The following is a 113055-nucleotide window of genomic DNA, read 5'->3' on the forward strand; positions in this document are numbered from 1 at the left end:
CGCACCGGCCAGGCGTTTCCGTGACCAACTGGAAGACTTCATGTCCGAGCACGACGCCGCCATTACGCTGGACTGTGTCACGCAATGGGGACGCTACGCCGAGTTGTTCGCCTACGACGAAGTGGCCGATCAGTTCAGTCTGGACAATCCATCCTGAGGTGCTGCGGTATAAACTGCGGGGATCGGTCGTTGGAGCAATGCGCGATGGACATTCAATGAGAAGAACCCAGTTGACCCTGCGCCTGATGCTCCTGCTGGGGCTGGCCCTCGGCATCGCGGCGATCGATACCGTCACCGACCTGGAAATCGCGGTCGGGGTCTTCCAGATCGTGGTGGTGCTGATCGCGGTGAGAATCCTGCCGGCGCGCGCGGTCGCCGGGGTCGCGCTCATCTGCATGGTCCTGACGATCTTGAGTTATCGACTCACGCGTTTTGGCGACACGGAGGCCGGGCTGATCAACGTGCTGATCAGCCTCGCAGCCATCGCCAGCACCACGTACCTGGCCCTGCGCCTATCGGCCGCCGTGCGCACGGTGCATCAGACCCGCGCCCACCTGGCGCACATCGCCCGCATCAACATGCTCGGCGAACTCGCCGCCTCGATTGCCCACGAAGTCAACCAACCCCTGGCCGCCGTGGCCACCAGCGGCGGGGCCTGCCTGCGCTGGATGGCCACCGAGCCGCCGAACCTGCCCAAGGCCCGCCAGGCGGTGGAGCGGATCATCGCCGATACCCATCGGGCCAGCGACATCATCGCCCGGTTGCGTGGCATGGCCCGGCATCAAGCACCGACCAAGCAGTGGCTGAACGTGGCCGATACGGTCCATGCCGCGCTACGCTTGATGATGGGCGAACTGAACGAGCAGAACATCACCTTGCGCGTGCAAGTCCAGGACGGGCTGCCGCCGATGCTGGCGGACGAAGTGCAGATCCAGCAAGTGATCCTGAACCTGGCGATGAACGCCCTCGACGCCATGCGTCAGGTTGACGTCGACCAGCGGATTCTGCAGTTTCAGGTGACGCTCGAATCGCCTGGGCAACTGCTCTTTTCGGTCTCCGACCAAGGCAATGGCTTGCCGGCCAGCGACCACGAACGAGTGTTCGACGCCTTCTACAGCACCAAGCAGGACGGCATGGGGATGGGGTTGGCCATCAGCCGCTCGATCATCGAGGCCCATGACGGTCGGCTCTGGGCCGCGAGCAATTCGCCGTCGGGCTCGACGTTTCACTTCACCCTGCCAGCCGTTACAAGGGAATCCGATGAGCCAAACTGACCTTCACGACCGGGCCGATTCGAGGGTCTACATCGTCGACGACGACCCCTCGGTGCGCGCTTCACTGCAAGACCTGCTGGCGTCCGTGAGCCTGGCGAGCATGGCCTTCGGCTCGGCCCGTGAATTCATGGACGCCGAACGGCCGGACGTCCCGGCGTGCCTGATCCTCGACGTGCGCATGCCGGGCCTGAGTGGACTGGATTTCCAGCAGGAAATGGCGCGTTTGAATATCCAGGTCCCCGTGGTGTTCATCACCGCCCATGGCGACATTCCCATGTCCGTCAAAGCCATGAAGGCCGGGGCGCTGGAGTTTCTGACCAAGCCGTTCCGCGAACAGGACCTGCTCGATGCAATCACCCAAGGCCTGAACCGCGACCAGGAACGGCGCAAGGCCGCGGCGAGTGTCGACGCGTTGAAACGCCGACATGACGCTTTGACTGACGGCGAGCGCGAGGTGATGGAGCTGGTCGTGTCAGGGCTGTTGAACAAACAGGTAGCCGCCCGACTGGGCTTGAGCGAAGTGACCGTGAAAGTGCGGCGTGGGTCGTTGATGCGCAAGATTAATGCGGACTCGTTGGCAACGCTGGTGAAGATGTCGGAAAAACTCAAGGAAGCAGATCGCTAGCGGCCCATGAGCTCGACGCCCCACTCGAGTTCGTCTTCAAGTGGAAAAAGTTGTAGGTGTAAACGCAACCTGTGGCGAGGGAGCTTGCTCCCGCTGGGCTGCGCAGCAGCCCCAAAAATCGCGCTGCTGCGCAACAACCCCAAAAATCGCGCAGCAGAACAAGGGTTTCATTGATAACCCCCCGCTCAATCCGGGTCAGGTAATCCTCTACTACCTGAAAGCCCGGCGGATTATCGATCAGTTCCAATGGCGCTTGACCGTCCAGGCACGTGTAGGGCTTCCTCAACCAGTCTTCAGCCAACCGTTGGCTGCCGAAAGCATTGGTGGCGTGCTCCAAGGCCTTGGCGTATGGAGTTTCAGGCATCGATCTGTCCTCACGACATTCCATGTAGCGACAACACCCAACCTTATTGCCTAAATTCACAAAGGAATCAGCCGACTTTTGCCCCACTCCCCGGCCCAACCCTCAACGCCAGCACACTCATCAACACAATCACCGCCCCAACAACAACCATCATTGATGGGCGCTCGGCCAACACCAAAGATGCCATCAACATCGCCGTGGGCGGTATCAGGTAAAGTGCCATGGAAGCGCGGCTCACCTTGCTGTGTGCCAACACGTACGCCCAAGCCAGGTACGCCAGCGCGCTGGGAAAAATACCGAGAACCAACACCGCCAGATTCACCGAAGCCGAAGCCTGTCGCGCCGCACTCAACATCCCCGGCGCGAACATGAACAACAGAATCGTGCCCGACCAGACGGTGTAACAAACCACGGTCAAACCGTCATAACGATGGGAATGGCGCTTTTGCAAAGCGAAATACAGGCTCCAGGACAGCGCCGCCAACAGGATCAATAGTCCATGGGCGTCCATATCCCCCAAGCCACGATCCCCCGCGACGACCACGCCAGCGCCAAGCAAGCCGCACAGTACACACCCCCACTGCCACCCGCTGACGCTGTCCTTGAAGACAAAATGCGCCAGTAACGTACTGAACAACGGCGTGGACTGGGCCAGCACACTCGCCGCCCCCGCACTGATGCCCCGCTGACCGTAATTGAGGGCGATGTGGTGCAGGCTCACGGCAAAGAAACCCAACACCGCCAGCAATGGCAGATCCCTAAAACGCGGTCGGGAAATGCCCTTCACCATCGCGACGAAAGCCATGAACACCGAAGCGATGAGAAACCGCATCAACGCCAGTTGACCGGGCTCGTAGGCCTGCAAGCCGATGCGAATACCAATCGGAGAATAGGCCCAGCACAGAGTCACGAACGCCGTGGCCAAGACAATTTTCGCAACGGGTTTGCTGGTGGAGCCTTCAAAAGGCACACAACGCACTTCCATCTAGAGTTCCTGCTCGGTTGGCCGATTTGCCTGGAAGTATCGAAACCACCTCCCCTCAGCACAAGTGACTTAAACTCAACCCACCATTCACTTTGGGTGAGCTATGGAACTGTCCCAACTGCGCATGCTCAAGACGGTCTGCGACACCGGCAGCATCGCCCGCGCTGCCGAAGTGCTGCACTGTGTGCCGTCCAACATCACCGCACGCCTCAAGTCCCTGGAACGGGAACTCGGCACCCCGCTGTTTTTCCGCGAAGGTCGCGGGTTGCGGGTCAGCCCGGCGGGCGAAGTGTTTCTGGAGTACGCGACAAAAATACTGAGCCTGACCGAAGAAGCCCGCCGCGCAGTCGCCCCTACCCGGGCACCGAGTGGCCCGCTGCGCATAGGCGCGATCGAGTCCAGCGCCACCGGGCGCCTGCCCCAGTTGCTCGCCAAATACCACGCGCAGTACCCGCAAGTGTCGCTGGAACTGAGCACCGGCACCTGGGCGCAGTTGCTGGACGATATCCAGCATCACCGGCTCGATGGCGTGGTCGTAGCGGTGGACATCGAACGGCCTGGACTCAAGCGAGCGGTGATGTACCGCGAAGACCTGGTGCTCATCGCCTCCGAATCCCACGGCCCGTTGCGCAGTGCCGCCGATTTGCAAGGCAAGACGATCTTCATGTGGCCCACGGGTTGTCCGTACCGCTTGGCCCTGGAGCAGTGGCTGCTGCGTCATGGTCAGGTGCAACCGATCACCAGCATCGCCAGTTACGGCGCCATTGTTGGCTGTGTCAGCGCGGGTGCCGGCGTCTCGCTGGTGCCCCGGGGGATTTATGAACAGTACCGCCAGGGGGCGGGATGGACGGGGTATGAGTTTCCTGAGTTGACGGGGATCGATAACCTTTTCTATTGGCATGAAAACGCCGGGAGGCATCCTGCCAGAGAGGCGTTTTTGGCGATGTTGCAGGCGGAGTTCGAGGGGTAGTTGTTTTTGTGGCGAGGGAGCTTGCTCCCGCTGGGCTGCGCAGCAGACCCAATAGCCGATCGTCCTGATAAACGAAGGTTTCAACATTCACAGGGAATCAGCTTTGAAATTAGCCCCACAGTTCATCCTCCATGAAACCACCCATTGGATAGTCAACCACCACTTGGCATCGGCCCTGCCCGGCTACCTCATGCTCGGCTCCAAGCATCACGTTAATTCACTGGCGCAACTGCCCGAATCTGCACTCGCAGAGCTGGGTGGCCTGATGGCAAATATCCAGAGCGTTGTTGAAACACAGCTGAACCCCAAATGGCTTTACATCAGCCGCTTCGGCCACGATCCCCGCTACCCCATCCACTTCCATTTCATCCCGGTGTACCACTGGGTCGAGGCACTGTTCTGGAAAGATGCGCGGTACAGGTTGCTGGAGACCTTTGGGACGCAAGAGAACGTCCAGACATTGACCGATGGCGCGGAGCTGACGTTGTTCATCTGGCGTGAGTTTGGCGAGAGCCCTACGCCGCCGGCGATCCAAGGGCCTTCTATCAGCGAGGTGATTGAAAGGTTGCGGGAGGCGTTCGGGGCTTAGCCGATTTCAAGAGAGGCGGACTGAAGGTGTTTTTTCAGACTGGAAACTTGAGACTGGCAGAAATCGGCCAAAAACGGTCTTTGGGAACGACGCTTTAACCTGTTGAAATCGCACCGGGTTAATGATTAGGTTGTTCATTTCAGGAAGCATTGTGAATGCCTGTTTTCGAAATTTTGCCGCTGGAAGCAATCGGCCCCGCACGGCTTGGCGCTTCACGCGCAGCAGCAAGGGAAGCAATGTCTGCGCATGGATTCCCGCTTGAACGATCCTATGGCCGCGTCGATTATTTCTGCGAAGCGTCCATCCAGCTTGAATACGGCCCTGGCGATGAAGTCCAGTTCATAGGCGTCTCCGGACACTCTCAGCTCACCTTCACGTTTAGAGGGGTTGATGTTTTTGCTGTCTCTGCGACTGAATTGTTTTCACTCATGGCTGCCTCGGACGATTCCGGCCCTCATGCGTTCGACCGGTATGAGTACTGCTTTGCGAACCAGATACTCACGCTTTGGGATGCTGATGAACAATATGACCGTCAAGGCGGAGAAGAACGTGAGGTCTGGGGCCAAGTCGGGATCGGCAATGAGGCTTATGTGGCAGCTATTGAAGCTATTAAGAAAAAGCGATGACTGGCTAGACGGAGCTGCGCCATGAGTGCCATCGCCAACTATTCAAACGAACACCATCGACTTTCCGTCATGCAACTGTGGGAAACCGTGTTCGGTTACGAAACCGCCCATAACACCCCCAGCCTTGCTATCGACAAGAAGCTCGCCGTATCCGATGGCCTCTTTTTCGTTGCTCTAGCCGGAGATGAAGTTGTGGGTACCGTTATGGCAGGGTACGACGGCCATCGGGGATGGCTGTACTCGGTGGCGGTGCATCCTGCACATCGTAGAAAAGGTTTAGGAGCGAACCTGGTCCGTCATGCCGAGGGCGCCTTGATTGCCCGAGGGTGCATGAAGATCAACCTGCAAATTATCAGCGCCAATGAGAACGTCAAAACGTTCTATGAGTCTCTGGGCTACTCGATCGAACCACGCATCAGCATGGGGAAGAAAATCGAATCGAATATCGTGACGCCTGGAGGATAGTCCTGAGGGAATGTCCGCCGGGGTGCAGAGTGCATTTCCCCCTACAACCCACTGCGCGTCGCCCACTCCAACCGCAACAAGCTTTATCGCTCAGATAAATCCTGTGATACTTAATGCGAATTACTCTCACACGCATTAGCATCAGGATCTCTTCATGTCGACTTGTGCCACCCCGCCACGCCACTTCAACCCTGCCCGGGATCTTCTAGCCATGGCCATCTGCATGGCCACCCTGGCCCCCGCCTACGCCGATGACAACAGCACTCCTCCGCCAGCCACCCTGGAACTAAGCGCAACCGAAGTCACCGGTAGCGGCCAATTGGGAAGCACCACAGAAGGCACCGAGTCCTACACCACCGGGGCGATGTCGACCGCAACCAAACTCCCGCTGACAATGCGTGAAACCCCGCAAGCCGTCACCGTCATCACGCGTCAGCGCATGGACGACCAGACGATGACCAGCATCAACGACGTGGTCAAGGCGACGCCTGGCTTGTTCCTGGACTTTTCCGGCGGTCCTGGCCGGCAGACCTACAAGGCACGTGGTTTTGAAATCGACAACCTGATGTATGACGGCATCCCGAGTGGCTACGACGGCGTAAACGTCGGCGCCCAGCCTAACTTGGCGATGTTTGATCGAGTGGAGGTGGTGCGCGGTGCCACTGGACTGGTGACGGGGGCAGGCAACCCTTCGGCCGCCATCAACTTGATCCGCAAGCGGCCATTGGCCGAACAGGCAGTCACCCTGACCGGTGCCGCCGGCAGTTGGGACGACTACCGTGGCGAGGTCGATGCCTCCAGCCCGCTCAACGACAGTGGCACGCTGCGCGGCCGGGTCGTGACGTCTTACCGCGACGCCAACAGCTTCATCGACAACGTCGAGGAGGATCATGGCCTGTTCTATGCGGTCACCGAAGCGGACCTGAGCGAAGACACGACGCTGACCCTGGGGTTTTCCCATCAGAAGGACAAGACCAATTACTTCTGGGGTTCTTCGATGGTCGGCCAGGACGGCCATCATCTGGACCTGCCGCGTTCCTACAATCCGGGTACGGATTGGGAGAACAAGGATCAGGAGATCAACACGGTGTTCGCCGAAGTCCGTCATCGCCTGGCCAATGACTGGAACCTTCAGGTCAACGCCAACTATGCCGAACAGAACGCGTTGTTCTCCGGTTCTTATCAATCGCGCTGGGTCAACAACACACTGGCCCGCACGGTTTACCAGGCCAACTTCGATGAAAACCAGGCCGGCGTAGACGCCTTTGCCAGCGGGCCCTTCGAGGCGTTCGGACGTAGCCATGAACTGGTGGTGGGCGCCAGCAAGCGCATCTACGACATGACCACCCACAATTACAGCCCGTACGACACCAACTGGCCGATCAATGCGGGTAAACCGAACTTCGTCCACACCGATAACCAGCGCGACGTGACCACGCAGGACGGCGTCTACCTCACCACACGCCTGAGCCTGGCCGACCCGTTGAAGTTGATCTTCGGCGGGCGCCTGGACTGGTACGACTACGACAACCGTGATGGCGACACCGATTACAAGGTCACCCGTAACGTCACCCGTTACGCCGGCTTGATCTACGATCTGGACGACCATCACTCGGTCTACGTCAGCTACAGCGACATCTTCACGCCGCAGCGCGAAAAGGACACCTCGGGTAGCCCGGTCAAGCCGATCATTGGCAAGAACTACGAGGTCGGCATCAAGGGCGAATACTTTGATGGCGCGCTGAATGCGAGCGTGGCGCTGTTCCGCGTCGACCAGGAAAACCGCGCCGTGCAATTGTTTACGGCAAACTGCCCGCAGGCAACCTGCTCTGAAGCCTCCGGCGAAATTCGCAGCCAGGGGATCGACTTCGAACTGCAAGGCGCCTTGACCGAGAACTGGCAAGTCGGCGGTGGCTATACCTACGCGCGCACCCACACCATCAAGGATGCCGCCAACCCACAGAACGTGAACAAGCAGTTCGACACCGACACACCGGAGCACCTGTTCAAGCTGACCACCCGCTACCACTTCCAGGGCCCGCTGGAAAAACTGCGTGTGGGCGGCAACGTCTCCTGGCAGAGCCGCATGTACAACGACATCAAGCTGGCTGATGGCAGTGAATACCGACTCAAGCAAGGCAGCTACGCTGTCACGGACCTGATGGCCGGCTACCGGGTCAGCCAGAACCTGGACTTGCAGGTCAACGCCAACAACATCTTCGACCGCAGTTACTACTCGACCATCGCCAACTCCGTGAGCTACGGCGGTGATTCCTACGGCAGCCCGCGCAATATGATGTTGACGGCCAAGTACAGCTTCTAGAAAACCCTTTCGGCCTAAGGGGACGCTCTGCAGGCCTGGAAACAGGCCTATCCCTCCAATGCCAGTCAGTTAAGTGAATACCACGGGCAAACACACAAACCGTGGCGAGGGAGCTTGCTCCCTCGCCACAGGATTATTGCTCTGCTTGATTTAAAGCGGGCTGACTCTGTGCCTGAAGCTTTTCCCCTCAACGCCCTACCGCCCCCTCATACCGCCGCTGAATCCTCGCCAACTCCCCAGAACGCCGCAATTGTTCCAGCGCCCCGGCCCACGCCGCCACCACTTCATCTTCACTGTCGGGACTGAAGGCGATGTACAACGATGAGCGATACAGTTCGATAGGTATCCGTCGCAACGTGCCTGGGGCGATGCCCAGTTGGCGGCTGTAGTACGCCACCCCCGCATCGGTGTCGCCGACGATGACTTGGGTGCGCCCGGCAAGCAGCATGCGGTAGAGCAACCTGCTCTCGGTGGCGCTTTTGTCCAGGTTGTTGAAGCCCAGCGACTGCAGCATCTGGGGCACCAGGCCGGCGTGGCGCGTGGTGATCTGCGGGGCGTTCAGGAGTTGCTCCAGTGAGTTCAGATGCGGCGCATTGGCCAGTTGATAGGGGTGGATGGATTCTTCCACGATCGGCCCGACCCATTTGTACAACGACTCGCGTTCCGGCGTGCGGAACAGCGAGTACATGATGGTCTTGGGGCGGTGCTTGAGTATTTGGGTGGCGCGCATGCTGGGTTGCAGCAGCACCTCGAAGTCATCCCCGGTCAGCGCCATGATGGCCCGGACGATTTCGGTCGTCATGCCGGTGAGCCGGTTGTTTTCCTGGTAGTTGTACGGCGCCCATTCTTCGGTGACGATCTGATACTCCTCGGCCCGGACAACCGTGCCGAGCAATAGGCAAAGCAGTGCTGCAGCCGGTATCGAATGTCTCACGCGTACTCCCTGTGGACCGTTCGGTGTTCGTGCATGGGTGGGCCTGATTCAAGAGGACAAGGTAAGCATAGACCCAAACACTTGCCTGACAGTTGACGCAGTCCACATTCCGCCCCTTAGCAACCTTCGGACCTTGGTGTAGGATCAGCGCGAACCGGATATCGGCCAGCGTGCGCGGCGTTTCCCTTTCGCCCTCCTCCCTGTGACCCAGCCCACATGAATCCTATCGACCCCCTGTCGTTTCAACGCATCATCACCGCCCATGGCGATTTCGAAGGCGCGACGTATTTCGATGCGCAGGAAAGTCTCGCCCATGAGGTGTTCCCTGATCGCATCGTGTTCCAGACCAACTACCTGGATTACCGCAGCTATGAGGTCGATCTCGCCGAGGGCAGCGTGCGTGTGCACAAGACGCGGCTGGATAATTACCTGCGCGGCCACAAGGCCCAGGTGATCGAGGACGACATGGATGACGAGGACTGGGACGAACTGGGCAGCCTGTGGCAGCGCTTGAGCCACGAGCTGGATACCCAGGGGCAAGGGCCGCAGCCCGATCTGGCCGATACCCTGGCCGACCTGTTCGAGAGCCTGTTCGACGAGGCACACGCGCAAGCCCTCATTGAGAACCTGCCGACGCCTGGCGGGCAGTGGGATTGGGCCTGGACGCAAATCGAGTCAGCGCTCACCGAGGCCAATCAATTGGCGGGTTTCGAATGGAAAGCGTGGTCGTCCTGCGGCGTCGATGCGGTCAATGCCCTGGCCCCGCTGCGGCAACTGGGCATTGAAATCATTGCGCCTGAACGTGAAACCATCGAGGCCGTCAACCGCGCCGACGATTGGGAACGCGCGCTCCTGCAGTATTTCAACGCACGGCTGGAGGCCCATGACTTGAAGTTGCTGGCCATCGGCACGCACTTCGATGAGTACCAGGCCTTCGCCTGCCTGCCCATGAATGGCGTGGGCCTGGTCAACGCTCTGGAGATCATGGGAAGGCTGGGCATCGTCTATAAATATTAAGCGACTGGCGCCCGGCTTTTTCGGTCGCTTCTACAAGCCCATAAAGGGCTATCCCCTCCTTTGAGCCTTGAGTGACGACATGACAAACTGTGAACACTGCGGGTACCTCCTCCTTGACGACACCGCTGTTTGCCCGCGATGTGCCGGGGAGATGACGTTCCCGGTGGAGACGCTCGTGCCAGGGTCTGCGTCGAAAGGGCGAAAAATCCTGAAGTGGATGCTGATCGGTTTTGTGGTCGCGGCGCTGGCAGCCGTGGCGACGGTTATGTGGATCTTCCATTCGTTGGGGCCGATGCCTTCTTTTGGCTGATATCTGCAGGGACTTCCCACGGATGGACGAATGAGCACATGAAAACCACTCTTGATCACCTCGTCATCGTGGCAGCGGACCTCGACACCGGTTGCGCCTTGGTGACGGGCGCGCTGGGCATCGACCTTCAGCCGGGCGGCGTCCATTCACGCATGGGCACCCACAACAGGCTGCTCCACCTGGGCCCCAGGCTCTATCTCGAAGTGATTGCCATGGACCCGGCCGCAACGTGTCCGGACCGGGCACGCTGGTTCGGCCTCGATCAACTGGGCCCCGATTCGCCGGCACACTTGGCGACCTGGGTTGCACGCACCGATGATATCCGGGCTGCTCGTGATGCCTGTCACGGCATTGTCGGGGAGGTTGAACCCATGACGAGAGGAACATTGAATTGGCAAATCACCATTCCGGCTGATGGAAGCCTCCCTCTGGCCGGTTCGGTCCCTACCCTCATCCAATGGGCGCCTGGGCCTCATCCTGCGGACACACTCCAGGACAAGGGCTGCTCGCTATTGGCACTGGATGTCTTTCATACGGAGCCGGAAAAAATCAAAGCGATCCTGACGGCCATGAACTTTGCTGGCCCGGTTCATCTTCACGCGTTGCAAACGCCTTCGGCCCCCTATCTGCTTGCGCATATTCACACGCCAAATGGGCTGAAGACATTGCCGCTTTTGCACGCGTGACTGTTTGGGGCGGCTTCGCCACTCAGCGGGAGCAAGCTCCCTCGCCACGAGTATTCAACTCGCAACCGAAGCGAAACGCAGCTATCGGTTTTTCCCATAGTTGCTATCGATACCCGCGCCGTTCTCGCCATCGGCCTCTCTCTCTAATCTGCCCACCAACGCGATCGATGACGATCGCCGCAGATCAAACCGACCTTATGGAGAGAGACACGATGAACACCTTCAACCGCACCCTGGCTGTCGCGACCCTGGCATTGGCCACCCTCAGCGCCGAGGCCGCTTCGCCGGCCCAGGCCCCTGCCAGCGCGTCCGCTGTCGGCAGCGTGGTCCAGTCCGCCAGCTACATCACCACTAAGGATGGCGTGCAGCTGTACTACAAGGACTGGGGCCCGCGCGATGGCCAGGTCGTGACCTTCAGCCACGGCTGGCCGCTGGACTCCGACAGCTGGGAAGGCCAGATGATGTTCCTCGCCTCGAAGGGTTATCGGGTGATTGCCCACGACCGTCGCGGCCATGGTCGCTCCAGCCAGCCTTGGGAAGGCAACGACATGGACCACTATGCCGACGACCTGGCGGCGGTGATTGAAGCGCTGGACCTCAAGAACGTCACACTGGTGGGCTTCTCGACGGGGGGTGGTGAAGTGGCGCGTTATATCGGTCGCCACGGTACTGGCCGAGTGAAGAAAGCCGTGTTGGTTTCTTCGGTGCCACCGTTGATGCTGAAGACGGAAACCAACCCTGGCGGCTTGCCTATCGAGGTGTTCGACGGCCTGCGCAAGGCGTCCCTGGAGAACCGTTCGCAACTGTACCTGGACATCGCCTCGGGCCCGTTCTACGGCTACAACCGCAAGGGTGCCAAGCCATCCCAGGGGCTGATCCAATCGTTCTGGGTGCAGGGCATGCAGGGTGGCAGCAAGAATACTTATGACTCGATCGCGGCGTTCTCGGCGACAGACTTCCGCGGCGACTTGAAGAAGTTCGACGTGCCGACCCTGGTCATCCATGGCGATGACGATCAGATCGTGCCCATCGACGCGGCAGGCCGGGCCTCGGCGGCACTGATCAAGGGCGCCCGACTGATCGTCTACCCTGGCGCACCGCACGGCTTGACCGAAACCCACAAGGACCGGCTGAACCAGGATCTGCTGACATTCCTAAAGGAATAAAAAAACACATCATTTGTGGGAGCGGGCTTGCTCGCGAAAGCGGCGGGCCTGCTTGCACCAGTGTTGAATGGGCCGCCGTCATCGCGAGCAAGCTCGCTCCCACAGGGGGAGGTTGTGTATCCAGAATTGGCGTACGCCCACGATCAAACTGTGGGAGCGAGCTTGCTCGCGATAGCGGTGGAACAGGTTGCATCTATTCCTCAGACCGCCCCGTACCCTCACGATCATGCTCATAGCATCGGGTAAGCGGAAACGCCGGCAACCAGGACTCACGGCGCACGGTCCAGCTTTCGTAGGTGGGCATCAGTTGATCGGGGGTATCCAGAATCCCCAAGTGCACTTCGATTTCGTCGCCAGAGCGGGCAAACAGCGACGAGCCGCAGCGGGGACAAAAAAATCGCCCGGCGTAATCCCGTGTCTCGCCCTCGATCGTCACCGCGTCCTGGGGGAATACGGCAGCCGCGTAGAACAGTGCCCCGTGATGCTTGCGACAGTCCAGGCAATGGCAGAGGCCAACGCGATACGGGCGCCCTGAGGCTTCAAGTCGAACGTTGCCGCACAGGCAACCGCCGATGAATCGGTCCATGGTGGATCTCCTCTACAACTGGACAGCCAGATTTCACGAAACAGGTCGACTCATGATAGGCGCATGCTGCGCCATCAGCTCCACGACCCAATCGATGAACACTCGCAGCTTGGCATTGACGTGGCGATTCGGAGGGTAAGCCAGATAGAGCGGCATCGGGTCGAGGTGCCAGTCTTCGAACAGCGGCACCAACTCGCCTTGCGCCTGGTGACGCCGGGACATGTATTCGGGCAACCAGAGCACGCCCAGGCCCGCCAGACCGGCGGCGAGGTAGGCGTTGCCGTCGTCGATGGCCAGGGCGTAGCGCCCTTTGACATGAAGCAGCTCACTGCCACGGCGCATGGCGTACGGCAAGGATTTACCGGTGCGCGCCCACAGGAAACCCACGGTGCGATGGTGCGAATCTTCCAGTTCCCGCGGATGCGCGGGCCGGCCGAACCGTGCCAGGTAACTCGGGGCGGCGAAGACGCCGAGGGCGAGATCGCCGACGCGCCGGGCGACCAGCGACTGATCCGTCAGCTCACCGCCGCGCACCACGCAATCGACGCTTTCATCGATCATGTCGACGATGCGATCACTGACGCCCATGTCGATCTGGATGTCCGGATACCGTTCATAGAACGCTGGCAAGGCCGGCACCAGGATCATGGCCGCCAGCGGGCTCGGCACGTCCACCCGCAGGCGCCCGCGGGGTAGCGCCTGGGCGCTGGAGACGCTGGTCTCGGCATCGTCCATGTCGGCCAGCAAACGGATCACCCGTTCGTAATAAATGGCACCGTCGGCGGTGACATTGACCTTGCGCGTGGTGCGGTTGAGCAACTTGACTCGCAAGCGTGCCTCGAGCTGCTGCACCAGTTGGGTCACGGTGGTCTTGCTCATGTGCAGGATTTGCGCCGCCTTGGTAAAGCTGCCCGCCTCCACGACTCGCACGAACGCTTGCATCGCATCAAAACGGTCCATTTCTGCCCCGGGTATCGGTCCGATTGTTTGGGATTTACAAACAGTGATCGCCAAGGTTGCTCGTTTATCGCCCGGACACAAGCCCCTAGAGTGAGTTCATCGTTTGGAACTCACTCTTTGATGGAGGTATTCATGACACAGCGCGATGTGGTTTTCCCGCCCGGACGCCAGGCACTGTATGAGCGCAATCGCTATTCACCGGCGATTCGTTCCAATGGTTTCCTGTTCGTGTCGGGGCAAGTCGGCAGCACCGCCGACGGTTCGCCAGAGCCCGACCTGGAAGCTCAGGTGCGGCTGGCGTTCAACAACCTGAAGGCGATCCTCGCCGCGGCCGATTGCAGCTTTGACGATGTGGTGGACGTGACGGTGTTCATGGTCGACCCCGAGTCGACCTTCGAGCGGATCTGGAGCGTCGTGCCCGAGTTCTGGGGCAGCGCGCCGCATCCGACACTGACGGCGGTGGGCGTGACGTGGTTGTATGGTTTTCAGTTCGAGATCAAGGTGATTGCCAGGTTGCCTGAGGCCGACTGATAGGTCAGCTTGCATCGATGTTGGCTGTACCGCCGTCATCGCGAGCAGGCTCGCTCCCACAGGGGATCCAGGCAGGCCGGAAAATCGAAGCCACCACCCATCAAGTGTGGGAGCGAGCTTGCTCGCGATAGCGGTGGGTCAGCTTGCATCGATGTTGGCGGTGCCGCCGTCATCGCGAGCAGGCTCGCTCCCACAGGGGGTTGGTGGTGCTTCGCCGACTAGCCTTTCACCGCCGCTTCAATCGCGGCAATGTCGATCCTGGTCATGGTCATCATGGCCTCGAAGGCACGCTTGGCGACGGTTTTATCGGAACTGGCGACCGCTTCCAGCAACACACGCGGGCTGATCTGCCACGACAACCCCCACTTGTCCTTGCACCAACCACAGGCGCTGGCCTGGCCGCCGTTGTCGATGATCGCGTTCCACAAGCGGTCCGTTTCGGCCTGGTCTTCAGTTGCAATCTGGAATGAAAAGGCCTCGCTGTGCTTGAACACCGGCCCACCATTGAGGCCGATGCAAGGGATGCCGATCACCGTGAAATCCACCGTGATCACATCGCCCTCCTTGCCCGACGGATAATCGCTCGGGGCCTGATAGACGGCGTTCACCGCGCTGTCGGGAAACGTTTTGGCGTAGAACTCGGCAGCTTCCTGGGCATTGCCGTCGTACCAGAGGCAGATCCTGTTTTTATTGTTCATTCCGCTTCTCCGAAAGGGACTGGACGATAAAGTCTAGCAGTCCCCCCGAAAGCTGCAGATGGCCGGGCCTCAGGTGAACAGATCCACACCCAGCTGGAACGCGACCCACAACGCCAGGCCCGTGGCAAACATCAGCGCGATGTTCTCGAACAGGTTGTTGCGATACTCCTTGCCCAGCAGTGACTTCTGGTTGGACATGATCAGCAGGCCCAGGGAAATCACCGGCAAGCCAATGATGTTCAGCGCGTTGACACCGATGGTCAGCGTGACGAAGTCCGGCATGCCGGGGAGCGACCAGATCAGCGGCGTCACTAGAATGAACAACATGAACCATTTGTGCATCGGATCATGGTGGAATTCCTTGCCATAACGCTCCCGGCGCTCGGGCCGCACGTGCTGGAAGGCATCGGTGATCAGCATCGGAAACGCCGTGGTCTTGCCGGAGATGCTGGCGAACAGCGTGGCGAATACACCGATAAAGAACACGTACCAGCCGATCGAGCCGAAGAATATTTCCAAGGCCTTGCCCAGGTCGCCCAAGGTTTTGACCTCGATGCCGTTGGGTCGCAGGATTTCCGCACCGACGATCCAGATCGCCAGGTTGATGATGATCCCGACAAACACCGCGAACAGCAGGTCGTTACGCTGGATACGCTTGTGTTCAGGCCCCACCCAGCCCTTCTGGCGCATGACATACGGATGGACGAAGTTGGCGATGGAGCCGGCCACGGCACCGATCACCGAGACGGCCACCAGCAGCGCGCCGTGCACGCCTTCATCGGGCGGAATGCTGAAGCCGATGGTGCCTTTGACGATGCCCGCGACATCTGGGCCGGACATCACCGCAAGGGCCAGGAACGCCAGCGTCATGATCGCCAGCAGGCCTTTCATCACGCCTTCGATCATCGAATAGATATTGCGCCCGACGAGCATCCACACCGCCAAGACCACCGCCACCGAACACAGCAGTGGATAGTCGACCTTGAGCAACATGGCCAAGGCTTCGCCAGCCCCCTTGATCATGTAGGCATTCATCAGGTGCCCCATAAGCAACGCATACACCAGCAGGAACCAGGCGAAAAACGGATTGAGCTGGGCGTAACCTTGCAGGATGGTCATGCCCTGGTTATTGCAGAGCTGGAAGCGCGCGATGATGTTGACGATCAGGTAGCGCAGCAGCAGAGAGACCGCCAGCACCCACATCATTGCGTAGCCGTAGTTCGCCCCGGCCACGGATGAGGTGATCAGATCGCCGGCGCCCAACCAGGAAAGGACGGCGATGATGCCGGGACCGAGAAGCTTGAGCAGGCGCACGAAACGGCCTTGCGCGGGCGCCGCAACCTTGCCTTCAGCGGAAGGAATGCTCGTCATGGATGGAGTCTCCGTTTATTTTTTTTGTGAGAAACGGCCACAGTCGAACACATTAGATACGACGTCGTACAACCATAATTAATGCGTAATTATGTAAAAATGTTTCATGGATATCCGCTCCCGAGATACCACTGTATTCAGGAGCAAATTGCCACTAATCCCTCACCGGCTCGCCGTTATCGACCAACCAGCGCACCATCTTCGCCAACGGCACCCGATGCTGCTGGATGGCGCACCAACTGACCTGTTCATGGCGATACAACTCGACATAACGGTTGAGCAGCACATGGCGACCATCCTCGGCCAAGCGCAATTCAACTTCACGACAGTGCAGTACATCCGGCTCGAGCGAGCGCATTCGCCGATGCAAGACCAACGCCTGGTTATTCATCGGCAGCGGCTCCATCCTGGCACTGCGGGTTGCCCTCCACCACCGCCCCCAACTTGCCCTGGGCGACAAGATCGGCACGATGCTGCGCCGTGGCATCGCGAAGCGCCGCGTAGTAATCCGGTTCGGTCTGCAACTCGTCGGTCAGTGGCAATGCCTCGGCGCGGCCATCGACAACGCCGCCGACGGTGTTGATCGTGCCCAGGGTGTCGACGGTGCTGCTGTTGTCGCCGAACGGGTCGACGGCAAAACTCAGCACCTTGCCCGTCGCGTCCCGCAGGTTGGCGCTGCCCAGCAGCGGCAGTTCCACGATGGGCCCGGGGGCGAGGTTCCAGACGCCGAAGGTCTGGCCGAAATCGGCCTTGTGGCGCTCGATGCCGAGCTTGCCCGATACGTCGATCAGCCCGACGACGCCCGCAGTGGTGTTGATGACGAAACGGCCCAGGGTGTTGACCGAGCGTTGCGCGTTGCCTTGCAGCAGGTCGTTGATGAACACCTTGGGCTCGCCGAAGTTCGCCACGAAGTTGTGGACGCCGGCCTGGAACATTTCCGGCAGCTTGCGATAACCACGGGCCACCGGTGCCAGCGCATAGTCATCCACGGTTCGGTTGAACGCGAAGAGGCCACGGTTGACCGGTTCTGCGGGGTCGTAAACGGTGTAGGTCGCGCTTTCACACGAGCCTGGTTTTGCAGCGGGCGTGCTGGAACAACCGCTGGCGAGTGCCGCCAATACAACCACGACGGTGGATCGAACGAACAACGGAGCGGGCTTGGTAATCGGCATACAGGGTTATCTCGGCGAGGAATGGGAGGCTGCCGATCAGCTAAATAAACGGTGCCGGACACAGCTCTTGTGAAGAGGGGGATGCTTGCTGTGGGAGCAAGGCTTGCCCGCGATGCAGGCGACGCGGACTTTCAAACATCGAGGCGCCTGTTTCGCGAGCAAGCTTTGCTCCCACAGAAACCCCCTCGCCACAAAGGTTGTGTAGGGCTGACTTGTTTTTAACTGACCGACATCAAGGCCATCCTGCCGCCGTTTTTTTGCCCGCAGATTTCCAGAATATTGCCCGTCGGCCACTTTATTACCGGGTTGAAATATATGACGCGAGCCCTGGATTGACCCTAGTATCCCCTCCTGTATTCATTACCCTGCGTGCCCACCGTGAGCCATTTATTACTGGTGGACGATGACCTCGAAGTCCTCGCCCTCTTGCGCAAGTTCCTCGAACAACATGGCTATAGCGTGGACGTGGCCGCCGACGGCAACGCCTTGTGGCAGGCAGTGGAACGTCGGGTGCCGGACCTGATCATCCTCGACGTCATGCTGCCGGGCGATAACGGCCTGGTGCTGTGCCAACGGCTGCGGGCCGAGCACACGGTGGGCATCATCATGCTCACCGCCATGGGCGAATTGAGTGACCGCGTCGTCGGCCTGGAGTTGGGGGCGGACGACTACCTGACCAAGCCCTTCGATGCGCGGGAGCTGTTGGCCCGGGTACGTGCCGTGCTGCGGCGCACCGGTGAAGCCAGGGACGCATTGAGCGACGCCTCCCGGCCGATCCTGGAGTTCGAAAACTGGCAACTGGACGTCACCCGGCGCGAATTGCGCTCGCCGGACAAGGTCATGATCCCGCTGTCCACCGGCGAGTTCGAACTGCTGCTGGTGTTTGCCGAACACCCGCGCCGGGTGCTGACCCGCCAGCAGTTGCTGGACCTGGCCCGCGGCGAAACCTTCGAGGCGTTCGACCGCAGCATCGACGTCCAGGTCAGCCGCCTGCGACGCAAATTGGAGACCGACGTCACCGGCGCGTCGATGATCCGCACCGTACGTAACAGCGGTTATCTGTTCAGCCCCCACGTGGTGAAGCGATGAAACCCTCGCGCTCGGGCACTCAACGTCCACGGGACACGGTGGCGCGCTGGATCGCCCTGACCACCCTGATCGCCATGCTGACCTTGCTGGCCCTCAACCAGCTGTTCAGCCTGCTGGCCGGTGCCTGGGCGCGCCCTCCCCTGATGGAAACCGGCCTGATGGATAAGGCCGCCGCCATCACCCGCATCATCGACTCCGTCGCCCCCGCACAACGCCCGGCGATTGCCGCGGCCGCCAGTGACCAGGCATTCAACGCGCACTGGTTGCAACGACATGAAGAAGCGCGGCTGCCGGTGATCGACGACCCGGAATTCAGTGAGGGCTCGGAGTTCCTACGCCAGCAATTAGGCCGGACGGACGCCAGGATCGAAGCCTACGAACCGGGCGACTGGCCGGCCGGCCAAGCGGATGCGCGCTACGCGGTGATCATCGAATTGGCCGACCATTCCTGGGTGATCTTCTCCGTGCCTTCGCGCAGTTGGGGGCTGAGCGAATGGGCGCGCAACGGGATCATCATCGCGCTGATCCTGCTCTCGACATTGATCGTCGCGCTGATCGCCACCCGGCACCTGGCCGCGCCGCTGGAACGCTTTGCCGAAGGCGCCCGGCGCTTTGGCGTCGACCACCAGGCGCCGCCGATTCCGGTCATCGGCCCCCACGAAATCCGCCAGGCGATCCTCGCCTTCAATGCCATGCAGGCCCAGCTCAAGCACTTCCTGCAGGACCGCACGCAGATGCTCGCCGCCATCTCCCATGATCTGCGCGCGCCGTTGACCCGCATGCGCCTGCGCGGGGAGTTCATCGAGGATGCCGAGCAACAATCGCGCTTGTTCAGGGACGTGGACGAGATGCAGGCGATGGTCAACTCCGCCCTGGAATTCTTCCGCGACGATGCCCGGCTTGAACATGCCACCGCGTTCGACCTGGCCGAGTTGCTGCACACCATCGTCGATGACCTCAAGGACGCGGGCATCGAGGTTGGGTTCGAAGGCGCCCAGCGCTTGGTCTATGTCGGCCGGCCCATCGGCATCAAGCGCGCCTTGGTCAACCTGATCGACAACGCGATCAAGTACGGCGGCGAGCCGACGGTTCGCCTCGAGGCCAACGCCCACCGTGTGGACATTCGCATCCTGGACCGCGGGCCGGGCATCGCCGCCCAACACCTTGAGCAGGTCTTCACGCCGTTTTTTCGTATCGAAGGCTCGCGCAACAAGCACACCGGCGGCGTCGGGCTGGGCCTGTCGGCGGCCCGGGCGACGGTGCTGGAGCATGGCGGGACGCTGACCCTGAGGAATCGAAAGGACGGCGGATTGGAGGCCAGAATCTCCTTGCCGCTTGACTGAAGCCCCGGATGTATCGATCCGCGCTAAACAATCCGCGCCTTCCTCGGTAGGATGTCCCGCCTTTCCGGCTTCGACCCTGCCCCGGGAAGGCGCTCTTGTTTGTATCGCTCGGCTCCAGGTTGCATCGCTCGCGCTCACGACAGACAAGAATCGACGGAGCCAAACCAAGGAATTCACCGATGATTCTTATCATTTATGCGCACCCCTACCCCGACAAATCGCGGGTGAACCAGCAGATGCTCAAGCGAGCATCGAACAACCCGGACGTCGTCATTCGTTCGCTCTACGCGCTTTACCCCAACTTCGATATCGACGTCGAGGCGGAACAGCGTGCGGTGGAACAAGCAGAGCTTGTCGTCCTCCAGCACCCGATGTACTGGTACAGCACCCCGCCCCTGCTGAAACTGTGGATCGATAAAGTCTTCACCCACGGCTGGGCCTACGGCAAAGGCGCCACGGTCCTCAAGGACAAAAGCCTGTTGTGGGCCGTGACCACCGGCGGCGAACAGGATCATTTCCAGATCGGCGCCTACCCGGGCTTTTCGGCGTTGGCCCAACCTCTCCACGCCACGGCCATTTATTGCGGCATGCGCTGGCTGGAACCCGTAGTCGTGCATGGCGCGTATGCCGCCGAGTCCGAGGCCCAACGCACCCAAATCGAACATTACGGCGAACGCCTGGCCGCCTGGAAGGAAGATTGAAATGGAGACTCACAGCCTGATTGAAATGCTCATCTACCTGGCCTCGGCGACGCTGATCGTCCCGATTGCCGTTCGATTTGGCCTGGGCCCGGTATTGGGTTACCTGCTGGCCGGGTGCATCATCGGCCCGTGGGGGCTGAAGCTGATTACCGATGTGAAGGCGATCCTGGAATTCGCTGAAATCGGCGTGGTCCTGATGCTGTTCATCATCGGCCTTGAGCTCGACCCCAAACGGCTCTGGGCCCTGCGCCGGATGGTATTTGGTGGCGGAGCCCTGCAGATGCTCGCCTGTGGCGCCGCCATTGGCTTGTTCTGCACAGCCCTGGGCCTGAACTGGACGGCGGCGCTGCTGGTCGGCCTGACCCTGAGCCTGTCCTCCACGGCCATCGCCATGCAGGCCATGAGCGAACGCAACCTGACCGCCACCGCCGTCGGGCGCAGCAGCTTTGCCGTGCTGCTGTTCCAGGACATCGCGGCGATCCCGCTGGTGGCGATGATTCCGTTGTTGTCGGCCCACGGCGACACGCCTTCGGGCACCGCGCTGTTGCTATCGATTGGCAAAATCGTCGCCGCCATCGCCATCGTCGTGCTGTTGGGTCGCTACGTGACGCGACCGCTGCTGCGCTTCGCCGCACGTTCGGGCTTGCGCGAGATTTTCAGTGCCGTCGCGCTGTTCCTGGTGTTCGGCTTCGGCTTCCTGCTGGAGGAAGCCGGCTTGTCGATGGCCATGGGCGCGTTCCTCGCCGGGGTGCTGCTCGCCAGCTCCGAATACCGACATGCCCTGGAGAGCGACATTGAGCCGTTCAAGGGCCTGCTGTTGGGTCTGTTCTTCATCGGCGTCGGCATGTCGATCGATTTCGGCACCCTGGTCAACGCCCCGCTCAAAGTGATCACCCTGACCCTGGGATTTATCCTGATCAAGCTGCTGGTGATCAAATTGGCAGGCCGGTTCCTCAACGTTCCCGCCGGCCAGCGCTCCTGGCAGGCGGTGTTGCTGGGCCAGGGCAGCGAATTCGCCTTCGTGGTGTTTGGCGCGGCGACTGTGGCCGGCATCTTGACCGATCAATGGGGCAAGAGCCTGACCCTGGCAGTGGCCTTGTCCATGTGCCTGACGCCCTTGCTGATCCTGCTGCTGGATCGCTTCGAGTCCGTCACCCGGAAAAACCAACGCGAATCCGACCTCGTCGACCAGCAGAACCCACGGGTGATCATCGCCGGGTTCGGCCGCTTCGGGCAGATCGCCGGACGCCTGCTGATGTCCTGCGGCGTCGAGGTGGTGGTATTGGATCACGACCCTGACAACATCGAGACGCTGCGCAAGTTCGGCGTGAAAGTCTTTTATGGCGATGCCACGCGCCTCGACTTGCTGCATGCGGCCGGTGCGGCCCAAGCGGTGGTGTTGATCAATGCAATCGACAATCAGGAGGACAACCTGACGCTGACCCGGCTGGCCCAGGAACACTTCCCCGCGTTGCAGTTGATCGTGCGGGCGCGGGACATGGGGCACCTCATTACCCTGCGGCAGATGGGCGTGGAGGCGGCCGAGCGGGAAACCTTCGAAAGCGCGCTGTCCTTGGGTCGCAGTGCGCTGGAACGCATGGGGGTCGGGGCTTACGAAGCCCGTGAGCGGGCGGATCAGTTCCGGCGGCTGAACCTCAAGATGCTGGAAGAGATCGTCGCCCAGCCGGAAGACGACCTCAAGTTCCGCCACGACGCCTACCGCCGCGCCAATGCGCTGCTCACGGAGATGTTCAACGAAGACCGTGCCCACCCCGTCGACAGCTGGCCGGAACACCATCGCAACGAAACCGACAAGACGCCGAGTTGACCGGCGTCATACACGCCCGAACTTGCGCCGGTATTCCATCGGCGTCAGTCCGGTCAGTGCCTTGAACATGCGCTGCAAGTTGGAGCTGCTGCTGAAACCCAGCTCGGCGCCGATGCTGGCGAGGGGCAGCGCCGTCAACATCAGGCGCTCGCTGACCTGATTCAACTTGATGCGCCGGGCATAGGCTGCGACGGGCTGACCTGTTTCACGGCTGACCTTGCGCGCCAAGGTGCGCTCGGACACCGCCAGCGCGCTGGCCAGCACCTGGGCGGTGATCCCCTCGGCCGGCATCTGTTCGATCAACCCATGCAACTGTCGCAACCATCCACTGGGTTGCTCGATCAGCGTGCTGCCCTGGAACGCCACATGGGCAATGGCCGGGCGCGGCAGCACCATGAGCCGGGTGATGTCCCGCAGGACGTCGCTGCTGACGCTGCGCTCGATGAGGGTTTCAGCGATGGGCAGGTAGCCGTTCACTCCGGACGCCGTCGCCGTGCGTTCATTGAACACGCAGTTCTGCTCGCTTTGCCAAAGGACTTTTCGATACTGCTGCTGCATCGCTTGCGCCAGCCACCAGGTCACCGTCGCGCCCTGCCCGTCCAGGCGGCCACTGGCGGCCAGCAGGCAGACGCCGGTGCAGTAGGACCAGAGCTTCAGTGCTCGGGCAGGCTTCGACAGCGCGCTCACGAGGGCTGCCTGATCAGCCAGCAGCGCATTCACCTGCTCCGCCGATTCGGCCCAGAAACCGGGAACCAGAACGGCATCCAGCCCGGTGCTGCCCAGGGCCGCTTCCGCGTGCAGGGTCACGCCATGGGCACACACCACCGGCCCGGCCTGCAAGGCGATGTAGCGCGCCTCGAACAGCGTCCGCCCTCGTCTGCGGTTGGCGGCATGCAGCAGATCGGCGAAGGCGAACAGACCCGCGGGCATGCAGCCGGGAAACAGGAGCAGACCGACTCGAAGTTTTTTGATCATGGCTTGAAGCGAATCAAAGATGTCAGATCCGGCCATTATGCACACGGGACCGGATCGGCACCATGAAGCGCTCGCTCAACAGGAACGCCTCATGAACATCCAGCAGATCCGTAACGCCACAATCATTCTTGAATTCGGCCCCTATCGCGTGCTCGTCGACCCGATGCTGGCTGGCAAGGGCACGCTGCCGCCGCTTCGCCTGTTTGGCGCCACGCAACGCAATCCGCTGGTGGCGCTTCCGGCCTCGACAGCGCAGGCCCTCGAGACCGTCACCCATTGCCTGATCACCCACTGCCAGAAAGGCCATTTCGACCATCTGGACCGCGCGGCCAAGCGGTGGCTGAGGGAAAAACAGATCCCGGTCATCTGCACACCCCATGACGCCCCGTACCTAGCCAAGCGTGGTTTGAATGTCCAGGCGCTTGCCCAGGCCCATGATCAACCCCACCCGTTTCTGGGCGGCACTATTCGCTCGGTCCGATGCACCCATGGGTTGGGCCTGGTGGGCAAGTTGATGGAGCACGGTGTCGGCTACCTGATCGAGCTGCCCGGCGAACCGAGTGTCTACCTCACCGGCGACACCGTGCTCACCCCCACCGTGTGCGAGTTCGTCTTGCGTCACCAGCCGCAGGTCAGCGTGGTGCCGGCAGGTGGGGCACGGTTCGATATCGGCGGCGACATCATCATGGGCATCGACGAGACGCTGGAATTCACCCGCCTGTCCCACGGGACCGTGGTGGCCAATCACCTGGAAGCGATCAGCCACTGCCCGACGACCCGCAAGGCCCTGGCTGCAGCCGCCGTGAAGGCCGGTGTTGGGGGCCGGTTGTTGATACCGGAAGATGGCGAGACGTTGGTTTTCCAGGCGGCCTAGACCAATGCGTCCAGCTCGGCGAGCATCGGCGCCGGGATCTTCAGCTCACTGGCCGAGAGGTTTTCCCGCAGGTGCGCCACCGACGACGTACCGGGAATCAGCAGGAGATTCGGCGCACGTTGCAGCAACCACGCCAGGGCCACGCACAGCGGTGACGCCTGCAAGCGCGCCGCCACGCTGGAAAGGGTGTCCGATTGCAGCGGTGTGAAGCCGCCCAGCGGGAAGAACGGCACGTAGGCGATGCCCTGCCGGCCCAGGTCGGCGACGAGCTGTTCGTCGTCGCGATGGGTCAGGTTGTAGTGGTTCTGTACGCAGACCACCTGGGCGATGCCTTGGGCCTGCTTGACCTGCGCGGCCGTGACGTTGCTCAGGCCCAGATGGCGGATGAGGCCCTGGCGCTGCAACTCGGCCAATGTCGTAAACGATTCCTCGATGGAAGCCTCCGAGGGCGAATGCAGGTCGCCCCACACTCGCAGGTTGACCACGTCCAAGACCTCCACGCCCAGGTTGCGCAAGTTGTCGTGGACCGCCTGGGTCAGCTCGGCGGGGCTGTGGGCCGGGCTCCAGGACGCATCGGCACCGCGCACGGCGCCGACCTTGGTCACAATGACCAGGTCCTGGGCATAAGGGTGCAGCGCTTGGCGGATCAGCTGGTTGGTGACATGGGGCCCGTAGAAGTCTGCGGTGTCGATGTGGTTGACCCCGCTCGCCAATGCTTCGCGCAGCACGGCGACGGCGGCCGCCGGATCTTTGGGCGGCCCGAAGACCTGGGGCCCCGCCAACTGCATCGCGCCATAGCCCATGCGATTGACCGTACGCTCGCCCAGTAAAAAGCTGCCCGCCTTGCCTGCAATGTTCATGTCGTAGCCCTCGGTTCAATGTAAGTGGGCCGACTATAGGCGTTGACCATTCCCTTGATAATCAGGTGCAATCAGCACGGGCTGTACGGTGGAGAGAACAATGGCGACGGATATTCAAGACTTGCTGGCCTTTGTGGCCGTGGTCAATGCGAAGGGCTTTCGTGAAGGCGCGCGGGTGAGCGGCAAGTCCGCGTCGAGCCTCAGCGATGCTGTACGCCGGATGGAAAGCCGGCTCGGCGTGCGCCTGCTCAACCGTACCACCCGCAGCGTGGTACCGACCGAGGCCGGTGCCCGGTTGATGGAACGTATCGTCCCGGCCTTGGGCGAAGTCGAGGCGGCGATGGACGTGGTCAACGATTTTCGCGACCGTCCTTCCGGCACCCTCAGGCTGAACGTGCCGGTCAGCGCCGCTCGGTTGGTGTTGCCGGCGATCATCACGCCGTTCCTGAAAAGCTATCCCGACATCCGCCTGGAAGTGGTCACCGAAGAAAGCTTCGTCGACATGCTCGCGGCCGGCTGTGACGCGGGCATTCGCTACGACGAGCGCCTTGAGCAGGACATGATCGCCATCCCCATCGGCCCTCGGTTCCAGCGCTTCGCCACGGCCGCTTCACCCGCGTACCTCGATGCCAGGGGCCGTCCCGAACATCCACGGGAGCTGCTGGGGCATGCCTGCCTGACGGGCAAGTTTCCCAGCGGCGCCCTGCCCCTGTGGGAATATGAACGTGACGGTGAAACGATGAGCGTCGACCCGAGCGGCCCCTTGATCGTGCGCATCGGCGGCGCGATGGACCTGGCGGTACAGGCCGCGGTGGATGGGCTGGGCATCGTCCACCTGTTCGAGGACTGGCTACGCCCCTACCTGGACAGCGGCGCCCTCGAACCGGTACTCGAACCCTGGTGGCAGCGCTTCACCGGGCCATTCCTCTACTACCCCGGCCGCCGCTACCTGCCCTCGCCGTTAAGGGCTTTCGTGGATTTCATCCATGCACAACGGTATGGGAGCGAGCTTGCTCGCGAAGGCGTCGGCACAGTCAAGCTCCCCGCAAGCTGATACACCGCTATCGCGAGCAAGCTCGCTCCCACAAGGGTTCGGCGGCGTACCCGAAAATCCCGCCCACCACAAATCCCTGTGGGAGCGAGCCTGCTCGCGATGGCGTCGGCACAGTCAAGCTCCCCGCAAGCTGATACACCGCTATCGCGAGCAAGCTCGCTCCCACAAGGGTTCGGCGGCGTACCCGAAAATCCCGCCCACCACAAATCCCTGTGGGAGCGAGCCTGCTCGCGAAGGCGTCGGCACAGTCAAGCTCCCCGCAAGCTGATACACCGCTATCGCGAGCAAGCTCGCTCCCACAAGGGTTCGGCGGTGTACCCGAAAATCCCGCCCCACCACAAATCCCTGTGGGAGCGAGCTTGCTCGCGATGGCGGTAGTGCATTCACCCATTGCCCGCTCGTCTCCCCGCCGCGAGGATTTTCGAACCAAGCGTTTCGCCACGGCTCGGACCTACATGACACCGCTGAACGCCACACTGACGCACTTCGACGTCACGGCTTGAACAGCGGGTAGATCAAGGCTTCTTTGCGTTTCACTGCCGGGAGTTTCGTTATGTGCGACGGTCTTGTTCAACACGGTTCTTCAAAAGACTCCCTGGCGTATTTCGCCCAACGAGACACGCCCGGCAGCCGCTTCGGTACAAGCGTGACGCCCTTGGACCTGTATGTGACAGCACCGCCCAAGGCCCAGGAACGGCACAGCCTGATCAAGCCAAACATGCAGGTCAGCGCCATTCGTCGTCGCGGCGGGCACCTGGAGTGCATCAAGGTTCGCTGGGGCTGGTCGCCGATCTGGTCGGTGGGAACGATGCCGCCGCTCACGCATCTGCCGTTGCATCTGGTCATGCGTTCCAAGGTCTTCGATCCCATCAAGCATGAAGGCCGCGTACTGGTTGCCGTGGAGGGCTGGTATGAGACGCAAGCCCCCGCGTCATCCTCCCAAGCGCAACGCCTCACCTACACAACCGCCCGGCAGTCGACCCCGATCTTCCTGGCCGCCCTGGCCCAGGCCAGCGAGACGCCGTTGGGCTGTGACGGCCTGGCCCTGGTGACCTATGGCGACCTCGCCAACCAGCAGCAGCGGGTACTGGCCTTCAGCGCCGAAGATGCACTTGACTGGCTGGCGCCCGAGCTGGGGTGGGAACAGGCACACAACTGGCCGCCCGCCTGAACGGCGCGCCACCGCCCCTTGAACCGGCGATGGCAGCTCAACGTCCGGCCCAGGGGCTTTGATGCTGGGAACAGCGAACTGGGAGCGCACGGATAAAGGAATGCAGGAACGGCGCAACAAGGGACGGTAAACTGCGGCGGTCCTTTTTCTTTTCCAGCATGAGGCTTTGCATGAGCAACCCAGACATCACGTTTATTCCAGATCCAGATGCCGATTCCATTTCCTCTGACGTCGCCGGTTTCGGCGGCCTGCTGGTTTCCACGCAAATCCCCACCCACGCCGATGGCAGCCTGGAACTGGGTGACATCACCCGGCAGAGCGAATGCACGTTGCAATCCCTCAAGACCGCCCTGGAGGGCGCCGGCAGTTCCATGGACCGGGTCCTGCACCTGACCATCTACCTGACCGACATGGCGGACCGCGCCGCGTTCAACGAAGTCTACAAACGCTTCTTCGCCAAGCCTTGGCCGGTTCGTGCAGCGGTGGGCGTGGCCGCGCTGGCGGTTGAAGGAATGAAAGTGGAAGTGACGGCGATGGCGGCGAAGGGCTGAACGGGGGCACTGCTCTATTGGCCTGAGTAAGCGCTTTTGTGGCGAGGGAGCTTGCTCCCGCTGGACTGCGCAGCAGGCCCAGGTTTTTTGCTCAATGCAGAAATTCTGGGGCCGCTTCGCGACCCAGCGGGAGCAAGCTCCCTCGCCACAAGGGGGATTGTGTTTATTCAAATGACTGTGTTTATCCCGGTGTAGGAGCGTTCAGGATCGGGCTACGTTGTCTTGCGCCATTCCCTACAACTGCGCCAGAATCCGCCGGCTTGTGCGCCTGGGGGGCCGGGCTCTATCGTTTCCGGGTCGCTGAGAAATCAGCGATCGGGTTTGGTAGCCCGGTTTCCTGGCGCACGTGCATCCTGATGCAAGGGACTTCTACGTCCTCTGTTTTATGGTGGTCATGCGCAGGGCGTTCTCGGACGCGCCGGGTTGCCAGGTAACCGGTCTACCAACCTTCGTATGGCCGCCACCCTTCGTTTGGTAGCGAGAGTGATGGCTCCTATTTCTTATCTGGAGTTTCATCTATGTTCAAACCAACACCCAACCCACCGGACACCGATCCAGCCAACTCAAAAGCATTCGACAAAGCCGCCGACCGCATCCTCGATCACTACCTCAAGCCCAAACCCGACAAACCCGAGGCCGATCCAGGCCAGCTGTTCACCGTCGCCCATGGCGTCGACACCGAAACCCTGCTCGCCAACCTCAGCGAAAACCTGGCCTCGGCCAATGCCATGGTCAATGACCTGGCCTTCGACCTGGAAGGTCCCAGGCGTCACATTGCCTTGGGCATCCAGCAACTGATCGAACTGAGCGCAATGCTGGCGAACCGCGCGCTGGACAACGTCGAAGCACGCCAGCCGACATAGCGCATCCCCCTGTGGCGAGGGAGCTTGCTCCCGCTGGACTGCGCAGCAGGCCCCAGTTTTTTGCTTAATGCATAAATTTTTTGGGGCCGCTACGCGCCCCAGCGGGAGCAAGCTCCCTCGCCACAGGGGTTTGCCTGGCGTTCCCTAGCAAATCCCCGCCTATACTTCTCTGCCAATCCCCCCGGGGGCCTGCACTTCCAACAATAAAAAGCAGAGGTGGAACATGGTCTGGCAACAAGTCTACGATCCCTTCGGTAATGCGGTGCTGTCGACGCTCCTGGCGGCGGTTCCGGTGGTGGTGATGCTGGCGTCCCTCGCGTTCTTTCATGTCAAGGCGCACCTGGCGGCGTTGTACGCCCTGGCCTCGGCGTTGCTGATCGCGATTTTCGCCTTCGGCATGCCGGCCGACATGGCCGGTTCTGCGGCGTTGTATGGCGCGGCCAACGGGTTGCTGCCCATCGGCTGGATCGTGCTCAACATCATTTTCCTGCACCGGCTGACCACCGAGAATGGTTCGTTCAAGGTCCTGCAGGACTCCCTCGCGCGCATCACCGACGACCGACGCCTGCAATTACTGCTGATCGCCTTTTGCTTCGGTGCGTTCTTCGAGGGCGCGGCGGGCTTCGGCACGCCGGTGGCGGTGACCGGGGCGATCCTGATCGGGCTGGGCTTCTCACCCCTGGCCGCCTCGGGCCTGGCGCTGATCGCCAACACCGCGCCCGTGGCCTTCGGCGCCCTGGGCACGCCCATCATCACCCTGGCCAAAGTCACCGGGCTGGATGAAATGGAACTGTCGATGATGGTCGGTCGGCAGTTGCCGTTTTTCTCGGTGCTGGTGCCGTTCTGGTTGATCTGGGCCTTCGCCGGCTGGCGCAAGATGCTGGAGGTCTGGCCGGCGATCCTGGTGGCCGGCGTCAGCTTCGCCATCCCGCAGTTCCTGGTGTCCAACTACCACGGGCCGATGCTGGTGGACGTCATCGCCGCGCTGATCTCCATGGCCTGCCTCACCGGTTTCCTCAAGGTCTGGAAACCGGCCACGGTGCATACGTCGGCGGCGTTGACGGGTCGGCACGATGACTCGAAGATCGAGGCGAGCGAGCAACAACAACCGGTCGCCACTGGCGCTTTCGGCAGCGACAACCGCCCCGCCGTACTGCGTGCGTGGATGCCATGGATCATCCTCACGGTGTTCGTGTTCGCCTGGGGCACCCAGGGCTTCAAGAACCTGTTCGACACCCGCCCGGCGCTGGACCCGCAGACCCAATCGGCCAAGCTTGACCCCCAAGGCAAGCCGATGCGCGAGGCCAATCCGATCTTCTCGCCCCTGGTGACCTTCGGCACCATCCACCAGCAGATCGAAAAAGTCCCGCCCGTGGTGCCCCAACCTAAAACCGAAGAAGCGGTCTACAAGTTCAACTGGTTCACCGCCACCGGCAGCGGCATCTTCCTGGCGGCGATTCTCGGGGGGTTGCTGATGGGCTATTCCATCCCGCAATTGGTGCGTCACTACCTGCGAACGCTGTGGGTGGTGCGCTACTCGCTGATCACCATCGTGGCGATGTTGGCTTTGGGATTTCTCACGCGATATTCAGGCCTGGACGCGACCATGGGCTTGGCCTTCGCCGCCACGGGCATTTTCTATCCGATGTTCGGCACCCTGCTGGGCTGGCTCGGCGTGGCGCTGACCGGCTCGGATACGGCCTCCAACGTGCTGTTCGGCGGGTTGCAACGGGTGACAGCGGAACAGTTGGGGATCAGCCCGGTGTTGATGGCTGCGGCCAACAGCTCCGGCGGCGTCATGGGCAAGATGGTCGACGCCCAGTCGATCGTGGTCGCCTCCACTGCGACCCGTTGGTACGGTCACGAAGGCGAAATCCTGCGCTACGTGTTTTTCCACTCGGTGGTGCTGGCGATTCTGGTGGGCGGACTGGTGACGTTGCAGGCGTATGTGGCGCCGTTCACGCATATGGTGGTGGGAGGACAGTAATCGAGGGTCAGGCATGATCGGGGCTGTTGTGGCGAGGGAGCTTGCTCCCTCGCCACAGGCAAGCGCCTTTACAACCGGCAGGCTTGCCTTTCAAGCAGGGTGTCACTGAACGTTTTTTAGCTTGACCACATCACCGGACACCGAGGTGGTGTAGCCGGTCAGGACCCAGGCCCAGAACCAGTTTTCCTGGACTTGGGTGTTGATCATGGCGTCGCCGCCCTTGGCCTTGATCGCGGCAGTCTGGGCACGCACGAAACGGTTGTTCTGCTGGATCGGGATCAGGCCGAACAGCAGCAGGCCGGTGGCCTTGGCTTCACTGTGGCCGACAACGGTGTATTGGGTGCTGTCGTATTGCTGGGTTTTCATCGGGGTGCCGGTGCAACCCGCCAGGGCCAGGCCGAACAGTGCGCAGGCGACAACTTTGCTGATGTGGTTCATTTGACGCTCCATGGGAAGACGCCCGGGATCCGTCTCTCGGGCGGCGCGTACTCTAACCGATCAGCAATAAATTGACACACCATAATCCGCCCGATTCAGTGCCTCAAAGGCTCATCGCAGAGCCATCCGTCAGGTGCGCCTCCAGCGAAACAGCCCCTCGTCGATAACATGAAAACTGCACCACGCAAGGCAGTTCCTGTCTTGACGGCCACTCAGTAACGGCCGGTCCCGTTGGAGGGTTTTATCATGATTGACCTGACTGTCTGGAACATTACCCTGCCCGTGCAAACGCCGGCGCAGGTCGTGGCGACCAAAGCCATGCCGGCCCTGAAAAACAAGTATTTCGACAATAACGGCCAGCGGATCGTCTTCTGGGCGCCGGTCACCGGCTCCCACACCGGTAAAAGCGAATACCCGCGCTCCGAACTGCGGGAAACCGACAAAGACGGCAAGCTGCGCAACTGGCGCTACAACAGCGGCACCAACACCCTCAAGGGCGAGCTGTCGGTGAACCAGGTGCCTTCCGAAGGCCGGGTGGTGGTGGCGCAGATCCACGCCAAGGATGCGCCGACGCCCTTGTTGAAACTGGTGTACCGCTACGAAAAGGGCACCGGCAATATCGACGTGGAATACCGGGTCAAGCCCAAGGACAAGAAGAGCCCGGTGATCTACACCGTGCCCAAGGTGCCGTTGAACAAATCCTTCTCGTACACGCTGCAAATGGACAAGCAAGGCCAGCTCTCGGTGCTGATCGGCAACGGTGGCAAACAGGTGAAGCTGGACAAGTCCTGGCACGGCTACGACTTCTATTTCAAAGCCGGCGTCTACACCTTGGACAACAAGGGCTACTCCAATGAGGGCGGGAAAGTGACCTACACCAAGCTGAGCGTCAGTCACAAATGACTGACGCTCAGCCCTGCTTCAGGCCTTTGACGGCGCAACGAGCGCCTGCTGGCCACGAAAGGTAAACAGGAAGCAGACCAGCACCAGCAGCGCGAAACCGGCCGGGAACAGCCAGATGCTCTGCCAGTCATGACCGCCGGCCACGACAAAGTGATCGGTCACCTGTCCCGCCACCCAGAAGCCGATCAGCATCCCCACCCCATAGGTCGCCAACGTAATCAGACCCTGGGCAGAGCTGCGAAAGCGCTCTGGTGCCTTGGCGTCGGTGTAGATCTGCCCCGAGACAAAAAAGAAGTCGTAGCAGATGCCGTGCAGGGCAATGCCGGTGAACAGCATGAACGCCAGGTCGCCGTTATTGCCGTAGGCGAACAACACGTAGCGCAACGCCCATGCCAGCATGCCCACCAACAGCGCCAGCTTGATGCCGAAGCGCTGGATGAACAGCGGCAACAACAGCATGAACAACACTTCCGACACCTGCCCGATGGCCATCTTCGCCGTGGGGTTGGTCATCCCGGTTTCGGCCAGGAACGGGTTGGCATTCTGGTAATAGAACGCCAGGGGAATGCAGATCAGGATCGAGGCGATGAAGAACACCAGGTAGCTGCGATCCTTCAACAACCCCAACGCGTCCAGCCCCAGCAGTTGCTTGACGCCGCCCGTGCCGGCCTGTTCCTTGAGCGGTGCCGTGGCCGGTAGCGTGAAGCTGTAGAGCCCCAGGACCAGGGACGCGATGCCTGCCATCAGGAAGGTATTGCGCAAGCCGCCTGCCGCGATCGCTTCGCGCGAATCCCAGGCGAACACGAAGCTGATCACCACGCCGGCGACGATCCAGCCGATGGTGCCCCACACCCGGATGCGGGAGAACTCCAGCGCCGGGTCGCGCATCTGCCGGAACGCCACGGAATTGACCAGGGCCAGCGTCGGCATGTAGACCACCATGTACACCAGCACGTACGGGTAGAACACGCTGAAGTCCGCCGCCGAATACAGCTGATACAGCAACACCGCACCGAGCAGGTGCAGCACCGCCAGGATCCGTTCGGCGTTGAAGAAGCGGTCGGCGATCAGGCCGATGACGAACGGCGCGATGATCGCTCCCCACGATTGCGTGGAGAACGCCATACCGATCTGCCCGCCGCTGGCGCCCAGGGTGCTGGAGAGAAAGGTGCCGAGGGTGACGAACCAGCCACCCCAGATAAAGAACTGCAGGAACATCATCACGCTGAGGCGTGCATTCATCGTGGTCATGACAGTCACCGTTTTATTGTTGTTCTTGTGAAAAATGAAAATCTTGCGCAGTTTTTGTGGGCCGCTTCTGTGGCGAGGGAGCTTGCTCCCGCTCGGCGGCGCAGCCGTCGTAAACCAGCTGACGCGGTCTGCCTGGGAGATCGCATTTGGGGCTGCTTCGCAGCCCAGCGGGAGCAAGCTCCCTCGCCACAGGGGTTTGCTTTGCGCCAGCTACCTCGACAGGCCCAACAACCGCCGATTGGACGCCTCATCCGCCGTAACGCTGGCGAAATCATCGAACGCCTTGCCGGTCTTGCTGATCATGTGCCGCTGGATGAACGCCGCCCCTTCTGCCGCGCCCTGTTGCGAATCCTTCAGGCAACACTCCCATTCCAGGACTGCCCACCCACTGAAATCGTATTGGGTCAGCTTGCTGAAGATCGATTTGAAATCGATCTGGCCATCGCCCAACGAACGGAACCGCCCAGGCCGATCGACCCAGCCCTGGTAGCCGCCGTACACCCCGGAACGGGCATCGGGGCGGAATTCGGCGTCCTTGACGTGGAACATGCGGATACGTTCGTGGTAGCGGTCAATGAAGCCCAGGTAGTCCATCTGTTGCAGCAGCAGATGGCTGGGGTCGTAGAGAATCGCCGCCCGAGGGTGATGATCGACCGCCTCCAGGAAACGTTCGAAGGAGGCGCCGTCGTGGAGGTCTTCGCCGGGGTGGATTTCGTAGCACAGGTCCACGCCGGCCGCATCGAAGCAGTCGAGAATCGACAACCAGCGCCGCGCCAGTTCGGCGAAACCCTGCTCCACCAGGCCCGCCGGGCGCTGCGGCCAGGGATAGAGATACGGCCACAGCAGCGCGCCGGAAAACGTCGCATGGGCCTTGAGCCCCAGCCGCTGGCTGGCGCGGGCGGCCAGCTTGAGTTGCTCGATCGCCCACTCGGTCCGCGCCTGGGGCTGGCCGCGCAGATGGGCCGGGGCGAAGTCGTCGAACAGCACGTCGAACGCCGGATGCACCGCCACCAACTGGCCTTGCAGGTGCGTCGACAGTTCGCTGATTTCGACACCGGCCTGGGCACAGGTGGCCTTGAGCTCATCGCAATAAGCCTGGCTCTCGGCGGCCCGGGCCAAGTCGATGTATTGCGTGCCCGAGGTCGGCAGTTGAATGGCCTTGTAGCCTTGCGAAGCGGCCCATCGGGCGATATTGGCCAGGGTGTCGAACGGGGCTTCTGCGGACATGAACTGCGCCAGGAAAATGCCCGGGCCGCGCAGGCCGCTCGGTGTTTTATTGGAGGTATTCACAACAAGGATGCTCCGGTTTGCACGGCGGTCCATTTCGCCTCGCCACGGTGGTTGAGGATGGCGGCCTCGATGAACGCCATGCCACGCAAGCCGGTCTCGATGCCGGGTACGCCTGGGACGTCAGGGCCTTCGACATGGCTGCGAATGGCCTGGGCGAAATCGCCGTAGAGGTTGGCCATGGCTTCCAGGTAACCCTCGGGATGCCCGGCCGGCAAGCGCATGCGCCGCGTGGCCGCCTCGCACAACCACGGCTGGCCGACACCGCTACGCAGGATGCGCAGGGGTTGGTCGAAGGCGCGATGGATCAGGCTCGCCGGTTCTTCCTGGCGCCACTCCAAGGCACCCTTGTCGCCGTAGACGCGAATCTTCAGCGGGTTCTCTTCGCCGGTGCAGACCTGGCTTGCGATCAATACCCCGCTGGCGCCGCCCGCCATCTTGAACAGCATCGCCACGTCGTCATCCAATTGCCGCCCCGGGACGTGGGTGCCCAAGGCGGCGCATAGCTGCTGGATCGGCTGGTCGGCGACGAACTCGGCCAGGGAAAACGCATGGGTACCAATGTCGCCGATGCAACCGCCCAGGCCGGACTGGCCGGGGTCGTCGCGCCATTCGGCCTGTTTATTGCCCTGGGCCGCGACATCCTGGCTGAGCCAGCCTTGGGGGTACTCGACCAGGACTTTGCGCACCTGGCCGATCACGCCCGAGCGCACCATGTCCCGGGCCTGCCACACCATGGGATAGCCCAGGTAGGTGTGGGCCAGGCCGTAGAGGCAACGACTGCCTTGCAGCACCTCCCGCAAGGCCAGCAACTCGTTGAGGTCCAGCGCGGCGGGTTTCTCGCTGAACACATGGAAACCGGCTTTCAAGGCCTGGCTGGCGATGGGTGCATGAAGATGATTGGGGGTGACGATCACCAGCAGTTCCATGCGCTGGTCGAGCGGCAGCAGCGCTTCGGTGTCGAGCATCTGCTGCCAGTCGTGGTAGCAACGGGACGCTGGCAGGCCCAAGGCCGCGCCGGTCTGCCGGTTATTGTGGGCGTCGCGGCTGAACGCACCGCACACCAGTTCGAAACCGCCGTCCAGGCCCGCGGCCTGACGGTGGGCCTGGCCGATGAAAGCGCCCTCTCCACCGCCGACGAAGCCCATTCTTATTTTCGGTGCTACAGGATTCATCGCGATTCTCTTCCTGTCAGGATGATGATGTAACCGGTTACATCATGACGGAAATCTAGGCTCAGTTTTCCTGCGTGTCAAACCCAAAGGGTTCACCGCGCAATATTTGTGAGGCGCTCAACCTGCGGTAAGCTCCCCACCGTACCCCCTGTCCCCTGAGGTGATTTTGTCCAACATTCGTGAAGTGGCCCGGCTGGCGGGTGTTTCGGTGGCCACGGTGTCCAGAACGCTGAAATCGCCCGAGCGGGTGCTTCCCGAGACGCGGGACAAGGTCAACGCGGCAGTGGAACAGGCCGGCTATCGGCCCAACCTGATGGCGGTGCAATTTCGCTCCCGCCGCACCGGCAATCTGGTAATCCTGGTGCCGGCCATCGCCAACACGTTTTTCGCCCGGGTCATCAGTGGCGCGCAGCAGGCCGCGCAGGCGGCGGGCTATCGATTGCTGCTGTGCGACACTCAGGGCCGGGTAGAGATCGAGCAGGCGTTCGCCGCCCTGGTCTATGCCCACCAGGCTGACGGGGTGATCCAACTGCGTGCCAGCGACCCTTTCGAATCGATGCCCACAGGCGCCGAAAGCCTGCCGCTGGTCAACGCCTGCGAAGTGGTCAAAGGTGCCCCCTACCCGACCATCAGCCTCGACAACCGGGCTGCCGCCCAAGCCATGACCGAGCACCTGATCGGCCTCGGCCATCGTCGCATCGGCATCATCAAGGGGCCACGCAGCAGCCCCCTGACCCTGGACCGCGTGGCCGGCTACCAGGATGCCCTGCGCCAGGCCGGCATCGCCGTCGACCCCAGCCTGATCTGCCATGGCGACTTCACCCTGAAGGCCGGTGACGACGGTGCCGGCGCGATGCTGGCGTTGGCCGACCGCCCCAGCGCGCTGTTCTGTGAAAACGACGAAATGGCCATCGGCGCGCTCAGGCGCATCAAACAAATGGGCCTGCGGGTGCCCGAGGATATTGCCCTGGTGGGCTTTGACGACATCCCCTTCGCGGCCTACTGCGACCCGCCCCTGACCACCATCTCGCAGCCTGCCGAAGCGTTTGGTCAAAAAGCGGTGGAGATGCTGATTGCCCTGATCGAGAAGAAGCCGATTGCCGAACGGCATGTGGTGTTGCCGTTTGAGTTGACGGTGCGTGGCAGTACGGCGCCCCTGGCATAACAAGGAACCTGTGGCGAGGGAGCAAGCTCCCTCGCCACAAAAAGCCTTTACGGCTGCTCGACTCGCCACTGCCCCCGTTTGAACTACAGTGGAAGGACTCTGCATAAAGCCATAACAAGACGGAGAGTTCCCCCATGCGAGTCAACAAGCGCTTCACCCTCCTGGCCGCCGCGGCAGCCTTGACGGTTACCACCGCGGCCCAGGCCGCCCCGGTGTACATCAACATCCTGACGGGAGGCACCAGCGGCGTTTATTACCCTATCGGGGTTGGGCTTTCTCAGATCTACAGCAACGGCATCCAGGACGCCAAGACCTCGGTGCAAGCCACCAAGGCTTCGGTGGAAAACCTGAATCTGCTGCAAGCCGGGCGCGGGGAGCTGGCCCTGGCCTTGGGCGACTCGGTGGCGGATGCCAAGAACGGCGTGGAAGACGCCGGTTTCAAGGCGCCATTGACCAAGTTGCGCGCCATCGCTGGCGCCTATCCCAATTACATCCAGATCGTCGCCAGCCAGGAGTCCGGCATCAAGACATTGGCCGACCTCAAAGGCAAGACCGTTTCCGTCGGCGCGGCAAAATCCGGCACCGAACTCAATGCCCGGGCGATCTTCAAGGCTGCGGGGCTGACCTACCAGGACATGAAGGTCCAGTACCTGCCATTCGCCGAGTCGGTGGACTTGATCAAGAACCGTCAACTGGACGCCACGCTTCAGTCCTCGGGCCTGGGAATGGCAGCCATTCGTGACCTGGCCTCGACCATGGCGCTGAACTACGTAGCAGTGCCCATCGATGTGGTGGAGAAGATCGGCAACCCGGCGTATCAGAGCGCAATGATCCCGGCCAATACCTACGATGGCCAGAGCGAAGCCGTACCGACCGTGGCCATCACCAACATTCTGGTCACCCACGAGGATGTCCCGGATGAGGTGGCGTACCAGATGACCAAGCTGCTGTTCGAGAACCTCACTCGCCTGGGCACCTCCCATTCGGCGGCCAAGGACATCAACCTGAAAAACGCCGCGAAAAACCTGCCGATCGCGCTCCACCCTGGTGCCGAGCGCTACTACAAGGAAGTGGGCGCGCTGTAACCCGCTTCGGTCAACGGCACTCGACGCCGTTGGCCGTCGTGTTTTCGCCCCTTGGATGTGAACAGAAGGCAGGCACCTCATGAGTGAAGACCCGCACGGCATCGCCACGGACCCGCGAGACTGGCCCAAGACACTGTTCTACGTGGCCTTGCTGTTTTCAGTGTTTCAGATCGTCACCGCCGCGTTTTCTCCAGTCTCCAGCATCGTGCTGCGGGCGGTGCATGTCGGCTTCCTGCTGTGGGTGGTGTTCCTCAGCTACCCCGCCTATGGCAAGCAGCGTCCCTGGCAACCCTTGGCCTGGATCTTGAGCCTGGGGGGCGTGGCGACGGCGCTCTATCAATGGGTGTTCGAAGCCGACCTGATCCAGCGCTCCGGCGACCTGACCACCGCCGACATGATCATTGGCGTGGTCCTGATCGTGCTGGTCTTCGAAGCCGCGCGAAGGGTGATGGGCATCGCGCTGCCGATCATTTGTGGCGTATTCCTGGCCTATGGCCTGTTGGGCGAATACTTGCCGGGCGACTTGGCCCATCGGGGCTATGGCGTCGATCAAATCATCAACCAACTGTCGTTCGGCACCGAAGGGCTGTACGGCACGCCAACCTACGTGTCGGCCACCTATATCTTCCTGTTCATCCTGTTCGGCGCCTTCCTGGAGAAGGCCGGCATGATCAAGCTCTTCACCGATTTCGCCATGGGCCTGTTCGGCCACAAACTGGGCGGGCCGGCGAAAGTGGCCGTGGTGTCATCGGCGCTGATGGGCACCATCACCGGCTCGGGCATCGCCAACGTGGTCACCACCGGGCAATTCACCATCCCGCTGATGAAGCGCTTCGGCTACAAGGCGGCGTTTGCCGGCGGTGTGGAAGCCACGTCCAGCATGGGCAGCCAGATCATGCCGCCGGTCATGGGCGCGGTGGCGTTCATCATGGCCGAAACCATCAATGTGCCGTTCGTTGAGATCGCCAAGGCGGCATTGATACCGGCATGCCTGTACTTCGGCTCGGTGTTCTGGATGGTTCACCTGGAGGCCAAGCGCTCCGACCTCAAGGGCCTGCCCAAGGACCAGTGCCCCAGCGCCTGGGGCGCGGTCAAGGAAAGCTGGTACCTGCTGATCCCGCTTGGAGTGTTGGTCTACCTGCTGTTCTCCGGACGCACACCGCTGTTTTCCGGCATGGTGGGCCTGGCGTTGACGGCCATCGTGATTCTCGGCTCGGCGATCATTCTCAGGGTCTCGAACTACGCGTTGCGCTGTGCCTTCTGGATTGCGTTGGGGCTGCTCTGTGTCGGCTTTTTCCGGTTGGGCATCGGGATCGTGTTTGCGGTGATCGGCGTATTGGTGGTGGCCTGCTGGTTCATGCAAGGCACGCGGGAAACCCTCGTCATCTGCCTGCATGCCTTGGTGGATGGCGCGCGCCACGCCGTTCCGGTGGGGATCGCCTGTGCCTTGGTGGGCAGCATCATCGCGGTGGTCTCGCTGACTGGCGTAGCCTCCACCTTTGCCGGTTACATCCTCGCCATCGGCCGGGACAACCTGTTGCTGTCGCTGATCCTCACCATGCTCACCTGCCTGGTGTTGGGCATGGGCATCCCGACCATTCCCAACTACATCATCACCAGTTCCATTGCCGCGCCGGCCCTGTTGGAACTGGGCGTGCCGCTGATCGTGTCGCACATGTTCGTGTTCTATTTCGGCATCCTCGCTGACCTGACACCACCGGTGGCACTGGCGTGTTTCGCCGCCGCGCCCATTGCCCGGGAAAGTGGTCTGAAAATCAGTTTCTGGGCGGTGCGCATCGCCCTCGCCGGTTTCGTCATTCCGTTCATGACGGTCTATAACCCGGCCCTGATGCTCCAGGGCGATAACCTGTGGATGACGGCGTATATGCTGGTCAAGACGTTGCTGGCCATTGGGCTCTGGGGGATGGCATCCACCGGATATATGCAACAGAAAATGCCGGTTTGGGAACGCCTGCTGTGCTTTGCCGCCGGCGCGTTGCTGGTGGTTGCCCTGCCCTTGACCGATGAGATTGGCTTCGTGCTGGGTGGGCTGCTGATTGTCCAGCACGTCTGGCGCGCGCGACGTAGCGGGCGGGCCTTGGCGTGATCGGCCTGTGCCTGGGCCTGTCCGGCGTGGTCTGGGCCCAGCTTGCCGTTGCCGATTTCACGCTGGCCTGGAATCACACCATCGAGAAGGTCCGCTGGGAGGAAGACTATCGGGTGACCGCACAGGGGCTGGTCCTGGGTGAAGCCAGGGTCAAAGGCAATGGCGCGGGCATGGAGATTCCCGACAATGCCTGGCTGGAGAATGGTAGCTGGCACTATCGGCGCCAGGTGCCGCCCCTGCAACCGCTGAAACTGGGCCGCACGCCCCAGGCCGGCGACTATCAATTGTGTTTCGAAGGTGGTTGTCGGCCGATGAGCCATTGGTTGGGGCCGCCTACAGCACGTCAACCGACGATGGAGCTGTGGAGTTGCGGATAATCCCGTGCCCAGAACATTTGTGGCGAGGGAGCTTGCTCCCGCTGGGTCGCGAAGCGGCCCCGAATGAGGCTGATTGAATCAACCAGATACACCGCGCAGCCTGGTTGAGGGGCTGCTACGCAGCCCGGCGGGAGCAAGCTCCCTCGCCACAAAGACCATCAACTCCATCGAGGGTGAGTGCTTCACTCAGGCAAACGTCGCCCCTCGGGTATTCACGAACAGCGAATACAACGAGTGGCTGCCGGCCATGAACAACCGATTGCCTTCCCGGCCGCCGAAGCAGACATTGGGGCAGCGCTCCGGCAGGGAGATGTGCCCGATGGCCTTGCCTTCGGGGTTGAACACCCGCACGCCGTCGAGCTTTTCCAGGTCGGCCTTGGGGTCGCCATTGCCGCCCCAGCCGCACCACAGGTTGCCGCTTTCATCGCACTTGATCCCATCGATCGCCGCGTAATCCAGGCCTTCGATGTGCTTGCGCCGCTCACCCAGGGTACCGTCGTCTTTAACGGCGATGGCCCAGATCAAGCGGTTGGGCTTGGCCCGGCCTTCGACCACATAGAGGGTTTTCTCGTCCGGGGAAAAACACAACCCGTTCGGCCCCGCCAGGTCGTCGATCACCCGACTGACCTTGCCGGTTTCGCCGTCGATGCGGTACACCGCGTGGGGCTGGGCCGGTGCGACTTTGTGCCCTTCGTAGTTGTTGCCGGTCTGGAACGGCGGGTCGGTGAACCAGACCGAGCCGTCCCGTTTGCAGACGATGTCGTTGGGCGAGTTGAAAGGCTTGCCCTCGAAACTGTCCGCCAGCACCGTAAGTGTGCCGTTGTGTTCGGTGCGGGTAATGCGCCGGCCTTCGCTGGCGGTGGTGGAGCCTTCGCACACCAGCAGCCGGCCCTGGCGATCGCGACACATGCCATTGGAAAAATTGGAGTTCTCGCGGTACACCGACAGGCCACCGGTGATTTCATCCCAGCGCACGATGCGGTTGTTGGGAATGTCACTGACCAGCAAGTAACGCCCATCACCGACCCACACCGGCCCTTCCGCCCAACGCAGGCCGGTGGCGAGCTTCTCCACGCTAGCGTTGAAGAGGCGCAAGTCCATGAAGCTGGGGTCAAGAATGTTGATCAGCGGATCCGGGTACCGCTGGCTCAAGGGCTCGGCCTGGGCGAGCCCGGGCAGGTTGCCAAGGGTGGCGGCAGCGGCCGAGACCACCAGGGATTTTTTCAGGAATACCCGGCGGCCCTGATCGGCGGCGGTTGCAGCTTGCGAAGCATCCATCGTGCGTCTCCGTTAATTATTATTGGACGGGACGACAGTTTTACTCCGTGATAAGACATCGTACAAGTTTACAGCACGACTCAACCGGACAATCGATCAGTCCGGGTGCAGCGGTATGCGAACGGTAAAAGTCGTTCCGACCCGCGCCTTCGAATGCACCTCGATGGTGCCCTTATGGGCCGTTACGATCGCTGAAGCGATGTGCAGGCCCAATCCGAGCCCGGCCGTGGCACCGTACTGCGTTTCACGCAGATTCCGGACCATCGGGTTGAAGATGCTGGCAATGGCTTCTTTCTCGATAGGCTTGCCCTGGTTGTTGATCGCAATCACTGCCATATCCTCTTCGGCGCTCAACGAAACGGTAATCGGCGTGCCCTCGGCGCCATGCTGGACGGCATTGCCGATCAGGTTGGAGAACACCTGTTCCATGCGTGCCTGGTCAAACAGCCCTTCCAGGGGGCCGGTGGTTTCAAAGAGGATGCTGTTTTCCGGGTGATAGGCCCGCGCCTCCTCCACCATGCCTTCGCAGGCCGCCACCAGATCGCCGTTGAAGCGCTGCACCGGAATGCCCGAGCCCAGTTGCGTACGGGTGAAATCCAGCAGATCGCCAACGATTTTGTTGGCCCGCTTGACGCTGGTGTAGATGCGCGACGTGATCTTGGTGGCTTTGGCGGGCAGGTCCCCCGCCCGCAGCAGCACCTCGGAACTCAGCAGGATCGCGCCCAAGGGGCTGCGCAGGTCGTGCCCGAGAATCCCGAGAAAGATGTTGCGCGACGCATCCACCGCCCCCGAGTAGCTGACGACGGACTCGGCCAAGGTCTGGTCCACAGCCTCGTTGAAGCGAATCAGATCGTCCATGACCTGCTTGTGATCCAGCTGTGTGTGCGGCATCCAGAGCATGAGCACGCTGGTGCGCAGGGCTCGGTATTCGGAGACCATCTGCTCCACGGTAAACCCCGAGGACTGACGGATGACCGCATGGGTTTCGGCGGCGGTTTCGGTATCAGCCGCCGGCGCCTCCCCGTGGGACTTGGCAATCTGCTCCTTGCGCGTTTGCGAGGTGCGCAGGTCAGCGGCGATGGTGCGCAGCATCTGCTCGGCGTGGTCGCGCAGGGCTACGGAATCCATGCCAATGGATGCGGGGGTGATGGTTTTGGCGAAGTCTTCCCACGCCTGAAGAATCGGCTCGATATTGTCGAGAATGAAATCAGCCAGGCGCATGAGTGGTTCCGCTGGAAGGGTAAGGCTGTAAACGACACAGGGGTCAGATTGTTGTACAGCAAAGCGCTGGGCAATGTGCGGAATGCTGTTCACTTAAGTCGTTGCCGGGGATTTTGATATCCGTTCTGATGTGTATTTTTTGTGGGGTGTATATCCGTTTCTTCGGTAACGGCTACTTAGGGTTCCGCTCTTACAGCCATCCCTTTCAAGGTCTTTTCGTTTTGGCGGCCTTGATTACCCGGTCCGTTGAAACATGTGCATGCACCGCAGTGCCTTGCACCCATGTTTTGGGTTTAGGCACCTTGGGGCCCCGGGGATTTTTCGCAACTTGTTTTGGTTGGATGTTTCTGGCCAGTTCCAACAAGCGCTGGGCCAGTTTTTCCAGAGGTATGACGGGAAAACATTCCGAGGGCAGCGCAATTTGCAGGCCTTCATAACCACTCCGGACCTGAACCGCCAAGTGATAGGTTGAGGCTTCCCAGCCGTCAGGCTGGGAAGCCTGATGGGCTTGCTCGACGCTTCGTTTGAGTACGGCCAGGACGTTGTAGGCCAACACCGCAGTAGCGAACCCGAGCAATGCAGCCTTGGGGCTACCAAAGGTTTCGATTTCACTTTCCAGGATTGTTTCCAGTCGCTGGAACATGCCTTCAATGCTCCAGCGGCGGCGATAGAGTTCCGCGATCTGCTGCGCGCTGATGCTTTCAGGCAGGTTGCTCCAGAACATCAAGCTGCTGTCACCCGAGTCTGTTGGCGAATGAAGCGTCAGTTCGACACGCCGACACTGATAACCGCCTCTGACCTGAATGATCTGCTCACGCACAGTGCCCGCGTCCACAGGCACGGGTTCTTGCCAATGCCCCTCTTGAATCAAGCGTGGATGCTTGGCTTGTTGACGAATGACAAAGGAGGTTTTGACCTGTTCGCAAGCCTCCATGACCGGGAGCGTGCAATAGAGTCGATCAGCCAGCCACACCTGGCCCGGCTCGGCATCGGCCAAGAGAGGCAGCACGCAAACACGCTCGCTTGCGTAGGCATCTTCACATGCCTGCAGGTCGATGACTTGATCCAGGTCGGGGTCGTAGACAACCACCGAAAACCCGGGCCGAGCGGCGCCGCGCTCGTGGCGTAAAGCCCCCAGTCGTTTCTCAGTGGATGCCAAGTGATTACCGTCCACCACCCGAACCTGCCAACCCGGCAGCATCGCCGTGCAACCCAACTCCTTGATGGTTGGAGCCAGGCGCTGCGCACAGCCCGTGACCAGGGCGCGCAGCAGAGCGGGCTCGGTACGACTGATCTTGTCGTAGAGGGCCGCCAGGCTGACAGGAAGATCTTCCAGTTGCCGCGCCGCGGCGTGCAGGGATGGCTTCAAACCCAATGAAACAAGGGACATCAGCTTGATGATGGTCGAGAACAGTAGCTCACGAGAATACTGCCGTTGCCGATGTTCTTCGAAGACCTGATCGACCCACTCAGGGGCAATAGCGTGCTCCAGCGCCAATTTGGCCATAACGCTGGCAGGTGCTTTTTTCTCGAAACGCGCTAGAACATCGGCCCACATCGTTCTGGTATCCCTGATAGAAACTTCAGGGGATTTTACCTAAGACCTTGAAAGGGATGGCCCTTACGGCGGGTCACTTTTGAAGAGCGCCAAAAGTAACCAAAAGCGCTTTGCCCCACCACTCGGCACCTCGCCTAGGCTCGGTGTGCCCTCACTCCGGCATTGCTCCGTGGGCCCGCCGCGAAGGGCCATCCATGGCCCAGCGCGGCTATCCCGGCATCCATGCCGGGATGCCCACTGCGCAATGCCTGCGTTCGGCCAGCGTGGTTAACGGGGCGTCCAGATCAAGATCAAGATCCGAAGCAGAGCAAGAGCAAGAGCAAGAGCAAGAGCAAGAGCGGGACACATGCCGGCATCTAGGTGACTGAACCACCGCCATCGCGAGCAAGCTCGCTCCCACAGGGGAAATGCGGTCTGCAACAGAGCGTACAGGCCTGCAGACCTTATCCCTTGCATCCCATGAGGCAGAAACCTTAAAGTCGTACGACAACCTATAACTAAAAAATAACCGATCCGAGGCCTTTTGCCTTGGCGGCCGCCTTCGAGACACCTGCCATGACCCGTTCCACTGCAACACCTGCTCCCCCCGCGCCGTTACCCCGCCACCTCGCCGTGCTTATCCTGCTGTGCATGGGCTGTGCCTTCGCCGGCAACCATGTCGCCGCCCGGGCCGCCTTTGACGACGGTGCCGGGGTGCTGCTGGCGATCCTGCTGCGTTCGGGCGGGACGCTGCTGGTGTTGGCGGCGATGGTGCTCTGGCAACGCCAGAGCCTGCGCCTGCCGCCCGGTGCGTGGCGTTGGCAATTGACCCTGGGGCTGTTGATCGGTGCCCAAAGCCTGTGCCTGTACTCCGCCGTGGCGCGAGTGCCGGTGGCGTTGGCACTGTTGGTGGGCAACGTGTTTCCGATCCTGCTGGCCTTGCTGACCTGGGCGTTGGGCGGACCGCGCCCGACCGCACGCACCGCCGCGTTGATGGGCATGATCCTGGTGGGGCTGGTGTTCGTGCTGGAAGTGCCGGCACGCTTATCGTCCGGGCAGGACGTCGGCCCGCAATGGCTGCTCGGGGTCGGCCTGGCCTTCTGCGCCGCCTGCGTGTTCGCCTGCGCGCTGTGGATCACCGACCACAAGTTGTCCCAGGTGCGCGGTTCGGTACGCAGCCTGCTGACGATTTTCATCGTGTTCAGCAGCGTCAACCTCGCCGGCCTGACCGGTGCCCTGCCCGGCGGTTTTGACCTGCCGGCCAGCAGCACCGGTTGGCTCGCCCTGGCGACCCTGGTGGTGCTCTACGGCACCGGGTTCATCGTGCTGTTCATTTCCGTGCCCCGCCTGGACATGCCGCGCAACGCCCCGGTGATGAATATCGAACCGCTGGCGACACTGCTGATCGGCTGGCTGGTGCTGGACCAGATGCTCAACCCCGGCCAGGTGATGGGCGGTGCGATTGTGGTGACAGGCATCGTGTTGCTGACCTATCGCAAGGTTGAGCGGATCAAGGCGCCTGTGGCCGAAACGGCGAATTGAACTGACTGAACACCCTTGTGGCGAGGGAGCTTGCTCCCGCTCGAACGCGAAGCGGTCGTCAATTCCTTGGGCCTGCTTCGCAGGCCAGCGGGAGCAAGCTCCCTCGCCACAAGAGTGTGTTCAGTCCGTGCCCCAGCGTCCGCCCTATCATGGTTCCCAGATAGCCCCGTGCGCAGTTGAGGATTAAGTCTTCACCGTGCTGAAACTTGTTCCCAACCCCACAGTCCTACCCCAGCCGTGAAAACCTCGCCAACCTGCAGCCACGGGTTTTCCAGCTGATCGGCGCCAAGCCTGGCGCTAAAGCAACTCCCCCTCTTGAGCCGTTCGCCCCATGCGCCACCCTGTTCGCTCTTGTCGTTTCGTTTCGCTGTACCTGCTTGCCCTGCTTCCCCTATTCACCAGCCCCGCCCATGCCCGTGGCGAAAGGCAGTTGGTGGAGGCTATCAACGATTTCCGTAGTGAGTCCCGCCGCTGTGAATGGCGCACGGTGCGGGCCACGCCGCCGCTGGTGCTGCGTTCAAGCCTGGGCTTGCCGATCGGCTTCGCGGTGGCCTGCGGGAAACCTTGCACGACGCCGGCTATCAAGCCCGGGCCGTGCGCAGCATCCGCCTGACCGATGCGCGGGATGCCGAAGAGGCCTTCGAGAGGCTGGCCGACGAGCATTGCTCGGCGCTGCTGGACAACCAATACGCCGACATCGGCGTCAATCGGGTCGGTGATGAGTGGCGCGTGGTGTTGGCGCAGCCCATGGGTGGCACGCGGATGAGCGACGTGGGCTCGGCGGACAAGACGCTGCTGGCCCAGGTCAACGCCGCCAGGGCCAAGCCACGGATGTGCGGACGCCAGCGCTTCGCGGCGGCTCGGCCGCTGAGCTGGAACGCCGCGTTGGGAACCGCTGCCCAAGCCCACAGCCGGTCGATGGCACGGGACAATTATTTTGCCCATCGCGACCCGGACGGTCGCTCCACCTCCGATCGCGCCAAGAGCGCCGGCTTTCGCGGACGTAAATTGGGCGAAAACATCGCCGCCGGCCAACGCTCACCGAGCCAGGCCCTGCACGATTGGCTCGCCAGCCCCGGGCACTGCGCCAACCTGATGAACCCGATGTTCACCCAGATGGGCGCAGCGTCCGCCAAGGATTCGCGCAGCGATGCGGGGGTGTACTGGACGATGGTGCTTGGCGCGCCATGAAAAACCATTCCCGCTGTTGAGCCATCGGCTGTTGTGGCGAGGGAGCTTGCTCCCGCTGGCTTGCGAAGCAGGCCCAAGGCATTTGCGACCGCTTCGCGCTCGAGCGGGAGCAAGCTCCCTCGCCACAGGGGGGCTATGACAAATCTGCCAGCATTCACGCCGGCCGACGCACCGCCCTCACCTTGCCACTGCCACCGCCGCCACAGAAAAACCGATCGGCTCCGTCAGACTCCAGCCCCGACACACCGATCCCAGGCGGCATCGTCACGCTTTCCAGCACTTGCGCCGTTTGCGGATCGATGCGCCGCAGGTCGCTCTCGTCGTTTTCCCAGGTGCCATGCCAAAGCTCGCCATCGACCCAGGTCACACCCGTGACGAAGCGGTTGGATTCGATGGTGCGCAGGACCCTGCCATCAGCGGGATCGATCTGCAGGATCTTGCGCGCCTTGTACTGACCGACCCAGAGCGACCCTTCGGCCCACGCCAGGCCGGAATCGTCCCCGCTATTGGGGGCCGGAATCGTCGCCAAGACCTGGCCGGTGCGCGGGTCGATCTTGCGGATGCTGTCACCGGCAATCTGGAACAGATGTTCGCCGTCGAACGCCGTGCCCGCATTCGCCGGGACATCAAGGGACTTCACCGTCTGGCCGCTGGCGGGATCGAGGGCGTGCAGTTTGTCGCCCGACGCGAACCAGACGCGCTCGCCGTCATGGCTCACGCCGTGCACGCAATCGACGCCCGGAAACGGGCCGTATTCACGCAGGATTTGTGCCTCTGAACGTTTCATCTCACTCGCCTCATCGGTGGGGGTTGAGTGCATCCTAGCCATCGGATGGCAGTGCAGTGAGTAACAATACCGTCGCGAATCCAGGCATCGGTGGCGCCATCCAGCGTTGGGCCCTGGCGCGCCCGAGCGACTGCGCCTTGCCGGCGGCGGCCAGGGTTTCCAAGGCCCGCTGCACGCTGCGCTGGCTGATGTCCAGGGCCAGCGCCAGGGCCGAACTGGACCAGGTTTCGCCGTCGGCCAGCAACGCCAGCACCGCCCCGTGGGGTTCTTCGACGGGGCGCGCGAGCAGCACGACCTCGTCAGCCTGCCGCGGCACCAGGGTAAAACCGCGCTTAGTGGCCTTCACCTCCGCCAACGGGCGAAGCATCGCTCGCAACCGGCCCATCTCGACCCGCAGCCGGGCGCGATGGGACTCATCCGTCAGCTTCAAGCCAAAGGCCTGGGCCATGAGCGCTGCCCTCGACACATCGCCAGGCCAGGCTAGCGCCAGCCCTCGCGCCAAGGCGAACAACACCGGGCGCCGGGCCAGGTCGAGCTGAATGCCAGCACCACTGACCCCATAGCGGCATGCGTCCACCACCAGCGCCGTCCCGGCCAACAGTGCTTGTACCTCTTCCAGCACGAGCAAACGCTCTGCGCCTCGGGCGATCAGACGCGCGGCGGGTGAGCGCAGCAGTTGCCGGGCACTTTCAATTTCGGCGCTCAGCGCGCCGATTCCCGCTTGCCGTGCGGCATGCCCGGCCCGTTCGAGGGCGGCGCGGGCGGTCTGTGTTTGCAGCCGCCGCATGGCGATTCCCGCGGCCACTAACTCGCAAGCCGCCCGTGATGCCAAGGGCAGGCAGGCAAACTCCAGCTCGACGAGTTTGAGCTCGGCCTCGTCGAGTCGACCGATCAACAGCAGGCGGCGGATTTCGATCGTGTGGGCATGGGCGACGTTGGCCCGGTCGCCGTGGGTTTCGAGCACCGCCCGCGCGGCGTCGAGGCGCTTCATCGGCCAAGTCAGGTCACGGGACGCCAGGGCGATTTCGCCTTCGGCAATGACACAGCGCGCCCGTGCCACAGCCTCCTTGGGCCCGAAGGCCGCGCTCGCCCGACGCATCAGGGCCCGGGCCTTGGCCAGATCGCCCAACTGCGCCATGGCAATGCCACGCAGCGCGAGGGCTGGGGCATCGTTGCGCAAGGCCACGCGATGGAGCGCGGCCACGGGATCCCCCGCCGCCAATGCTCGCGCCGCTGTGGTGATCTCGTCATTCATGAGCGATAACCTTTGTGGCGAGGGAGCTTGCTCCCGCTGGACTGCGAAGCAGGCCCAAGGCATTTGCGACCGCTTCGCGCTCGAGCGGGAGCAAGCTCCCTCGCCACAGGCGTGCCCCAGCCCAAACCTGCGCCGCACTCAGGCCGTGGGTAATCGGTTACAGGCGGATCTCAGTAGCCGGCATTACATCAATCCGCGACACCGCACTGCTCAGCCGCCCCAGCCGGTTGTTGTGGTTGGCAATGATCTGCTCGGCCGCCATGCTGCCGTTGTCCACGGTGGAGTGGGCGTCGGCCGCCAGGACCACGTCGTACCCCAGGGCATGGGCCTGGCGCACGGTGGCGTTGACGCAATAGTCGGTTTGCAGCCCGCAGATCACCAGGCGGTCGATGCCCCGAGCCTGCAACAAGGGTTGCAGGTCGGTCTGGTAGAAGGCATCGGGGGTGGTCTTGCGCACCCGCAGGTCATCCGCCGCGGTCGACAGGCCGTCGGCCAGTTGCCAGCCGGCAGCGCCATGGGCCAGCGCCCCTTCCAGCTCTTCATGCTGGATCAGGATCACCGTCCGGCCGAGCGCCCTGGCCCTGGCACCGAGGTCACTGATGGTCCGGAGGATGCGCTGGCTGTCGAAACACTCCTCTTCGCCGCTGCACAGCGCGTTCTGGACATCGATGATCAGCAATGCGGTGTTCATGACCTTCCCTCTTCAAACAGTGTCGGAGCCGTGCACTCCCTCAATAACCCAGCGACAACCCGGTATTGCGACGGGGGTCGTTGGCGCCATAGAAGCGGTTCTTGCCCACGGGCTTGCCGCCCAATGACGGCGCGCCGACCAGGATCGCGGCAATGTGGTTGGGGTCCTGCGGGCCGGCGAACTTGTGCCCCCAGCTCTCCAGCAGCTTTTGGGTATCGGGGCTGGCCGCGAACGTCTCCAGATTGGTTTCCTCCGGCATCCATTGTTGATGGAAACGCGGCGCATCGACCGCTTCCTGGAGGTTCATGCCGTAGTCGATCACGTTGAGGATGGTCAGCAACGTCGCGGTGATGATCCGACTGCCGCCCGGGGTGCCCACCACCATGACCGTCTTGCCGTCCTTGGTGACGATGGTCGGGCTCATGGATGACAGCGGCGCCTTGCCCGGCGCGATGGCGTTGGCCTCGCCCTGCACCAGGCCATACATGTTGGGCACGCCGACCTTGACGGTGAAGTCGTCCATCTCATCGTTGAGGATCACCCCGGTCTTGCTCGCCATGACACCGGCGCCGAACCAGTCGTTCAAGGTGTAGGTGACCGAAACGGCGTTGCCCCACTTGTCGACGATGGAGTAATGGGTGGTGTTGCTGCCCTCATGGGGCGCCACGCCGGGCTTGATCTTCTGCGAGTCGCCGGCCTTCTGCGGCTCGATCGCGGCCCGCAGCTTGGCCGCGTAGTTTTTATCCAGCAGATGGTCGATGGGGTTCTTCACGAAGTCCGGATCACCCAGGTAGCTGTTGCGGTCCACGTAGGCGTGGCGCATGGCTTCGATCTGATAATGCATGCCCTGGGCCGAATGAAACCCCAGGTCCTTCATGGGGTAGCCATCGAGGATGTTCATGATCTGGCACAACACCACCCCGCCGGAACTGGGCGGCGGCGCCGAGATGATGTGGTAGCCACGGTAGTCGCACTCCACCGGAGCCAGCTCGCGGGTCTTGTACTTGTCCAGGTCGGCCTGGGTGATGATGCCTTTATTGGCCTGGCTGGAGGTGACCAGGGCATCGGCGACCCAGCCTTTGTAGAAGCCGTCGGCGCCCTTGGCGGAGATTTCCCGCAGGGTCTTGGCGAGATCCTTTTGCACCAACTTCTGACCGACCTGCAGGGGCTCGCCGTTGTGCAGGAAGATCGCACCGGAGTCGCGCATGTCTTTCTTGAACACATCGGTGGCGGTTTCCAGCAGATCGACATCCCCCTGTTCCAGGGTGAAGCCTTCCTCGGCGAACTGGATGGCCGGGGCGATCAGTTCCGCCCGGGGTTTGCTGCCGTACTTGCTCAACGCCAGTTCCATGCCGGACACGGTGCCGGGCACCCCTACCGCCAGGTGGCCGCGGGTGCTGAGTTCGGGCACGACATTGCCGTCCTTGTCCAGGTACATGTTGGCGGTAGCGGCCAGGGGGGCCTTTTCGCGGAAATCCAGGAACGTCTTGCGACCATCGGCCAGTTGCAGGGTCATGAAACCACCCCCGCCCAAGTTGCCCGCCGCCGGATACACCACCGCCAGGGCGTACCCTACCGCCACCGCCGCATCCACGGCATTGCCGCCGTTCTTGAGCACGTCGACCCCGACATGGGTCGCCAGGTGCTGGGCGGTGACCACCATGCCGTTCTCAGCGGCCACCGGCGCTTGGGAGGCAGCCTGGGCATACAAACAACTGAGGGTCAGGGTGGTGGCAACGAGGGTCCGGGCAAAAGATTCGAACTTCATGAGTCGGCCTCTTCTTGTTCTAAAAAGTCGGGGGATCGCATCAAGCAACTATCTAGTATGGCTCGGTTTGCGTAATGCGCCTGTCTCCCCGCCCCCCGGGTGACGTCGCGGCAACCTTTGGGATAGGCTCCTGCGGTTCATCCCTCAACGCATAAGGACATCGCCGATGACGCTACGAATCGAACGCACCGACACGCCCACCGACGAAGAACGCCAAGCCATCCTCGCCCCGCTACGCGCCTATAACACGGCCAAGACCGGTGGAAGTGCACCTGAACTGGTGGCCTGGCTGGTGCGGGACGAACAGGGCGAAATTGTCGGCGGACTCTATGGGCGAGTGTTTTTTCGCTGGCTGTACATCGAGTTGCTGGTGGTGCCGGAACAGGCCCGAGGCCAGGGCACAGGCTCGACCCTGATGCGGATGGCCGAAGAACTGGCCCGGGAGAAAAACTGCGTGGGCATTTGGCTGGACACCTTCGACTTCCAGGCGCCGGCGTTCTACCGCAGGCTCGGTTTCACCGAGTGCGGCCAGATTGACGACTACCCGCCGGGCCATCAGCGCTTTTTCTTCCAGAAGCGCCTGACGCCCTCTGACTGAAACCCAACCCCTGTGGGAGCGAGCCTGCTCGCGATGGCGGTGGGTCAGTCGACAGACATGTTGACTGTTGGATGGCTATCGCGAGCAAGCTCGCTCCCACAGGGGGATTGCGGTGGATGGCAATCTTTCGGCCACCCAGGACCAGTGTGGGAGCGGGCTTGCTCGCGAAAGCGGAGCATCAGTCGACAACAATGTTGAATGGTTAACCGCTTTCGCGAGCAAGCCCGCTCCCACATTCGATCCGGTGTTCAACTCGAATTGCTTATAGACACGTCGCCAACGCCGCCAACCGGCGCTTGGCCACGAAGTCGTCATGCTTGGCGTAATAACTCAACTCGGTGCCCGTCGCAGCGGCGTGCAAGTCGACAAACGATTCGGCGGAGCGGGTGTAGACCGTCGAGCCGCCCTTCTTGCCCGGTTGCAGGTAGGCGCCGGCATCGACACCGAACACCGCCTCGTCCTGCCAGGAAAACTGCACGCACTGGGCCACGACCTGTTCCGGTTTGTCCGAGGTCAGGGTCTTGTAAGGGGCCTGGGTCCGGGCCTCGTTCATCGCCGAACCCGCGCAGCCGGCCAGCAAAGTGGCGGCCAGGGCCACCGTCAACATTCGCATTGCGTTCACTCATCGAGAAAAAACCGGACTGTAGCACTGCGATCCAAGCCATCGTGCTGCTTTACTGAAATTTACCCGCGACAGCGAGCACCGATTCACGCAATCTGTCGCGCCATCGCCACCAGCCACGCGGAATACCCATGACCCCCAACGCCGAGTTCTACAAGCCCACTCCGGAATATGCCGACAAACTGATCAGCCAAATCGGTCAGACACCTTCCTGGATCGCCAAGCGAATCGGCGTCACCGACAAGCGGATTCGCTACATCCTCGACGGCGAACGTACCGTCAAAGGCGAAACCACGCCGATCCAGATGACCTACACCGAACAATTCGCCCTCGAATGCCTGGCGGCTGCGGCCAAGGCCAGCAAGAAACAGTCTTCATCCCCCAAGGAGTGACCATGGCGGCAACCGAACAGCAACACGAACGGGCCCTGGAAAAGTTTCTCGATGAGCGCCCCGAACTGCGCCACGAGCTGGATCACCTCAACCCGCTGCTGGCCCAGGCCAAGGGCGAGACCGCCGCGCAGTACCGTGCCGAGCGGTTACATGAAGCGTTCGAAGCCGAGGCCGAGCGCCTGGGCCTGTTCGCCTGGGAACTGACCCTGCAACTGACCGCCGCCTCGCCCGAGGAATACCAGGCCCAGCGCCTGGAGGTGCACAAGGAAGTGGCAGAGATGGCGGGGATGGAATGGGCGGAGTATTGCGAGTTGCATGGCCTTAAAACCCAAGGCTGAACACAACTCTGTGGCGAGGGAGCTTGCTCCCGCTGGCCTGCGCAGCAGGCCTAAAAAAAGCGACTCAATCAACCTGACACACCGAGTTGCCAGATCCAGGGGCTGCTGCGCAGCCCAGCGGGAGCAAGCTCCCTCGCCACAGGGTCAACCTCCAAAGGTCTCGCCCTTTTCCTGGCAATCGCCCCTCCGCCCATAAAGCTTTATCATGGCCGCAGTTTTGCTGATCGGGTCTGTCATGAAGTTCGCCATTGCGCTGTTTTCCGCCGCCCATGCGCCCTCCTCGCGCCGTGCCTTGCTGTTTGCCCAGGCGGCGCTGGCAGGTGGGCATGAAATCGTGCGGCTGTTTTTCTATCAGGATGGCGTCTATAACGCCTGCGCCAGTGTCGTCACGCCCCAGGACGAACAGGACCTGCCCCAACAGTGGCGCGCATTCGTCAGCGACAACCGGCTCGACGGCGTGGTTTGCATCGCGGCAGCGTTGCGTCGGGGCGTGTTGAACGAGGAGGAAGCCCAGCGCTACCAACGTGCGGCGGCCAGTGTCGAGGCGCCCTGGGCCTTGTCCGGGTTGGGCCAGTTGCACGATGCGATCCAGGACGCCGACCGCTTGATCTGTTTTGGAGGCGCGTGATGGCCAAGTCTTTATTGCTCATCAGCCGCCAGGCCCCCTGGTCCGGCCCCGGCGCCCGTGAAGCGCTGGACATCGTCCTCGCCGGCGGGGCGTTCGACCTGCCCATCGGCCTGCTGTTTCTCGATGACGGCGTGTTCCAGCTCAGCGCCGGCCAAAACGCCAAGGCAGTCCAGCAAAAGGACCTGAGCGCCAACCTGCAGGCATTGCCGATGTTCGGCGTCGAGGAACTGTTCCTCTGCGCCGACAGCGCCGCCGAACGTGGCGTTGCCAGCGCTGCCCTGGCGCTGGGCGAGGTGAAAGTACTGAACGCGCCGGACATCGCCGCGCTCATTGACCGTTACGACCAGGTGATCACCCTCTGATGTCGACTTTGCATGTGTTGTCTCATTCGCCCTTCGGCGATAACCGCCTCGCCAGTTGCCTGCGGGTGCTGGGCAATCAGGATGCGCTGCTGCTGTGCGGCGACGCGACATATGCGTTGCAGCCGGGCAGCCCACCGTTTGCAATGCTGCAGGCCGCCGGCGTGAATCTGTTCGTGCTCGCCGAAGACCTCCAGGCCCGTGCCCTGGACACCCCAGACTGGGCCGAAGCCATTAACTACTCAGGCTTCGTCGAGCTATCGATCGAGCACGACAAGGTCAACACCTGGCTATGAACACGCTGAACGTGGGCGACCGCGCCATCGCGCTGGACAAGGACGGCTACCTGGCCGACCTGGACGACTGGTCGGCCGACGTCGCCACGGCCCTGGCCACCGCAGAAGACATCGAGTTGAGTCCCGAACACTGGGAAATCCTCGAACTGCTGCGCGGTTTCTACGACGAATTCCAGCTCTCTCCCGCGACCCGGCCGCTGATCAAGTACACGGCGCTGAAACTGGGCGCGGACAAAGGCAACAGCCTGCACCTGAACCGATTGTTCAAAGGCACTCCCGCCAAACTCGCCGCCAAGCTGGCGGGCCTGCCCAAACCGACGAATTGCTTATGACCGACTTTCCAGCACTGACCCTTGAGACCCCGGCCGAACACCCGTTCGCCCAGTTCGTGCGCATCCTTGGCAAAGGCAAGCGCGGCGCCCGCAACCTGACCCGCGAAGAAGCCCGCGAGGCCATGGGAATGGTGCTCGATGAAAAGGTCGAGGACACCCAACTGGGCGCCTTCCTGATGCTGCTGCGGCACAAGGAAGAAAGCGCCGAGGAAATGGCCGGTTTCACCGAAGCCCTGCGTGAACGCCTGGTGGTCCCGGCGTTGACGGTGGACCTCGACTGGCCGACCTACGCTGGCAAGAAGCGTCATTTGCCGTGGTACCTGCTGGCGGCCAAGTGCCTGGGGCAGAACGGCGTGCGGATTTTCATGCACGGCGGCGGCGCACACACGGCCGGTCGGCTCTACACCGAACAATTGCTGGGCCTGCTGCAGATCCCACTGTGCCGGGATTGGCAACAGGTCGGCAGTGCGCTGGACAACGGCGGCCTGGCCTTCATGCCGCTGGTGGACTGGGCGCCGCAGATGCAGCGCATGATCGACCTGCGCAACACCCTGGGCCTGCGCTCGCCGATCCATTCCCTGGCACGGATTCTCAACCCACTGGCCGCCCGTTGCGGCTTGCAAAGCATCTTCCACCCGGGCTACCAGGCCGTGCATCGCGATGCCAGCGGCTTGCTCGGTGACACCGCCATCGTGATCAAGGGCGACGGCGGCGAGATCGAGATCAACCCGGACGCCGACAGCCACCTGTACGGCACCACCGGCGGCGCCAGTTGGGACGAAGAATGGCCGCGCCTGGCCGAGCAGCGCCACGTCAAACCGGAGAGCCTCGATCCCGAGCACTTGAAGGCGATCTGGCGTGGTGACGTCGAAGACAGTTATCCGCAATTGGCGCTGATCGCCACCATGGCGTTGGCCTTGCGCGGTTTGGGCTTGGCTCGCGAAGAAGCGTTCGACAAAGCCCGGCAGTATTGGGATGCCCGAGACCGTTCGATTTAACCGATCATTAACGCCCAACCTTTGCGCTTTTAGTTCGAACCTATCGGAATAGACTCGTCTCCAATGATGATTGAGAGAGGAGATCGAGATGGGTTTGTTGGTCGAAGGCCGCTGGCAGGACCAGTGGTATGAAAGCAAGGACGGCACTTTCCAGCGCGAACAGGCGCAGCGCCGTCACTGGGTCACCGCCGACGGCAGCGCCGGCCCTTCGGGCGAAGGTGGGTTTGCCGCCGAGGCCGGGCGCTACCATTTGTATGTCTCCCTGGCCTGCCCCTGGGCCCACCGCACGCTGATCTTGCGCAAGCTCAAGGGCCTGGAAGACTTGATCGATGTCTCGGTGGTCAGCTACCTGATGCTGGAAAACGGCTGGACCTTCGACAAGGCCCACGGCTCCACAGGCGACAAACTCGACCACCTGCAATTCCTGCATCAGCGCTACACCGCCGACACGCCAGACTACACCGGCCGGGTCACCGTGCCGGCGCTGTGGGACAAACAGCAACAGCGCATCGTCAACAACGAATCGGCGGAAATCATCCGCATGTTCAACAGTGCCTTCGATGGCTTGACCGGCAACGACCTGGACCTGTATCCCGAGCACCTGCGCCGCGATATCGACGCGTTGAACGAGCGGATCTACCCGGCGGTGAACAACGGTGTGTACCGTGCCGGGTTCGCCACGACCCAAGCGGCGTACGAAGAGGCTTTCGACCGGCTATTTACCGAGCTGGATTGGCTGGAGGCGTTGCTGGCAAGCCGACGTTACCTGGCTGGTGAATACCTGACTGAAGCGGATATCCGCCTGTTCACCACAATCATCCGCTTCGACGCGGTGTACTTCGGTCACTTCAAATGCAACCTGCGGCGCATCGCCGATTATCCGAACCTGTCGAACTGGTTGCGGGAGCTGTACCAGTGGCCGGGCATTGCCGAAACCGTGGACTTCACCCACATCCAAGGCCATTACTATGGCAGCCACAAGACCATCAACCCCAACGGGATCGTGCCCAAGGGGCCGAAGCAGGACTTTACGCTCGCCCATGATCGGGGGAGGTTGAGTGGGAAAGGGATTTGGCTTGGGACCCGGGATTGATCCGGGATCTTTGTTGCAGTTGAGGGCCTCTTCGCGAGCAAGCCCGCTCCCACATTTGATCGCGTTCAGCCGAAGAATTAAGGCTTACCCCGATCCAATGTGGGAGCGGGCTTGCTCGCGAAGGGCGCGACGCGGTCTTTAGACCTGCCCCTGAGCCCCTTCAAACCACGCCAGTTTCTCGCGCAGTTGCACCACTTCCCCAACGATCACCAGCGTCGGCGCATGCACCTCATGCTCGGCCACCAGCCGTGGCAAGTCCGCCAAAGTGCCGGTAAACACCCGCTGGTTGGACGTCGTACCTTGCTGGATCAACGCCGCCGGCGTATCCGCCGCGCGACCGTGCTTGATCAGCTCGTTGCAGATCATCGGCAAGCCGACCAAGCCCATGTAGAACACCAGCGTCTGCGCCGGCGACACCAGGTCGGCCCACGGCAAGTCGCTGGTGCCGTCCTTGAGATGGCCAGTGATGAAACGCACCGATTGGGCGTAGTCGCGATGGGTCAGCGGGATCCCGGCGTAGGCCGCGCAACCGCTGGCGGCGGTGATGCCCGGGACGACCTGGAACGGGATGCCATGGGCCGCCAGCTCTTCGATCTCCTCGCCACCACGGCCGAAGATGAACGGATCGCCGCCCTTCAACCGCACCACGCGCTTGCCCTGGCGGGCCAGATCGACCAATTGCTGGTTGATCTGGTCCTGGGGCACGGCGTGTTCGGCGCGGCGCTTGCCGACGTAGATGCGTTCGGCATCGCGCCGGCACAGTTCGAGAATCGCCGGGGCCACCAGGCGGTCGTACAGCACCACGTCCGCTTGCTGCATCAAGCGCAAGGCGCGGAAGGTCAGCAGGTCCGGATCACCCGGCCCGGCCCCCACCAGATACACTTCGCCCGGCGCGTTCGGCGCCTGGCCGTCGATCTTTTCCCGCAGCAAGCGCTCGGCTTCGCCGCCCTGCCCGGCCAGTTGGCGGTCGGCGATAGGGCCTTGGAACACCTCCTCCCAAAACGCCCGGCGCTGCTGGACATCGGGAAACAGTTGCTTGACCTGATTGCGAAAGCGCGCCGCCAGCCCGGCCAGTTGCCCGTAGGTGGACGGAATCCAGGTTTCCAGCTTGGCCCGGATCAGCCGCGCCAGCACCGGCGCGTCGCCGCCACTGGACACCGCGATCACCAGGGGTGAACGGTCGACAATCGCCGGGAAGATCACGCTGCACAGGGCCGGCGCGTCCACCACGTTGACCGGCACGCAACGCTTGTGGGCGTCGGCCGAGACCTGGGCATTGAGCGGTTCGTCGTCGGTGGCGGCAATGATCAGCCCGCACCCGTCCAGATCCGCCTCAAGGTAACCGCGCTGGACACACTCGCCGCCGCTGCCACTGACCAGTTCCCGCAACTGCGGTTCGATGTCGGGTGCGACCACCCGCAGCAACGCGCCGGCATCGGCCAGCAGGCGGGACTTGCGCAAGGCAATCTCCCCGCCGCCAACCACCAGCACGCGACTGCCGCGCAGGTTGTGGAACAGTGGCAAATAGTCCATTTAGCCGATGACCTCGATGCCGCCCATGTAAGGCTTCAACACCTCGGGCACACGGATCGAACCGTCGGCCTGCTGGTAGTTTTCCAGCACCGCCACCAGGGTCCGGCCCACCGCCAGGCCGGAGCCATTGAGGGTGTGGACCAGTTCCGGCTTGCCGGTTTCCGGGTTGCGGAAACGCGCCTGCATGCGGCGGGCCTGGAAGTCGCCACAGTTGGAGCACGATGAAATCTCGCGGTACTTGTCCTGGCTCGGGATCCAGACTTCCAGGTCGTAGGTCTTGACCGCACTGAAACCCATGTCGCCGGTGCACAGCGCCAGGGTACGATACGGCAGTTCCAGCAGCTGCAGGACCTTCTCGGCGTTGGCGGTCAGGCTTTCCAACGCTTCCATGGACTTCGAAGGCTCGACGACCTGCACCATCTCGACCTTGTCGAACTGGTGCTGGCGGATCATGCCGCGGGTATCACGACCAGACGCCCCGGCTTCACTGCGGAAGCACGGCGTGTGGGCGACGAACTTGATCGGCAGTTGCTTGGCGTCGACGATCTCGCCGGCCACGATGTTGGTCAGCGACACTTCGGCGGTCGGGATGAGGTACAGGTCGGCTTCGCCGTCGCGGCTGATCTTGAACAGGTCTTCCTCGAACTTCGGTAACTGACCAGTGCCTTGCAGCGCCGGGGCTTGGACCAGGTACGGCGTGTAGGCTTCTTCGTAGCCATGCTCAGTGACGTGCAGGTTGATCATGAACTGCGCCAGGGCCCGATGCAGACGGGCGATCGGCCCACGCAGCAAGGCGAAACGGGCGCCCGACAGCTTGGCGGCGGTTTCGAAGTCGAGCCAGCCGAACTTCTCGCCCAGGGCCACGTGGTCCTGCACCGGGAAATCGAAGGCTGTCGGCGTGCCCCAACGGCGCACTTCGACGTTGCCCTCTTCGTCTTCACCGACCGGCACCGATTCGTGAGGCAGGTTCGGGATGCCCAGCAGGATCGCATCCAGCTCGGTCTGGATCGCGTCCAGCTCGACCTTGCCCGCGCTCAATTCGCCCGCCATGCGCTCGACATCGGCCATCAGCGGCGCGATGTCTTCACCACGCTGCTTGGCCTGGCCGATGGACTTGGAGCGCGCGTTACGTTCAGCCTGCAGGGCTTCGGTGCGGGTCTGGACGGTCTTGCGCTGTTCTTCCAGCGCTTCGATGCGCGCGACGTCCAGGGCAAAGCCACGGGAAGCCAGGCGGTCCGCTACGTCCTGAAGGTTGCTACGTAACAGTTTGGAATCGAGCATGTCGGTCTCTCGTTATCAAAGTTTGGTCAGGGACAGGCCGGCCCAGGTGGCGAGCAGCCCGCCGAATACGCTGATGGCCGCATAGCCCAGGGCCAGCGGCACCTGCCCGCTTTCCAGCAGGCGCACCGTATCCAGTGAAAAGGATGAAAAAGTCGTCAGGCCGCCGAGAAAGCCGACCATCAGCCCCGCGCGTACCTCGATGGGCACTTCCGGGCGAATCAAAAACAGACCGTATAGAACGCCGATCAGCAGACAGCCCACGATATTAACGGCCAGCGTCGCGGTATAGAAGTGCCGGGGCCAATTTGCGTTGATCCAGTTGCCTGTGGCGAAACGCAGCAACGTGCCGGCGACGCCGCCAGCGGAAACAGCCAGTATCAAGGGTATCAAGGTTTTCTCCGCTGCCGTGGACTCAAGCGGTCCAGTTGCGCCAAGTGGTTGAGCTTCTCGCCGATCTTCAGCTCAAGGCCACGAGGCACCGGCTGATAGAAGCGCTGGGGTTCAAGTTCATCAGGAAAATAGTCTTCGCCGGCGGCATAAGCGTCCGGCTCGTCGTGGGCGTAACGGTATTCTTCGCCATAGCCCAACTGCTTCATGAGCTTGGTCGGCGCGTTGCGCAGGTGCAGCGGCACTTCGAGGGAACCGTGCTCGGTGGCGCTGCGCATCGCCGCCTTGAAGCCCATGTACACCGCATTGCTCTTCGGCGCACAGGCCAGGTAGGTGATGGCCTGGGCCACGGCAAGCTCGCCTTCCGGGCTGCCGAGGCGTTCCTGCACGTCCCAGGCCGCCAGGCACAGGCTCAAGGCCCGGGGATCGGCATTGCCGATGTCCTCGCTGGCCATGCGCACCACCCGTCGCGCCAGATACAACGGATCGCAGCCACCATCGATCATGCGCGCAAACCAGTACAAGGCCGCGTCGGGGTTGGAACCGCGAATGGATTTGTGCAGCGCCGATATCTGGTCGTAGAACGCCTCGCCGCCCTTGTCAAAACGACGGCGGGTATCGCCCAGCAGGCTTTGCAGCAGCTCGACGCCAATCTCGCTATCGTCTTCGGCCAGGTCCGAGGCGTTTTCCAGCAGGTTGAGCAAGCGCCGGCCATCGCCATCGGCGGCGGAAAACAGGATCTGGAAGCCTTCATCGCTAAGGCTCAAATGCCGCTTGCCCAGGCCGCGCTCCTCGGTCAGTGCCCGATGCACCAGTTTGCGCATCGCCGCCTCGTCGAGGCTCTTGAGCACATAGACCCGCGCCCGCGAGAGCAAGGCGTTGTTGAGTTCGAACGAAGGGTTTTCAGTGGTGGCGCCGATGAAAATCAGCGTGCCGTCTTCGACGTAGGGCAGGAAGGCGTCCTGCTGGGACTTGTTGAACCGGTGCACCTCATCGACGAACAGGATCGTGCGCTTGCCGTACTGCCCGGCCTGCTGCTTGGCCACTTCCACCGCCTGGCGGATTTCCTTGACCCCGGCCAGCACCGCAGACACCGTTTCGAAGTGGGCGTCCGAGACTTCCGCCAGCAGTCGCGCCAGGGTGGTCTTGCCCACGCCCGGCGGCCCCCAGAAAATCATCGAGTGCAACGCACCCTGCTCCAAGGCCTCGCGCAGAGGCTTGCCGCGGGCGAGCACATGTTCCTGGCCGACGTACTCATCCAGGTTGGTCGCACGCAGGCGGGCGGCCAATGGCTGGGCAATCGGGGCGCTTCGAAACAGGTCCATGATTACTACAAAACCTCCGCTGGGTCCTGTTGCCGATCAGTTAAACAACGAACAACACAGTTCCCCTGTGGGAGCGAGCTTGCTCGCGATAGCGGTGTGTCAGTCAACGGAGATGTTGAATGTGATGCAGCTATCGCGAGCAAGCTCGCTCCCACAGGGGGCTTGGGTTTACTCCTGGATCACATCGGCACCCTTGGGGATGTCGAACTTGAACTTGGACGCGGCGATCGGCTCGTTGGCCTTGACCCCGGTGAACAGGATATTGGTGCGCTGGCCGACACTGTCGATCAGTTGCATGTCATTGACCAGGCCGTTGCGGAACGACAGGCGCAGGCTGTCGAACAGGCTGTCCTTGGTCTTGGGCTTGAGGGTGAAGTCAATCACGCCACCGGCCTCTTTGGAGGTGATGTCGAAGCTCTGGTTGATCTCGGAGATATCACCGGACAGCAGCAGCGCCGGGGTCTGGGTCAGGCGCTGGTCAAGGGTCTTGATGGTCACCTGTTCCAGGTCCGGGTCCCACAGGGAGACTTTCTTGCCGTCGGACACCATCAATTGTTCGGCTGGCGCATCGGTGTGCCAGTAGAACAGGCCCGGACGCTGCAGGGCCATGTCGCCGGCGGTTTCCTGCAACTGGGTGCCACTGCCATCGAGGGTCAACTGGGAGAAACGTGCCGTCAGCGTCTTGGAGCCCCCCAGCAATTGGGTCAGGCGGGCCACGTCCTTTTCGCCGGCGTGGGCCGACAAGGTAGACAAGGCCAGTACGGGCAACAGCAACATGCGAATCAGGCGCATGGGAGTCCTCATGAAGTCGTGGGGGGTCGAGCGGCGCTTCAGCAGGCCGCCCGGGTCGTTAGTCGCGCATCGGGCCCGGCGCCAGTACTTCGCGCGAGCCGTTGGTGTTCATGGCCGTCACCACCCCGGCCATTTCCATGGCTTCGATCATGCGGGCGGCGCGGTTGTAGCCGATCTTCAGCTTGCGCTGAACGGCGGAAATCGAGGCCCGACGGCTTTCCAGGACGAACTGCACCGCTTCGTCATAGAGCGCATCGGTTTCAGCATCGTCGTCACCGCCGCCACTGCTGCCTTCGAAACCGCTGCCGGCCTCTTCGACACCGTTGAGGATGTCGTCGTTGTATTCAGGGGCGCCGCGCAACTTCCAGGCTTCCACCACGCGGTGCACTTCGTCGTCGGAAACGAACGCGCCGTGGACACGGATCGGCAGGCTGGTGCCCGGCGGCATGTAGAGCATGTCACCATGCCCCAGCAACTGCTCGGCACCGCCCTGGTCGATGATGGTCCGCGAGTCGATCTTGCTCGACACCTGGAACGCCATGCGGGTCGGAATGTTGGCCTTGATCAGGCCGGTGATCACGTCCACCGACGGCCGCTGCGTGGCGAGGATCAGGTGGATACCGGCCGCACGGGCCTTCTGGGCGATACGGGCGATCAGCTCTTCGACCTTCTTGCCGACGATCATCATCATGTCGGCGAATTCGTCCACCACCACCACGATGGTCGGCAGCTTGTGCAGCAGCGGCGCTTCGTCGTGGATGCTTTCGCGGTGATACAACGGGTCGCTCAATGGCGTACCGGCCTCTTCGGCCTCCTTGACCTTGGCGTTGAAGCCCGACAGGTTGCGCACGCCCATCTTCGCCATCAGCTTGTAGCGGCGCTCCATCTCGGCGACGCTCCAGCGCAAGGCGTTGGCGGCGTCCTTCATGTCGGTGACCACCGGGCACAGCAGGTGCGGAATGCCTTCGTAAATCGACAGTTCGAGCATTTTCGGGTCGATCATGATCAGCTTGGCGTCTTCCGGGCCGGACTTGAACAGAATCGACAGGATCATCGCGTTCACCCCTACCGACTTACCGGAACCGGTAGTACCGGCCACCAGCAGGTGGGGCATCTTCGCCAGGTCGGTGATGACCGGCTTGCCGCCGATGTCATGGCCCAGGGCCAGGGTGACCGGCGATTTGTGGTTGTCATACTCAGGCGTCGACAGCACTTCGGAGAAGCGCACGATCTGCCGGTCTTCGTTGGGAATCTCGATGCCCACGGTGGTCTTGCCGGGAATCACTTCCACCACCCGCACGCTGGTCACGGCCAGGGAACGCGCCAGGTCCTTGGCCAGGTTGGCGATGCGGCTGACCTTCACGCCGGCGGCCGGCTGGATTTCGTAGCGGGTAATCACCGGGCCCGGGTGGATCGAATCCACCGACACTTCGACCCCGAACTCCTTGAGCTTGATCTCCAGCAAGTGGCCGACAGCCGCCAGGGATTCAGGGGAATAGTTGAGCTGTTTCTTCTCGGCCGGGTCCAGGATCGAGATCGGCGGCAATGTGCCTTCCACCGCACTGTCGACGAACAGCGGCGCCTGTTTCTCTTTCTGCACGCGCTTGCTCTGCTCCGGCGGCTTGGCCGGGGCCATGGTGATGACCGGTGGCACCTGCTTCTCGCGCTCGGACATGTGCTTGCTCAAGGCCTGCTCACGCTCGATCAGACGCTCCTTGACCTTGGCCTGCTCGCGCTTGTCCGGCGTCGTCGGGGCCACTACGTCATGGACGCGGTCGTCGACTTCACGCAGTTGCGCCACCAGTTGCTTACGCTCGGTGCGCGCCGCCCACCAGCGGTTCATGGCGCCCTGGATCAGTTCGATCAGGTCGAGGGTGATCTTGCCGGTGACGTCCATGACCTTGAACCAGGACAGGTCGGTGAACACCGTCAGGCCAAACAGGAACAGGGCGATGAACAACAACGTGCTGCCCTGGATGTTCAGGGCGTTCCTGGCCAGGTCGCCGAGGCTTTCCCCCAGCGCGCCGCCCGCCCCGGCCGGCAAGCCGGTGGGCGCATGGAAATGGATATGGGCCAGCGCGGCCCCCGACAACACCAGGAACACCAGGCCGATCAGGCGCCAGGAGAACAGCCAGCCGCTCCACTGCCACGGCTCGTGGCGCTGGCGGAAGATCTGGTAGGCCTTGATCGCCAGCAGCAACGGGAAAATGTAGGCGAAATAGCCCAGCACCATGAACAGGATGTCGGCGCTGTAGGAACCGGCCGGACCGCCGAAGTTCTGCACATCGTCGATCTTGCTGTTATGGCTCCAGCCCGGATCGTCCTTGCCGTAGGTCAGCAGGGCCATCATCAGGAACAGGCACAAAGCACCGATGGCGATCAATGCACCTTCCTTGAGCCGGTAGTGCAGTTGCTGACGCCAGAGCGGAACGACTGGTTTGGGTGCTGCGGTGGATTTCTTCAAAACGCTTCTTTTCCTGCGCCAACGGCGCGTCCATCTGTTGAATGACTATAAAAAACTGCCCATGACGAGCAGGTAAAAAAGTGAATGTGCACAACCGGTACTACTTTTACCACTGTGAGGTGCATCCAGAAAACTGCGGGCGTGGCCGAAAATTTTGATCTTTAGCCCATCCTGCGTTCAGAACCCAGGCATTGTACGGGTTTGCCAGCGTCAATTGGACCACGCATTCTCTTTTGTGACAAAGGCTTATGAGGTGTTTTTATGAGCGAAGCGAAGCATTCACGCCTGATCATTCTGGGTTCCGGCCCTGCGGGGTACAGCGCGGCTGTCTATGCCGCCCGCGCCAACCTCAAACCCGTTGTCATTACGGGTCTGCAGGCCGGTGGCCAGCTCACCACCACCGTGGAAGTCGATAACTGGCCCGGCGATGTCGAAGGCCTGACCGGCCCGGCACTGATGGAGCGCATGCAACGGCACGCCGAGCGTTTCGACACGCAGATCGTCTACGACCATGTCCACACCGCCAAGTTGCAGCAGCGCCCGTTCGAATTGATCGGCGACAGCGGCACCTACACCTGTGATGCGCTGATCATCGCCACCGGCGCCTCGGCCCAGTACCTGGGGCTGCCCTCGGAAGAAAGCTTTGCTGGCAAAGGGGTTTCCGCGTGCGCGACCTGCGATGGCTTTTTCTATCGCAACCAGGTGGTGGCGGTGGTCGGCGGCGGCAATACCGCGGTCGAAGAAGCCCTGTACCTGTCGAACATCGCCAGGGAGGTGCACTTGATCCACCGCCGCGACAAGCTGCGCGCCGAGAAAATCCTCCAGGACAAACTCTTCGAAAAGGCCACCAGCGGCAATATCAAGCTGCACTGGAACCAGAACCTGGATGAGGTCCTGGGCGACGCCAGCGGCGTGACTGGCGCGCGCCTGCGGCACAGCGAGACCGGCGAAACCAGCACCTTGTCCCTCGCTGGGGTGTTCATTGCCATCGGCCACAAACCCAACACCGATCTGTTCCAGGACCAGTTGACGATGCGCGACGGCTACTTGCTCGTGCGCGGCGGCAGCGAAGGCAATGCCACCGCGACCGCTATCGAAGGCGTATTCGCCGCAGGCGACGTGGCCGACCATGTCTATCGCCAGGCGATTACCTCCGCCGGCGCCGGCTGCATGGCCGCACTCGACGCGGAGAAGTATCTCGATGACATCCCTGCCGTTTGACGGTTAACCTTCCAGGCGGGTGCTCGCTGACGGGCGAGCCCCGCACCTGCCGCCCTCCCCTTCTACAAGCCGGACACTCATGCTGACTTGGTTACAACGCAACAGCCTCGAATTCCCGCCACTGGCAAAAGCCATGCGCGATCCCAACGGATTATTGGCCGCCGGTGGTGATCTATCCGCCGACCGGCTGATCCAGGCCTATCGCCACGGCTGCTTCCCGTGGTTTTCCGAGGGGCAACCGATCCTGTGGTGGTCGCCGGACCCACGCACGGTGTTGTTTCCCGACGAACTGCACGTATCCCGCAGCCTGGGCAAACTGTTGCGCAAGCAGCGCTATAAAGTGACGTTCGATCGGGATTTTGCCGCGGTCATCCAGGCCTGCGCGGCACCACGAGACTATGCCGACGGCACCTGGATCACCGACGCCATGCAAACCGCTTATCTGGAACTGCACCGACGCGGTTTCGCCCATTCGGTGGAAGTCTGGGACCAGGGGGGGCTGGTGGGCGGCCTGTATGGCTTGGCCATGGGACGGTTGTTTTTTGGCGAGTCCATGTTCAGCCGGGCCGACAATGCGTCGAAATTCGGCTTCGCCACCCTGGTCCAACACCTCAAGGCCGCCGGTTTCGTGCTGATCGACTGTCAGATGCCCACCGAGCACCTGCACAGCCTGGGCGCCCGCTCGATCCCGCGCACGCAGTTCGCCGAGTATCTCAAGGCGCACCTGGATTCACCCAACCACGCGACCTGGGTTTGCTGAGCGACATCCGCGCTCCTGGCTTACAATTAGATTTAAAGCTCATCCGAGGGTTGATCATGACCGAGTTGGCGCGTTTGAAGTTCTATGCCACTCAGCCCCACTCTTGCAGTTACCTGCCGGAGGAGCAGGCCACGACGCTGTTCCTCGATCCTAGCCAGCCCATGGATGTGCATGTCTACGCAGACCTGTCGGAAATGGGCTTTCGTCGTAGCGGCGATCACCTCTACCGGCCCCATTGCCAGCATTGCAACGCCTGCGTCCCGGCGCGCATTCCCGTGGCGCAATTTTTACCCAATCGCCAGCAGAAACGCATTTTCAAGCGCAACGCCGACCTTCAGGTCCGCCCGGCCAAGCCGCAGTTCACCGAAGAATATTTCGACCTGTACCAGCGCTACATCGAACAACGCCACGCCGACGGCGACATGTACCCGCCCAGTCGGGATCAGTTCTCGACGTTCCTGGTACGTGACCTGCCGTTTTCCCGCTTCTATGAGTTCCGACTGGAGGGGCGACTGGTCGCCATCGCCGTGACGGACCTGCTGCCCAACGGCCTTTCGGCGGTGTACACCTTCTATGAGCCGGAAGAAGAACGGCGCAGCCTGGGGCGCTTTGCCATCCTCTGGCAAATCAACGAAGCCCGGCGCCTGGGACTCGAAGCGGTGTACTTGGGCTACTGGATCAAGAACTGCAAGAAAATGAACTACAAGACCCAATATCGCCCTATCGAATTGCTGATTAACCAGCGGTGGGTTGTCCTGAGTTAGTACCCTTCGGCTTAAAAGCTAGAACCCCTTGGCTTGCCCCCCCTTTTTCGGGCACAATGCACGCCGCTTTTGCCTGGCGCAGTTGCACCGGGCCATTCACTGGATACCGAGGGCTTTACTGCATGTCGAAAGAAGACAGCTTCGAAATGGAAGGCACTGTCGTCGACACCCTGCCCAACACCATGTTTCGTGTGGAGTTGGAAAATGGGCACGTCGTAACCGCGCATATCTCCGGCAAGATGCGCAAGAACTACATTCGTATTCTTACCGGTGACAAAGTGCGCGTCGAGCTGACGCCCTATGACTTGAGCAAAGGGCGCATCACTTACCGCGCTCGCTAACAAGTCAATACAAGACGCCCGGCTGATGCCGGGCGTTTTTGTTTGTGGGAGCTAAGCTTGCTCGCGATAGCGAGCATCAGACAACATCGATGTCGACTGAACCGACGCCATCGCGAGCAAGCTCGGCTCCCACAGGGACTTGGCGGTGGAACGCCAATCTTGTGCCTTACCCAAACAAACTGTAGGAGCGAGCTTGCTCGCGATAGCGGTGGGTCAGCTTGCATCGATGCTGAGTGTGCCGCCGCCATCGCGAGCAAGCTCGCTCCCACAAGGGGACGATTGGCGTGAGTCTGGAACAGCAAAAAGGCGCCTTTCGGCGCCTTTTGCTTTATTGCAACTAACGGTCAGGCCATTTCGGCCGTGGTTTCGAAGTCGAAGGTCAGTTCGCCGTCCTTGATGTCGATGTGAACCACACCGCCATGTTCGGCCAGTTCGCCAAAGAGGATTTCCTCCGCCAGCGGACGCTTGATCTTGTCCTGGATCAGGCGAGCCATTGGTCGGGCCCCCATCGTCACATCGTAACCACCTTCGGCCAGCCAACTGCGAGCCGCATCGGTGACTTCCAGCAACACACGCTTGTCTTCGAGCTGTGCCTGAAGTTCGGTAAGGAACTTGTCCACCACGCTCTTGATGACTTCATGGCTGAGGCGACCGAACTGGATAATGGTGTCCAGGCGGTTGCGGAACTCAGGCGTGAAGCTCTTCTTGATCACTTCCATCGCATCGGACGAGTGGTCCTGATGGGTGAAACCGATCGAAGCGCGAGCCGCGGTTTCGGCACCGGCGTTCGTGGTCATGATGATGATCACGTTGCGGAAGTCCGCCTTGCGCCCGTTGTTATCGGTCAGCGTACCGTGGTCCATGACCTGCAGGAGCAGGTTGAAGACTTCCGGATGCGCCTTCTCGATTTCATCGAGCAGCAATACACAGTGCGGTTGCTTGGTGATGGCTTCGGTCAACAGGCCGCCCTGGTCGAAACCGACATAGCCCGGAGGCGCACCGATCAGACGCGATACGGTGTGTCGCTCCATGTACTCGGACATGTCGAAGCGCACCAGCTCGATGCCCATCGCCTTGGCCAACTGCCGTGCTGCCTCGGTCTTGCCGACACCGGTAGGACCTGCGAACAGGAACGAACCCACCGGCTTGTCCGGCGACTTGAGACCGGCGCGGGACAGCTTGATGGCGGTCGACAGCGAGTCGATGGCCGCATCCTGACCGAACACGGTCAGTTTCAGGTCACGCTCCAGGTTACGCAGCAGTTCCTTGTCGGAACTGGTGACGTGCTTGGGCGGAATCCGCGCGATTTTCGCCACGATATCCTCGACCTGAGGCACTTCGATACGCTTGACGCGCTTCTCCACGGGTTGCAGGCGCTGGTAGGCACCCGCTTCGTCGATGACGTCGATGGCCTTGTCCGGCATGTGCCGATCGTTGATGTAGCGCGAGGCCAGTTCAGCCGCCGCGCGCAGGGCTTCATCGCTGTATTCGATGTTGTGGTGCAGCTCGAATCGTCCTTTCAGGCCGCGCAGGATGCCAATGGTGTCTTCCACCGAAGGTTCCGACACATCGACCTTCTGGAAACGCCGAGCCAAGGCACGGTCTTTCTCGAAGATCCCGCGGAATTCCTGGAACGTGGTCGAGCCGATGCAACGGATATCACCCGAGGACAGCAGCGGCTTGAGCAGGTTCGACGCATCCATGACCCCGCCCGACGCCGCCCCGGCACCGATAATGGTGTGGATTTCGTCGATGAACAGGATCGCCTGCGGACGTTTTTTCAGTTCGCCGAGCAACGCCTTGAAGCGCTTCTCGAAATCACCGCGGTATTTGGTACCGGCCAGCAAGGCACCCAGGTCAAGGGAATACACCACGCTGTTGGCCAGCAGGTCCGGCACCTGGTTGTCGACGATGCGCTTGGCCAGGCCTTCGGCAATCGCGGTCTTGCCCACGCCTGCCTCGCCCACCAGCAATGGGTTGTTCTTGCGACGCCGGGCCAGGATCTGGGCAACGCGCTCGACTTCCGCCTCGCGCCCGACCAGCGGATCGATCCGGCCCTGGCGCGCCAGTTCGTTCAGGTTGCTGGCATAGGCATCCAAAGGGTTGCCTGAAGAAGAAGACTCACCGCCCTCGTCGTCCTGCATATCCTGTTCACCCTCGGAATGATCGCCATGCCCCGGCACCTTGGAGATGCCGTGAGCGATGTAGTTGACGACATCGATACGCGCAACGCTCTGCTGCTTGAGCAGGAACACCGCCTGGCTTTCCTGCTCGCTGAAGATGGCAACCAGCACGTTGGCGCCGGTGACTTCACGCTTGCCCGAGCTCTGTACGTGGAAGACAGCACGCTGCAGGACACGCTGGAAGCCCAGGGTTGGCTGGGTTTCACGATCCTCGTCATGCACGGGGATCAATGGCGTGGTGGAGTCGATGAACTCCTGCAGATCATGCTTGAGTTTATCGAGGTTCGCGCCGCAGGCACGCAAAACGGTGGCGGCAGCCTCGTTATCCAATAGGGCCAGCAGCAGGTGCTCGACGGTCATGAATTCATGACGCTTCGAACGAGCCTCCTTGAAGGCAAGATTGAGGGTGACTTCGAGCTCGCGGTTTAACATAGCTTCACCTCATACCCAAGTGGTCGGCGTTAACCGTCCTTCTCGATTTCACAGAGTAGCGGATGCTGGCTTTCCCGGGCGTACTGGTTGACCTGCATGGCCTTCGTCTCGGCGATGTCGCGGGTAAACACTCCACATACTGCCCGTCCCTCTGTATGGACGGCCAGCATGACCTTGGTCGCCAGCTCGCGATTCAGGTTAAAAAACACCTCGAGCACTTCGACGACGAAATCCATCGGTGTGTAGTCATCGTTGAACAAAACCACCTTGTACATCGGTGGCGCCTGTAACGTGGGCTTTGCTTCCTGAACAGCAATGCCCGCGGAATCGTCGTCGTGTAGATCCGGGCGATCCTGATTGAATGTTAGTCGAATCTGGCTGACTGCATGCATGGAAAGAAAGGTTCGTTTAGTTGGCGAATACAGTGATGGGGGCGCTTGTGGGCGATTTCAACCACGACCACCGGAGCCACCTTGACTATCGGGAAAACGGTGTTACAACCAATAGAGCCCATCGTGGGTTAAAAAGGTCCGTGGAATCTATCCTGATAACAAGATTAGCCTGCGGATGGACTGGATGATACTCCAGTGATGGAGTGCGTTGCAGAGGGAAATGGGTTATGTCGGTCGTCGAGATGAAGGGCAAGGTGAAATGGTTCAATAATGCCAAGGGCTTTGGTTTCGTTATTGTCGAGGGAGTGGACGAAGACCTTTTCGCCCATTATTCGACCATCCGGATGGATGGCTATAAGACCTTGAAAGCCGGACAGCCTGTGACCTGCGAGGTCGTCCAAGGCCCCAGGGGCCTGCACGCGATCAACATTCAGCCTGTCCTCGCCGAAGAGGCTCGCGCCCCTGTCAAGGTCAGAGTCACCGAGACCCATTGACCGGCAGTCGCCAACCCACCTGAATGAAAATGCCCGGCTCGATCACTCGAGCCGGGCATTCGCGCTGAGCGCCGATTCGCTTACATGTGCGAAATCAGGGCATCACCGAAGCCCGAGGACGAGACCAGCTTGGCGCCCTCCATCAGGCGTTCGAAGTCATAGGTCACGGTCTTGGCCGAAATCGCGCCATTGGTGCCCTTGATGATCAGGTCGGCCGCCTCGGTCCAACCCATGTGGCGCAGCATCATTTCCGCTGACAGGATCAATGAGCCCGGGTTGACCTGGTCCTTGCCGGCATACTTGGGCGCGGTGCCGTGGGTGGCTTCGAACATCGCCACGGTGTCGGACAGGTTGGCGCCCGGCGCGATACCAATACCGCCCACTTCCGCCGCCAGGGCGTCGGACAGGTAGTCACCGTTCAGGTTCAGGGTGGCGATCACGTCATATTCCGCCGGACGCAACAGGATCTGCTGCAACATCGCATCGGCGATGGCGTCCTTGACGATGACGTTCTTGCCGGTCCGCGGGTTCTTGAACTGCATCCACGGCCCGCCGTCGAGCAGGGTCGCGCCGAACTCTTCGGCCGCCACTTCGTAGGCCCATTCCTTGAAGGCACCTTCGGTGAACTTCATGATGTTGCCTTTATGCACGATGGTCAGCGAATCGCGATCATTGTCGACAACATATTGCAGGGCCTTGCGAGCCAGGCGCTTGGTGCCCTGCTTGGAAACCGGCTTGACGCCGATGCCGCAATCCTCGTCGAAACGGATCTTGGTCACGCCCATTTCTTCTTTCAGGAACTTGATGACCTTGGTGGCTTCGGCCGAACCGGCCTTCCACTCGATGCCCGCGTAGATGTCCTCGGAGTTCTCACGGAAGATCGTCATGTCCACGTCGCCAGGCTTCTTGACCGGGCTTGGCACGCCTTCGAACCAGCGCACCGGACGCAGGCAGACATACAGGTCGAGCTGCTGGCGCAGCGCTACGTTCAACGAACGGATACCGCCACCGACCGGCGTGGTCAGAGGGCCCTTGATGGACACCACGTAGTCCTTGACCGCGTCCAGGGTTTCCTGGGGCAGCCAGGTATCCTGGTCGTAGACCTGGGTCGCTTTCTCACCGGCATAGACTTCCATCCAGGAAATCTTGCGCTTGCCGCCATAGGCCTTCTGAACCGCAGCGTCCACAACCTTGATCATGACCGGACTGATATCGACGCCAATGCCGTCGCCTTCAATGAAGGGGATGATCGGGTTGTCGGGAACATTAAGAGAATGGTCTGCATTGACGGTGATTTTGTCACCGACGGCTGGAACCTGAATCTTTTGATACCCCATGCTGAACTCCATTGCTTGGATTGAACATCTGGCTGCGTCCGAGCGTACCCCAGTTGAATCGGCGCGCAAACCCTACGTTAGGCCCATCAGCGGCAAAGCCTTGCACTTCGCGGTGTACAACCCTGAAAGCCAAGGGAAAAGCGCCAAACATGAGCATAGTCCGCCTCAGGGGGACTGCGACGTTTAGACCAATGGACGTGTACGGAAGTCTATGAACCATCGGCAGATCGCCAGCTACCTATGTATAATGCCGCCGCTGACCACAGGGTCACGACGGCTGACGGCTCTATTACGAGACTTTCCGCCATTTTGAAAGCCGGACCGTTACCGCGGCCCGACCGCTTGACGCTCGACTGATGCACCCAACATCACCGCGAAGAAACCTCGACATTCGGCTCACGGATGACTTTGAACGAACGCGCTTACCCGGCGCCCCTCGAGTTTCTGCGCATGCTTTAGCAAAGAAGAGAGTTAATCCGAATATGCCCACCCGCTCGAAGATCATCTATACCTTCACCGACGAAGCGCCTGCCCTCGCCACCTATTCGCTGCTGCCGATCGTCGAAGCCTTTACCGCTTCGGCCGATATCGCCGTGGAAACCCGCGATATCTCCCTCGCGGGGCGCATCCTGGCCAGCTTCCCCGAGCAACTGGGTGACAAAGCCGTAGCCGACCACCTCGCCGAACTGGGCGACCTGGCCGTTACGCCTGAAGCCAACATCATCAAGCTGCCGAACATCAGCGCTTCGGTGCCGCAACTGCAGGCCGCGATCAAGGAATTGCAGGCCCAGGGCTACGCACTGCCGGACTACCCGGAAACCGTGACCAACGACGCCGAGAAAGACGCCCGCGCCCGCTACGACAAGGTCAAGGGCAGCGCCGTGAACCCGGTCCTGCGCGAAGGCAACTCCGACCGCCGCGCGCCGCTGTCGGTCAAGAACTACGCTCGCAAGCACCCGCACAAAATGGGCGCCTGGGCTGCGGACTCCAAGTCCCACGTAGCCCACATGAGCACCGGCGACTTCTACGGCAGCGAAAAAGCCGCCCTGATCGACGCCGCCGGCAGCGTGAAAATCGAGCTGATCGCCCAGGACGGCACCGCCACCGTCCTGAAGGAAAAAACCACCGTACAAGCCGGTGAGATCCTCGACTGCGCCGTGATGAGCAAAAACGCCCTGCGCGACTTCATCGCCGCTGAAATCGAAGACGCCAAGCAAAAAGGCGTGCTGCTGTCGGTTCACCTCAAGGCCACCATGATGAAGGTCTCCGACCCGATCATGTTCGGCCAGATCGTTGCCGAGTTCTATAAAGACGCCTTGGCCAAGCACGCTCAAGTGCTGGAGCAGATCGGCTTCAACCTGAACAACGGCATCGGCGACCTGTACGCCCGCATCAAGGCCCTGCCGGCCGAGCAGCAGGCGCAGATCGAAGCCGACATCCAGGCGGTCTACGCGGCGCGCCCATCCCTGGCGATGGTCAACTCCGACAAAGGCATCACCAACCTGCACGTGCCGAGCGACGTGATCGTCGACGCCTCGATGCCGGCCATGATTCGTGACTCCGGCAAGATGTGGGGCACCGATGGCCAGTTGCACGACACCAAGGCCGTGATCCCGGATCGCTGCTACGCCACCATCTACCAGGCGGTGATCGAAGACTGCAAGCAACACGGCGCCTTCGACCCAACCACCATGGGCAGCGTGCCGAACGTCGGCCTGATGGCCAAGAAAGCCGAAGAGTACGGTTCCCACGACAAGACCTTCCAGATCAAGGCCAACGGCGTGGTGCGTGTTTCGGACAACAACGGCCGCACCCTGCTGGAGCAGAACGTCGAGGCTGGCGATATCTTCCGCATGTGCCAGACCAAGGACGCGCCGATCCAGGACTGGGTCAAACTGGCCGTCAACCGTGCCCGCGCCAGCAGCACCCCGGCGATCTTCTGGCTGGACCCGATGCGCGCCCACGACGGCGTGGTGATCGAGAAAGTCCAGACCTACCTGAAGGACCATGACACCAGCGGCCTGGACATCCGCATCATGTCGCCTGTCGACGCGATGAAGTTCACCCTGGGCCGCACCCGCGAAGGCAAGGACACCATCTCGGTGACCGGCAACGTGCTGCGTGACTACCTGACCGACCTGTTCCCGATCATGGAGCTGGGCACCAGCGCCAAGATGCTGTCGATCGTGCCGCTGATGAACGGCGGTGGCCTGTTCGAAACCGGCGCCGGCGGTTCGGCACCCAAGCATGTTCAGCAACTGCTGGAAGAAAACTTCCTGCGCTGGGATTCCCTGGGCGAGTTCCTGGCCTTGGCCGCCTCCCTGGAACATCTGGGTGTGACCTACAACAACCCGAAAGCCCTGGTGCTGGCCAAGACCCTGGACCAGGCTACCGGCGAGTTCCTGGACCGCAACAAGTCGCCTTCGCGCAAGGTCGGCGGCATCGACAACCGCGGCAGCCACTTCTACCTGACCCTGTTCTGGGCCCAGGCACTGGCTGCCCAGGACGACGACGCAGCCCTCAAGGCCCAGTTCGCGACCCTGGCCAAGACATTGACCGACAACGAAGAAAAAATCGTTGCCGAACTCAATGCCGTGCAGGGCAAGCCCGTGGACATCGGCGGTTACTACTTCGCCAACCCGGAGTTGACCAGCAAGGCCATGCGCCCAAGCAACACCTTCAACGCGGCGATTGCTGCGCTGGTGTAAGGTTGTAAGGAAGCACCACGAACCCCGGCCTGGTGCCGGGGTTTGTGTTTCCGGACACACCATATTTCCCCTGACAACACAGTATTCCCCTGTGGGAGCGAGCTTGCTCGCGATAGCGATATAACATTCAACATTGATATTGACTGGCCCACCGCTATCGCGAGCAAGCTCGCTCCCACAGTGGCCCGCATTCCAATCTGAGAAATCGAGGAAACCCCATGGAGTGGAACCCCCACATCACCGTCGCCACCATCGTCGAAGACCACGGCCGCTTCCTGATGGTGGAAGAATCCAAAGGCGGACGAGCGGTGCTCAACCAGCCCGCCGGGCACCTGGACCCCAACGAAACCCTGATCGAAGCCGCCGTGCGCGAGACCCTGGAAGAAACCGGCTGGGACGTCGCGCCCACCGGTTTGGTGGGCATTTACCTGTACACCGCCCCCAGCAACGGCGTGACGTACCAGCGGGTTTGTTTCGCCGCCAAGGCCTTGAAACACCGCCCGGAGTATCAACTGGACGACGGCATCCTCGGCGCCAAATGGCTGAGCCGCGATGAACTGCTCGAACAGCGCGAGCACTGGCGCAGCGAGCTGATCATCCGCTGCATCGACGATTATCTGGACGGCCATTGCCATAGTCTGACGCTGATCCGTCCTTCTCTTTAGCCTTGCGCGTCAGGGCCTGATAGAATCGCGTCCTTTTTCAAGACACTCATTGAATTCCTATGCGTGATCCAGCCCCTTCTGACACCCCCAAGAAGCGCGTCATTGTCGGCATGTCCGGCGGCGTGGACTCTTCCGTTTCCGCCCTACTGCTGATCGAGCAGGGTTATGAGGTGGAAGGCCTGTTCATGAAGAACTGGGAAGAAGACGACGGAACCGAATACTGCACCGCCATGGATGACCTGGCGGATGCCCAGGCTGTGTGCGACAAGATCGGCATCAAGCTGCACACCGCCAACTTCGCCGCCGAGTACTGGGACAACGTGTTCGAGCACTTCCTGGCCGAATACAAGGCCGGTCGCACGCCGAACCCGGACATCCTCTGCAACCGCGAAATCAAGTTCAAGGCGTTCCTCGACTACGCCATGATGCTCGGCGCCGACCTGATCGCCACCGGCCACTACGTGCGTCGCCGCGACATCGACGGCCGCACCGAACTGCTCAAGGGCCTGGACCCGAACAAGGACCAGAGCTACTTCCTGCATGCCGTCGGCGGCGAGCAGATCGCCAAGACACTGTTCCCGGTCGGTGAGCTGGAAAAGCCCGAAGTGCGCGCGATCGCCGAAAAACACCAGCTCGCCACCGCCAAGAAGAAGGACTCCACCGGGATCTGCTTTATTGGCGAGCGCCGTTTCAGCGATTTCCTCAAGCAATACCTGCCAGCCCAGCCGGGCGAGATCAAGACCACCGAAGGTGAAGTCATCGGCCGTCACCATGGCCTGATGTACCACACCATCGGCCAGCGCCAGGGCCTGGGCATCGGCGGGCTGAAAGACGCCGGCGAAGAGCCATGGTACGTGCTGGTCAAGGACCTGGAGCACAACGAGTTGATCGTCGGCCAGGGCAACGACCATCCCTGGTTGTTTTCCCGCGCCCTGCTGGCCTCCGACATCTATTGGGTCAACCCGATCGACCTCAGCGAACCGCGCCGCCTGACGGCCAAGGTTCGCTATCGCCAGAGCGACCAGCCCTGCACCCTGGAAAAAACCGCCACGGGCTACCGTGCCACCTTCGATGACCCGCAGCGGGCGGTCACACCCGGCCAGTCCGTGGTGTTCTACGACGGCGACATCTGCCTGGGCGGTGGCGTGATCGAAGTCGCAGAGCCCTGGAGCAGCCAGGCATGACCCCCATCCAGGAACAACTGACGGCATTGGGCGGTGTGTTTCTCGCCGCCGTGCTGGTGGACCGGATCGCCAAGACCGGCCAGGCCACCGAAGCGGGCGTGGCCTGCATGCTCGGCAGCCTGCTGGTTCGCGACCCCAAGGACACCCTGGAAGTCTATGGCGGCGACGACCTGAACCTGCGCGAAGGCTATCGTGCATTGATCGGCGCCCTGGAGCGCGATCCCAGCGCCTTGCAACGCGAGCCGCTGCGCTATGCCCTGTCGATGCTGGGTCTTGAGCGCCAGTTGGCCAAGCGCGACGACCTGCTGGAGACCATCGGCAAACGCTTGCCGCAGATCCAGTCCCAGGTCGAGCACTTCGGCCCGGCTCACGAAAACGTCGTCGCGGCCTGCGGCTCGCTGTACCAGGACACCTTGAGCACCTTGCGCCAGCGCATCCAGGTGCATGGCGACATGCGCAACCTGCAGCAGCCAAGCAATGCCTCGAAGATCCGCGCCCTGCTGCTGGCCGGGATTCGCTCGGCACGGCTGTGGCGGCAGTTGGGTGGACATCGTTGGCAACTGGTGATCAGCCGACGCAAATTGCTGAAAGAGCTTTACCCGTTGATGCGCAACGAATAAGTCGCCTCAACCTGTTTTTTTTGTGGCGAGGGAGCTTGCTCCCGCTGGACTGCAACGCAGTCCTTTGAGTCCGGCTGATCCAGCGGACTGCCTGGACTCAGGGCCGCTTCGCGCCCCAGCGGGAGCAAGCTCCCTCGCCACAGGTAATGAACAGTTTTATCTTGTTACGCGTAATACGCCGGTCAGTTGGCGACGGACCGGCGCTGGTTTTCATGTATGATACGCGCCCCATTTCGTTGCCCGACTGTCCGAGAACACCCCATGCAGCTCTCTTCGCTCACTGCGGTTTCCCCTGTAGACGGCCGCTACGCCGGCAAAACCCAGGCCCTGCGCCCGATTTTCAGCGAGTACGGCCTCATCCGTGCCCGTGTCCTGGTTGAAGTCCGCTGGCTCCAGCGCCTGGCCGCCCACCCTGCCATCGGCGAAGTCCCGGCGTTTTCCGCCGAAGCCAACGCGGTGTTGAATGCCCTGGCCGAAAATTTTGTGCTGGAGCACGCCGAGCGCGTCAAAGAGATCGAGCGCACCACCAACCACGACGTCAAGGCCATCGAATACCTGCTCAAGGAGCAGGCGGCCAAGCTGCCGGAGCTGGCCAATGTCAGCGAGTTCATCCACTTTGCCTGCACCAGCGAGGACATCAACAACCTGTCCCACGCCCTGATGCTGCGCGAAGGCCGTGATGAAGTGATGCTGCCCCTGATGCGCCAGACCGCCCAGGCCATCCGCGAACTGGCGATCCGCTTCGCCGACGTGCCGATGCTGTCGCGCACCCACGGTCAACCGGCTTCGCCGACCACCCTGGGCAAGGAACTGGCCAACGTGGTCTACCGCCTGGAGCGCCAGATCGCCCAGGTGGCCGCCGTGCCGCTGTTGGGCAAGATCAACGGCGCCGTGGGCAACTACAACGCCCACCTGTCGGCCTACCCGGACATCGACTGGGAAGCCAACGCCCGCGCCTTCATCGAAGACGAGCTGGGCCTGAGCTTCAACCCGTACACCACCCAGATCGAACCGCACGACTACATTGCCGAGCTGTTCGATGCGATCGCCCGTTTCAACACCATCCTGATCGACTTCGACCGTGACATCTGGGGCTACATCTCCCTGGGTTACTTCAAGCAGCGCACCATCGCCGGCGAGATCGGTTCGTCGACCATGCCGCACAAGGTCAATCCGATCGACTTCGAAAACTCCGAAGGCAACCTGGGCATCGCCAACGCGCTGTTCCAGCACCTGGCGAGCAAACTGCCGATCTCCCGCTGGCAGCGCGACCTGACTGACTCCACCGTGCTGCGCAACCTGGGCGTGGGTTTTGCCCACAGCGTCATTGCCTACGAAGCCAGCCTCAAGGGCATCAGCAAGCTGGAACTGAACGAACAGAAAATCGCCGCCGACCTCGACGCCTGCTGGGAAGTCCTGGCCGAGCCGATCCAGACGGTGATGCGCCGCTACAACATCGAGAACCCATACGAAAAACTGAAAGAGCTGACCCGTGGCAAGGGCATCAGCCCTGAAGCGCTGCAGACTTTCATCGATGGCCTGGACATGCCTGCCGAGGCCAAGGCGGAGCTGAAGAAGCTCACGCCAGCCAGCTACATCGGCAACGCGGCGGCACAAGCCAAGCGCATCTGATCCACGGCTTTACCTTTGAGACGCCCGGCCGCGCCGGGCGTTTTTATTCGCGTCTGAAAAGTATATTTTTTCAATAGGTTACACATGAATCCTGATATTCCTCTGCAACTCCTGGGCGGCATCACGGCACGGGAGTTCCTGCGCGACTACTGGCAGAAAAAACCTCTGCTGATCCGTCAGGCGATCCCTGACTTCCAAAGCCCGATCGATGCCGATGAACTGGCCGGCCTGGCGCTGGAAGAAGAAGTCGAATCGCGCCTGGTGATCGAGCACGGCGAGCGCCCGTGGGAACTGCGTCGCGGACCGTTCGCCGAAGACGAATTCAGCAAGTTGCCGGAGCGCGAATGGACCCTGCTGGTGCAGGCGGTCGATCAGTTCGTCCCGGAAGTCAATGAACTGCTGGAGAACTTCCGTTTCCTGCCGAGCTGGCGCATCGATGATGTGATGATCAGCTTCGCCGCCCCGGGTGGCAGCGTGGGTCCGCATTTCGATAACTATGACGTGTTCCTGCTGCAGGGCCATGGCCAGCGCAACTGGAAAATCGGCCAGATGTGCGACTCCGAAAGCCCGCTGCTGCAGCACGCCGACCTGCGCATCCTCGCCGACTTCGAAGCCACCGACGAGTGGACCCTGGAACCGGGCGACATGCTCTACCTGCCGCCACGCCTGGCGCACTGCGGCGTGGCCGTGGATGACTGCATGACCTACTCGGTGGGCTTCCGCGCACCGAGCGCCGCCGAAGTGCTGACCCACTTCACCGATTTCCTGAGCCAGTTCCTGCCGGACGAAGAGCGCTACACCGACGCCGATGCGCGCCCCGTGAGCGACCCGCACCAGATCCAGCACGACGCCCTCGACCGCCTCAAGGGCTTGCTGGCCGAGCACATGAGCGACGAGCGCCTGCTGCTGACCTGGTTCGGCCAGTTCATGACCGAGCCGCGCTACCCGGAACTGGTGGTGGGCCCGGAACTGGAAGAAGACGACCTGCTGGCCAGCCTGGAACAAGGCGCCGTGATCATCCGCAACCCGAGCGCGCGCCTGGCCTGGTCGGAAGTCGATGATGACCTGCTGCTGTTCGCCAGCGGCCAGAGCCGGTACCTGCCGGGCAAGTTGCGCGAACTGCTGAAGATGATCTGCGCCGCCGACGCCCTGCACATCGAGAACCTTGGCCCGTGGTTGGCCGACGAAGACGGTCGCGGCCTGGTCTGCGAGCTGGTCAAGCAAGGCAGCCTGGGGTTCGCCGATGAATAAAATTCACGTTCGTGTCGCAGACTGGCAAAAGGATAACGCCGAGATCCGGCGCATTCGTGAGACCGTGTTCATCGCCGAGCAGTCCGTTCCGCCCGAGCTGGAATGGGATGCCGATGACCAGAGCGCAGTGCATTTCCTGGCGTTCGAAGGCGATTTTCCCATTGGCACCGCTCGTCTATTGACCGACGGCCACATCGGCCGAGTCTCGGTCCTCAAGGACTGGCGCGGCCTGAAGGTGGGCGATGCGCTGATGCATGCGGTGATCGCAGAAGCCGAGAAGCGTGGGCTCCAGCAGCAGATGCTCAGCGCCCAGGTGCATGCCACGCCGTTCTACGAGCGGTTGGGGTTTGCGGTGGTCAGCGAGGAGTTCCTGGAAGCCGGAATTCCTCATGTGGACATGGTTCGCCATTCGGCCTGACACCCTGTGGCGAGGGGATTTATCCCCGCTGGGCTGCGCAGCAGCCCTCAAATCAGTCACTGCGGTGTGTCAGGTTTAGGCAATTAGCTTGATTGGGGCTGCTTCGCAGCCCAACGGGGATAAATCTCCTCGCCACAAAAGCATCATCAGGCACCATAAAACGCCCCGCCATCCTCCGATGCCGGGGCGTTTTGCCGTCTACCATTCAACTTGCCCCACCCCAGGCCGACAAACTGGCAATATCAAGCCTTTGTCTCGCGGAGAAATGGACATGTCCTTACGCACCCTGCTGACCACCCTGCTGCTCGGCTGCAGCCTGTCGGTCATGGCGGACACGCAAATCGTGCCGCTGAACTACCGCACCAGCGCCGACCTGTTGCCGGTGGCACAGAATTTCATCGGCAAGGACGGCCAGGTCAGCGCCTACGGCAACCAACTGATCGTCAACGCCGAGCCGGGCAAGATCGAAGAACTCCGGCAATTCCTGGCCCAATTGGACACCGCGCCCAAGCGCCTGCTGATCACGGTCGACACCAACGAAAACAACCTGCAGGGCGACCAGGGTTATTCGATCAACGGCGTCGCGCCCAGCCAGACCCGCATCATCAACCGCAGCACCGCCAGCCGTGACGGCGGCGTGCAGCAGGTTCAGGCCAGCGAAGGCCAGCCGGCGCTGATCCAGGTAGGCCAGAGCGCGCCATTCACCAGCAGCCAGACCGACAACTATGGCCGCCTGCAAAGCCAGACCGAATACCGCAACGTCACCCAGGGTTTTTACGTGACCGCCAGCGTCACCGGCGACACCGTCCACCTGAATATCAGTACCAACCGTGACCGCATGAGCCAGGAACGTCCCGATGTAGTGAACGTTCAGAGTACCGACACAACGGTCAGCGGACGCCTGGGCGAATGGATCACCCTGGCCGGCGTGAATCGCCAGACTCAGGCCGACAAACAAGGCCTGACCCGCAGCTACTCGACCCAGGGCCGCGATGACATGATTTTGCGGGTCAAGGTCGACACCCTGAACTGAAGCACCAAAAACTGACTGATGAGTCGTATTAGACCAAAGATGTAGTGCTATAAAAAAAGCACTACAAAACGTTTGACGAGCCAAAAAACCGAAGGCATGATGGCCTCGCTCCCGCTAATCAGGGGCCCTGGCAAGGGCCTTCGGGTCGACGCTTGCAACTACCCTGCGAGCCGATTCGTGTCTGTACCGCCCACAAGGTGTGTTTGACGAGGTTGCGACTGGAACGAAGTTGTCCCGAGGGACGGAAGCGTAACTAGGTAACCCGGCATCACTCTGAGTTCGTATCAAGGCCCACGACGCCCGAATGCGCCCGCAGTTCGCCCCTACCTGCTCACTTTCCCCTCGAGCCCATCGTTCATCCCGTCGCCGCCCCGCCTGAACCGACTTGCACGCCAACCCCTGGTCGGCAGGAGCAGGAATTTTCCACCAAGACCTATGCGACGAGGTTTATCTCCATGGCACTGACACGCGAACAGCAAATTGCAGCCCTTGAAAAAGACTGGGCTGAAAACCCGCGCTGGAAAGGCGTGAAGCGCAATTATTCCGCTGCTGACGTCGTCCGTCTGCGTGGCTCGGTTCAACCTGAGCACACCTTTGCGAAAATGGGCGCCGAGAAGCTGTGGAACCTGGTCACCCAGGGCGCCAAGCCAGCCTTCCGTCCCGAGAAAGATTTCGTCAACTGCATGGGCGCCCTGACCGGCGGCCAGGCTGTGCAGCAAGTCAAGGCCGGCATCCAGGCGATCTACCTGTCGGGCTGGCAAGTGGCCGCGGACAACAACTCCGCCGAATCGATGTACCCCGACCAGTCGCTGTACCCGGTGGATTCGGTTCCAACCGTGGTCAAGCGCATCAACAACTCGTTCCGTCGCGCCGACCAGATCCAGTGGAAAGCCGGCAAGAACCCGGGCGACGAAGGCTACATCGACTACTTCGCGCCGATCGTGGCTGACGCCGAAGCCGGTTTCGGCGGCGTCCTGAACGCCTACGAGCTGATGAAGAGCATGATCGAGGCAGGCGCCGCTGGCGTTCACTTCGAAGACCAACTGGCTTCGGTGAAGAAATGCGGCCACATGGGCGGCAAGGTTCTGGTTCCAACCCAGGAAGCCGTGCAGAAACTGACCGCTGCTCGCCTGGCCGCTGACGTTGCCGGTGTACCGACCATCATCCTGGCCCGTACCGACGCCAATGCCGCTGACCTGCTGACCTCCGACTGCGACCCGTACGACCAGCCGTTCGTGACCGGTACCCGCACCCAGGAAGGCTTCTACAAGGTGCGCGCCGGTCTCGACCAGGCGATCGCCCGTGGCCTGGCCTACGCGCCTTACGCCGACCTGATCTGGTGCGAAACCGCCAAGCCGGACCTGGACGAAGCCCGTCGCTTTGCCGAAGCGATCAAGAAGGAATACCCGGACCAACTGCTGTCGTACAACTGCTCGCCTTCCTTCAACTGGAAGAAAAACCTGGACGACGCGACCATCGCCAAGTTCCAGCGCGAACTGTCCGCCATGGGCTACAAGCACCAGTTCATCACCCTGGCCGGCATTCACAACATGTGGCACAGCATGTTCAACCTGGCGCACGACTACGCCCGCAACGACATGACCGCCTACGTGAAACTGCAAGAGCAGGAGTTCGCCGACGCCGCCAAGGGCTACACCTTCGTGGCTCACCAGCAGGAAGTGGGCACCGGCTACTTCGACGACATGACCACCGTGATCCAGGGTGGCACTTCGTCGGTGACCGCACTGACCGGTTCCACCGAAGAAGAACAGTTCCACTGATCCTTGAGGTAAACGGCCCTTGCGGACCGAATAAAAGCTAACCGCAAAGCCGACGATCTGACGCCCCGACTGGTTCGGGGCTTTTTTTTGCCGGTTTTACCCAGTTCGTTTTTCACACCTTGAAATGACTGACCAGCTGCTGCAACTGGTTACCCAGGCGCGCCAGTTCGATGCTGGAGGCTGCGGTTTCTTCGCTGGCCGAGGCGGTCTGTTCGGACACATCGCGCACGCTCAGGATACTGCGGCTGATTTCCTCGGCCACCGAGCTTTGTTGCACCGCGGCGGCGGCAATCTGTTGGTTCATGGCCTGAATGCCGGAAATCGCCTGGGTGATGCTACCCAGGGATGTGCCGGCTTTGGATGCCAACGCCACGCTGCTGTCGGTCAGTTCGCGGCTATTTTGCATGATAGTCGATACCTGGCGCGTGCCGTTCTGCAAGCCCGCCACCAGGCTTTCAATCTCTTCGGTGGAATGCTGGGTACGCTGGGCCAACCCACGTACTTCGTCGGCGACCACGGCAAAACCGCGCCCGGCGTCACCCGCGCGAGCGGCCTCAATGGCGGCGTTAAGGGCCAGCAGGTTGGTCTGCTCGGCCACCGCCCTGATCACGTCCATGATCTTGCCGATGCGCCCGCTTTCTTGTTCCAGCTCGTTCATGGCCTCGACCGAGCGCCCGACCTCGCTGGCCAAGCGCTCGATCTGAACGATGGCTTGCGCGACCACTTGGTCGCCAATACGGGCTTGGGCATCGGCCTCCGATGCGGCTGCGCGAGCTTGTTCGGCGTTACGCGCGACTTCATGCACAGTGACCGACATCTCGTGCATGGCGGTCGCCACCTGGTCGGTCTCGGTCTTCTGACTATTGACCCCGGCACTGGTCTGCTCGGTGACAGCCGATAGCTCTTCGGCGGCACTGGCGATTTGGGTGACGCCGTCGCGGATGCCACCGATCAGGTCGCGCAAGGTGATGCCCATGCGCTGTATACCCTGCTGCAACGCACCCAGCTCATCACGACGGGTCACGACCATGTGTTGCGTGAGGTCGCCCGCCGCAATGCGATCGACCACAGCCAATGTGTCCTGCAACGGCCGCGTAATCTGGCGGGTGATGATCAAGGCGGCCAAAATCCCCAACAACATCGCCAAGGCAGTACAGCTCAGTTGCAGGAGGCGAGCCTGGGCGCTGTCTTCGTCCCGGGAGACCAGTTGGCTGGCATACATTTCGTCAGTCAGACGGGTGATGGCTTCACCCAAATCGACAGTGTCCTGCACCGCCTTGCCAATGGCCTGATTACTGGCGGTGAAGTCCTGCACCGAACGGCGGTAAGCAATCAGCGCACTGTCCAACTGCTTGATGGTGTCGGCATAGGTCGGGCCGAACGCGCCGTTGAGGGCTTCGATGCTCTTGAGCGCATTTTCGAGCTGGCGGGTGGCGGCTTGTTCGGTGGCGCTGTTGGGGTTGCCGGTATAGCCACGCACCTCATAACGCACCAGCGCCACGTCTTCTTTGGCCTTGAGGATGAGCTTATAAAGGTCAAAGCGGCGCTCATCCGAGGCAGGCATCGCTTCTACGTCAGTGATGACCTTGGCAATCAGCGCGGCGCCCTTGACCGCATTGACGCCCATCTCCTTGCGCATGGCTACGTCGTTGCGATAAGCCTCGCGCATCGTATTCAGTGCCACTTGATACTGTGTGCTGGCCTGCTCGATCAGCGCAAGTTTCTTCAGGTTGTCAGGTTTTCTCAACTCGTTTGCGAGGCTTTTTTGCTGGGCGACAAACTGCTCCAGCGACGCCTGGATCAATGCCCCCTTTTGCTCATCGCCCCTGTCCAACTGGTACTGCAAGCGAGCCCTGCGCAGGTGATCGAGACGGTTGCCGAGCTCGGTAATGCTGGTCATTCGATCCGTACGCTCGATCATTTTTCCCAGGCTGAACCAGCCGGTCGCGGCGAGGATAACGGTCAGAATCAGCACAACGGCAAAACCCAAAGCCAGCTTGAGCATAACGCTCATATTCGCGATCCAAGAGTTCATGACATTCCTTTGGTAATCAGCCGCGAACGATGAAAACTGACGCGGTTTATCTGAGAAGGGGCGAGAATCCAATCAATATTGATGTATATGATTAGATGAATGAGCCGCAAAGATAGCCATTTGCCACCAATCCTTCAAGGCTTTAACTCCGGCCTCACGTCGATTTTTGCTCGCAAAGCGGTGTCGCTCAAACGCGGAAAATCCCTTGGTCACAAGTCCTGAGCTGGCTCACTGATCGACATTGAGCTGACGACTCTCGGTTTTTTCAGCCGTTTTTTTTGAAGCAACCTACTCTGTAAGAGCTAGCCTGCATCTGTGGGAGCCAGGCTTGGCCGCGACGAACGATAAGGCAGTCTGCCTCGGGACCGCCTTGCCGGCATCGCGAGCAAGCTTGGCTTCCACAGGAGCAGTCCCTCATGCCGATTCAACCTTCACCGAGCCCTCCCTCACCAAACTTGGTCGCACTGATAGAAAAATTGATCGAACGCAGTATTGGGCAGTCCGAAAAGGAGTAAAACGTGCGGCGCTGACAATTGCAGTAGCGGCGATCTAAGACAGTCTCTGGGGCACAACACTAAGTGCACCGTAGACAGACCGCCACAGATAATAATAATTATCATTTGGAAGTCATTATCATTGTTGCATTCCGCACGAAATATTATTGATGAATAGCCGGCCAACGCCCACGGGGCCGGGGCCGCAGGGTCCTGGGGGAGCGCTATGTCCTTATTCCAATAAATAATTTCGCTATAGGAATTTTACTTGCCCGGTGTTTAGCCATAAAATCACCGCGATTGATTGCTGCGACATATCGTCACTGCGTTATTTCATTCAAGCTCAGAGACCTTTGCTCTCTGTTAAGGATTTCCAGCATGTCCGAAGCGACAGGACTCATGGCCCACAATTGGGGCTTTGCCATTTTCCTTCTGGGCGTTGTTGGCCTGTGTGCTTTCATGCTCGGTGTGTCGAGCCTGCTTGGGTCAAAAGCCTGGGGCCGCAGCAAAAATGAACCGTTCGAGTCCGGCATGCTACCCACCGGTGGCGCCCGCTTGCGGCTCTCAGCCAAATTCTATCTGGTCGCGATGCTGTTCGTGATCTTCGATATCGAAGCCCTCTTTCTCTTTGCATGGTCTGTGTCCGTCCGCGAAAGCGGCTGGACCGGATTCGTCGAAGCGCTCGTTTTCATAGCAATTCTGTTGGCAGGTCTTGTCTACCTTTACCGGGTGGGGGCACTTGATTGGGCTCCGGAAGCTCGGCGCAAGCGGCAAGCGAAGCTGAAACAATGAGGCTTTGGCAATGCAATACAATCTCACCAGGATCGACCCCGATGCTCCTAACGAGCAGTATCCGATTGGCAAACGGGAAACCGTCGCCGATCCGTTAGAAGATCAAGTCCACAAGAACATCTTCATGGGCAAGCTCGAAGACGTGCTGAACAGCACGGTCAACTGGGGTCGCAAGAACTCCCTGTGGCCGTACAACTTCGGCCTTTCGTGCTGCTACGTGGAAATGACCACCGCCTTCACGGCGCCCCACGACATCGCGCGCTTTGGCGCCGAGGTGATCCGGGCATCGCCGCGCCAGGCGGATTTCATGGTTATCGCCGGTACCTGCTTCATCAAGATGGCGCCGATCATCCAGCGTCTCTACGAGCAAATGCTCGAGCCCAAGTGGGTCATCTCCATGGGTTCGTGCGCCAACTCCGGTGGCATGTACGACATCTACTCTGTCGTTCAAGGGGTGGACAAGTTCCTGCCCGTGGACGTCTACGTGCCCGGCTGCCCGCCTCGCCCTGAAGCGTTCCTGCAAGGCTTGATGCTGTTGCAGGAGTCGATTGGCCAGGAGCGTCGCCCACTGTCCTGGGTCGTTGGCGATCAAGGCGTCTATCGCGCCGAGATGCCGTCGCAAAAGGAACAGCGCCGCGAACAGCGTATCGCAGTCACCAACCTGCGCAGCCCCGACGAAGTCTGATCCAGCTCTGCTTCTGTACAAGAAACGAGAACCTGGCTTCATTCTTTACGTTGACCGAAAGCGATAAATAACCATGACTACAGGCAGTGCTCTGTACATCCCGCCTTACAAGGCAGACGACCAGGATGTGGTCGTCGAACTGAACAACCGTTTTGGCCCCGAGGCGTTCACCGCCCAGCCGACCCGTACCGGCATGCCGGTGCTTTGGGTCGCCCGCGCCAAACTCGTCGAAGTCCTGACTTTCCTGCGCAACCTGCCCAAGCCGTACGTCATGCTCTATGACCTGCACGGCGTGGACGAGCGCCTGCGCACCAAGCGTCAAGGGCTGCCCGACGGCGTCGACTTCACCGTGTTCTATCACTTGCTGTCGATCGAGCGTAATAGTGACGTAATGATCAAGGTCGCCTTGTCCGAGAGCGACCTCAGCGTGCCGACCGTGACCGGCATCTGGCCGAACGCCAACTGGTACGAGCGTGAAGTGTGGGACATGTTCGGGATCGACTTCCCCGGCCACCCGCACCTGTCGCGCATCATGATGCCGCCGACCTGGGAAGGTCACCCGCTGCGCAAGGACTTCCCGGCCCGCGCCACCGAGTTCGACCCGTTCAGCCTGTCCCTGGCCAAGCAACAGCTCGAGGAAGAAGCCGCGCGCTTCAAGCCCGAAGACTGGGGCATGAAGCGCTCCGGGGCGAACGAGGACTACATGTTCCTCAACCTCGGTCCGAACCACCCTTCGGCCCACGGTGCGTTCCGCATCATCCTGCAACTGGACGGCGAAGAGATCGTCGACTGCGTTCCGGACATCGGCTACCACCACCGTGGCGCCGAGAAAATGGCCGAGCGCCAGTCCTGGCACAGCTTCATCCCGTACACCGACCGTATCGACTACCTCGGCGGCGTGATGAACAACCTGCCGTACGTGCTGTCGGTGGAGAAACTGGCCGGGATCAAGGTGCCGGAGAAGGTCGACGTCATCCGCATCATGATGGCCGAGTTCTTCCGCATCACCAGCCACCTGCTGTTCCTGGGTACCTACATCCAGGACGTCGGCGCCATGACCCCGGTGTTCTTCACCTTCACCGACCGCCAGAAGGCCTACACGGTGATCGAAGCCATCACCGGTTTCCGCCTGCACCCGGCCTGGTACCGCATCGGTGGCGTGGCCCACGACCTGCCCCGCGGCTGGGAAAAGCTGGTCAAGGACTTCGTCGAGTGGATGCCCAAGCGCCTGGACGAATACACCAAGGCCGCCCTGCAGAACAGCATCCTCAAGGGTCGTACCATCGGGGTCGCCGCCTACAACACCAAGGAAGCCCTGGAGTGGGGCGTCACCGGTGCCGGCCTGCGTTCCACCGGTTGCGACTTCGACCTGCGCAAGGCCCGTCCTTACTCCGGCTATGAAAACTTCGAATTCGAAGTCCCGCTGGCGGCCAACGGTGACGCCTATGACCGCTGCATGGTTCGCGTCGAGGAAATGCGTCAGAGCATCAAGATCATCGACCAGTGCATGCGCAACATGCCGGAAGGCCCGTACAAGGCGGATCACCCGCTGACCACGCCGCCGCCCAAAGAGCGCACGCTGCAACACATCGAGACCCTGATCACGCACTTCCTGCAGGTTTCGTGGGGCCCGGTCATGCCGGCCAACGAATCCTTCCAGATGATCGAAGCGACCAAGGGCATCAACAGTTATTACCTGACGAGCGATGGCGGCACCATGAGCTACCGCACCCGGATTCGCACCCCAAGCTACCCGCACCTGCAGCAGATCCCTTCCGTGATCAAAGGCAGCATGGTCGCGGACTTGATCGCGTACCTGGGTAGTATCGATTTCGTTATGGCCGACGTGGACCGCTAAGCATGAACAGCACGCTTATCCAGACAGACCGTTTCGCCCTGAGCGAAACCGAGCGCTCGGCCATCGAGCACGAGCTGCATCACTACGAAGACCCGCGCGCGGCGTCGATCGAAGCCCTGAAGATCGTCCAGAAGGAACGTGGCTGGGTGCCCGACGGCGCGCTCTACGCCATCGGCGAGATCCTCGGCATCCCGGCCAGTGACGTCGAAGGCGTCGCCACTTTCTACAGCCAGATTTTCCGTCAGCCAGTAGGCCGCCACATCATTCGCGTCTGCGACAGCATGGTCTGCTACATCGGCGGCCACGAATCGGTCGTCAGCGAGATCCAGGGCAAGCTGGGCATCGGCCTGGGCCAGACCACCGCCGACGGCCGCTTCACCCTGCTGCCGGTGTGCTGCCTGGGCAACTGCGACAAGGCACCGGCGCTGATGATCGATGACGACACCTTCGGTGACGTCCAGCCAGACGGCGTCGCCAAACTGCTGGAGGGCTACGTATGACCCTGACTTCCTTCGGGCCCGCCAACCGCATCCAGCGTTCGGCCGAAACCCATCCCCTGACCTGGCGTCTGCGTGACGACGGCGAAGCGGTGTGGCTGGACGAGTACCAGGCCAAGAACGGCTACGCCGCCGCGCGCAAGGCCTTCGCCGACATGGCCGGCGACGACATCGTCCAGACCGTGAAAGACTCCGGCCTCAAGGGCCGGGGCGGCGCGGGCTTCCCCACGGGCGTGAAGTGGGGCCTGATGCCCAAGGACGAATCCATCAACATCCGCTACCTGCTGTGCAACGCGGATGAAATGGAACCCAACACCTGGAAGGACCGCATGCTGATGGAGCAGCTGCCCCATCTGCTGATCGAAGGCATGCTGATCAGCGCCCGTGCGCTGAAGACCTACCGTGGCTACATCTTCCTGCGCGGCGAATATACCACCGCCGCCAAGCACCTGAACCGTGCCGTGGAAGAAGCCAAGGCCGCGGGCCTGTTGGGCAAGAACATCCTGGGCTCCGGTTTCGATTTCGAGCTGTTCGTCCACACCGGCGCCGGGCGCTACATCTGCGGTGAAGAAACCGCGCTGATCAACTCCCTGGAAGGCCGCCGCGCCAACCCACGTTCCAAGCCGCCCTTCCCTGCCGCCGTCGGCGTGTGGGGCAAGCCGACCTGCGTGAACAACGTCGAGACCCTGTGCAACGTGCCGGCGATCATCGCCGACGGCGTGGACTGGTACAAATCCCTGGCCCGCGACGGCAGCGAAGACATGGGCACCAAGCTCATGGGCTTCTCCGGCAAGGTCAAGAACCCCGGCCTGTGGGAACTGCCGTTCGGCGTCACCGGTCGCGAACTGTTCGAAGACTACGCTGGCGGCATGCGCGACGGTTACAAGCTCAAGTGCTGGCAGCCCGGCGGCGCCGGTACCGGTTTCCTGTTGCCGGAACACCTGGACGCCCAAATGTACGCCGGCGGCATCGCCAAGGTCGGCACCCGCATGGGGACCGGCCTGGCCATGGCGGTGGACGACAGCGTCAACATGGTCTCGCTGCTGCGCAACATGGAAGAGTTCTTCTCCCGTGAGTCGTGCGGCTTCTGCACCCCTTGCCGCGATGGCCTGCCGTGGAGCGTCAAGCTGCTGCGAGCCATTGAAAACGGCGAAGGCCAGCCCGGCGACATCGAGACCCTGCTGGGTCTGGTGGGTTTCCTCGGCCCAGGCAAGACCTTCTGTGCTCACGCACCGGGTGCCGTGGAGCCGTTGGGCAGCGCGATCAAATACTTCCGCCCTGAATTCGAGGCCGGCATCGCGCCAACCCGCGCGGGCGACCTCAATCAGGTGGTCACGCCGACCATGGTCGGCGCATAACGACGCTTTAAAAGGCGCAGGGTCCGTGCCCTGCGCCTTTCGTCCGATGACGCCTTTTACCCAGGCTGTTTGGATTCGGACGAACAACAAGATTCCATTAGCCACGCCCGCTGACACCGGGCCAACGAAGAACTTTGAACCATGGCCACTATCCACGTAGACGGCAAAGAGCTCGAAGTCGATGGCGCAGACAACCTGTTACAGGCATGTCTGTCGCTGGGCCTCGACATTCCTTATTTCTGCTGGCACCCCGCCCTTGGCAGCGTTGGCGCTTGTCGCCAGTGCGCAGTCAAGCAGTACACCGACGAAAACGACAAGCGCGGTCGGATCGTCATGTCCTGCATGACCCCCGCCACCGATGGCAGCTGGATCTCCATCGACGACGAAGAAGCGAAAGTGTTTCGCGCCAGCGTCGTCGAATGGCTGATGACCAACCACCCTCACGACTGCCCGGTCTGTGAGGAAGGCGGCCACTGCCACCTGCAAGACATGACGGTGATGACCGGCCACAACGAGCGCCGTTATCGCTTCACCAAACGCACCCACCAGAACCAGCAATTGGGCCCGTTCATTTCCCACGAGATGAACCGCTGCATCGCCTGCTACCGCTGCGTGCGTTTCTACAAGGACTACGCCGGCGGCACCGACCTGGGCGTATTCGGTGCCCACGACAACGTGTACTTCGGTCGCGTCGAAGACGGCACCCTGGAAAGCGAGTTCTCCGGCAACCTCACCGAGGTCTGCCCGACCGGTGTGTTCACCGACAAGACTCACTCCGAGCGCTACAACCGCAAGTGGGACATGCAGTTCTCGCCGAGCATCTGCCATGGCTGCTCCAGCGGCTGCAACATTTCCCCGGGCGAGCGCTACGGTGAATTGCGTCGCATCGAAAACCGCTTCAACGGTTCGGTGAACCAGTACTTCCTGTGTGACCGTGGCCGTTTCGGCTATGGCTACGTCAACCGCAAGGATCGCCCACGCCAGCCGCAGCTGGCGGGCGGCGCCAAGCTGAGCCTGGACGAAGCGCTGGACAAGGCCGCAGAGCTGCTGCGCGGTCGCAACATTGTCGGCATCGGTTCGCCACGGGCCAGCCTGGAAAGCAACTACGCCCTGCGTGAACTGGTCGGCGCCGAGCACTTCTACAGTGGCATCGAAGCCGGCGAGTTGGAACGCATCCGCCTGGTGCTGCAAGTGCTCAAGGACAGCCCGCTGCCAGTGCCGACGATGCGCGACATCGAAGACCACGACGCGGTGTTCGTCCTTGGCGAAGACCTGACCCAGACCGCCGCCCGCATGGCCCTGGCCCTGCGCCAGTCGGTCAAGGGCAAGGCCGAGGACATGGCCGACGCCATGCGCGTGCAGCCGTGGCTCGACGCCGCCGTGAAGAACATCGGCCAGGATGCGCTGAACCCGCTGTTCATCGCCAGCCTCGCTGAAACCAAGCTCGACGACGTGGCCGAAGAATGTGTCCACGCCGCTCCGGACGACCTGGCCCGCATCGGTTTCGCCGTGGCCCACGCCCTGGACGCCAGCGCCCCGGCCGTCGACGGCCTGGACAGCGAAGCGGCCGCCCTCGCCCAACGCATCGCCGACGCCCTGCTGGCGGCCAAGCGCCCCTTGATCATCGCCGGTACCTCCCTGGGTTCCAAGGCACTGATCGAAGCCGCCGCCAACATCGCCAAGGCCTTGAAGCTGCGCGAGAAGAACGGCTCCATCAGCCTGATCGTGCCGGAAGCCAACAGCCTCGGCCTGGCCATGCTCGGTGGCGAATCGCTGGACGCCGCCCTGCAAGCGGTGATCGACGGCAGTGCCGACGCCATCGTCGTGCTGGAAAACGACCTATACACCCGCACCGACAACGCCCGGGTGGACGCCGCCCTGAACGCCGCGAAAGTGGTGATCGTCGCCGACCATCAGAAAACCGCCACCACCGACCGCGCCCACCTGGTGCTGCCGGCGGCGAGCTTCGCCGAAGGCGACGGTACGCTGGTCAGCCAGGAAGGTCGCGCCCAGCGTTTCTTCCAGGTGTTCGACCCGACTTACCTGGACGCCAGCATCCTGGTCCACGAAGGCTGGCGCTGGCTGCATGCCCTGCGCGCCACCCTGCTGGACCAGCCGATCGACTGGACACAACTGGACCACGTCACCGCCGCCGTCGCTTCGAGCAGCCCGCAACTGGCGCGCATCGTCGATGCCGCGCCATCGGCCTCGTTCCGCATCAAGGGCCTGAAACTGGCACGCGAACCGCTGCGCTACTCCGGTCGCACCGCCATGCGCGCCGACATCAGCGTCCACGAACCACGCACCTCCCAGGACAACGACACTGCGTTCTCGTTTTCCATGGAAGGCTACTCGGGCTCCGCCGAACCGCGCTCGCAAGTGCCGTTCGCCTGGTCCCCGGGCTGGAACTCGCCGCAAGCCTGGAACAAGTTCCAGGACGAAGTCGGTGGTCACCTGCGTGCAGGTGATCCGGGCACCCGCCTGATCGAAAGCCAGGGCGATGGCCTGAGCTGGTTCGCCAGCGTGCCACGCGCCTTCAACCCGGCACCGGGCACCTGGCAGGTCGTGCCGTTCCATCACCTGTTCGGCAGCGAAGAGAACTCTTCCAAGGCCGCACCGGTGCAGGAACGCATCCCGGCCGCCTACGTGTCGCTGGCCAAGTCCGAAGCCGATCGCCTGGGCGTCAACGACGGCGCCCTGCTGAGCCTGAACGTGGCCGGCCAGACCTTGCGTCTGCCGCTGCGCATCAATGAAGAACTGGGCGCCGGCCTGGTGGCCCTGCCGGCTGGCCTGGCGGGTATTCCACCGGCGATTTTCGGCAAAACCGTCGACGGTCTGCAGGAGGCAGCGCAATGAGCTGGTTCACCCCTGAAGTGATCGCTGTGATCCTGACGGTCCTCAAGGCCATCGTGATCCTGTTGGCCGTGGTGGTCTGCGGCGCGTTGCTGAGCTTCGTCGAACGTCGCCTGCTGGGCTGGTGGCAGGACCGCTACGGTCCGAACCGCGTTGGCCCGTTCGGCATGTTCCAGATCGCCGCCGACATGATCAAGATGTTCTTCAAGGAAGACTGGACACCACCGTTTGCCGACAAGGTGATCTTCACCCTGGCACCGATCGTGGCCATGAGCGCCTTGCTGATCGCCTTCGCGATCATCCCGATCACCCCGACCTGGGGCGTGGCGGACCTGAACATCGGCCTGCTGTTCTTCTTCGCCATGGCCGGCCTGTCGGTGTATGCGGTGCTGTTCGCCGGCTGGTCGAGCAACAACAAGTTCGCCCTGCTGGGCAGCCTGCGGGCCTCGGCCCAGACCGTGTCCTACGAAGTGTTCATGGGCTTGGCGCTCATGGGCATCGTGATCCAGGCCGGCTCGTTCAACATGCGTGACATCGTCGAGTACCAGGCCCAGAACCTGTGGTTCATCATTCCGCAGTTCTTCGGTTTCTGTACCTTCTTCATCGCGGGCGTAGCCGTGACTCACCGTCACCCCTTCGACCAGCCGGAAGCGGAGCAGGAACTGGCCGACGGTTACCACATTGAATATGCCGGCATGAAATGGGGCATGTTCTTCGTGGGTGAATACATCGGCATCATCCTGATCTCGGCACTGCTGGTGACGCTGTTCTTCGGTGGCTGGCACGGTCCGTTCGGCATCCTGCCGCAACTGTCCTTCGTCTGGTTCGCCCTGAAGACCGCGTTCTTCATCATGCTGTTCGTCCTGCTGCGCGCCTCGATCCCGCGCCCACGCTACGACCAGGTGATGGACTTCAGCTGGAAATTCTGCCTGCCGCTGACCCTGATCAACATGCTGGTGACCGCTGCGATCGTTTTGATGAACGCGCCTGCGGCCGCGGTTCAGTGAGGATTTGACCCATGTTCAAATATATTGGCGACATCGTTAAGGGTACCGGTACCCAACTGCGAAGCCTGGTCATGATCTTCGGCCATGGCTTTCGCAAGCGCGACACCCTGCAATACCCGGAAGAGCCGGTCTACCTGGCGCCCCGTTACCGTGGCCGCATCGTCCTGACCCGCGACCCCGACGGCGAAGAACGTTGCGTGGCCTGCAACCTGTGCGCCGTGGCATGCCCGGTGGGGTGCATCTCGCTGCAGAAAGCTGAAACCGAAGACGGTCGCTGGTACCCGGACTTCTTCCGCATCAACTTCTCGCGCTGCATTTTCTGCGGCCTCTGCGAGGAAGCCTGCCCGACCACCGCGATCCAGCTCACGCCGGATTTCGAAATGGCCGAGTTCAAACGTCAGGACCTGGTTTACGAGAAAGAAGATCTGCTGATTTCCGGTCCCGGTAAAAACCCTGATTACAACTTCTATCGTGTTGCAGGTATGGCCATTGCCGGTAAGCCAAAAGGCGCCGCGCAGAACGAAGCCGAACCGATCAACGTGAAGAGCTTGCTGCCTTAAGGAAGAAAGATGGAATTCGCTTTCTATTTCGCATCGGGTATCGCGGTGGTGTCCACGCTTCGTGTGGTCACCAACACCAACCCCGTGCACGCCCTGCTCTACCTGATCATTTCGCTGATCGCCGTGGCCATGACCTTCTTCGCCCTCGGCGCGCCGTTCGCCGGTGCCCTGGAAGTGATCGCCTACGCCGGCGCCATCATGGTGCTGTTCGTGTTCGTGGTGATGATGCTCAACCTCGGCCCGGCCGCGGTCCAGCAGGAACGCTCCTGGCTCAAGCCCGGCATCTGGGCGGGGCCGGTGATCCTGTCCGCCCTGCTGCTGGGTGAACTGCTGTATGTGCTGTTCGCTCACCAGAGCGGCCAGGCCATCGGCCACACCACCGTAGGCGCCAAGGCCGTGGGCATCAGCCTGTTCGGTCCTTACCTGCTGGTGGTCGAACTCGCCTCGATGCTGCTGCTTGCCGCAGCCGTCACGGCGTTCCATTTGGGCCGTAACGAGGCGAAGGAGTAATCACATGCCTGCTATCCCTCTCGAGCATGGTCTGGCGGTTGCCGGCATCCTGTTCTGTCTCGGTCTGGTCGGCCTGATGGTCCGCCGCAACATTCTGTTCGTGCTGATGAGCCTGGAGGTCATGATGAATGCCTCCGCCCTGGCCTTCATCGTCGCGGGCGCTCGCTGGGCCCAGCCGGATGGACAGATCATGTTCATCCTGGTGATCAGCCTGGCAGCCGCCGAGGCCAGTATCGGCCTGGCGATCCTGTTGCAGCTGTATCGCCGCTTCCACACTCTCGATATTGACGCTGCCAGCGAGATGCGCGGATGAACCTTCTCTTCCTGACTTTCATATTTCCTCTTGTCGGTTTCCTGCTGCTGTCGTTCTCCCGTGGACGCTGGTCGGAAAACCTCTCGGCCGTGGTTGGCGTGGGCTCCATCGGCCTGTCTGCCATCGTCACGGCCTACGTGATCTGGCAATTCAACGTCGCCCCACCGGAAGGTGGCCGGTACGTGCAGGTGCTGTGGCAATGGATGGCGGTGGAAGGCTTCACGCCGAACTTCGCCCTGTACCTGGACGGCCTGTCGGTGACCATGCTCGGCGTGGTGGTCGGCGTGGGTTTCCTGATCCACCTGTTCGCCTCCTGGTACATGCGCGGCGAAGCCGGTTACTCGCGCTTCTTCGCCTACACCAACCTGTTCATCGCCAGCATGCTGTTCCTGGTGCTCGGCGATAACCTGTTGTTCCTGTACTTCGGCTGGGAAGGCGTGGGCCTGTGCTCGTACCTGTTGATCGGTTTCTACTACAGCAACCGCAACAACGGGAACGCCGCACTCAAGGCGTTCATCGTGACCCGGATCGGCGACGTGTTCATGGCCATCGGCCTGTTCATCCTGTTCCAGCAGTTGGGCACGCTGAATATCCAGGAACTGCTGGTCAAGGCACCCGAGCACTTCAAGGTCGGTGACTTCTGGATCGTCCTGGCGACCCTGATGCTGCTGGGCGGTGCCGTTGGTAAATCCGCGCAACTGCCGCTGCAGACCTGGCTGGCGGACGCGATGGCCGGCCCTACACCGGTCTCGGCACTGATCCACGCCGCGACCATGGTGACCGCCGGTGTCTACCTGATCGCCCGTACCCACGGCCTGTTCGCCCTGGCGCCGGACATCCTGCACCTGGTGGGCATCGTCGGTGGCGTGACCCTGGTCCTGGCCGGTTTTGCCGCCCTGGTGCAAACCGACATCAAGCGCATCCTCGCCTACTCGACCATGAGCCAGATCGGCTACATGTTCCTGGCCCTGGGCGTCGGTGCCTGGGAAGGCGCGATCTTCCACCTGATGACCCACGCCTTCTTCAAGGCCCTGCTGTTCCTGGCGTCCGGTGCGGTGATCGTGGCCTGCCACCACGAGCAGAACATCTTCAAGATGGGCGGCCTGTGGAAGAAACTGCCGCTGGCCTACGTCAGCTTCATCGTCGGCGGCGCGGCCCTGGCGGCCCTGCCGCTGGTCACCGCCGGTTTCTACTCCAAGGACGAGATCCTCTGGGAAGCGTTCGCCAGCGGTAACCAGGCGCTGCTGTATGCCGGCCTGGTCGGTGCGTTCATGACCTCGCTGTACACCTTCCGCCTGATCTTCATCGCGTTCCACGGTGAAGCCAAGACCGAAGCCCACGCCGGCCACGGCATTGCCCATTGGCTGCCACTGTCGGTGCTGATCGTGCTGTCGACCTTCGTCGGCGCCCTGATCACCCCACCGCTGGCCGATGTGCTGCCGCAAAGCGTCGGCCATGCTGGCGGCGAAGCCAAGCACAGCCTGGAAATCGCCTCGGGTGCCATCGCCCTGGCGGGTATCCTGCTGGCCGCCCTGCTGTTCCTGGGCAAGCGTCGTTTCGTCACGGCGATCGCCAACAGCGGCATCGGGCGCTTCCTTTCGGCCTGGTGGTTCGCCGCCTGGGGCTTCGACTGGATCTACGACAAACTGTTCGTCAAGCCATACCTTGCGATCAGCCACATTCTGCGCAAAGACCCGCTCGACCAGACCATTGGCCTGATCCCGCGCATGGCCAAGGGTGGTCACACCGCCCTCAGCCGTACCGAGACCGGTCAACTGCGTTGGTATGCGGCTTCCATGGCGGCTGGCGCCGTGCTGGTTATCGGCGCCATCGTGCTGGTAGCGGTCTGATATGAACCTTGCGAACTTGCGAAAGGAAACGAGCCCGTCATGATTCTGCCCTGGCTAATCCTGATCCCCTTCATCGGCGGCCTGCTGTGCTGGATCGCGGAGCGCTCCAGCTCCACGCTCCCGCGCTGGATTGCGCTGCTGACCATGTCCCTGGAACTCGCGCTCGGCCTCTGGCTGTGGGCGACCGGCGACTATTCATTTGCACCGGCCCCTGGCGCCGATCCGACCTGGGCACTTGAGTTCAAGCACGCCTGGATCGCGCGCTTCGGCATCAGCGTGCACCTGGCCCTCGACGGCCTGTCGCTGCTGATGATCCTGCTGACCGGCCTGCTGGGTATCCTCTCGGTCCTCTGCTCCTGGAAAGAGATCCAGCGTCATGTCGGTTTCTTCCACCTGAACCTGATGTGGATCCTGGGCGGTGTCGTCGGCGTGTTCCTGGCGCTGGACCTGTTCATGTTCTTCTTCTTCTGGGAAATGATGCTGGTGCCGATGTACTTCCTCATCGCGCTCTGGGGTCACAGTTCTTCGGACGGCAAGAAAACCCGGATCTACGCGGCGACCAAGTTCTTCATCTTCACCCAGGCGTCCGGCCTGATCATGCTGGTGGCAATCCTTGGCCTGGTACTGGTCAACTTCAACAACACCGGCGTGATCACCTTCAACTACGCCGACCTGTTGAAAGTGCAGATGTCCAAGACCACCGAGTACGTGCTGATGCTCGGTTTCTTCATCGCCTTCGCGGTGAAGCTGCCGGTGGTGCCGTTCCACTCCTGGCTGCCGGACGCCCACGCCCAGGCGCCGACCGCCGGTTCCGTGGACCTGGCCGGTATCTTGCTGAAAACGGCGGCCTACGGCCTGCTGCGCTTTGCCCTGCCACTGTTCCCCAATGCCTCGGCCGAGTTCGCGCCGATTGCCATGACCCTGGGCCTGATCGGGATTTTCTACGGTGCGTTCCTGGCGTTCGCCCAGACCGACATCAAGCGCCTGATCGCGTTCTCCAGCGTTTCGCACATGGGCTTCGTGCTGATCGGGATCTACTCCGGCAGCCAGCTGGCCCTGCAAGGTGCGGTGATCCAGATGCTGGCCCACGGCCTGTCGGCCGCCGCACTGTTTATCCTCAGCGGTCAGTTGTACGAGCGCCTGCACACCCGGGACATGCGTGAAATGGGTGGCATCTGGTCGCGCATCGCCTACCTGCCGGCCATCAGCCTGTTCTTCGCGGCGGCCTCCCTGGGCCTGCCGGGCACCGGCAACTTCGTCGGCGAGTTCCTGATCCTGATCGGTTCGTTCGTCAGCGCGCCGTGGATCACGGCGATTGCCACCTCCGGCCTGGTGTTCGGTTCGGTCTACTCGCTGATCATGATCCACCGCGCCTACTTCGGTCCGGCCAAGTCGGATGAAGTGTTGCGTGGCATGGACGGTCGCGAACTGATCATGGTGCTCGGCCTTGCGGTGCTGCTGGTTTACCTCGGCGTGTACCCGCAACCGTTCCTCGACACCTCTGCCGCCACGATGCATGGCGTGCAGCAGTGGCTCGGCACCGCCTTCTCTCAACTCGCTTCGGCCCGGTAAGAGCGCTATGGAATTCACGATTCAACACTTTATCGCGCTTGCGCCGCTGTTGATCACCAGCGCCACGATCATCGTGGTAATGCTGGCGATCGCCTGGCGGCGCAATCACTCGCAGACCTTCCTGCTGTCGGTGGCGGGGCTGAACCTGGCCTTGCTGTCGATTTTGCCGGCCCTGAAAGTCGCGCCACTGGCGGTCACGCCGCTGATGCAGATCGACAGCTTCGCCTGCCTCTACATGGCGTTGATCCTGGTCGCCACCCTGGCCTGCGTCACCCTCGCCCACGCCTACCTCGGCGATGGCGGTTCGGGTTACCCGGGCAACCGCGAAGAACTGTACCTGCTGATCCTGATGGCCGCCGCCGGTGGCCTGGTGCTGGTCAGCGCGCAGCACCTGGCCAGCCTGTTCATCGGCCTGGAACTGCTGTCGGTACCGGTCTACGGCCTGGTGGCCTACGCCTTCTTCAACAAGCGCTCCCTGGAAGCCGGCATCAAGTACATGGTGCTGTCGGCGGCCGGCTCCGCGTTCCTGTTGTTCGGCATGGCCCTGCTCTACGCCGAAGCCGGCACCCTGAGCTTCGTCGGCATCGGCCAGGCCCTGGCGGCCACCGGCCTGCCTAGCCCGATCGCACAACTGGGCCTGGGCATGATGCTGATCGGCCTGGCGTTCAAGCTGTCGCTGGTCCCGTTCCACCTCTGGACCCCGGACGTCTACGAAGGCGCCCCGGCGCCGGTGGCGGCGTTCCTGGCCACCGCATCGAAAGTGGCGGTGTTCGCGGTCATGGTGCGGCTGTTCCAGATCTCGCCCGTGGCCAGCAGCGGTGTGCTGAGCAACGTGCTGACCATCATCGCCATCGCGTCGATCCTGTTCGGTAACCTGCTGGCACTGACCCAGAGCAACCTCAAGCGTCTGCTGGGTTACTCGTCCATCGCCCACTTCGGCTACCTGCTGATCGCCCTGATCGCCAGCAAGGGCCTGGCCGTGGAAGCCATCGGCGTGTACCTGGTCACCTACGTGATCACCAGCCTTGGCGCCTTCGGCGTGATCACCCTGATGTCCTCGCCGTACAACGGCCGCGACGCCGACGCCCTGTACGAATACCGCGGCCTGTTCTGGCGCCGTCCGTACCTGACCGCCGTGCTGACCGTGATGATGCTGTCCCTGGCCGGCATCCCGCTGACCGCCGGCTTCATCGGCAAGTTCTACATCATCGCCACCGGCGTCGAGGCTCACCAATGGTGGCTGGTCGGCTCCCTGGTGCTGGGCAGTGCCATCGGCGTGTTCTACTACCTGCGCGTCATGGTCACCCTGTACCTGATGGAACCGAACCTGCGTCGCCACGATGCCGAGTTGCACTGGGAACAAAAGGCAGGCGGCGTCATGCTGCTGGCCATCGCCGTACTGGCGTTCTTCCTTGGCGTTTACCCGCAGCCGTTGCTGACCCTCGTCCAGCAGGCTGGCTTGATGGGTTGATCGTCCAAGCGTCGTAGTCACTGAAATGCCCGTATCGCGAGATACGGGCATTTTTTTTGCCGATTAAATTACCAACCCTGGCTGATGTTTGAGCCATTGTGGCGAGAGGATCTATCTGTGGGAGCACGGCTTGCTCTCACAAGGGGTGGGATAAATCCCCGGCGCAGCACCTTATTCAATATGATTTATTTTGCTGCCCTGAGGGCCAGAACGAATCACCGCTCAGAAGCGACTGCTTTAGAAGACTGGCTAGCATTGCCAATTGCCAAAGGAGAAATCCGTCATGACAACCCTCGCAAAAACTCGGTCCGTCACCGTTCAGGTCCCGGTGCACCTGGCCGAAAAAGTCGATCTGATGACCGAGAACCTTGGGCGCTCCAGGGACTGGATCGTCAAACAAGCGCTGTCTGCGTGGATAGACCAGGAGGAGGAACGGAGTCTCCTGACTCATGAAGCCTTGGCCGATGTTGACGCTGGCCGAGTGATTGACCACCAGGCAGTCCAGGCTTGGGCCGATAGTCTCAGCGGGGATCGATAACTTCGGCTCGACCCGCCTGATTGCCAAAGCGCAGTGGCTTTTTCCATCCGCAGATCCGCTCAGATGAGTGTCGAGAGTGAAGCGCCGCCGCAGACCATCAGCGCAAAGTGCAACGCGTTTCATACCCGGCTCATGCAGCTTGCACGACACTGAAAATCCTGATCGTCTCAACCCATTGTTTTTAAAGAGTTTTAAAACCCGTCTCGGCTGGCACGGCTGATGCAATTCAACCTTTACGCGGCGTCGGCGCTCAAAGCCTGCCCGCATCCGTGAATTGCCGAGGAGCTACCCATGAATGCCATCGACCTGTTGAAAGCCGACCACGAACGCGTCAAAGCCATCCTGACTCAACTGAGCGAGTCGACCGACCGCGCCGTGAAAAAACGCACCGACCTGTTGGCGAAACTGGAAATGGAAATTTCCATCCACACCCGCCTGGAAGAAGAGATTCTGTACCCGGCTTTCAAACAAGCAGGCGGAAAAGACGAGGCCGAAATGTATTACGAGGCCAAGGAAGAACACCGTACCGTCGACTCGCTGGTGCTGCCGGATCTGAAAACCACCGATCCGACCCAGCCGGAGTTCGCCGGTCGCGTGAAAGTGGTCAAGGAGCTGCTTGAGCACCACATCGAGGAGGAAGAAAAGGAAATGTTCCCCCAAGCGAAAAAACTGCTGGGCAAGGCCAAACTGGACGCCTTGGGCGCGGAAATGGAAACTATGAAGGCGCAATACAAAAAAGAACTGAGCAGCGCCAATCTCGCCGCCTGATCAAAGCGCGGTGGATGCTTCAGCCGTCATGTGACGGCTGAATGCGTTGCGACGCTTTATTGCATCTGTTCACGCAGGAATTCCACAAACGCCTGCACCGGACGCGACCCTTGGCGATGTTGCGGGTAGACCGCCGACAACGCCAAGGGCTCGGTTTCGAACCCCGCCAGCACCTGGATCAACCGACCGTCCTTCAAGGCATCGCCGAGGATGAAGGTGGGCAGGTAGGTGACCCCCATCGCGGCGATGGCCGCGTCCCTGAGCAAATCGCCGTTATTGGCGCGCATGCGTCCGGTGACCTCCAGGGTCAACGGTTTGCCGGCCCCCGCGAAACGCCACTGCACCTGGCGGCTGTGACCATAGGGCAGGCAGTCGTGATGGCGCAGGTCTTCAGGTCGCGTGGGCGTGCCTTTCTGCGCCAGATAGGCCGGACTGGCGCAGTACACCCGCTCGATGGTCGCGATGCGCCGGGCGATCAGCGTCGAGTCTTCCAGCACGCCGATGCGCAGCGCCAGGTCATAGCCCTCCCCCAGCAGGTCCACCGAACGGTCGCTCAGGTCCACCTCGACGCTGACGCCCGGATGGCGCTGCAGAAACAGCGGCAACAGGCTACCCAGGTGCGCCACGGCGAAGGACAGCGGCGCGCTCAGGCGGATGGTGCCGCGGGGCTCACTGGTCTGGCCGCTGATGCCCTGCTCCACCTGTTCGACGTCACTGAGCAGGCGCAGCGACGCCTCGTAATAGCGCTGGCCCAACGGGGTGACGTCCAGCCGGCGGGTCGAGCGATTGAGCAGGCGCACGCCCAGCCGCTGTTCCAAGGCCATGAGCTTGCGGCTGACGAACTGCTTGGACAGCCCCAGCTTGTCCGCCGCGGCGGTGAAGCTGCCCGACTCCATGACCTGGGCAAAGATGCGCATTTCTTCGAAGGGGTTCATTGTCATTCCTGGGGTGGACAGTCAGGGGGATGAGTTGGGCATTGTGGGCGGGGCAAGGCCGGTTGGAAAGGTGTTGGATGGGCTGACGCCATCGCGAGCAAGCTCGCTCCCACAAGGTGCTTGGGGGTACTCGAATCTTGTCATCACCGGGACTCCCTGTGGGAGCGAGCTTGCTCGCGATAGCGGTGGGTCAGCTTGCAGGAACCTGATGCCAGACACAAAAACGCCCGCACAAGGCGGGCGTCATTGAGCATGAACCGCTTACTTGGCTGTCAACGCCGAGTAGCTGTTCATCAGGTTGCGGTAGTTCGGAATGCGCTGGGACAGCAGGTTGCCCAGGCCTTCGATGTCGTTGCGCCAGTCGCGGTGCAGCTCACAAGCCACCGAGAACCAGTTCATCATCTGCGCGCCGGCAGCGGTCATGCGGACCCAGGCGGCTTGCTGCACGGTTTCGTTGAATGTGCCCGAGGCGTCGGTCACGACAAACACGTCGAAACCTTCAGCCAGCGCCGACAGGGTCGGGAACGCCACGCAAACATCGGTGACCACGCCCGCGATGATCAATTGCTTGCGGCCGGTGGCCTTGATCGCCTTGACGAAATCTTCGTTGTCCCAGGCATTGATCTGGCCTGGACGCGGGATGTATGGCGCGTCCGGGAACATTTCCTTGAGTTCCGGCACGATCGGGCCGTTGGGGCCTTGTTCGAAGCTGGTGGTCAGGATGGTTGGCAGTTCGAAGAACTTCGCCAGGTCGGCCAAGGCCAACACATTGTTCTTGAACTCGTTGGGCGAGAAGTCCTGGACCAGGGAAATCAGGCCGGTCTGGTGATCGACCAGCAGGACGACCGCGTCGTCTTTGTTCAGACGGTTGTAGGCGGGAACGTTGCTCATGGGATGACTCCTTTGGGATGGTTTGTGACAAAACCCTGTGGGAGCGAGCTTGCTCGCGATAGCGGAATGTCAGGCGCAGGCGATGTTGAATGTTCCGCCGCCATCGCGAGCAAGCTCGCTCCCACAGGAGAGAATCGGTGCGTTAGTCAGAAGGCAAAACAGGAACAGCCAAACGCGCCCCAGAAACCTTGGAAATCGCTGACCGGGACGTTCGACAGTCGTGCCCGTTCATGGCTATGGGAATGCACCGTGCACGGACCGCTGCACTGGTGGACCTGAGCCTGCAACGGTGAAGTCGGACGCCAGTGCCCCGGGACCTTGACCACCGGCGACCAGTCCGGCAGCACCGGGACGCTGGCCGGGCCGAGTTTTTCGAAATCGCCAGCGGCGTAGACCACCTTGCCGTCCACCACGGTCAGCACCGACTCGATCCACTTGATGGCTTCTTCCTCGACGCTGAAGAAGTCCGCGCTCAGGGCCGCCAGGTCCGCCAGTTGGCCGACCTTGATCTGGCCTTTCTTGCCCTGCTCCGACGAGAACCAGGCACTGCCATGGGTAAACAGTTCCAACGCGGTCAGGCGCGGCAGGCCCTCTTCGTGCAACGAAAGACCACCAACCGTGCGGCCGCTGACCATCCAGTACAACGAGGTCCAGGGGTTGTAGCTGGAGACGCGGGTGGCATCGGTGCCGGCGCCTACCGGCACGCCTTCGGCGAGCATGCGCTTGATCGGCGGCGTGGCTTCGGCGGCCTTGGCACCGTAGCGGTCCACGAAATATTCACCTTGGAAAGCCATGCGGTCCTGGATGGCGATGCCGCCGCCCAGGGCCCGCACGCGTTCGATGTTCTTCGGGGTGATGGTCTCGGCGTGGTCGAAGAACCACGGCAGGCCATTGAACGGAATGTCGCGGTTGACCTTCTCGAACACGTCGAGCATGCGGCTGATGGATTCGTCATAGGTGGCGTGCAGGCGGAATGGCCAGCGCTGCTCCACCAGGTGCCGGACCACCGGCTCCAGGTCCTGCTCCATGCCCGGCGGCAGGTCCGGACGCGGCTCCAGGAAGTCCTCGAAATCCGCCGCCGAGAACACCAGCATTTCCCCGGCACCGTTGTGCCGCAGGAAATCGTCGCCCTGGTGCAGCTTGACACTGCCGGTCCAGTTCTTGAAGTCGCTGAGTTCTTCCTTGGGCTTCTGGGTGAACAGGTTGTAGGCGATGCGCACCGTCAACTGCTGCTCGCGAGCCAACTGCTCGATCACCGCGTAGTCGTCCGGGTAGTTCTGGAAACCGCCGCCGGCGTCGATGGCGCTGGTCAGGCCCAGGCGATTGAGTTCACGCATGAACTGGCGGGTGGAGTTGACCTGGTACTCCAGTGGCAACTTCGGCCCTTTCGCCAGCGTCGAGTAAAGGATCATCGCGTTGGGCCGCGCCACCAGCATGCCGGTGGGCTCGCCCTTGCTGTCGCGCACGATCTCGCCACCCGGCGGGTTCGGCGTGTCACGGGTGTAGCCGGCCACCCGCAGCGCGGCGCGGTTGAGCAAGGCACGGTCATACAGGTGCAACACGAACACCGGCGTATCGGGGGCCGCCTGGTTGAGTTCTTCCAGAGTCGGCATGCGCTTTTCAGCGAACTGGAATTCGTTCCAGCCCCCCACCACGCGAACCCACTGCGGCGTCGGCGTGCGGTCAGCCTGGTCCTTGAGCATACGCAAGGCGTCGGCCAGGGACGGCACGCCTTCCCAGCGCAGCTCCAGGTTGTAGTTCAGGCCGCCACGAATCAGGTGCAAGTGCGAGTCGTTGAGGCCGGGAATGACCGTGCGGCCCTTGAGGTCGATGACCTGGGTCCCGCTGCCCCGCAGGGCCATGGCCTCGGCGTCGGTGCCTACCGCGACGAAGCGCCCCTGGCTGATAGCAACCGCACTGGCGCGAGGTTTCTCACGGTCGACCGTATGGAACTGACCATTAAACAGAATCAGATCGGCGTTCATGGGATTTCCTTCTGAATGGGAAGAGGCAAGCGACAGGCGTGGCCAGAAAGCCGCGGCGGCGCTGAGCAAGGAGCCGGCGGCCAGCAACTGGCGGCGCAGCGGATCGGTTGGGTCGTCCTTATTGGCCATGGCCGGGCTCCAGGTGTTCATGGGCCTTGGACGCTTCCAGCCACGGCGCGAACAGACGAGTCGCCAGGGGCATGCACACGTACACCACCGAAAGCACGATGGTCACGGTGATCAGAAACGTGGCGACCACGTAGTTGGACAGAAACGCGTGGAGTTGCAACAGCGGGCCCCAGAGCAACGGCACCAGCAAGGTATGCGGCAAGATGACCAGCAGCGTCACCACCGATTGCTTCCAGCGCGGCGGTGGGGTCGCGGCATCGGCCAGCGGGGCGAACCAGAACTCCTTGTACGAGGCGACTTCGGTCTGGTCGCCATCGGCCAGCAGCGGCGCGGCCTCTTCCACCAGCTCGCGGCGCTCGGGCGAATCCAGCCAGCGTTGCATGGCCTCGCTGGAGCAGAACCGCAGCACACACGTGAACAGCGACAAACCGCCCTGCTTGCCCCGCACCACATCCACCCCCAGATGCCCCGGCCACTGGCCAGCCACGCTGACGATGCGCCGCAACCAGGCTTCATAGGCACCGTCCTGGCCAGCCTTGATTCGGTGCTTGACCACCAGGGTGACGATTTCGTCGAAGCCGGGCCGGGATGGGCTCGCGGAGGATTCAACAGCTTGAGATTCAGGCATGGCGCAGCACTCCATCAAAACGCGCGTTCAACGCCAGGCGCCCAGGCCCGGCAATGAACACGCTGGTAAATACAATCAGCAGCAACCAGCCGAACTGGCCTTCTTCCAGGCTCCACTGCGGGTGCACCACCAGCAGCGCCACGGCCAGCAAAAACAGGATCGGCAGGCACGCCAGGCGCACCAGCACACCGGCCATGATCAGCAGCGGACACAGCACTTCGGCGAAAATCGCCAGGATCAGGGTTGGCGCCGCGCCGAGGTGAAACGGGTCTTCTATGCGGGTCAGCTCGACGCTGTAGTGCAACAGCTTCGGCAGCCCATGGACCCACAGCAGGAACAACCCGCCGCTCAGGCGCAGGAACAACAAGCCCAGGTCCTGCAATGGACGCTCATCGGTCATGTTCATCGGTGGGCTCCGTCTGTAGCAGCCGAGGCGGCGGTCGGCAGTGGTTGGGACATGTGACTGGCAATGCGCGAACGCAGCCAGCGCTCGGCCGGGTCGTTGTCATGCACGCCGCTCCAGACCATCGACAGTTCGGCGGCATTGATCTCGAACGGCGGGTCCTCGGCACGCAGCGCGCAGCCTTCCACCAGCGCGCAGGCGGCATAGTCGGGCACGGTGGCGATCAGCTCGGTGCCGGCCAGCAAGGCTCGCAGGCCGCTGAATTGCGGCACCGCCAGCACCACTTTGCGGCTGCGGCCGATACGGGCCAGGTCCAGGTCGATGTTGCCGCTCAGGTCGCCCGAAAACGAAACCATGGCGTGGGGCCGCGAGCAGTACTCGTCCAGGGTCAGCGGCCCCGGGCGCTTGTCGCCGCGCAAGACCTTGCATGGAATGTCCCGTAGTTTCTTGCGCTTGGCATTGGCCGGCAGATCGGTGGTGTAGCTCACGCCGACGCTGATTTCACCGCTGGCCAGCAGCGACGACATCAGCAGGAAATTGGCCCGGCGCACCACCACGATGATCCCCGGCGCCTCTTCGCGCAGTTGACTGAGCAATGGAGGAAACAGGCCGAATTCGGCGTCGTCGGACAGCCCGATGCGAAACACGTCGCAACTGGTGGAGGGGTCGAACGCCTTGGCCCGGCTGACCGCGCCGGAGATGGTGTCCATGGCCGGTTGCAGCTCTCGCAGGATCGCCAGGGCACGCGGGGTCGGTTCCATGCCACGACCGTGACGGATCAGCAACGGATCATCGAACAGATCCCGCAGCCGCCCCAGCGCCGCGCTCACCGCCGGCTGGCCCATGAACAGCTTTTCGGCGACGCGGGTCAGGTTTTTCTCGAACATCAGCGCCTCGAAGATCACCAGCAGGTTCATGTCGAGACGGCGTAAATCGTTGCGGTTCATGGGTGTTGTTCCTGTTGAATGCCAATCCTGTGAGAGCGAGCTTGCTCGCGATAGCGGTGGGTCAGTTGGCAATTGATGTTTGCTGTACCGGCCTCTTCGCGAGCAAGCTCGCTCCCACAGGTTAGTGCCTGGTCAACCCTGGATGAACGCCAGCAGGTCGGCGTTCAGCCGATCCTTGTGGGTGTCGGTCAGGCCATGAGGCGCACCCGGGTAGACCAGCAGCTGCGAATTCTTCAGCAACTTGGCGGCGGCGATGCCGGCGGTTTCGATGGGGACCACCTGGTCGTCATCGCCATGGACCACCAGGGTCGGCACGTCGATATTGCGCAGGTCTTCGGAAAGATCGGTCTCCGAGAACGCCTTGATGCAGTCGTAGGCGTTCTTGTGGCCGGCGAGCATGCCCTGCATCCAGAACCAGTCGATCATGCCTTGGGAGACTTTGGCGCCTGGACGGTTGGCGCCGAAAAACGCGCTGGCCACATCTTTGTATAGCTGAGAACGGTCGGCCAGGGAGGCCTGGCGGAACCCGTCGAACACTTCGATGGGCAAGCCGCCAGGGTTGGCCGCGGTCCTGACCATCAGCGGCGTCACCGCCGAGATCAGGCCAAGCTTGGCGACACGGGCAGCGCCATGGCGACCGATGTAGCGCGCCACTTCGCCACCGCCGGTGGAGAAACCGAGCAGCACCGCGTCCTTCAAGTCCAGGCGTTCGATCAGCTCGGCCAGGTCATCGGCGTAAGTGTCCATGTCGTTGCCGTCCCAAGGCTGGCTGGAACGCCCGTGCCCACGGCGGTCATGGGCGATCACCCGATAGCCGTTGGACGCCAGGAACATCATCTGCGCCTCCCAACTGTCCGAGTTCAACGGCCAGCCGTGGCTGAAGACCACCGGTTGACCAGTGCCCCAATCCTTGTAGTAGATCTCGGTGCCGTCGCGGGTGATGAAGGTGCTCATGACAGGATTCCTTGAGGTGGGTGGATCGCTTTATGGTCCGGTCAGAGAGGGTTTGGGCGTGAGTTAAACGTTGTTAATTTTTTTGGAACTGGCGTGCTTTTGTGACGAGGGCGCTTGCTCCCGCTGGGCTGCGCAGCAGCCCCAGGACTGTCACTTTGGTGTGCCAGATTGATTGGGCTGGAGACCTTTTGGGGCCGCTTCGCGACCCAGCGGGAGCAAGCTCCTTCGCCACAGAGCTCGGCGGCTGGAAGGCTGGGAGTAGAGCCTGCGCCGTTGCGCTTGAAGCCAAACCTGAGGAATATGCTCGGGTAAAGCCCAGGCATCGGGACCAGAACATTGAGAGCACCATGAGCCAATACCTCAGCCTGCCCGTCGAACAGACGGTGCATTTCGGCCCTTACCGGGTCCATCCGCGCCAGCGCCTGGTGCTGGAGGGCGAGCAACCGTTGCGCCTGGGACGGCGGGCCGTGGAGATTCTGCTGGTGTTGCTCGAACACGCAGGCGAGGTGGTGAGCAAGCAGCAGCTGATCGCCCGGGTCTGGCCCAGGAGCGTGGTGGAAGACACCAACCTGCGCGTACACGTCGCGGCCCTGCGCAAGGCTCTCGGGGACGGCCAGGCCGGGCAGCGCTACATCGTCACCGTGGCGCAGCGCGGCTACAGTTTTGTCGCGCCGCTTTCATTCGAATCCCTCGACCCCTTGGCGCGCATTCCTCATCCGTCCCTGGCGCGCAACCTGCCGCTGCAGCGCACGCGCCTGATCGGACGCCAGGCCCTGGTGGAAAACCTGGTGGCCCAGTTGCCACGAAAGCGCTTCATTACCCTGGTCGGCACCGGCGGCATCGGCAAGACCACCGTTGCCCTGCGGGCCGCTGAACGGCTGATCGGCCACTACCGTGACGGCACCCACCTGCTGGACCTCGCGTCGCTCAACGATGCGGCCATGATCGTCCCCAACCTGTGCGCATTGCTCGACTTGCCACTGCAGGACGGTGATCCACCGGATACCATCGCCCGGCAGCTCAAAGAGCGGCATCTGCTGCTGGTGATCGACAACTGCGAGCACCTGATCGACGCCATCGCCCAGCTCAGCGAAACCTTGCTGCGCGGTGCCCCTCACCTGCACATCCTGGCCACCAGCCGCGAAGGCCTGCGCGCCGAAGGCGAATACGTGCAACGCCTGGATGCCCTGGCATTCCCGCCCCGGGAAATGCCCATCGAGGGTTATCCCGCCCTGGAGTACCCGGCGCTGCAACTGTTTGCCGAGCGTGCAATGGCCAGCCTTGACGACTTCGAACTGACCGACCGCGAGGTTCCGTTGGTGGTCGACATCTGCCAGCGGCTGGACGGCATTCCCCTGGCCATCGAACTGGCCGCCGGACAACTCGGCCGCTTCACCCTCGAAGCACTGCACCGGCAACTGCAAGACAGCGTCGCCCTGCTCCACAACGACACCGACGCCGCCCCGCGCCAACAGACCCTGCGCGCCACGCTGGACTGGAGCTTCGCGCTGCTCACGGCCTGCGAGCAGACCTGCCTGCGGCGGCTGGCGGTGTTCATGGGCAGTTTCAACCTGGCCTCGGCCGCGGCGGTGATCGTCGGCCAGCATGTCGCGCCCGAGCAGGTGCTGGTATCGGTCAGCCAGTTAGTCGCCAAATCGTTGCTCAACGTCGAGATCGGCGATGAAGAGGTGCGCTATCGCCTGCTGGACACCACCCGCCGCTACGCCTTGGAAAAGCTGGCCGAAGCCGGGGAACTGGCGGCCAGCCAGGAACGTCACGCCGAGCGCTGCCTGGCGCTCATGGGCCAAGCGGAAAACGATTGGGAGAACACCCCTACCCGACTGTGGATCGCGCGCTACGCCGACTATCGCGACGACATCCGCGCGGCGCTCGACCGAGGCCTTGGCCCGCAGGGTTCACACGCCGTGGCGATCCGCCTGACCGCCCGCACCCTGCCCCTCTGGCAGGAGCTGTCGCTGCTCAAGGAGCACGGGCTCTACGTCAACAAGGCGCTGCGATTGTTGCGGGCCAGCCCCACGCCATGCCCACGCTTGACCCTGGCCCTGGAACTGGCCCACGCCAGTTTCAACTACCACACCGAGGGTGGCACGCCTGCCACGGTCCGTGCCTTCGCCACCGCCCGGCAACTGGCCCGGCAATGCCAGGACCTGGCCGGCGAGTTGCGGGCCGTGTCCGGGCAAATGACCGTGGACCTCAGCTGCGGCAACTACCAACAGGCCCTGGAACACAGCCTGGATTTCGACCGGCTGGGTTTGCAGGGCGACCCGACCCTGTCCTTGAGCACCCAACGCCTGCGGGTGCTGGCGCTGCATTTCACCGGCGACCAGGGCGCGTCGCGGCG

The 113055-nt window shown here is 61.9% G+C and carries 108 protein-coding genes and 2 pseudogenes (2 of these 110 running past the window's edge); 69 read left to right on the forward strand and 41 right to left on the reverse strand.

Annotated elements, in window-relative coordinates:
* The 3 genes in view from AC515T_RS18350 to AC515T_RS18360 are tightly spaced (at most 40 nt apart) and all read left to right on the forward strand, a layout consistent with a single transcriptional unit that may run on beyond the window.
* Positions 1-157: the 3' end of an ABC transporter ATP-binding protein gene (locus AC515T_RS18350; RefSeq protein ID WP_496529503.1), read on the forward strand. The gene continues 1148 nt to the left of window position 1, outside the view; 157 of the gene's 1305 nt are visible here — the last part of the coding sequence; its start codon lies off the left edge, out of view; its stop codon occupies positions 155-157.
* A gap of 40 nt (positions 158-197) precedes the next feature.
* Entirely contained in the window at positions 198-1274 is a 1077-nt protein-coding gene (locus AC515T_RS18355) for a sensor histidine kinase (protein ID WP_496529504.1), read from the forward strand.
* Entirely contained in the window at positions 1261-1899 is a 639-nt protein-coding gene (locus tag AC515T_RS18360) for a response regulator transcription factor (RefSeq protein ID WP_496529505.1), read from the forward strand. The genes AC515T_RS18355 and AC515T_RS18360 overlap by 14 nt, the downstream gene beginning before the upstream one ends.
* On the opposite strand, the gene AC515T_RS18365 is transcribed toward AC515T_RS18360, so the two are convergent.
* Positions 1880-2263: an antitoxin Xre/MbcA/ParS toxin-binding domain-containing protein gene (locus tag AC515T_RS18365; RefSeq protein ID WP_496529506.1), complete on the reverse strand. Its 384-nt coding sequence runs from the start codon at positions 2261-2263 to the stop codon at positions 1880-1882. The genes AC515T_RS18360 and AC515T_RS18365 overlap by 20 nt on opposite strands.
* A 67-nt stretch (positions 2264-2330) precedes the next feature.
* Positions 2331-3248 (reverse strand): DMT family transporter, encoded by a 918-nt coding sequence (locus AC515T_RS18370; protein ID WP_496529507.1) that lies wholly within the window; start codon positions 3246-3248, stop codon positions 2331-2333.
* Positions 3249-3351: 103 nt separating this feature from the next.
* On the opposite strand from AC515T_RS18370, the gene AC515T_RS18375 reads away from it, so the two are divergent.
* The 5 genes from AC515T_RS18375 (at position 3352) to AC515T_RS18395 (ending at position 8221) form a co-directional block, all read left to right on the forward strand.
* Positions 3352-4218, forward strand: a complete 867-nt coding sequence (locus AC515T_RS18375) for a LysR family transcriptional regulator (protein WP_496529508.1) — start codon at positions 3352-3354, stop codon at positions 4216-4218.
* A gap of 103 nt (positions 4219-4321) precedes the next feature.
* Positions 4322-4807 (forward strand): HIT family protein, encoded by a 486-nt coding sequence (locus AC515T_RS18380; RefSeq protein ID WP_496529509.1) that lies wholly within the window; start codon positions 4322-4324, stop codon positions 4805-4807.
* 155 nt (positions 4808-4962) lie between these two features.
* Positions 4963-5433 (forward strand): hypothetical protein, encoded by a 471-nt coding sequence (locus tag AC515T_RS18385; protein ID WP_496529510.1) that lies wholly within the window; start codon positions 4963-4965, stop codon positions 5431-5433.
* A 21-nt stretch (positions 5434-5454) separates the two neighbouring features.
* Positions 5455-5898, forward strand: a complete 444-nt coding sequence (locus AC515T_RS18390; protein WP_496529511.1) for a GNAT family acetyltransferase — start codon at positions 5455-5457, stop codon at positions 5896-5898.
* 154 nt (positions 5899-6052) lie between these two features.
* On the forward strand, positions 6053-8221 hold the full coding sequence (locus AC515T_RS18395; RefSeq protein WP_496529512.1) for a TonB-dependent siderophore receptor: 2169 nt from the start codon (positions 6053-6055) through the stop codon (positions 8219-8221).
* Between the two features lie 187 nt (positions 8222-8408).
* Here the strand turns inward: AC515T_RS18395 and AC515T_RS18400 are convergent, their stop codons facing one another.
* The gene (locus AC515T_RS18400) at positions 8409-9155 is read right to left on the reverse strand and encodes a substrate-binding periplasmic protein (RefSeq protein WP_496529513.1); all 747 of its coding nucleotides are present in this window, start codon (positions 9153-9155) and stop codon (positions 8409-8411) included.
* A 216-nt stretch (positions 9156-9371) separates the two neighbouring features.
* Between AC515T_RS18400 and AC515T_RS18405 the strand changes: the two genes are divergently transcribed.
* The 4 genes from AC515T_RS18405 (at position 9372) to AC515T_RS18420 (ending at position 12334) form a co-directional block, all read left to right on the forward strand.
* On the forward strand, positions 9372-10172 hold the full coding sequence (locus AC515T_RS18405) for a DUF6630 family protein (RefSeq protein WP_496529514.1): 801 nt from the start codon (positions 9372-9374) through the stop codon (positions 10170-10172).
* A 151-nt stretch (positions 10173-10323) separates the two neighbouring features.
* The gene (locus AC515T_RS18410; RefSeq protein ID WP_496529515.1) at positions 10324-10482 is read left to right on the forward strand and encodes a hypothetical protein; all 159 of its coding nucleotides are present in this window, start codon (positions 10324-10326) and stop codon (positions 10480-10482) included.
* Positions 10483-10520: 38 nt separating this feature from the next.
* On the forward strand, positions 10521-11168 hold the full coding sequence (locus AC515T_RS18415) for a VOC family protein (RefSeq protein WP_496529516.1): 648 nt from the start codon (positions 10521-10523) through the stop codon (positions 11166-11168).
* A gap of 212 nt (positions 11169-11380) precedes the next feature.
* Entirely contained in the window at positions 11381-12334 is a 954-nt protein-coding gene (locus tag AC515T_RS18420; protein WP_496529517.1) for an alpha/beta fold hydrolase, read from the forward strand.
* Positions 12335-12527: 193 nt separating this feature from the next.
* Here AC515T_RS18420 and AC515T_RS18425 read toward each other — a convergent pair whose 3' ends face one another.
* Entirely contained in the window at positions 12528-12920 is a 393-nt protein-coding gene (locus tag AC515T_RS18425; RefSeq protein ID WP_496529518.1) for a GFA family protein, read from the reverse strand.
* 33 nt (positions 12921-12953) lie between these two features.
* A complete protein-coding gene (locus tag AC515T_RS18430; RefSeq protein ID WP_496529519.1) occupies positions 12954-13880 on the reverse strand; it encodes a LysR family transcriptional regulator in 927 nt (308 codons plus the stop codon).
* A 132-nt stretch (positions 13881-14012) separates the two neighbouring features.
* On the opposite strand from AC515T_RS18430, the gene AC515T_RS18435 reads away from it, so the two are divergent.
* Positions 14013-14411 carry a RidA family protein gene (locus AC515T_RS18435; protein ID WP_496529520.1) on the forward strand — a complete coding sequence of 133 codons (399 nt, stop codon included), beginning with the start codon at positions 14013-14015 and terminating at the stop codon, positions 14409-14411.
* Between the two features lie 218 nt (positions 14412-14629).
* Here AC515T_RS18435 and AC515T_RS18440 read toward each other — a convergent pair whose 3' ends face one another.
* From AC515T_RS18440 to AC515T_RS18455, 4 genes are all read right to left on the reverse strand, one after another.
* A complete protein-coding gene (locus AC515T_RS18440; protein WP_496529521.1) occupies positions 14630-15109 on the reverse strand; it encodes a VOC family protein in 480 nt (159 codons plus the stop codon).
* A gap of 69 nt (positions 15110-15178) precedes the next feature.
* Positions 15179-16480 (reverse strand): Nramp family divalent metal transporter, encoded by a 1302-nt coding sequence (locus AC515T_RS18445; RefSeq protein ID WP_496529522.1) that lies wholly within the window; start codon positions 16478-16480, stop codon positions 15179-15181.
* 154 nt (positions 16481-16634) lie between these two features.
* Positions 16635-16871 carry a hypothetical protein gene (locus AC515T_RS18450; RefSeq protein WP_496529523.1) on the reverse strand — a complete coding sequence of 79 codons (237 nt, stop codon included), beginning with the start codon at positions 16869-16871 and terminating at the stop codon, positions 16635-16637.
* Complete coding sequence (locus AC515T_RS18455; RefSeq protein ID WP_496529524.1) at positions 16864-17652, reverse strand: MlaA family lipoprotein; 789 nt, start codon at positions 17650-17652, stop codon at positions 16864-16866. Before AC515T_RS18455 ends, AC515T_RS18450 begins: the two co-directional genes overlap by 8 nt.
* 378 nt (positions 17653-18030) lie before the next feature.
* Here AC515T_RS18455 and AC515T_RS18460 point away from each other — a divergent pair, with 378 nt between their 5' ends.
* The 4 genes from AC515T_RS18460 (at position 18031) to kefC (ending at position 22613) form a co-directional block, all read left to right on the forward strand.
* The gene (locus AC515T_RS18460; protein WP_496529525.1) at positions 18031-18741 is read left to right on the forward strand and encodes a response regulator; all 711 of its coding nucleotides are present in this window, start codon (positions 18031-18033) and stop codon (positions 18739-18741) included.
* Positions 18738-20084 (forward strand): ATP-binding protein, encoded by a 1347-nt coding sequence (locus AC515T_RS18465; RefSeq protein ID WP_496529526.1) that lies wholly within the window; start codon positions 18738-18740, stop codon positions 20082-20084. The genes AC515T_RS18460 and AC515T_RS18465 overlap by 4 nt, the downstream gene beginning before the upstream one ends.
* Before the next feature lie 179 nt (positions 20085-20263).
* Complete coding sequence (kefF, locus tag AC515T_RS18470; protein WP_496529527.1) at positions 20264-20785, forward strand: glutathione-regulated potassium-efflux system oxidoreductase KefF; 522 nt, start codon at positions 20264-20266, stop codon at positions 20783-20785.
* A gap of 1 nt (position 20786) precedes the next feature.
* Positions 20787-22613 (forward strand): glutathione-regulated potassium-efflux system protein KefC, encoded by a 1827-nt coding sequence (gene kefC, locus AC515T_RS18475; RefSeq protein WP_109755511.1) that lies wholly within the window; start codon positions 20787-20789, stop codon positions 22611-22613.
* A 6-nt stretch (positions 22614-22619) separates the two neighbouring features.
* Here the strand turns inward: kefC and AC515T_RS18480 are convergent, their stop codons facing one another.
* Positions 22620-23588, reverse strand: coding sequence for a GlxA family transcriptional regulator (locus AC515T_RS18480; RefSeq protein ID WP_496529528.1), 969 nt, complete (start codon positions 23586-23588; stop codon positions 22620-22622).
* Positions 23589-23679: 91 nt separating this feature from the next.
* Here AC515T_RS18480 and AC515T_RS18485 point away from each other — a divergent pair, with 91 nt between their 5' ends.
* A complete protein-coding gene (locus AC515T_RS18485; RefSeq protein WP_496529529.1) occupies positions 23680-24462 on the forward strand; it encodes an MBL fold metallo-hydrolase in 783 nt (260 codons plus the stop codon).
* Here the strand turns inward: AC515T_RS18485 and AC515T_RS18490 are convergent.
* The gene (locus AC515T_RS18490) at positions 24459-25322 is read right to left on the reverse strand and encodes an aldo/keto reductase family oxidoreductase (protein ID WP_496529530.1); all 864 of its coding nucleotides are present in this window, start codon (positions 25320-25322) and stop codon (positions 24459-24461) included. The two genes, AC515T_RS18485 and AC515T_RS18490, sit on opposite strands and share 4 nt — an antisense overlap.
* 100 nt (positions 25323-25422) lie before the next feature.
* On the opposite strand from AC515T_RS18490, the gene AC515T_RS18495 reads away from it, so the two are divergent.
* From AC515T_RS18495 to AC515T_RS18515, 5 genes are all read left to right on the forward strand, one after another.
* Positions 25423-26376 (forward strand): LysR family transcriptional regulator, encoded by a 954-nt coding sequence (locus tag AC515T_RS18495; RefSeq protein ID WP_496529531.1) that lies wholly within the window; start codon positions 25423-25425, stop codon positions 26374-26376.
* 553 nt (positions 26377-26929) lie between these two features.
* Positions 26930-27547, forward strand: coding sequence for an SOS response-associated peptidase family protein (locus AC515T_RS18500; protein ID WP_496529532.1), 618 nt, complete (start codon positions 26930-26932; stop codon positions 27545-27547).
* A 170-nt stretch (positions 27548-27717) separates the two neighbouring features.
* A complete protein-coding gene (locus tag AC515T_RS18505; protein ID WP_496529533.1) occupies positions 27718-28098 on the forward strand; it encodes a RidA family protein in 381 nt (126 codons plus the stop codon).
* A gap of 518 nt (positions 28099-28616) precedes the next feature.
* On the forward strand, positions 28617-28961 hold the full coding sequence (locus tag AC515T_RS18510; protein WP_496529534.1) for a DUF6124 family protein: 345 nt from the start codon (positions 28617-28619) through the stop codon (positions 28959-28961).
* Positions 28962-29184: 223 nt separating this feature from the next.
* The gene (locus AC515T_RS18515; RefSeq protein ID WP_496529535.1) at positions 29185-30948 is read left to right on the forward strand and encodes an L-lactate permease; all 1764 of its coding nucleotides are present in this window, start codon (positions 29185-29187) and stop codon (positions 30946-30948) included.
* 102 nt (positions 30949-31050) lie between these two features.
* On the opposite strand, the gene AC515T_RS18520 is transcribed toward AC515T_RS18515, so the two are convergent.
* Positions 31051-31386, reverse strand: a complete 336-nt coding sequence (locus AC515T_RS18520; RefSeq protein ID WP_122566214.1) for a hypothetical protein — start codon at positions 31384-31386, stop codon at positions 31051-31053.
* Between the two features lie 246 nt (positions 31387-31632).
* On the opposite strand from AC515T_RS18520, the gene AC515T_RS18525 reads away from it, so the two are divergent.
* Positions 31633-32289 (forward strand): polysaccharide lyase family 7 protein, encoded by a 657-nt coding sequence (locus AC515T_RS18525; protein ID WP_496529536.1) that lies wholly within the window; start codon positions 31633-31635, stop codon positions 32287-32289.
* A gap of 18 nt (positions 32290-32307) precedes the next feature.
* Here the strand turns inward: AC515T_RS18525 and AC515T_RS18530 are convergent, their stop codons facing one another.
* From AC515T_RS18530 to AC515T_RS18540, 3 genes are all read right to left on the reverse strand, one after another.
* The gene (locus AC515T_RS18530) at positions 32308-33540 is read right to left on the reverse strand and encodes a nucleoside permease (protein ID WP_496529537.1); all 1233 of its coding nucleotides are present in this window, start codon (positions 33538-33540) and stop codon (positions 32308-32310) included.
* A gap of 210 nt (positions 33541-33750) precedes the next feature.
* A complete protein-coding gene (locus AC515T_RS18535) occupies positions 33751-34767 on the reverse strand; it encodes a sugar phosphate isomerase/epimerase family protein (protein WP_496533160.1) in 1017 nt (338 codons plus the stop codon).
* Positions 34768-34826: 59 nt separating this feature from the next.
* Positions 34827-36002: a Gfo/Idh/MocA family protein gene (locus AC515T_RS18540; protein ID WP_496529538.1), complete on the reverse strand. Its 1176-nt coding sequence runs from the start codon at positions 36000-36002 to the stop codon at positions 34827-34829.
* A gap of 166 nt (positions 36003-36168) precedes the next feature.
* Between AC515T_RS18540 and AC515T_RS18545 the strand changes: the two genes are divergently transcribed.
* The 4 genes from AC515T_RS18545 (at position 36169) to AC515T_RS18560 (ending at position 40736) form a co-directional block, all read left to right on the forward strand.
* Positions 36169-37167 (forward strand): LacI family DNA-binding transcriptional regulator, encoded by a 999-nt coding sequence (locus tag AC515T_RS18545; RefSeq protein ID WP_496529539.1) that lies wholly within the window; start codon positions 36169-36171, stop codon positions 37165-37167.
* Between the two features lie 134 nt (positions 37168-37301).
* Positions 37302-38252 (forward strand): TAXI family TRAP transporter solute-binding subunit, encoded by a 951-nt coding sequence (locus tag AC515T_RS18550; protein ID WP_496529540.1) that lies wholly within the window; start codon positions 37302-37304, stop codon positions 38250-38252.
* 79 nt (positions 38253-38331) lie between these two features.
* Positions 38332-40359, forward strand: coding sequence for a TRAP transporter permease (locus AC515T_RS18555; protein ID WP_496529541.1), 2028 nt, complete (start codon positions 38332-38334; stop codon positions 40357-40359).
* Positions 40356-40736 (forward strand): DUF1850 domain-containing protein, encoded by a 381-nt coding sequence (locus tag AC515T_RS18560; protein WP_496529542.1) that lies wholly within the window; start codon positions 40356-40358, stop codon positions 40734-40736. The genes AC515T_RS18555 and AC515T_RS18560 overlap by 4 nt, the downstream gene beginning before the upstream one ends.
* Before the next feature lie 186 nt (positions 40737-40922).
* On the opposite strand, the gene AC515T_RS18565 is transcribed toward AC515T_RS18560, so the two are convergent.
* The 3 genes from AC515T_RS18565 to AC515T_RS18575 form a co-directional block, all read right to left on the reverse strand.
* Positions 40923-42014 (reverse strand): SMP-30/gluconolactonase/LRE family protein, encoded by a 1092-nt coding sequence (locus AC515T_RS18565; RefSeq protein WP_496529543.1) that lies wholly within the window; start codon positions 42012-42014, stop codon positions 40923-40925.
* Between the two features lie 96 nt (positions 42015-42110).
* Entirely contained in the window at positions 42111-43235 is a 1125-nt protein-coding gene (locus AC515T_RS18570) for an ATP-binding protein (RefSeq protein WP_496529544.1), read from the reverse strand.
* A gap of 205 nt (positions 43236-43440) precedes the next feature.
* Positions 43441-44742, reverse strand: a complete 1302-nt coding sequence (locus AC515T_RS18575; RefSeq protein ID WP_496529545.1) for an IS4 family transposase — start codon at positions 44740-44742, stop codon at positions 43441-43443.
* Positions 44743-45348: 606 nt separating this feature from the next.
* On the opposite strand from AC515T_RS18575, the gene AC515T_RS18580 reads away from it, so the two are divergent.
* On the forward strand, positions 45349-46314 hold the full coding sequence (locus AC515T_RS18580) for an EamA family transporter (protein WP_496529546.1): 966 nt from the start codon (positions 45349-45351) through the stop codon (positions 46312-46314).
* A 331-nt stretch (positions 46315-46645) separates the two neighbouring features.
* A pseudogene (locus tag AC515T_RS18585) lies at positions 46646-47505 on the forward strand (CAP domain-containing protein).
* A gap of 154 nt (positions 47506-47659) precedes the next feature.
* Here AC515T_RS18585 and AC515T_RS18590 read toward each other — a convergent pair.
* From AC515T_RS18590 to ggt, 4 genes are all read right to left on the reverse strand, one after another.
* Complete coding sequence (locus AC515T_RS18590) at positions 47660-48292, reverse strand: Vgb family protein (protein ID WP_496529547.1); 633 nt, start codon at positions 48290-48292, stop codon at positions 47660-47662.
* 34 nt (positions 48293-48326) lie between these two features.
* Entirely contained in the window at positions 48327-49547 is a 1221-nt protein-coding gene (locus AC515T_RS18595; RefSeq protein ID WP_496529548.1) for a helix-turn-helix domain-containing protein, read from the reverse strand.
* Positions 49548-49704: 157 nt separating this feature from the next.
* Positions 49705-50238: a cysteine hydrolase family protein gene (locus tag AC515T_RS18600; RefSeq protein ID WP_496529549.1), complete on the reverse strand. Its 534-nt coding sequence runs from the start codon at positions 50236-50238 to the stop codon at positions 49705-49707.
* A gap of 40 nt (positions 50239-50278) precedes the next feature.
* The gene (ggt, locus tag AC515T_RS18605; protein ID WP_496529550.1) at positions 50279-52006 is read right to left on the reverse strand and encodes a gamma-glutamyltransferase; all 1728 of its coding nucleotides are present in this window, start codon (positions 52004-52006) and stop codon (positions 50279-50281) included.
* Between the two features lie 166 nt (positions 52007-52172).
* Between ggt and AC515T_RS18610 the strand changes: the two genes are divergently transcribed.
* The gene (locus tag AC515T_RS18610; protein WP_496529551.1) at positions 52173-52604 is read left to right on the forward strand and encodes a GNAT family N-acetyltransferase; all 432 of its coding nucleotides are present in this window, start codon (positions 52173-52175) and stop codon (positions 52602-52604) included.
* 262 nt (positions 52605-52866) lie between these two features.
* On the opposite strand, the gene AC515T_RS18615 is transcribed toward AC515T_RS18610, so the two are convergent.
* Positions 52867-53217 (reverse strand): hypothetical protein, encoded by a 351-nt coding sequence (locus AC515T_RS18615; RefSeq protein WP_496529552.1) that lies wholly within the window; start codon positions 53215-53217, stop codon positions 52867-52869.
* 140 nt (positions 53218-53357) lie between these two features.
* On the opposite strand from AC515T_RS18615, the gene AC515T_RS18620 reads away from it, so the two are divergent.
* From AC515T_RS18620 to AC515T_RS18655, 8 genes are all read left to right on the forward strand, one after another.
* Complete coding sequence (locus tag AC515T_RS18620) at positions 53358-53618, forward strand: hypothetical protein (RefSeq protein ID WP_060741573.1); 261 nt, start codon at positions 53358-53360, stop codon at positions 53616-53618.
* Between the two features lie 2 nt (positions 53619-53620).
* Entirely contained in the window at positions 53621-53956 is a 336-nt protein-coding gene (locus tag AC515T_RS18625) for a DUF6388 family protein (protein ID WP_496529553.1), read from the forward strand.
* A gap of 235 nt (positions 53957-54191) precedes the next feature.
* Positions 54192-54584 carry a sulfurtransferase complex subunit TusD gene (gene tusD / locus AC515T_RS18630; protein WP_060743167.1) on the forward strand — a complete coding sequence of 131 codons (393 nt, stop codon included), beginning with the start codon at positions 54192-54194 and terminating at the stop codon, positions 54582-54584.
* Positions 54584-54946 carry a sulfurtransferase complex subunit TusC gene (gene tusC, locus AC515T_RS18635; RefSeq protein ID WP_122568525.1) on the forward strand — a complete coding sequence of 121 codons (363 nt, stop codon included), beginning with the start codon at positions 54584-54586 and terminating at the stop codon, positions 54944-54946. Before tusD ends, tusC begins: the two co-directional genes overlap by 1 nt.
* Positions 54946-55239 (forward strand): sulfurtransferase complex subunit TusB, encoded by a 294-nt coding sequence (tusB, locus tag AC515T_RS18640; protein ID WP_496529554.1) that lies wholly within the window; start codon positions 54946-54948, stop codon positions 55237-55239. The genes tusC and tusB overlap by 1 nt, the downstream gene beginning before the upstream one ends.
* The gene (locus tag AC515T_RS18645; RefSeq protein ID WP_265036661.1) at positions 55236-55571 is read left to right on the forward strand and encodes a TusE/DsrC/DsvC family sulfur relay protein; all 336 of its coding nucleotides are present in this window, start codon (positions 55236-55238) and stop codon (positions 55569-55571) included. Before tusB ends, AC515T_RS18645 begins: the two co-directional genes overlap by 4 nt.
* The gene (locus tag AC515T_RS18650; RefSeq protein ID WP_490620542.1) at positions 55568-56569 is read left to right on the forward strand and encodes a glycosyl transferase family protein; all 1002 of its coding nucleotides are present in this window, start codon (positions 55568-55570) and stop codon (positions 56567-56569) included. The genes AC515T_RS18645 and AC515T_RS18650 overlap by 4 nt, the downstream gene beginning before the upstream one ends.
* A gap of 88 nt (positions 56570-56657) precedes the next feature.
* Entirely contained in the window at positions 56658-57662 is a 1005-nt protein-coding gene (locus AC515T_RS18655; protein WP_496529555.1) for a glutathione S-transferase family protein, read from the forward strand.
* 138 nt (positions 57663-57800) lie between these two features.
* On the opposite strand, the gene cysG is transcribed toward AC515T_RS18655, so the two are convergent.
* From cysG to AC515T_RS18685, 6 genes are all read right to left on the reverse strand, one after another.
* Positions 57801-59195, reverse strand: coding sequence for a siroheme synthase CysG (gene cysG / locus AC515T_RS18660; RefSeq protein WP_496529556.1), 1395 nt, complete (start codon positions 59193-59195; stop codon positions 57801-57803).
* Positions 59196-60476 (reverse strand): serine--tRNA ligase, encoded by a 1281-nt coding sequence (gene serS / locus AC515T_RS18665; protein WP_496529557.1) that lies wholly within the window; start codon positions 60474-60476, stop codon positions 59196-59198.
* Between the two features lie 15 nt (positions 60477-60491).
* On the reverse strand, positions 60492-60866 hold the full coding sequence (crcB, locus tag AC515T_RS18670; RefSeq protein WP_018608522.1) for a fluoride efflux transporter CrcB: 375 nt from the start codon (positions 60864-60866) through the stop codon (positions 60492-60494).
* Complete coding sequence (locus AC515T_RS18675) at positions 60863-62188, reverse strand: replication-associated recombination protein A (protein WP_003203328.1); 1326 nt, start codon at positions 62186-62188, stop codon at positions 60863-60865. Before AC515T_RS18675 ends, crcB begins: the two co-directional genes overlap by 4 nt.
* A 168-nt stretch (positions 62189-62356) precedes the next feature.
* Positions 62357-62980, reverse strand: coding sequence for an outer membrane lipoprotein periplasmic chaperone LolA (gene lolA, locus AC515T_RS18680; protein ID WP_496529558.1), 624 nt, complete (start codon positions 62978-62980; stop codon positions 62357-62359).
* 58 nt (positions 62981-63038) lie between these two features.
* Positions 63039-65444 carry a DNA translocase FtsK gene (locus tag AC515T_RS18685; protein WP_060741564.1) on the reverse strand — a complete coding sequence of 802 codons (2406 nt, stop codon included), beginning with the start codon at positions 65442-65444 and terminating at the stop codon, positions 63039-63041.
* A 261-nt stretch (positions 65445-65705) separates the two neighbouring features.
* Between AC515T_RS18685 and trxB the strand changes: the two genes are divergently transcribed.
* The 4 genes from trxB to infA all read left to right on the forward strand — a co-directional run bounded on the left by trxB (position 65706) and on the right by infA (position 68530).
* Positions 65706-66665, forward strand: coding sequence for a thioredoxin-disulfide reductase (trxB, locus tag AC515T_RS18690; RefSeq protein WP_496529559.1), 960 nt, complete (start codon positions 65706-65708; stop codon positions 66663-66665).
* Positions 66666-66744: 79 nt separating this feature from the next.
* On the forward strand, positions 66745-67425 hold the full coding sequence (aat, locus tag AC515T_RS18695; RefSeq protein WP_496529560.1) for a leucyl/phenylalanyl-tRNA--protein transferase: 681 nt from the start codon (positions 66745-66747) through the stop codon (positions 67423-67425).
* Positions 67426-67481: 56 nt separating this feature from the next.
* Positions 67482-68189: an arginyltransferase gene (locus AC515T_RS18700; RefSeq protein WP_053123176.1), complete on the forward strand. Its 708-nt coding sequence runs from the start codon at positions 67482-67484 to the stop codon at positions 68187-68189.
* 122 nt (positions 68190-68311) lie between these two features.
* A complete protein-coding gene (gene infA, locus AC515T_RS18705; RefSeq protein WP_002553999.1) occupies positions 68312-68530 on the forward strand; it encodes a translation initiation factor IF-1 in 219 nt (72 codons plus the stop codon).
* Between the two features lie 344 nt (positions 68531-68874).
* On the opposite strand, the gene clpA is transcribed toward infA, so the two are convergent.
* Both clpA and clpS read right to left on the reverse strand, forming a co-directional pair.
* Positions 68875-71145 carry an ATP-dependent Clp protease ATP-binding subunit ClpA gene (clpA, locus tag AC515T_RS18710; RefSeq protein WP_003203340.1) on the reverse strand — a complete coding sequence of 757 codons (2271 nt, stop codon included), beginning with the start codon at positions 71143-71145 and terminating at the stop codon, positions 68875-68877.
* A 29-nt stretch (positions 71146-71174) separates the two neighbouring features.
* Positions 71175-71537, reverse strand: a complete 363-nt coding sequence (clpS, locus tag AC515T_RS18715; protein WP_186709774.1) for an ATP-dependent Clp protease adapter ClpS — start codon at positions 71535-71537, stop codon at positions 71175-71177.
* Positions 71538-71764: 227 nt separating this feature from the next.
* Here clpS and cspD point away from each other — a divergent pair, with 227 nt between their 5' ends.
* Positions 71765-72031 carry a cold shock domain-containing protein CspD gene (gene cspD / locus AC515T_RS18720; protein ID WP_496529561.1) on the forward strand — a complete coding sequence of 89 codons (267 nt, stop codon included), beginning with the start codon at positions 71765-71767 and terminating at the stop codon, positions 72029-72031.
* An 80-nt stretch (positions 72032-72111) separates the two neighbouring features.
* Here the strand turns inward: cspD and icd are convergent, their stop codons facing one another.
* Complete coding sequence (icd, locus tag AC515T_RS18725; RefSeq protein ID WP_053123183.1) at positions 72112-73368, reverse strand: NADP-dependent isocitrate dehydrogenase; 1257 nt, start codon at positions 73366-73368, stop codon at positions 72112-72114.
* Between the two features lie 482 nt (positions 73369-73850).
* On the opposite strand from icd, the gene AC515T_RS18730 reads away from it, so the two are divergent.
* The 9 genes from AC515T_RS18730 to aceA all read left to right on the forward strand — a co-directional run bounded on the left by AC515T_RS18730 (position 73851) and on the right by aceA (position 84660).
* Positions 73851-76076, forward strand: a complete 2226-nt coding sequence (locus AC515T_RS18730; RefSeq protein ID WP_496529562.1) for an NADP-dependent isocitrate dehydrogenase — start codon at positions 73851-73853, stop codon at positions 76074-76076.
* Positions 76077-76294: 218 nt separating this feature from the next.
* The gene (locus AC515T_RS18735; protein WP_496529563.1) at positions 76295-76741 is read left to right on the forward strand and encodes an NUDIX hydrolase; all 447 of its coding nucleotides are present in this window, start codon (positions 76295-76297) and stop codon (positions 76739-76741) included.
* 59 nt (positions 76742-76800) lie between these two features.
* The gene (gene mnmA, locus AC515T_RS18740) at positions 76801-77925 is read left to right on the forward strand and encodes a tRNA 2-thiouridine(34) synthase MnmA (RefSeq protein ID WP_103308482.1); all 1125 of its coding nucleotides are present in this window, start codon (positions 76801-76803) and stop codon (positions 77923-77925) included.
* Positions 77922-78545: a high frequency lysogenization protein HflD gene (hflD, locus tag AC515T_RS18745; protein ID WP_496529564.1), complete on the forward strand. Its 624-nt coding sequence runs from the start codon at positions 77922-77924 to the stop codon at positions 78543-78545. Before mnmA ends, hflD begins: the two co-directional genes overlap by 4 nt.
* A gap of 261 nt (positions 78546-78806) precedes the next feature.
* Positions 78807-80177 carry an adenylosuccinate lyase gene (purB, locus tag AC515T_RS18750; RefSeq protein WP_053123194.1) on the forward strand — a complete coding sequence of 457 codons (1371 nt, stop codon included), beginning with the start codon at positions 78807-78809 and terminating at the stop codon, positions 80175-80177.
* A gap of 84 nt (positions 80178-80261) precedes the next feature.
* On the forward strand, positions 80262-81428 hold the full coding sequence (locus tag AC515T_RS18755; RefSeq protein WP_496529565.1) for a ribosomal protein uL16 3-hydroxylase: 1167 nt from the start codon (positions 80262-80264) through the stop codon (positions 81426-81428).
* A complete protein-coding gene (locus tag AC515T_RS18760) occupies positions 81421-81846 on the forward strand; it encodes a GNAT family N-acetyltransferase (RefSeq protein ID WP_018609216.1) in 426 nt (141 codons plus the stop codon). The genes AC515T_RS18755 and AC515T_RS18760 overlap by 8 nt, the downstream gene beginning before the upstream one ends.
* A gap of 271 nt (positions 81847-82117) precedes the next feature.
* The gene (locus tag AC515T_RS18765; RefSeq protein WP_496529566.1) at positions 82118-82879 is read left to right on the forward strand and encodes a secretin N-terminal domain-containing protein; all 762 of its coding nucleotides are present in this window, start codon (positions 82118-82120) and stop codon (positions 82877-82879) included.
* A 455-nt stretch (positions 82880-83334) separates the two neighbouring features.
* On the forward strand, positions 83335-84660 hold the full coding sequence (aceA, locus tag AC515T_RS18770) for an isocitrate lyase (protein WP_014337679.1): 1326 nt from the start codon (positions 83335-83337) through the stop codon (positions 84658-84660).
* 112 nt (positions 84661-84772) lie between these two features.
* Here aceA and AC515T_RS18775 read toward each other — a convergent pair whose 3' ends face one another.
* Complete coding sequence (locus tag AC515T_RS18775; RefSeq protein ID WP_496533161.1) at positions 84773-85690, reverse strand: methyl-accepting chemotaxis protein; 918 nt, start codon at positions 85688-85690, stop codon at positions 84773-84775.
* Positions 85679-86695, reverse strand: a pseudogene (locus AC515T_RS18780) (methyl-accepting chemotaxis protein); the annotation flags it as partial. The pseudogene AC515T_RS18780 and the gene AC515T_RS18775, both read right to left, overlap by 12 nt.
* 872 nt (positions 86696-87567) lie before the next feature.
* Here AC515T_RS18780 and AC515T_RS18785 point away from each other — a divergent pair.
* The 15 genes from AC515T_RS18785 to AC515T_RS18855 all read left to right on the forward strand — a co-directional run bounded on the left by AC515T_RS18785 (position 87568) and on the right by AC515T_RS18855 (position 103821).
* Positions 87568-87981: an NADH-quinone oxidoreductase subunit A gene (locus tag AC515T_RS18785; protein ID WP_003203367.1), complete on the forward strand. Its 414-nt coding sequence runs from the start codon at positions 87568-87570 to the stop codon at positions 87979-87981.
* Between the two features lie 10 nt (positions 87982-87991).
* Complete coding sequence (locus AC515T_RS18790) at positions 87992-88666, forward strand: NuoB/complex I 20 kDa subunit family protein (protein ID WP_030141322.1); 675 nt, start codon at positions 87992-87994, stop codon at positions 88664-88666.
* A gap of 73 nt (positions 88667-88739) precedes the next feature.
* Positions 88740-90524: an NADH-quinone oxidoreductase subunit C/D gene (nuoC, locus tag AC515T_RS18795; protein ID WP_496529567.1), complete on the forward strand. Its 1785-nt coding sequence runs from the start codon at positions 88740-88742 to the stop codon at positions 90522-90524.
* Between the two features lie 2 nt (positions 90525-90526).
* Positions 90527-91024, forward strand: a complete 498-nt coding sequence (nuoE, locus tag AC515T_RS18800) for an NADH-quinone oxidoreductase subunit NuoE (RefSeq protein ID WP_018609201.1) — start codon at positions 90527-90529, stop codon at positions 91022-91024.
* Positions 91021-92379, forward strand: a complete 1359-nt coding sequence (gene nuoF / locus AC515T_RS18805) for an NADH-quinone oxidoreductase subunit NuoF (RefSeq protein WP_496529568.1) — start codon at positions 91021-91023, stop codon at positions 92377-92379. Before nuoE ends, nuoF begins: the two co-directional genes overlap by 4 nt.
* Before the next feature lie 141 nt (positions 92380-92520).
* A complete protein-coding gene (gene nuoG, locus AC515T_RS18810; protein WP_496529569.1) occupies positions 92521-95235 on the forward strand; it encodes an NADH-quinone oxidoreductase subunit NuoG in 2715 nt (904 codons plus the stop codon).
* Complete coding sequence (gene nuoH, locus AC515T_RS18815; protein ID WP_053123213.1) at positions 95232-96239, forward strand: NADH-quinone oxidoreductase subunit NuoH; 1008 nt, start codon at positions 95232-95234, stop codon at positions 96237-96239. The genes nuoG and nuoH overlap by 4 nt, the downstream gene beginning before the upstream one ends.
* Before the next feature lie 11 nt (positions 96240-96250).
* Complete coding sequence (gene nuoI, locus AC515T_RS18820; RefSeq protein ID WP_003180051.1) at positions 96251-96799, forward strand: NADH-quinone oxidoreductase subunit NuoI; 549 nt, start codon at positions 96251-96253, stop codon at positions 96797-96799.
* A gap of 9 nt (positions 96800-96808) precedes the next feature.
* A complete protein-coding gene (nuoJ, locus tag AC515T_RS18825; protein WP_003180049.1) occupies positions 96809-97309 on the forward strand; it encodes an NADH-quinone oxidoreductase subunit J in 501 nt (166 codons plus the stop codon).
* A gap of 4 nt (positions 97310-97313) precedes the next feature.
* A complete protein-coding gene (gene nuoK, locus AC515T_RS18830) occupies positions 97314-97622 on the forward strand; it encodes an NADH-quinone oxidoreductase subunit NuoK (protein WP_003180046.1) in 309 nt (102 codons plus the stop codon).
* Entirely contained in the window at positions 97619-99472 is a 1854-nt protein-coding gene (nuoL, locus tag AC515T_RS18835) for an NADH-quinone oxidoreductase subunit L (RefSeq protein WP_496529570.1), read from the forward strand. Before nuoK ends, nuoL begins: the two co-directional genes overlap by 4 nt.
* A gap of 39 nt (positions 99473-99511) precedes the next feature.
* The gene (nuoM, locus tag AC515T_RS18840; RefSeq protein WP_053123219.1) at positions 99512-101044 is read left to right on the forward strand and encodes an NADH-quinone oxidoreductase subunit M; all 1533 of its coding nucleotides are present in this window, start codon (positions 99512-99514) and stop codon (positions 101042-101044) included.
* 7 nt (positions 101045-101051) lie between these two features.
* Positions 101052-102515, forward strand: coding sequence for an NADH-quinone oxidoreductase subunit NuoN (gene nuoN, locus AC515T_RS18845; RefSeq protein ID WP_336072600.1), 1464 nt, complete (start codon positions 101052-101054; stop codon positions 102513-102515).
* Between the two features lie 283 nt (positions 102516-102798).
* On the forward strand, positions 102799-103053 hold the full coding sequence (locus AC515T_RS18850; protein WP_305467631.1) for a CopG family ribbon-helix-helix protein: 255 nt from the start codon (positions 102799-102801) through the stop codon (positions 103051-103053).
* A gap of 291 nt (positions 103054-103344) precedes the next feature.
* Entirely contained in the window at positions 103345-103821 is a 477-nt protein-coding gene (locus AC515T_RS18855; RefSeq protein ID WP_496529571.1) for a PA2171 family ribosome-binding persister protein, read from the forward strand.
* 56 nt (positions 103822-103877) lie between these two features.
* Here the strand turns inward: AC515T_RS18855 and AC515T_RS18860 are convergent, their stop codons facing one another.
* From AC515T_RS18860 to AC515T_RS18890, 7 genes are all read right to left on the reverse strand, one after another.
* On the reverse strand, positions 103878-104756 hold the full coding sequence (locus AC515T_RS18860; RefSeq protein ID WP_496529572.1) for a LysR family transcriptional regulator: 879 nt from the start codon (positions 104754-104756) through the stop codon (positions 103878-103880).
* A 261-nt stretch (positions 104757-105017) separates the two neighbouring features.
* The gene (ycaC, locus tag AC515T_RS18865) at positions 105018-105647 is read right to left on the reverse strand and encodes an isochorismate family cysteine hydrolase YcaC (protein ID WP_014337664.1); all 630 of its coding nucleotides are present in this window, start codon (positions 105645-105647) and stop codon (positions 105018-105020) included.
* Between the two features lie 146 nt (positions 105648-105793).
* Complete coding sequence (locus AC515T_RS18870; protein WP_003203401.1) at positions 105794-107632, reverse strand: amidohydrolase; 1839 nt, start codon at positions 107630-107632, stop codon at positions 105794-105796.
* A 118-nt stretch (positions 107633-107750) separates the two neighbouring features.
* Positions 107751-108389, reverse strand: a complete 639-nt coding sequence (locus AC515T_RS18875; protein ID WP_496529573.1) for an antibiotic biosynthesis monooxygenase — start codon at positions 108387-108389, stop codon at positions 107751-107753.
* Positions 108382-108795, reverse strand: coding sequence for a DoxX family protein (locus AC515T_RS18880; RefSeq protein ID WP_122568495.1), 414 nt, complete (start codon positions 108793-108795; stop codon positions 108382-108384). Before AC515T_RS18880 ends, AC515T_RS18875 begins: the two co-directional genes overlap by 8 nt.
* The gene (locus AC515T_RS18885) at positions 108792-109739 is read right to left on the reverse strand and encodes a LysR family transcriptional regulator (protein WP_496529574.1); all 948 of its coding nucleotides are present in this window, start codon (positions 109737-109739) and stop codon (positions 108792-108794) included. The genes AC515T_RS18880 and AC515T_RS18885 overlap by 4 nt, the downstream gene beginning before the upstream one ends.
* Before the next feature lie 132 nt (positions 109740-109871).
* The gene (locus AC515T_RS18890; RefSeq protein ID WP_496529575.1) at positions 109872-110693 is read right to left on the reverse strand and encodes an alpha/beta fold hydrolase; all 822 of its coding nucleotides are present in this window, start codon (positions 110691-110693) and stop codon (positions 109872-109874) included.
* 347 nt (positions 110694-111040) lie between these two features.
* Between AC515T_RS18890 and AC515T_RS18895 the strand changes: the two genes are divergently transcribed.
* Positions 111041-113055 carry the 5' portion of an ATP-binding protein gene (locus tag AC515T_RS18895; protein ID WP_496529576.1) on the forward strand. The gene runs 790 nt beyond the window's last position, so only the first 2015 of its 2805 coding nucleotides appear in the window; the start codon lies at positions 111041-111043; the stop codon falls past the right edge of the window.

The sequence above is a fragment of the Pseudomonas sp. FSO-7 genome, assembly GCF_059579345.1.

Excerpts from the sequence above, each read along its gene's own strand:
- AC515T_RS18520 (WP_122566214.1), bottom strand. The coding sequence starts at position 31,386 with ATGAACCACATCAGCAAAGTTGTCGCCTGCGCACTGTTCGGCCTGGCC.
- AC515T_RS18880 (WP_122568495.1), bottom strand. The coding sequence starts at position 108,795 with ATGAACATGACCGATGAGCGTCCATTGCAGGACCTGGGCTTGTTGTTC.
- AC515T_RS18870 (WP_003203401.1), bottom strand. The coding sequence starts at position 107,632 with ATGAACGCCGATCTGATTCTGTTTAATGGTCAGTTCCATACGGTCGAC.
- infA (WP_002553999.1), top strand. The coding sequence starts at position 68,312 with ATGTCGAAAGAAGACAGCTTCGAAATGGAAGGCACTGTCGTCGACACC.
- AC515T_RS18415 (WP_496529516.1), top strand. The coding sequence starts at position 10,521 with ATGAAAACCACTCTTGATCACCTCGTCATCGTGGCAGCGGACCTCGAC.
- AC515T_RS18430 (WP_496529519.1), bottom strand. The coding sequence starts at position 13,880 with ATGGACCGTTTTGATGCGATGCAAGCGTTCGTGCGAGTCGTGGAGGCG.
- kefF (WP_496529527.1), top strand. The coding sequence starts at position 20,264 with ATGATTCTTATCATTTATGCGCACCCCTACCCCGACAAATCGCGGGTG.
- nuoF (WP_496529568.1), top strand. The coding sequence starts at position 91,021 with ATGACCCTGACTTCCTTCGGGCCCGCCAACCGCATCCAGCGTTCGGCC.
- AC515T_RS18775 (WP_496533161.1), bottom strand. The coding sequence starts at position 85,690 with ATGGTCGTGACCCGTCGTGATGAGCTGGGTGCGTTGCAGCAGGGTATA.
- tusD (WP_060743167.1), top strand. The coding sequence starts at position 54,192 with ATGAAGTTCGCCATTGCGCTGTTTTCCGCCGCCCATGCGCCCTCCTCG.
- serS (WP_496529557.1), bottom strand. The coding sequence starts at position 60,476 with ATGCTCGATTCCAAACTGTTACGTAGCAACCTTCAGGACGTAGCGGAC.
- AC515T_RS18535 (WP_496533160.1), bottom strand. The coding sequence starts at position 34,767 with ATGTCCGCAGAAGCCCCGTTCGACACCCTGGCCAATATCGCCCGATGG.
- trxB (WP_496529559.1), top strand. The coding sequence starts at position 65,706 with ATGAGCGAAGCGAAGCATTCACGCCTGATCATTCTGGGTTCCGGCCCT.
- AC515T_RS18455 (WP_496529524.1), bottom strand. The coding sequence starts at position 17,652 with ATGCCGATTACCAAGCCCGCTCCGTTGTTCGTTCGATCCACCGTCGTG.
- AC515T_RS18505 (WP_496529533.1), top strand. The coding sequence starts at position 27,718 with ATGAGCAACCCAGACATCACGTTTATTCCAGATCCAGATGCCGATTCC.
- AC515T_RS18765 (WP_496529566.1), top strand. The coding sequence starts at position 82,118 with ATGTCCTTACGCACCCTGCTGACCACCCTGCTGCTCGGCTGCAGCCTG.
- AC515T_RS18500 (WP_496529532.1), top strand. The coding sequence starts at position 26,930 with ATGTGCGACGGTCTTGTTCAACACGGTTCTTCAAAAGACTCCCTGGCG.
- AC515T_RS18410 (WP_496529515.1), top strand. The coding sequence starts at position 10,324 with ATGACGTTCCCGGTGGAGACGCTCGTGCCAGGGTCTGCGTCGAAAGGG.
- AC515T_RS18465 (WP_496529526.1), top strand. The coding sequence starts at position 18,738 with ATGAAACCCTCGCGCTCGGGCACTCAACGTCCACGGGACACGGTGGCG.
- AC515T_RS18525 (WP_496529536.1), top strand. The coding sequence starts at position 31,633 with ATGATTGACCTGACTGTCTGGAACATTACCCTGCCCGTGCAAACGCCG.
- lolA (WP_496529558.1), bottom strand. The coding sequence starts at position 62,980 with ATGCGCCTGATTCGCATGTTGCTGTTGCCCGTACTGGCCTTGTCTACC.
- nuoE (WP_018609201.1), top strand. The coding sequence starts at position 90,527 with ATGAACAGCACGCTTATCCAGACAGACCGTTTCGCCCTGAGCGAAACC.
- cspD (WP_496529561.1), top strand. The coding sequence starts at position 71,765 with ATGTCGGTCGTCGAGATGAAGGGCAAGGTGAAATGGTTCAATAATGCC.
- aceA (WP_014337679.1), top strand. The coding sequence starts at position 83,335 with ATGGCACTGACACGCGAACAGCAAATTGCAGCCCTTGAAAAAGACTGG.
- AC515T_RS18435 (WP_496529520.1), top strand. The coding sequence starts at position 14,013 with ATGACACAGCGCGATGTGGTTTTCCCGCCCGGACGCCAGGCACTGTAT.
- AC515T_RS18735 (WP_496529563.1), top strand. The coding sequence starts at position 76,295 with ATGGAGTGGAACCCCCACATCACCGTCGCCACCATCGTCGAAGACCAC.
- AC515T_RS18855 (WP_496529571.1), top strand. The coding sequence starts at position 103,345 with ATGAATGCCATCGACCTGTTGAAAGCCGACCACGAACGCGTCAAAGCC.
- nuoM (WP_053123219.1), top strand. The coding sequence starts at position 99,512 with ATGATTCTGCCCTGGCTAATCCTGATCCCCTTCATCGGCGGCCTGCTG.
- AC515T_RS18620 (WP_060741573.1), top strand. The coding sequence starts at position 53,358 with ATGACCCCCAACGCCGAGTTCTACAAGCCCACTCCGGAATATGCCGAC.
- AC515T_RS18425 (WP_496529518.1), bottom strand. The coding sequence starts at position 12,920 with ATGGACCGATTCATCGGCGGTTGCCTGTGCGGCAACGTTCGACTTGAA.
- nuoJ (WP_003180049.1), top strand. The coding sequence starts at position 96,809 with ATGGAATTCGCTTTCTATTTCGCATCGGGTATCGCGGTGGTGTCCACG.
- AC515T_RS18390 (WP_496529511.1), top strand. The coding sequence starts at position 5,455 with ATGAGTGCCATCGCCAACTATTCAAACGAACACCATCGACTTTCCGTC.
- AC515T_RS18495 (WP_496529531.1), top strand. The coding sequence starts at position 25,423 with ATGGCGACGGATATTCAAGACTTGCTGGCCTTTGTGGCCGTGGTCAAT.
- AC515T_RS18515 (WP_496529535.1), top strand. The coding sequence starts at position 29,185 with ATGGTCTGGCAACAAGTCTACGATCCCTTCGGTAATGCGGTGCTGTCG.
- nuoK (WP_003180046.1), top strand. The coding sequence starts at position 97,314 with ATGCCTGCTATCCCTCTCGAGCATGGTCTGGCGGTTGCCGGCATCCTG.
- AC515T_RS18610 (WP_496529551.1), top strand. The coding sequence starts at position 52,173 with ATGACGCTACGAATCGAACGCACCGACACGCCCACCGACGAAGAACGC.
- AC515T_RS18755 (WP_496529565.1), top strand. The coding sequence starts at position 80,262 with ATGAATCCTGATATTCCTCTGCAACTCCTGGGCGGCATCACGGCACGG.
- AC515T_RS18590 (WP_496529547.1), bottom strand. The coding sequence starts at position 48,292 with ATGAAACGTTCAGAGGCACAAATCCTGCGTGAATACGGCCCGTTTCCG.
- AC515T_RS18890 (WP_496529575.1), bottom strand. The coding sequence starts at position 110,693 with ATGAGCACCTTCATCACCCGCGACGGCACCGAGATCTACTACAAGGAT.
- AC515T_RS18405 (WP_496529514.1), top strand. The coding sequence starts at position 9,372 with ATGAATCCTATCGACCCCCTGTCGTTTCAACGCATCATCACCGCCCAT.
- AC515T_RS18790 (WP_030141322.1), top strand. The coding sequence starts at position 87,992 with ATGCAATACAATCTCACCAGGATCGACCCCGATGCTCCTAACGAGCAG.
- AC515T_RS18655 (WP_496529555.1), top strand. The coding sequence starts at position 56,658 with ATGGGTTTGTTGGTCGAAGGCCGCTGGCAGGACCAGTGGTATGAAAGC.
- AC515T_RS18550 (WP_496529540.1), top strand. The coding sequence starts at position 37,302 with ATGCGAGTCAACAAGCGCTTCACCCTCCTGGCCGCCGCGGCAGCCTTG.
- AC515T_RS18650 (WP_490620542.1), top strand. The coding sequence starts at position 55,568 with ATGACCGACTTTCCAGCACTGACCCTTGAGACCCCGGCCGAACACCCG.
- AC515T_RS18555 (WP_496529541.1), top strand. The coding sequence starts at position 38,332 with ATGAGTGAAGACCCGCACGGCATCGCCACGGACCCGCGAGACTGGCCC.
- purB (WP_053123194.1), top strand. The coding sequence starts at position 78,807 with ATGCAGCTCTCTTCGCTCACTGCGGTTTCCCCTGTAGACGGCCGCTAC.
- AC515T_RS18860 (WP_496529572.1), bottom strand. The coding sequence starts at position 104,756 with ATGAACCCCTTCGAAGAAATGCGCATCTTTGCCCAGGTCATGGAGTCG.
- AC515T_RS18785 (WP_003203367.1), top strand. The coding sequence starts at position 87,568 with ATGTCCGAAGCGACAGGACTCATGGCCCACAATTGGGGCTTTGCCATT.
- tusC (WP_122568525.1), top strand. The coding sequence starts at position 54,584 with ATGGCCAAGTCTTTATTGCTCATCAGCCGCCAGGCCCCCTGGTCCGGC.
- aat (WP_496529560.1), top strand. The coding sequence starts at position 66,745 with ATGCTGACTTGGTTACAACGCAACAGCCTCGAATTCCCGCCACTGGCA.
- AC515T_RS18565 (WP_496529543.1), bottom strand. The coding sequence starts at position 42,014 with ATGGATGCTTCGCAAGCTGCAACCGCCGCCGATCAGGGCCGCCGGGTA.
- AC515T_RS18395 (WP_496529512.1), top strand. The coding sequence starts at position 6,053 with ATGTCGACTTGTGCCACCCCGCCACGCCACTTCAACCCTGCCCGGGAT.
- icd (WP_053123183.1), bottom strand. The coding sequence starts at position 73,368 with ATGGGGTATCAAAAGATTCAGGTTCCAGCCGTCGGTGACAAAATCACC.
- AC515T_RS18600 (WP_496529549.1), bottom strand. The coding sequence starts at position 50,238 with ATGAACACCGCATTGCTGATCATCGATGTCCAGAACGCGCTGTGCAGC.
- AC515T_RS18360 (WP_496529505.1), top strand. The coding sequence starts at position 1,261 with ATGAGCCAAACTGACCTTCACGACCGGGCCGATTCGAGGGTCTACATC.
- nuoH (WP_053123213.1), top strand. The coding sequence starts at position 95,232 with ATGAGCTGGTTCACCCCTGAAGTGATCGCTGTGATCCTGACGGTCCTC.
- AC515T_RS18675 (WP_003203328.1), bottom strand. The coding sequence starts at position 62,188 with ATGGACCTGTTTCGAAGCGCCCCGATTGCCCAGCCATTGGCCGCCCGC.
- AC515T_RS18615 (WP_496529552.1), bottom strand. The coding sequence starts at position 53,217 with ATGCGAATGTTGACGGTGGCCCTGGCCGCCACTTTGCTGGCCGGCTGC.
- AC515T_RS18450 (WP_496529523.1), bottom strand. The coding sequence starts at position 16,871 with ATGAATAACCAGGCGTTGGTCTTGCATCGGCGAATGCGCTCGCTCGAG.
- nuoL (WP_496529570.1), top strand. The coding sequence starts at position 97,619 with ATGAACCTTCTCTTCCTGACTTTCATATTTCCTCTTGTCGGTTTCCTG.
- AC515T_RS18850 (WP_305467631.1), top strand. The coding sequence starts at position 102,799 with ATGACAACCCTCGCAAAAACTCGGTCCGTCACCGTTCAGGTCCCGGTG.
- AC515T_RS18445 (WP_496529522.1), bottom strand. The coding sequence starts at position 16,480 with ATGACGAGCATTCCTTCCGCTGAAGGCAAGGTTGCGGCGCCCGCGCAA.
- AC515T_RS18875 (WP_496529573.1), bottom strand. The coding sequence starts at position 108,389 with ATGCCTGAATCTCAAGCTGTTGAATCCTCCGCGAGCCCATCCCGGCCC.
- AC515T_RS18575 (WP_496529545.1), bottom strand. The coding sequence starts at position 44,742 with ATGGCCAAATTGGCGCTGGAGCACGCTATTGCCCCTGAGTGGGTCGAT.
- ggt (WP_496529550.1), bottom strand. The coding sequence starts at position 52,006 with ATGAAGTTCGAATCTTTTGCCCGGACCCTCGTTGCCACCACCCTGACC.
- AC515T_RS18730 (WP_496529562.1), top strand. The coding sequence starts at position 73,851 with ATGCCCACCCGCTCGAAGATCATCTATACCTTCACCGACGAAGCGCCT.
- cysG (WP_496529556.1), bottom strand. The coding sequence starts at position 59,195 with ATGGACTATTTGCCACTGTTCCACAACCTGCGCGGCAGTCGCGTGCTG.
- AC515T_RS18625 (WP_496529553.1), top strand. The coding sequence starts at position 53,621 with ATGGCGGCAACCGAACAGCAACACGAACGGGCCCTGGAAAAGTTTCTC.
- nuoN (WP_336072600.1), top strand. The coding sequence starts at position 101,052 with ATGGAATTCACGATTCAACACTTTATCGCGCTTGCGCCGCTGTTGATC.
- AC515T_RS18760 (WP_018609216.1), top strand. The coding sequence starts at position 81,421 with ATGAATAAAATTCACGTTCGTGTCGCAGACTGGCAAAAGGATAACGCC.
- AC515T_RS18385 (WP_496529510.1), top strand. The coding sequence starts at position 4,963 with ATGCCTGTTTTCGAAATTTTGCCGCTGGAAGCAATCGGCCCCGCACGG.
- AC515T_RS18570 (WP_496529544.1), bottom strand. The coding sequence starts at position 43,235 with ATGCGCCTGGCTGATTTCATTCTCGACAATATCGAGCCGATTCTTCAG.
- nuoI (WP_003180051.1), top strand. The coding sequence starts at position 96,251 with ATGTTCAAATATATTGGCGACATCGTTAAGGGTACCGGTACCCAACTG.
- AC515T_RS18485 (WP_496529529.1), top strand. The coding sequence starts at position 23,680 with ATGAACATCCAGCAGATCCGTAACGCCACAATCATTCTTGAATTCGGC.
- AC515T_RS18490 (WP_496529530.1), bottom strand. The coding sequence starts at position 25,322 with ATGAACATTGCAGGCAAGGCGGGCAGCTTTTTACTGGGCGAGCGTACG.
- AC515T_RS18420 (WP_496529517.1), top strand. The coding sequence starts at position 11,381 with ATGAACACCTTCAACCGCACCCTGGCTGTCGCGACCCTGGCATTGGCC.
- hflD (WP_496529564.1), top strand. The coding sequence starts at position 77,922 with ATGACCCCCATCCAGGAACAACTGACGGCATTGGGCGGTGTGTTTCTC.
- ycaC (WP_014337664.1), bottom strand. The coding sequence starts at position 105,647 with ATGAGCAACGTTCCCGCCTACAACCGTCTGAACAAAGACGACGCGGTC.
- AC515T_RS18530 (WP_496529537.1), bottom strand. The coding sequence starts at position 33,540 with ATGACCACGATGAATGCACGCCTCAGCGTGATGATGTTCCTGCAGTTC.
- AC515T_RS18580 (WP_496529546.1), top strand. The coding sequence starts at position 45,349 with ATGACCCGTTCCACTGCAACACCTGCTCCCCCCGCGCCGTTACCCCGC.
- AC515T_RS18645 (WP_265036661.1), top strand. The coding sequence starts at position 55,236 with ATGAACACGCTGAACGTGGGCGACCGCGCCATCGCGCTGGACAAGGAC.
- kefC (WP_109755511.1), top strand. The coding sequence starts at position 20,787 with ATGGAGACTCACAGCCTGATTGAAATGCTCATCTACCTGGCCTCGGCG.
- nuoG (WP_496529569.1), top strand. The coding sequence starts at position 92,521 with ATGGCCACTATCCACGTAGACGGCAAAGAGCTCGAAGTCGATGGCGCA.
- AC515T_RS18370 (WP_496529507.1), bottom strand. The coding sequence starts at position 3,248 with ATGGAAGTGCGTTGTGTGCCTTTTGAAGGCTCCACCAGCAAACCCGTT.
- nuoC (WP_496529567.1), top strand. The coding sequence starts at position 88,740 with ATGACTACAGGCAGTGCTCTGTACATCCCGCCTTACAAGGCAGACGAC.
- mnmA (WP_103308482.1), top strand. The coding sequence starts at position 76,801 with ATGCGTGATCCAGCCCCTTCTGACACCCCCAAGAAGCGCGTCATTGTC.
- AC515T_RS18355 (WP_496529504.1), top strand. The coding sequence starts at position 198 with ATGCGCGATGGACATTCAATGAGAAGAACCCAGTTGACCCTGCGCCTG.
- tusB (WP_496529554.1), top strand. The coding sequence starts at position 54,946 with ATGTCGACTTTGCATGTGTTGTCTCATTCGCCCTTCGGCGATAACCGC.
- AC515T_RS18885 (WP_496529574.1), bottom strand. The coding sequence starts at position 109,739 with ATGAACCGCAACGATTTACGCCGTCTCGACATGAACCTGCTGGTGATC.
- AC515T_RS18440 (WP_496529521.1), bottom strand. The coding sequence starts at position 15,109 with ATGAACAATAAAAACAGGATCTGCCTCTGGTACGACGGCAATGCCCAG.
- AC515T_RS18700 (WP_053123176.1), top strand. The coding sequence starts at position 67,482 with ATGACCGAGTTGGCGCGTTTGAAGTTCTATGCCACTCAGCCCCACTCT.
- AC515T_RS18595 (WP_496529548.1), bottom strand. The coding sequence starts at position 49,547 with ATGAATGACGAGATCACCACAGCGGCGCGAGCATTGGCGGCGGGGGAT.
- clpA (WP_003203340.1), bottom strand. The coding sequence starts at position 71,145 with ATGTTAAACCGCGAGCTCGAAGTCACCCTCAATCTTGCCTTCAAGGAG.
- AC515T_RS18510 (WP_496529534.1), top strand. The coding sequence starts at position 28,617 with ATGTTCAAACCAACACCCAACCCACCGGACACCGATCCAGCCAACTCA.
- AC515T_RS18375 (WP_496529508.1), top strand. The coding sequence starts at position 3,352 with ATGGAACTGTCCCAACTGCGCATGCTCAAGACGGTCTGCGACACCGGC.
- AC515T_RS18480 (WP_496529528.1), bottom strand. The coding sequence starts at position 23,588 with ATGATCAAAAAACTTCGAGTCGGTCTGCTCCTGTTTCCCGGCTGCATG.
- clpS (WP_186709774.1), bottom strand. The coding sequence starts at position 71,537 with ATGCATGCAGTCAGCCAGATTCGACTAACATTCAATCAGGATCGCCCG.
- AC515T_RS18540 (WP_496529538.1), bottom strand. The coding sequence starts at position 36,002 with ATGAATCCTGTAGCACCGAAAATAAGAATGGGCTTCGTCGGCGGTGGA.
- AC515T_RS18365 (WP_496529506.1), bottom strand. The coding sequence starts at position 2,263 with ATGCCTGAAACTCCATACGCCAAGGCCTTGGAGCACGCCACCAATGCT.